77 protein-coding genes, 1 tRNA gene and 2 rRNA genes (2 of these 80 running past the window's edge) are annotated in these 88,681 nt (G+C 64.0%); 52 read left to right on the top strand and 28 right to left on the bottom strand.

Going from position 1 to position 88,681, the window contains the following annotated elements:
- The 4 genes from DU478_RS00650 to DU478_RS00635 all read left to right on the top strand — a co-directional run.
- Positions 1 to 480, top strand: the 3' portion of a protein-coding gene (locus tag DU478_RS00650; RefSeq protein ID WP_158545720.1) for a glycosyltransferase family 2 protein. Its footprint begins 345 nt before the window's first position; 480 of the gene's 825 nt are visible here — the last part of the coding sequence; its start codon lies off the left edge, out of view; it ends in the stop codon at positions 478 to 480.
- A gap of 355 nt (positions 481 to 835) precedes the next feature.
- Positions 836 to 4,261 (top strand): 23S ribosomal RNA (locus DU478_RS00645).
- A 115-nt stretch (positions 4,262 to 4,376) separates the two neighbouring features.
- Positions 4,377 to 4,491, top strand: a 5S ribosomal RNA gene (gene rrf / locus DU478_RS00640).
- Positions 4,492 to 4,567: 76 nt separating this feature from the next.
- A tRNA-Met gene (locus tag DU478_RS00635) sits at positions 4,568 to 4,644 on the top strand.
- Positions 4,645 to 5,498: 854 nt separating this feature from the next.
- Here DU478_RS00635 and DU478_RS00625 read toward each other — a convergent pair.
- The 3 genes from DU478_RS00625 to DU478_RS00615 form a co-directional block, all read right to left on the bottom strand.
- On the bottom strand, positions 5,499 to 9,371 hold the full coding sequence (locus DU478_RS00625) for an AAA family ATPase (RefSeq protein WP_114508998.1): 3,873 nt from the start codon (positions 9,369 to 9,371) through the stop codon (positions 5,499 to 5,501).
- Positions 9,372 to 9,434: 63 nt separating this feature from the next.
- Complete coding sequence (locus DU478_RS00620; protein WP_114508997.1) at positions 9,435 to 12,599, bottom strand: sacsin N-terminal ATP-binding-like domain-containing protein; 3,165 nt, start codon at positions 12,597 to 12,599, stop codon at positions 9,435 to 9,437.
- Positions 12,600 to 12,603: 4 nt separating this feature from the next.
- Positions 12,604 to 16,173 carry a DEAD/DEAH box helicase gene (locus DU478_RS00615; RefSeq protein WP_114508996.1) on the bottom strand — a complete coding sequence of 1,190 codons (3,570 nt, stop codon included), beginning with the start codon at positions 16,171 to 16,173 and terminating at the stop codon, positions 12,604 to 12,606.
- 237 nt (positions 16,174 to 16,410) lie between these two features.
- Between DU478_RS00615 and DU478_RS00610 the strand changes: the two genes are divergently transcribed.
- The 4 genes from DU478_RS00610 to DU478_RS00595 all read left to right on the top strand — a co-directional run bounded on the left by DU478_RS00610 (position 16,411) and on the right by DU478_RS00595 (position 19,126).
- Entirely contained in the window at positions 16,411 to 16,737 is a 327-nt protein-coding gene (locus DU478_RS00610; protein WP_114508995.1) for a helix-turn-helix domain-containing protein, read from the top strand.
- Between the two features lie 10 nt (positions 16,738 to 16,747).
- On the top strand, positions 16,748 to 17,470 hold the full coding sequence (locus DU478_RS00605; protein ID WP_114508994.1) for an ImmA/IrrE family metallo-endopeptidase: 723 nt from the start codon (positions 16,748 to 16,750) through the stop codon (positions 17,468 to 17,470).
- A gap of 107 nt (positions 17,471 to 17,577) precedes the next feature.
- Positions 17,578 to 18,765 carry a hypothetical protein gene (locus DU478_RS00600; RefSeq protein ID WP_114508993.1) on the top strand — a complete coding sequence of 396 codons (1,188 nt, stop codon included), beginning with the start codon at positions 17,578 to 17,580 and terminating at the stop codon, positions 18,763 to 18,765.
- The gene (locus DU478_RS00595; RefSeq protein ID WP_114508992.1) at positions 18,740 to 19,126 is read left to right on the top strand and encodes a hypothetical protein; all 387 of its coding nucleotides are present in this window, start codon (positions 18,740 to 18,742) and stop codon (positions 19,124 to 19,126) included. The genes DU478_RS00600 and DU478_RS00595 overlap by 26 nt, the downstream gene beginning before the upstream one ends.
- Positions 19,127 to 19,171: 45 nt before the next feature.
- Here DU478_RS00595 and DU478_RS00590 read toward each other — a convergent pair whose 3' ends face one another.
- Positions 19,172 to 20,161, bottom strand: a complete 990-nt coding sequence (locus DU478_RS00590) for a LacI family DNA-binding transcriptional regulator (RefSeq protein WP_114508991.1) — start codon at positions 20,159 to 20,161, stop codon at positions 19,172 to 19,174.
- A gap of 130 nt (positions 20,162 to 20,291) precedes the next feature.
- Between DU478_RS00590 and DU478_RS00585 the strand changes: the two genes are divergently transcribed.
- Genes DU478_RS00585 through DU478_RS00565 form a run of 5 tightly spaced genes read left to right on the top strand, consistent with a single transcriptional unit; the run spans position 20,292 to position 25,976 of the window.
- Positions 20,292 to 21,347 carry a sugar phosphate isomerase/epimerase family protein gene (locus DU478_RS00585; RefSeq protein ID WP_114508990.1) on the top strand — a complete coding sequence of 352 codons (1,056 nt, stop codon included), beginning with the start codon at positions 20,292 to 20,294 and terminating at the stop codon, positions 21,345 to 21,347.
- Positions 21,347 to 22,489 (top strand): Gfo/Idh/MocA family protein, encoded by a 1,143-nt coding sequence (locus DU478_RS00580; protein WP_114508989.1) that lies wholly within the window; start codon positions 21,347 to 21,349, stop codon positions 22,487 to 22,489. Before DU478_RS00585 ends, DU478_RS00580 begins: the two co-directional genes overlap by 1 nt.
- Entirely contained in the window at positions 22,486 to 23,997 is a 1,512-nt protein-coding gene (locus tag DU478_RS00575) for a sugar ABC transporter ATP-binding protein (RefSeq protein ID WP_114508988.1), read from the top strand. The genes DU478_RS00580 and DU478_RS00575 overlap by 4 nt, the downstream gene beginning before the upstream one ends.
- Positions 23,997 to 24,995, top strand: a complete 999-nt coding sequence (locus tag DU478_RS00570; RefSeq protein ID WP_199488267.1) for an ABC transporter permease — start codon at positions 23,997 to 23,999, stop codon at positions 24,993 to 24,995. The genes DU478_RS00575 and DU478_RS00570 overlap by 1 nt, the downstream gene beginning before the upstream one ends.
- A gap of 39 nt (positions 24,996 to 25,034) precedes the next feature.
- Positions 25,035 to 25,976, top strand: coding sequence for an ABC transporter substrate-binding protein (locus DU478_RS00565; RefSeq protein ID WP_114509305.1), 942 nt, complete (start codon positions 25,035 to 25,037; stop codon positions 25,974 to 25,976).
- A gap of 110 nt (positions 25,977 to 26,086) precedes the next feature.
- Here DU478_RS00565 and DU478_RS00560 read toward each other — a convergent pair whose 3' ends face one another.
- From DU478_RS00560 to DU478_RS00515, 10 genes are all read right to left on the bottom strand, one after another.
- Positions 26,087 to 26,845, bottom strand: a complete 759-nt coding sequence (locus DU478_RS00560) for a COG3904 family protein (protein ID WP_114508987.1) — start codon at positions 26,843 to 26,845, stop codon at positions 26,087 to 26,089.
- Entirely contained in the window at positions 26,842 to 28,110 is a 1,269-nt protein-coding gene (locus tag DU478_RS00555; RefSeq protein ID WP_114508986.1) for a hypothetical protein, read from the bottom strand. Before DU478_RS00555 ends, DU478_RS00560 begins: the two co-directional genes overlap by 4 nt.
- Positions 28,111 to 28,220: 110 nt before the next feature.
- The gene (locus DU478_RS00550) at positions 28,221 to 29,429 is read right to left on the bottom strand and encodes an OpgC family protein (protein WP_114508985.1); all 1,209 of its coding nucleotides are present in this window, start codon (positions 29,427 to 29,429) and stop codon (positions 28,221 to 28,223) included.
- 1 nt (position 29,430) lies between these two features.
- The gene (mdoH, locus tag DU478_RS00545) at positions 29,431 to 31,242 is read right to left on the bottom strand and encodes a glucans biosynthesis glucosyltransferase MdoH (RefSeq protein ID WP_114508984.1); all 1,812 of its coding nucleotides are present in this window, start codon (positions 31,240 to 31,242) and stop codon (positions 29,431 to 29,433) included.
- A 3-nt stretch (positions 31,243 to 31,245) separates the two neighbouring features.
- Positions 31,246 to 31,494: a hypothetical protein gene (locus DU478_RS00540; RefSeq protein WP_114508983.1), complete on the bottom strand. Its 249-nt coding sequence runs from the start codon at positions 31,492 to 31,494 to the stop codon at positions 31,246 to 31,248.
- Positions 31,479 to 33,098, bottom strand: coding sequence for a glucan biosynthesis protein (locus DU478_RS00535; protein ID WP_114508982.1), 1,620 nt, complete (start codon positions 33,096 to 33,098; stop codon positions 31,479 to 31,481). The genes DU478_RS00540 and DU478_RS00535 overlap by 16 nt, the downstream gene beginning before the upstream one ends.
- A 273-nt stretch (positions 33,099 to 33,371) precedes the next feature.
- Positions 33,372 to 34,604: an amidohydrolase family protein gene (locus DU478_RS00530; protein ID WP_114508981.1), complete on the bottom strand. Its 1,233-nt coding sequence runs from the start codon at positions 34,602 to 34,604 to the stop codon at positions 33,372 to 33,374.
- Complete coding sequence (locus DU478_RS00525) at positions 34,601 to 37,111, bottom strand: branched-chain amino acid ABC transporter ATP-binding protein/permease (protein WP_114508980.1); 2,511 nt, start codon at positions 37,109 to 37,111, stop codon at positions 34,601 to 34,603. Before DU478_RS00525 ends, DU478_RS00530 begins: the two co-directional genes overlap by 4 nt.
- 4 nt (positions 37,112 to 37,115) lie before the next feature.
- Entirely contained in the window at positions 37,116 to 37,991 is an 876-nt protein-coding gene (locus tag DU478_RS00520; RefSeq protein WP_114508979.1) for a branched-chain amino acid ABC transporter permease, read from the bottom strand.
- Positions 37,992 to 38,072: 81 nt separating this feature from the next.
- Entirely contained in the window at positions 38,073 to 39,239 is a 1,167-nt protein-coding gene (locus tag DU478_RS00515; RefSeq protein WP_114509304.1) for an ABC transporter substrate-binding protein, read from the bottom strand.
- Positions 39,240 to 39,471: 232 nt separating this feature from the next.
- On the opposite strand from DU478_RS00515, the gene DU478_RS00510 reads away from it, so the two are divergent.
- The gene (locus DU478_RS00510; RefSeq protein ID WP_114508978.1) at positions 39,472 to 39,894 is read left to right on the top strand and encodes a nuclear transport factor 2 family protein; all 423 of its coding nucleotides are present in this window, start codon (positions 39,472 to 39,474) and stop codon (positions 39,892 to 39,894) included.
- A 3-nt stretch (positions 39,895 to 39,897) separates the two neighbouring features.
- Here DU478_RS00510 and DU478_RS00505 read toward each other — a convergent pair whose 3' ends face one another.
- Positions 39,898 to 40,608 (bottom strand): GntR family transcriptional regulator, encoded by a 711-nt coding sequence (locus DU478_RS00505; protein WP_114508977.1) that lies wholly within the window; start codon positions 40,606 to 40,608, stop codon positions 39,898 to 39,900.
- 226 nt (positions 40,609 to 40,834) lie between these two features.
- Here DU478_RS00505 and DU478_RS00500 point away from each other — a divergent pair, with 226 nt between their 5' ends.
- Positions 40,835 to 41,083, top strand: coding sequence for a hypothetical protein (locus DU478_RS00500; protein ID WP_114508976.1), 249 nt, complete (start codon positions 40,835 to 40,837; stop codon positions 41,081 to 41,083).
- 5 nt (positions 41,084 to 41,088) lie between these two features.
- On the opposite strand, the gene DU478_RS23680 is transcribed toward DU478_RS00500, so the two are convergent.
- Entirely contained in the window at positions 41,089 to 41,328 is a 240-nt protein-coding gene (locus tag DU478_RS23680; RefSeq protein WP_407703138.1) for a dienelactone hydrolase family protein, read from the bottom strand.
- Positions 41,271 to 42,035, bottom strand: coding sequence for a dienelactone hydrolase family protein (locus DU478_RS00495; protein WP_407703137.1), 765 nt, complete (start codon positions 42,033 to 42,035; stop codon positions 41,271 to 41,273). Before DU478_RS00495 ends, DU478_RS23680 begins: the two co-directional genes overlap by 58 nt.
- Before the next feature lie 96 nt (positions 42,036 to 42,131).
- Here DU478_RS00495 and DU478_RS00490 point away from each other — a divergent pair, with 96 nt between their 5' ends.
- From DU478_RS00490 to ribD, 3 genes are all read left to right on the top strand, one after another.
- The gene (locus DU478_RS00490; protein ID WP_114508975.1) at positions 42,132 to 42,548 is read left to right on the top strand and encodes a secondary thiamine-phosphate synthase enzyme YjbQ; all 417 of its coding nucleotides are present in this window, start codon (positions 42,132 to 42,134) and stop codon (positions 42,546 to 42,548) included.
- A 158-nt stretch (positions 42,549 to 42,706) separates the two neighbouring features.
- Positions 42,707 to 43,174, top strand: coding sequence for a transcriptional regulator NrdR (gene nrdR / locus DU478_RS00485; protein WP_114508974.1), 468 nt, complete (start codon positions 42,707 to 42,709; stop codon positions 43,172 to 43,174).
- Positions 43,171 to 44,265: a bifunctional diaminohydroxyphosphoribosylaminopyrimidine deaminase/5-amino-6-(5-phosphoribosylamino)uracil reductase RibD gene (gene ribD, locus DU478_RS00480; RefSeq protein WP_325048082.1), complete on the top strand. Its 1,095-nt coding sequence runs from the start codon at positions 43,171 to 43,173 to the stop codon at positions 44,263 to 44,265. The genes nrdR and ribD overlap by 4 nt, the downstream gene beginning before the upstream one ends.
- A gap of 3 nt (positions 44,266 to 44,268) precedes the next feature.
- Here the strand turns inward: ribD and DU478_RS00475 are convergent, their stop codons facing one another.
- Positions 44,269 to 44,907: an exopolysaccharide biosynthesis protein gene (locus DU478_RS00475; protein ID WP_114508973.1), complete on the bottom strand. Its 639-nt coding sequence runs from the start codon at positions 44,905 to 44,907 to the stop codon at positions 44,269 to 44,271.
- A complete protein-coding gene (locus DU478_RS00470) occupies positions 44,894 to 45,754 on the bottom strand; it encodes an SDR family oxidoreductase (protein ID WP_114508972.1) in 861 nt (286 codons plus the stop codon). Before DU478_RS00470 ends, DU478_RS00475 begins: the two co-directional genes overlap by 14 nt.
- Before the next feature lie 194 nt (positions 45,755 to 45,948).
- Here DU478_RS00470 and DU478_RS00465 point away from each other — a divergent pair, with 194 nt between their 5' ends.
- Positions 45,949 to 46,434 carry a transglycosylase SLT domain-containing protein gene (locus DU478_RS00465; protein WP_407703136.1) on the top strand — a complete coding sequence of 162 codons (486 nt, stop codon included), beginning with the start codon at positions 45,949 to 45,951 and terminating at the stop codon, positions 46,432 to 46,434.
- A gap of 93 nt (positions 46,435 to 46,527) precedes the next feature.
- Here DU478_RS00465 and DU478_RS00460 read toward each other — a convergent pair whose 3' ends face one another.
- Together DU478_RS00460 and DU478_RS00455 are read right to left on the bottom strand one after the other, a co-directional pair.
- Complete coding sequence (locus DU478_RS00460) at positions 46,528 to 47,283, bottom strand: class II aldolase and adducin N-terminal domain-containing protein (protein ID WP_114508970.1); 756 nt, start codon at positions 47,281 to 47,283, stop codon at positions 46,528 to 46,530.
- 66 nt (positions 47,284 to 47,349) lie between these two features.
- Entirely contained in the window at positions 47,350 to 48,330 is a 981-nt protein-coding gene (locus tag DU478_RS00455; RefSeq protein ID WP_114508969.1) for a DNA topoisomerase IB, read from the bottom strand.
- A gap of 155 nt (positions 48,331 to 48,485) precedes the next feature.
- On the opposite strand from DU478_RS00455, the gene DU478_RS00450 reads away from it, so the two are divergent.
- A complete protein-coding gene (locus DU478_RS00450; RefSeq protein ID WP_407703141.1) occupies positions 48,486 to 49,913 on the top strand; it encodes an AMP nucleosidase in 1,428 nt (475 codons plus the stop codon).
- Positions 49,914 to 50,042: 129 nt separating this feature from the next.
- Positions 50,043 to 50,330, top strand: coding sequence for an HU family DNA-binding protein (locus DU478_RS00445; RefSeq protein ID WP_114508967.1), 288 nt, complete (start codon positions 50,043 to 50,045; stop codon positions 50,328 to 50,330).
- Positions 50,331 to 50,455: 125 nt separating this feature from the next.
- Here DU478_RS00445 and DU478_RS00440 read toward each other — a convergent pair whose 3' ends face one another.
- Positions 50,456 to 51,139 (bottom strand): GNAT family N-acetyltransferase, encoded by a 684-nt coding sequence (locus DU478_RS00440; protein WP_114508966.1) that lies wholly within the window; start codon positions 51,137 to 51,139, stop codon positions 50,456 to 50,458.
- A 44-nt stretch (positions 51,140 to 51,183) separates the two neighbouring features.
- Complete coding sequence (locus DU478_RS00435; RefSeq protein ID WP_114508965.1) at positions 51,184 to 52,575, bottom strand: aminotransferase family protein; 1,392 nt, start codon at positions 52,573 to 52,575, stop codon at positions 51,184 to 51,186.
- A 399-nt stretch (positions 52,576 to 52,974) separates the two neighbouring features.
- Here DU478_RS00435 and DU478_RS00430 point away from each other — a divergent pair, with 399 nt between their 5' ends.
- From DU478_RS00430 to DU478_RS00420, 3 genes are all read left to right on the top strand, one after another.
- Positions 52,975 to 53,970 (top strand): taurine ABC transporter substrate-binding protein, encoded by a 996-nt coding sequence (locus tag DU478_RS00430; protein WP_407703140.1) that lies wholly within the window; start codon positions 52,975 to 52,977, stop codon positions 53,968 to 53,970.
- Between the two features lie 107 nt (positions 53,971 to 54,077).
- Positions 54,078 to 54,884: an ATP-binding cassette domain-containing protein gene (locus tag DU478_RS00425; RefSeq protein ID WP_114508963.1), complete on the top strand. Its 807-nt coding sequence runs from the start codon at positions 54,078 to 54,080 to the stop codon at positions 54,882 to 54,884.
- Positions 54,881 to 56,146, top strand: coding sequence for an ABC transporter permease (locus DU478_RS00420; protein WP_114508962.1), 1,266 nt, complete (start codon positions 54,881 to 54,883; stop codon positions 56,144 to 56,146). Before DU478_RS00425 ends, DU478_RS00420 begins: the two co-directional genes overlap by 4 nt.
- Before the next feature lie 24 nt (positions 56,147 to 56,170).
- Here DU478_RS00420 and argE read toward each other — a convergent pair whose 3' ends face one another.
- Positions 56,171 to 57,331 carry an acetylornithine deacetylase gene (argE, locus tag DU478_RS00415; protein WP_114508961.1) on the bottom strand — a complete coding sequence of 387 codons (1,161 nt, stop codon included), beginning with the start codon at positions 57,329 to 57,331 and terminating at the stop codon, positions 56,171 to 56,173.
- A 531-nt stretch (positions 57,332 to 57,862) separates the two neighbouring features.
- Here argE and DU478_RS00410 point away from each other — a divergent pair.
- The 17 genes from DU478_RS00410 to DU478_RS00335 all read left to right on the top strand — a co-directional run bounded on the left by DU478_RS00410 (position 57,863) and on the right by DU478_RS00335 (position 73,430).
- Positions 57,863 to 58,960 (top strand): ABC transporter ATP-binding protein, encoded by a 1,098-nt coding sequence (locus tag DU478_RS00410; RefSeq protein ID WP_114508960.1) that lies wholly within the window; start codon positions 57,863 to 57,865, stop codon positions 58,958 to 58,960.
- A 125-nt stretch (positions 58,961 to 59,085) separates the two neighbouring features.
- The gene (locus DU478_RS00405; protein ID WP_114509302.1) at positions 59,086 to 60,210 is read left to right on the top strand and encodes an extracellular solute-binding protein; all 1,125 of its coding nucleotides are present in this window, start codon (positions 59,086 to 59,088) and stop codon (positions 60,208 to 60,210) included.
- Positions 60,211 to 60,327: 117 nt separating this feature from the next.
- Entirely contained in the window at positions 60,328 to 60,615 is a 288-nt protein-coding gene (locus DU478_RS00400) for a DUF1330 domain-containing protein (protein ID WP_114508959.1), read from the top strand.
- Positions 60,616 to 62,292 carry an ABC transporter permease gene (locus DU478_RS00395; protein WP_114508958.1) on the top strand — a complete coding sequence of 559 codons (1,677 nt, stop codon included), beginning with the start codon at positions 60,616 to 60,618 and terminating at the stop codon, positions 62,290 to 62,292.
- A 4-nt stretch (positions 62,293 to 62,296) separates the two neighbouring features.
- Complete coding sequence (locus tag DU478_RS00390; protein WP_114508957.1) at positions 62,297 to 63,484, top strand: ABC transporter permease; 1,188 nt, start codon at positions 62,297 to 62,299, stop codon at positions 63,482 to 63,484.
- A gap of 71 nt (positions 63,485 to 63,555) precedes the next feature.
- On the top strand, positions 63,556 to 64,788 hold the full coding sequence (locus DU478_RS00385) for a PAS domain-containing protein (protein WP_114508956.1): 1,233 nt from the start codon (positions 63,556 to 63,558) through the stop codon (positions 64,786 to 64,788).
- A 217-nt stretch (positions 64,789 to 65,005) separates the two neighbouring features.
- Positions 65,006 to 65,389, top strand: a complete 384-nt coding sequence (sdhC, locus tag DU478_RS00380) for a succinate dehydrogenase, cytochrome b556 subunit (protein WP_114508955.1) — start codon at positions 65,006 to 65,008, stop codon at positions 65,387 to 65,389.
- 11 nt (positions 65,390 to 65,400) lie between these two features.
- Positions 65,401 to 65,772 (top strand): succinate dehydrogenase, hydrophobic membrane anchor protein, encoded by a 372-nt coding sequence (gene sdhD, locus DU478_RS00375; RefSeq protein WP_114508954.1) that lies wholly within the window; start codon positions 65,401 to 65,403, stop codon positions 65,770 to 65,772.
- Positions 65,773 to 65,793: 21 nt separating this feature from the next.
- Complete coding sequence (sdhA, locus tag DU478_RS00370; RefSeq protein ID WP_114508953.1) at positions 65,794 to 67,599, top strand: succinate dehydrogenase flavoprotein subunit; 1,806 nt, start codon at positions 65,794 to 65,796, stop codon at positions 67,597 to 67,599.
- Between the two features lie 14 nt (positions 67,600 to 67,613).
- The gene (locus DU478_RS00365; RefSeq protein WP_114508952.1) at positions 67,614 to 68,057 is read left to right on the top strand and encodes a hypothetical protein; all 444 of its coding nucleotides are present in this window, start codon (positions 67,614 to 67,616) and stop codon (positions 68,055 to 68,057) included.
- 54 nt (positions 68,058 to 68,111) lie between these two features.
- Entirely contained in the window at positions 68,112 to 68,963 is an 852-nt protein-coding gene (locus DU478_RS00360; RefSeq protein WP_158545719.1) for an FkbM family methyltransferase, read from the top strand.
- Between the two features lie 136 nt (positions 68,964 to 69,099).
- A complete protein-coding gene (locus DU478_RS00355) occupies positions 69,100 to 69,435 on the top strand; it encodes a hypothetical protein (protein WP_114508950.1) in 336 nt (111 codons plus the stop codon).
- Positions 69,436 to 69,617: 182 nt separating this feature from the next.
- Positions 69,618 to 70,397: a succinate dehydrogenase iron-sulfur subunit gene (locus tag DU478_RS00350; protein ID WP_114508949.1), complete on the top strand. Its 780-nt coding sequence runs from the start codon at positions 69,618 to 69,620 to the stop codon at positions 70,395 to 70,397.
- A gap of 146 nt (positions 70,398 to 70,543) precedes the next feature.
- Positions 70,544 to 70,699, top strand: coding sequence for a hypothetical protein (locus DU478_RS22815; RefSeq protein WP_158545718.1), 156 nt, complete (start codon positions 70,544 to 70,546; stop codon positions 70,697 to 70,699).
- A gap of 97 nt (positions 70,700 to 70,796) precedes the next feature.
- Positions 70,797 to 71,000, top strand: coding sequence for a hypothetical protein (locus DU478_RS00345; protein ID WP_114508948.1), 204 nt, complete (start codon positions 70,797 to 70,799; stop codon positions 70,998 to 71,000).
- Positions 71,001 to 71,184: 184 nt separating this feature from the next.
- Positions 71,185 to 72,354 (top strand): type III PLP-dependent enzyme, encoded by a 1,170-nt coding sequence (locus DU478_RS00340; protein ID WP_114509301.1) that lies wholly within the window; start codon positions 71,185 to 71,187, stop codon positions 72,352 to 72,354.
- Positions 72,355 to 72,593: 239 nt separating this feature from the next.
- Entirely contained in the window at positions 72,594 to 73,430 is an 837-nt protein-coding gene (locus DU478_RS00335) for an urea carboxylase-associated family protein (RefSeq protein WP_114508947.1), read from the top strand.
- Positions 73,431 to 73,454: 24 nt separating this feature from the next.
- On the opposite strand, the gene deoD is transcribed toward DU478_RS00335, so the two are convergent.
- From deoD to DU478_RS00320, 3 genes are all read right to left on the bottom strand, one after another.
- Complete coding sequence (deoD, locus tag DU478_RS00330; RefSeq protein WP_114508946.1) at positions 73,455 to 74,159, bottom strand: purine-nucleoside phosphorylase; 705 nt, start codon at positions 74,157 to 74,159, stop codon at positions 73,455 to 73,457.
- Between the two features lie 4 nt (positions 74,160 to 74,163).
- On the bottom strand, positions 74,164 to 74,472 hold the full coding sequence (locus DU478_RS00325; RefSeq protein WP_114508945.1) for an H-NS histone family protein: 309 nt from the start codon (positions 74,470 to 74,472) through the stop codon (positions 74,164 to 74,166).
- 235 nt (positions 74,473 to 74,707) lie between these two features.
- The gene (locus DU478_RS00320) at positions 74,708 to 76,675 is read right to left on the bottom strand and encodes a protein meaA (RefSeq protein ID WP_114509300.1); all 1,968 of its coding nucleotides are present in this window, start codon (positions 76,673 to 76,675) and stop codon (positions 74,708 to 74,710) included.
- Between the two features lie 301 nt (positions 76,676 to 76,976).
- On the opposite strand from DU478_RS00320, the gene DU478_RS00315 reads away from it, so the two are divergent.
- The 7 genes from DU478_RS00315 to DU478_RS00285 all read left to right on the top strand — a co-directional run bounded on the left by DU478_RS00315 (position 76,977) and on the right by DU478_RS00285 (position 83,847).
- Positions 76,977 to 78,326, top strand: a complete 1,350-nt coding sequence (locus DU478_RS00315) for a 1-acyl-sn-glycerol-3-phosphate acyltransferase (RefSeq protein ID WP_114508944.1) — start codon at positions 76,977 to 76,979, stop codon at positions 78,324 to 78,326.
- Positions 78,327 to 78,465: 139 nt separating this feature from the next.
- Complete coding sequence (gene ccrA / locus DU478_RS00310; RefSeq protein ID WP_114508943.1) at positions 78,466 to 79,752, top strand: crotonyl-CoA carboxylase/reductase; 1,287 nt, start codon at positions 78,466 to 78,468, stop codon at positions 79,750 to 79,752.
- 205 nt (positions 79,753 to 79,957) lie between these two features.
- Positions 79,958 to 80,173 carry a hypothetical protein gene (locus DU478_RS00305; RefSeq protein WP_114508942.1) on the top strand — a complete coding sequence of 72 codons (216 nt, stop codon included), beginning with the start codon at positions 79,958 to 79,960 and terminating at the stop codon, positions 80,171 to 80,173.
- Positions 80,130 to 80,831: a helix-turn-helix transcriptional regulator gene (locus DU478_RS00300; protein WP_114508941.1), complete on the top strand. Its 702-nt coding sequence runs from the start codon at positions 80,130 to 80,132 to the stop codon at positions 80,829 to 80,831. The genes DU478_RS00305 and DU478_RS00300 overlap by 44 nt, the downstream gene beginning before the upstream one ends.
- Positions 80,832 to 80,909: 78 nt before the next feature.
- Positions 80,910 to 81,551, top strand: coding sequence for an acyl-homoserine-lactone synthase (locus tag DU478_RS00295; RefSeq protein ID WP_114508940.1), 642 nt, complete (start codon positions 80,910 to 80,912; stop codon positions 81,549 to 81,551).
- 38 nt (positions 81,552 to 81,589) lie between these two features.
- Positions 81,590 to 83,122, top strand: coding sequence for an ATP-dependent DNA helicase (locus DU478_RS00290; protein WP_114508939.1), 1,533 nt, complete (start codon positions 81,590 to 81,592; stop codon positions 83,120 to 83,122).
- Complete coding sequence (locus DU478_RS00285) at positions 83,119 to 83,847, top strand: SDR family oxidoreductase (RefSeq protein ID WP_114508938.1); 729 nt, start codon at positions 83,119 to 83,121, stop codon at positions 83,845 to 83,847. Before DU478_RS00290 ends, DU478_RS00285 begins: the two co-directional genes overlap by 4 nt.
- Positions 83,848 to 83,882: 35 nt before the next feature.
- Here the strand turns inward: DU478_RS00285 and DU478_RS00280 are convergent, their stop codons facing one another.
- On the bottom strand, positions 83,883 to 84,902 hold the full coding sequence (locus tag DU478_RS00280) for an NADP-dependent oxidoreductase (RefSeq protein ID WP_114508937.1): 1,020 nt from the start codon (positions 84,900 to 84,902) through the stop codon (positions 83,883 to 83,885).
- A gap of 98 nt (positions 84,903 to 85,000) precedes the next feature.
- Between DU478_RS00280 and DU478_RS00275 the strand changes: the two genes are divergently transcribed.
- The 4 genes in view from DU478_RS00275 to DU478_RS00260 are tightly spaced (at most 3 nt apart) and all read left to right on the top strand, a layout consistent with a single transcriptional unit that may run on beyond the window.
- Positions 85,001 to 86,635 carry a long-chain-fatty-acid--CoA ligase gene (locus DU478_RS00275; protein ID WP_114508936.1) on the top strand — a complete coding sequence of 545 codons (1,635 nt, stop codon included), beginning with the start codon at positions 85,001 to 85,003 and terminating at the stop codon, positions 86,633 to 86,635.
- The gene (locus DU478_RS00270) at positions 86,625 to 87,068 is read left to right on the top strand and encodes a MaoC family dehydratase (protein ID WP_114508935.1); all 444 of its coding nucleotides are present in this window, start codon (positions 86,625 to 86,627) and stop codon (positions 87,066 to 87,068) included. The genes DU478_RS00275 and DU478_RS00270 overlap by 11 nt, the downstream gene beginning before the upstream one ends.
- Positions 87,069 to 87,070: 2 nt before the next feature.
- Complete coding sequence (locus tag DU478_RS00265) at positions 87,071 to 88,306, top strand: acyl-CoA dehydrogenase family protein (RefSeq protein ID WP_114508934.1); 1,236 nt, start codon at positions 87,071 to 87,073, stop codon at positions 88,304 to 88,306.
- A 3-nt stretch (positions 88,307 to 88,309) separates the two neighbouring features.
- Positions 88,310 to 88,681, top strand: partial view of a phosphotransferase family protein gene (locus DU478_RS00260; RefSeq protein WP_114508933.1) — the beginning only. Its footprint extends 645 nt past the window's final position; only the first 372 of its 1,017 coding nucleotides appear in the window; its start codon is at positions 88,310 to 88,312; the stop codon falls past the right edge of the window.

Genomic DNA, 88,681 nt, shown 5'->3' with positions numbered 1-88,681 from the left:
ACGGCACTTGGCGCGGATCTGGTCGGCCTAGACGGAGACGCAGCATTCTCCGGGCATTACAGCAAGGCGGTCGCCTCCAGGCGACCTATCGAGTTTGTATTGCACGGTGTAAAAGTTGCACCACGCCGCTTGAATGCATTCCCATTCACCATGCCCCAAGGCCTATACCTGGCGCACCTTAAGTACGCAAACTTGGGCGTCCTTGACGAGGTGAACGAGACGCGGATCGCGGTAGGATCTTCTGATGAACCGGGGCGGCCGGGTGACGGTTGGCGCAAGGCGGACGAAGATGCGAAACGCTTCCTCGACACCTTCTGGTCCAAATCGGAACTTCCCTGGGAGACGGCGGAAGCCGAGGCTTACAGAACGCTTTCGGTAAAGCCCTCACGGAATGAAAAGCACAGCGTGGTCAAAACACGTGCTTTGAAGTTGTCCTTCAGAACGAAATTGCCCGCATGGTTTGCAGATCTTCGGATTTGATCTGCAAGCGCAGCCTTCTGCGCTTGCACGTCCAATCCGGACGAATTGACATCGTATAGAGAGATACAAAATCAACACTGTTTGATCACCCGAGTATGGGATTGATCTCAGTTTGGTGCCGAGGCCCTCGGGCTGACGCGAGCAGGACTTTAGGTTGTTTCCTCGACCGAACCCCTGTCTGCCGGACTGAAAAGAACAGAGTTGTCCAAGTCAAGTACACTAACCCGTGCGATTAACCATCGCACAAGTTCCTTCCATGACATCGGAAGGAGCGGGAAAGTATGCTTTTGATCAATGCCTGCCAGGACACAAAAGGCCTGGCGGGTGCAGAAAAAGCCTGTCTTTTTCTGGATCAAATCAAGCGCGAGAAGGGCGTTTGGTGGATGCCTTGGCAGTAAGAGGCGATGAAGGACGTGATACTCTGCGATAAGCCGTGAGGAGCCGAGAATAGGCTTTGATCCACGGATTTCCGAATGGGGCAACCCACCTGATACTCAGTTATTGTTAACCGCAAGGTTATCAATAATTGGGTAAAACAGGTACTTAAGACCTGAATACATAGGGTTTTAAGAGCAAACCCGGGGAACTGAAACATCTAAGTACCCGGAGGAAAGGACATCAATAGAGACTCCCCTAGTAGCGGCGAGCGAACGGGGACCAGCCGAGCCTTGAGAGTGACTAGAACATGCTGGAAAGCATGGCCATAGAGGGTGACAGCCCCTTATAGGAAGCTCGATGGGACGTATTAAGTAGGGCGGGACACGTGAAATCCTGTTCGAAGATCGGGGGACCACCCCCGAAGGCTAAGTACTCCTTACTGACCGATAGCGAACCAGTACCGTGAGGGAAAGGTGAAAAGCACCCCGACGAGGGGAGTGAAACAGTACCTGAAACCGAGCGCCTACAATCAGTCGGAGCTTGACTGGACTCTAATGAAAATCTGCGCCATGCAGGTTCCAAATCAAACTTTGGAGCTGAACATGGCTGACGGAACTTTCGCTGTACTCCTCCTGGGCCTCGGCCTTTGGGACATGGGTGCAAACTACTGTGGAACCGAGACGGGATGTCTGGGGCGCACCGATGTGACGCCGCGGCTCGCGCTCTCCGCAGGCGAGGTTCTGGAGCGGAACGCCGAAAGTGCCGGTGAAATCTACCTGCGGTACGATCTGGGTCACAAGCGTGGTCCGTTCGGAAGCGCAGTCGGGTTCTCGCTTGGCGAAAACGGCGAGACATGGGTGGGCTTCGGGTCCACCTATACACTTCAATTCGGTGATAGCCCGCTTTATGCGGAGCTGCACTCGATGCCCGGGTTTTACGCCGATAACGGCGGGTTCGACCTGGGTGGTCCGATCGAATTCAGATCGGGCATCGAATTGGGGTATGAAGGTCGCATGGGCTGGCGCTACGCGCTCAGCTACGACCACCGCTCGAATGCAGGTCTTTACGACGACAATCCCGGCATTGAAACGGTTCAGTTTCGCGTGTCGGTGCCCGTCGGGAAATGATTTTCATTAGTGTCCAGTCTTGTGACGGCGTACCTTTTGTATAATGGGTCATCGACTTGGTCTATCTAGCAAGCTTAAGCCGTTAGGTGTAGGCGCAGCGAAAGCGAGTCTTAATAGGGCGTCGAGTTAGATGGATCAGACCCGAAACCGAGTGATCTAGGCATGACCAGGATGAAGGTAAGGTAACACTTACTGGAGGTCCGAACCCACACCTGTTGAAAAAGGTCGGGATGAGTTGTGCCTAGGGGTGAAAGGCCAATCAAACTCGGAGATAGCTGGTTCTCTGCGAAATCTATTTAGGTAGAGCGTCATCCGAATACCCCGGGGGGTAGAGCACTGGATGGGTAATGGGGCCCCACAGGCTTACTGATCCTAACCAAACTCCGAATACCCGGGAGTACTAGATGGCAGACACACAGCGGATGCTAACGTCCGTTGTGGAGAGGGAAACAACCCTGACCTACAGCTAAGGCCCCCAATTCATGGCTAAGTGGGAAAGCAGGTGGGACGACCAAAACAACCAGGAGGTTGGCTTAGAAGCAGCCATCCTTTAAAGATAGCGTAACAGCTCACTGGTCTAAATAAGTTGTCCTGCGGCGAAGATGTAACGGGGCTCAAGCCATGAGCCGAAGCTTAGGATGCCGTAAGGCATGGTAGCAGAGCGTAGTGTGACATAGTTCCATGTCTCTTTAGCGGTTTCGACCGTTACGGAGACAAGGAGCTTTCTGTGAAGCCGGCGCGTGAGCGATCCGGTGGAGAGATCACTAGTGAGAATGATGACATGAGTAGCGACAAAGAGTGTGAGAGACACTCTCGCCGAAAGTCCAAGGGTTCCTGCTTAAAGCTAATCTGAGCAGGGTAAGCCGACCCCTAAGGCGAGGCCGAAAGGCGTAGTCGATGGGAACCAGGTTAATATTCCTGGGCCAGATGGAAGTGACGGATTGCGAAGATTGTTCGACCTTATCGGATTGGTCGGGCCGTTGAGCAGTTCCTGGAAATAGCTCCATCGTTAGATCGTACCCTAAACCGACACAGGTGGACTGGTAGAGAATACCAAGGCGCTTGAGAGAACTATGTTGAAGGAACTCGGCAAAATACCTCCGTAAGTTCGCGAGAAGGAGGCCCGGTTCCTAGGCAACTAGGGGCTGGGGGCACAAACCAGGGGGTGGCGACTGTTTACTAAAAACACAGGGCTCTGCGAAGTCGCAAGACGACGTATAGGGTCTGACGCCTGCCCGGTGCCTGAAGGTTAAAAGGAGATGTGAGAGCGTTGAATTGAAGCCCAGGTAAACGGCGGCCGTAACTATAACGGTCCTAAGGTAGCGAAATTCCTTGTCGGGTAAGTTCCGACCTGCACGAATGGCGTAACGACTTCCCCGCTGTCTCCAACATAGACTCAGCGAAATTGAATTGCCTGTCAAGATGCAGGCTTCCCGCGGTTAGACGGAAAGACCCCGTGCACCTTTACTACAACTTCACACTGGCATTAGGCCGAACATGTGCAGGATAGGTGGTAGGCTTTGAAGCGTGAACGCTAGTTTGCGTGGAGCCATCCTTGAGATACCACCCTTGTTCTGCTTGATGTCTAACCGCGGTCCGTTATCCGGATCCGGGACCCTGTGTGGTGGGTAGTTTGACTGGGGCGGTCGCCTCCTAAAGCGTAACGGAGGCGCGCGAAGGTTGGCTCAGAGCGGTCGGAAATCGCTCGTTGAGTGCAATGGCAGAAGCCAGCCTGACTGCGAGACTGACAAGTCGAGCAGAGTCGAAAGACGGCCATAGTGATCCGGTGGTCCCAAGTGGGAGGGCCATCGCTCAACGGATAAAAGGTACGCCGGGGATAACAGGCTGATACTGCCCAAGAGTCCATATCGACGGCAGTGTTTGGCACCTCGATGTCGGCTCATCTCATCCTGGGGCTGGAGCAGGTCCCAAGGGTACGGCTGTTCGCCGTTTAAAGAGGTACGTGAGCTGGGTTTAGAACGTCGTGAGACAGTTCGGTCCCTATCTGCCGTGGGTGTAGGATACTTGAGAGGAGTTGCCCCTAGTACGAGAGGACCGGGGTGAACGATCCACTGGTGGACCTGTTGTCGTGCCAACGGCAGTGCAGGGTAGCTACGATCGGACAGGATAACCGCTGAAGGCATCTAAGCGGGAAGCCCCCCTCAAAACAAGGTATCCCTGAGGGCCGTGGTAGACCACCACGTCGATAGGCCGGAGATGTAAGCGCAGCAATGCGTTCAGTTGACCGGTACTAATTGCCCGATAGGCTTGATTTGATCCAGTAACAGCCAGGCTGTGACTGATCGAAAAGCATACACACCGAACGTGTACGCGACTTGGACAGTGTTGAACGTCGAACCTGTCGGTTCGACTGTTTTGGTTTTTTCTCGGTTTGGTGGTCATAGCACGAGCAAAACACCCGGCTCCATTCCGAACCCGGCCGTTAAGTGCCGTAGCGCCGATGGTACTGCGTCTCAAGACGTGGGAGAGTAGGTCACCGCCAAACCTAGTAAAAACCAGAACACAGGTATCTCTCTATCGATGCCGCCTCCGACATAACTGCCGCGAGGCGACAAAATTGGCGCGGGATGGAGCAGTCCGGTAGCTCGTCAGGCTCATAACCTGAAGGTCGTAGGTTCAAATCCTACTCCCGCAACCAGCTTTAGCGAACAGGCCGCACCCGAAAGGGTCGCGGCCTTTTTTCTGTCCACAAAGCTCAAAAGTTCCAGCAGCTTGCCACGGACCTCCAGCGTGTGGAGCTCCGCTTCCTCGTCCCACGAGACGACCACCGTCTCCACCAGCGTATGCAACTCGTCCGCCGCCGGGCCCGCCACGGCTTCGTCCGTGAGCGTTCCCACCAGATCCTCAACATGGGACCGGTAGAGCGCGGGCAGATCCGTTGGAAGCTCGATCGGCGCAGGGACGAGCGTGTCGCGTTCTGCTTGTAGCGCGGAGAGTTCACGTCCTTGTCGATCCTAATGCTGACGCCGATGGAGCATAACTTGGCTCCAACTGACTTTCAGAGTGCGCTGCAGGGCATTTGTCAGTTTCTGACGAGCGTCAGCATCTTGGTTAGATCGGCTGCATGCGCGCCAAATCGTGGATAGCCCGGTGAGCCGTTGAAACGCATCATCAGAACGCGCCAAAGGGCGTTCTGATGATGCGTTTCAAGTGTCTGCGAATGGTTAACAGCCACGGGGTGCAGGGGCGTGGCGAACGGCCCCTGCGAGCAGGCGGGGGTTCGGGGGAGGAGTGCGGAACGACGCTCCCCCGGTCTTGCCGGCTACCGCCACGTGACGGCCACTTCCGTTCGCCAAAGACCAAATCCAGCTCCCGCAACCAAATTCATTTGCGTTTACAGGCGCTTACGCGCCGCCCTCCGGGGCGGCGTTTGCGTTTCCAGCCCCCGTGGAAGCACTGTGGAAGCAAGAGGGGCCGAAGTCCTTCATATCGCTTCGAAAACGGATTGCGTCAGTCTGGATCTGCTTCCAGGCGCCGACCGTCGGGCCAAACTCACAGATCGAAGACATCGCGCACCTGCTGCCGGATCTTTGCGGAGTCGATCGCGCCGTCCATGCGGTTCTGTGACGTCACGAGCCGCTCGCCCTTGGCGTTCTCGCGCCCATTCGGCTCCAGATCCATAGCCTTGTACCACTCGAGCTTCTTGTCCCACCTGTTGGAGTAGGTCGGGTCCGAGAGCATGCCGAGGTGCTCCCAGTATACCGTGATTCCTGTCGCTGGATCTTCGGCCGTGAAGTCGGGGTAGCGCTCGATCCCGTCTGCACCGTGCAGCGCCTTCTCGTAGTGGTAATCGATGCCCTCCGCGTTGAGGGCATCGGCGACGACCACCTCCGAGATCGAACGAACAAGCTCGCCTCTGGCCGTCCGGTGGATCAGACCACGTTCGAGGAACGCGCCGCTCGGTTCGGCAAGCATGTCAGGGTCAGTGAAGAGGTTCGTGTAGCGCCGCGCCACCTCAGAGTACTTCGCTGAAGTGTATGCCCGAAGGTCGGACGGTTGTCCTTGTACGAAAAGCACCACCCGGTCAACTTGACGCGTGAGCGCCGTGTAGATGAGTTCCCGGCCGAGAATGAAGCAGGGCTGCGGGATGACGACGAACACCTGCTCGAATTGACTCCCCTGGCTCTTGTGCACGGTGAGCGCGTAGGCGAGCTCAAGCACCACCGCGCCCTCGTCGCCGAAGTCGCTTGGCCAGTACACGAACGTGTTGCCAGGTTGGGTGCGGAACTCGACGTCGAGCCGTTCAGGAGTCTTGCCGTCCCACGCTTTTCCAAACTTCGCCTGGCCTACGACAATTCCGATCTCGCCGTTTGATACGAGCTCCTTTCGCCGACCCAATACGCTGCGCGACTTGTTGGTGGTCGACATGACCTTGTCGCCATAGATGATCCGTTCTGCGCCACTGGGCCGAGGCGTTCGAGGTCGGCGGCCGTCGGCGAAGCGGAGGGCGTCTCTGCGGAATCGCTCGTGCAGGAATCGGTTCAGCTCTTCAACCCCGTGGCCCTTCCCGCGAACGGGCGTCAGCACCTGCCAGCTTTCGCATCGCTCCGCGGATCCGGGTTTGTTCTTCTCAAGCCACGTGGCGTTGAAGAAGACGCCATTGTCGGTTCCTACGCCTCCGAGCGAGATGCCAAAGCCGCGCTCGTCATGGTCGTGCTCGACCTCTGGAACGTGTTGGACGAGCGCTTGGAGTAGCGCATCCTTCAACTCTTCATCTGTCTGCCATATGCGCACTTCGACATGTCCATCCGTCTCGCCGAGGGTCATGCGAGCCCAGATTTCGTCCGCTCCAGGATCCGGCGCCTCGTCGGTGAACCAGGATGCCAAGAGCAGATCATCCCGACCTGCCTTGCCCTTGCCGGTCTGCCGACGATGCACCGTCAGCTCTGCATAACCAGGCCCTACTCGTGGGAAAGGTGGTTCCCTGTCCTCGTCCCATGGGCGAAGCTCCCTCGTCAGATCCACGAGAGGCCGCCCGGCACCGATCGGCGGGAGTTGTCGGTGGTCGCCTACAAGGATGATCCGCTTCGGGCCTTTGAGCGCGTCGAACACTGCGGCGAGCATGTCCTCCGTGACCATCGAGGCTTCATCGATGATCACTGTTCCAGCCGCCTCGACCTTTGGAGCGTGCGAAAGGCGATACCGCTGCGTCTCGGGGTCGAACCGGTCCGGCAACAGGAACTGCGCAATGGTCAGCGCCTTGAGACCCTCGATGTTCTGTTGCATCTGCACTCGCGCTTTGCCGGTGGGTGCCAGGAGAAGGATTCCTTCGCCGCGCACTTCCGGGAGGTCGCAAAGCATCTGGAGGAGCCGGGTCTTCCCAGTTCCGGCAGGCCCAAGGAGCAGCGAAAAGCGGGTCACGAATAGCTCTTCAAGCGCGGCGGCTTTCTCCGTCCTTGCCAGTTTCTCCAAGGCGGCTTCGTCGGTGTCTTCGGGGATCTTCCCCAAGGACCGGTCGACAAGGTCGCGCCAGTCGTGATCGGCTTCATGCCGACGACCTTTCTGTCGACGGCTGATTTGCCGCCGCAAGAGGTCGCCGATCTCGCGTCGTTCACCAAACTGCCAAGCCCGCGTACCGTCCGACAACGATGCATCTAGGATCTCGGGCGCCATGACTGGGTCAAGCAGAGGCAGCAAGTCCCGCGTTGGCCGGCAAGGCGGATCGAGTTCGAGCGCTCGAATGTTTTCGAGAACCTGGTTGACCGGTAGCAGGGTATGGCCGGTCGCATCCGCCTCAGAGAGGACGTGAACCGCCAGCGCCCTAACTCGCCTCGGGTCCTGGTCGCCCTCCAAGCGGCTGATGTCGGGCAATGGGAAGGTCTGGCGGACCGACTCGTCGGGAAACATGCCGCGGTCAACCGTGCCGATGCTGACCGCATCGAGCCTAAACCTGTCGGCCTCGAAAAGACGGTAGGGATTTTGAAGAACGTCTTCGTCCGTCAGGCTGTTTCGGCTTTCCGCGTTGAAGAAACGAGATGCCTGTTCGATCGTGAGGCTGAATCTAGATAAGAGCTTCAAGAGCTCAGAGCGCTCTTGCGGCAGCGCAGCGAGTCTCTTGCCGTCTAACGGCTGCACTTGTGAGGCGACCGCAGGCGATAGAACCGCGCCCGGATTCTCGAAAGCGCGTAAGACGAGTGTCCACGGGTCCTCCGTCCAATGACCGTCGACGCAGTGTCGCTGAGCAAGGTCCATCGCTAGCAGCGTCCCATACCGGACATCGAACGCGTGAAGCGCGCTCCCGAGCCCCGGGAACGCTCCACGGAGTTCCCAAAGCTCGGCGAGGCGTTCGGAAATCCACTCGAGGTGACGGTCCCATGCGCCGGGGATGTGCTGCGCGATGACGCGCACCTTGTCGGCCAACGACAGAAGGCTCGCAATGGCGAGATCGTGGTCGACGTGCTCTGCCACGTTGCTGAACGCGTCGAAGCCTTCATCCGGTGCAAAGGCGACGAATTGAGAAGGGTCGATCGTCCCGTCTCGCTCGGCCAAGGCAAGAAGCTTCTGGTACGGAAGCACGAAGCCGTCAAAACCGTCGGGCCGGATCGAATGGGAAACCGCCCGTTCCCACATGAGGCCGCGTAGCTTCCCTCCCGTGTCGCCGCTGTATGCATGCTCCTGAGCGGGGCCAACAGACGTGATGCGTCCCACGCCCACCAGAACGCGGCGCGGGTCATCGGCCAACGGCGTCCGCTTGGCGTACAAGAAGATGAGCGACTTTTCGGGCGCCAGCGCGCTGAAAAAGGTGTCCAGCATGATCTGCTGGTTGGCGAAGTCATTGACCCACACCGTCCCGAACGACAGTTGCGGTTCGCGCGATATGTCGAAGGGCAACGCGAGCTCTTCGGCGATGGCTTGTGCGTCTTCCTTGCGAGTCCAGCGAAACGGGATCGTCTGCACGCTATATGGAGGTAGGCGAAACTCGTTCTCGGCAAAATGGCCGTGGGTCTCGGCTGAAGAGTCGGCGAACGGGTGACGGCTGCGAAGCGAATACGGCTTGGTATTTAAAGCTGCTCCGCGCTCTGCCAGACATGCCGGTAGTTCGGCCTCGCTGAGATCGGACCAGGCGCTGCCAGCAACGTCTTCCTCGGCAGCAGCATTCCTTTCCTCACGGATCCGTTTGAGGACCATGCACCAGCTGTTCTTCGATGGCGCATTGCACACAGAGCCACTCCAGCCGGTGTCGTGCCATGGAAGCCGAACGGAAAGGTGTTGAACCGGCAGCTGTTTCGCAGCGCTATGCATCATAAACTTCCCTCGGCTTGACCTCTGCCAACCAGCGTGGTTGCCGGAGCGCTCCCACTTGATCCTGAGACCTTCGAAATGACGGATCGAAGAAAGGTCGTTGAACGGGCCGATGCGGCCCATCTACCCGCCTTCCATGCGTGTGCGGCCTCTCAAGGCGGCTGGGCAATGCGGAGCGGTCGAAACTCACGATGCCAAAACATCCTGATCGGAGTCGTCGTCGCTACTGGCATCGACTTCGATGATCGTCTTTAGGTCAGCGATGTGTGTCTTCGTGAAGTAGATGGTCGCATTTTCTTGTGCGAGAACCACCTCCAACTCATTCCCCGCAAGCTCGAGGAACATCTCCAACATGAAGTCCTTGGTGCTGTTGGCATGTCGAAACATGGCGGCATGGTTTGGACACAGCGCAAGGTAGTTCTGGAGATGTCTCTTTTTCAGACCCGATAGAAACTCAACGCGTTCGAAGTATGCAGAACCATCATCGAGCTTGAATGGCATTGGTTTTTTGCAGACTTGGCAGAAAAGCTCGTCGTCCGTCACATACTGCTGCAACAAGTACTGACCTGCCTCGGCTTTGACGTCTTCGCGGCCAACCGATACGCTCCGTGTCCGTTCTTCTGTGCGCCGTTCCGGAGCGTCAGCGGCCATCTCGCCCACCCGCGACGCCCGACGTTCCGGATTTGCTGGAGAGTGGTCGGGGAGCTCGTGCGCTGCGTTACGCTCCCAATCGGTCAAGAAACGCTCTTGTTCCTCTGGCGGAAGAGACGCAAAGCGCTTCGCTCTCTCCAGGGTCGACAAATCGGAGAAGCCTAATTCGCGCGCAAAGGTTTCCTTCTGGCGTTGCTGCTCTGATCGCTTGACGACGTCCTCACCCCACTTCACCGCCTTCAACCAGCGCTGGCCTGGATCAAACGGGAAGCCTTCAGGGAGTGCATCCCGCGAAGCTTCCGCGGGGCGTACAAAGGATTCCTGTCCCTGCGGCACCCAAGCAGCAGACCGCAAAACATGGACGAGGGAGGACGCAGCTTGTCGAGAGCCAGCACTCGCGTTTCGGCGATAGGTCGCTACCAAGTGGCGTCCATCGTTCGGGAGTGCGGCCATGGTCCGCCAGACCAGCCTTGAGAGCGCGAGCGTGGGGTTCTTCAGGAGATCTGCCAAGCCCTCGATTTCGTAGTCGCGATCAATCGGGGAGGTGTGACGTTCCCCACCAACCTGGCTCAAATAGCTCCATTCGGGGTTCTGGTAACAACGGCAGGTGGAAATTTGAAGCTCGCCAATCGCGCCAATGGCTCTTGCAAACGCCGCGACCTTCTTCGTTGGGACACCAATATTTTGGTAGAACAAGCTGTCTAGTGCGGATTCCTCAGCTTCGTCAGCCTGAGCATCGTAGTAGGCTCGAAGCCCAGTGTCCAAGAAGGGAGTGTCGAGGTAGACACTGTTCGGCGTGTGCCACTGATCGTCTTCGCACTTGAAAACAAAGTGACCTTTGAAAAGGTTCGCTGTCGAAGATTCTTTTTCGACAAGAGCAACAAAGCGCTTAAAGTCTTTTTTATATTTTTTTTCCGATGGGATTTCGGCATCACGAGTGTAACGCTTCTTGAGGATCAGTTCGACCTGCTCTGCCTCGCCGACCACACGGACACCAATTTCTTCAAGAAATTTTCGAGCATTGTGTTGTTGCGCCTTGCCTCTGCCAGAGGTGTAGACCTCCGCAGTCACACGCGGAAGATCGCTATCATCCTGGTCACCTTCATCTGGAAAAAAACACTCTTTTCCAACTCCATACTCACCAGAGAAAAGTCTAACGATCTTTGAATTCGTGAATTGATAAAGTCCACCCTCGCTTGCGAGCTCGCTATATAGGAGGGCATAGAGCTGCTGGTGCCAATCATTCGGCTTTGAGGAAAGCCACTCCATGAATTCGCCATCAGGTCCACTCACGAAATATGGCGAGCGAGGCACATAGCGCTGACCCCGCGAGGTGCGATCAGCGAGCATATCAACGAACTCGTCCAATCCCCATTCCTGAATCTCAAGTGAGTCGAGAAAGCGGTCCGCCTCTGAGTTCTTTTGAGTTGCGCCAACTGACCAGATGGGAGGTGCATCAGCATCTTCGACAAGAAACTCGAGATCTTTCTCGGAGAGAAGGCTTTTCAATGACGCCTTCGCTTGCAAAAGCCTTTTTGCGGGAGCGTGAGACTTTCCGTGCGTAGGCGTAAGTACCTCATTGTTCATTTCATCGATGATTGCCGTCCTTATCGCTTTGTATCGAGCAGGGATTGAATCCTGCTTGTTCGGCAAGACCGACAGAAAATCCAACGTCAGCAAGCCATGGTCGCGGACCTCGTGAAGGGAAGCCGCGGCGAGACCTGCCAACTGCTCGAACAACGGTTCGTTTGCAGGTGTTTCCTTGATGCTTGCGCGGCTTAGTTCCGGTACAAATGGAGCATGAAGATGGAACCGCAGGCCGGACGTTTCTTTCTCGGCCGGGAAGAACACCGCAACCTGACCTGGAATCGGTACAATCTTCATCTGCTTTGCGATCGGGGCGTGCGAATCGAAAGCCTTCACGTCAGGAAGGAATTCGAGTGCAAAGGCCGTCGCGACTTTGTGCTTCGTCTCCTTGGTCAGTCCCTCAACGGGCTGCGTGAACCTCAAGAAGTGAGAGCTGGCGGTAGTTTCGCCATTGGTCTCCTTGAGAACTTCGATGTGGTTCTCGGTGTGTTCGATACGAAGGACCGTGCCCCCTCCGCTGTCGCCAACTTTCCAAGAGATCGCTTGGAGATGGTTGAGGAAGAGCAGAGTGGTTTCGGCGAGATCTCGGAGGCCGCCTTCAACTTCCTTGTAGGCGACCTCCCTTGGCTTTTTGGGGTTGTTGAACGGAAATTCGAAGCGCGTCTTTCCTTGAAGATCGCTGCGATCGCTCAGTAGCGACGGCAAGACAAGTTCATTGATCTCGAAGGAATATGTTGGAGACCAAATTCTAGGTGACTCCGTATATGCAAACACTGCCTTGAAGCCGACACCGAACCGTCCGATGGTGTCTACGTCGTTTGCCTTCGTGCCTTTCCCGATGTTCGTGATGCCGAAGATGTCCTCTTCAGAGAATGGCCGGCCATTGTGCTGGAATAAAAGACCGTCGCGCCTAAGCTCGAAGTGGACCTCAGTGGCGCCAGTGTCCTCGGCGTTCTGCAGAAGTTCAAAAATGAAGTGAGCGCTGTCGGGATAGAGTTCCTCTACAATATGCCTGATGCCGGCGTACTCTTCATCCCTAAGTACATCTGCTAACTTCTTGCGCTTTCCCCGTACCCGTTCAATTGCCTGATGCTTGTCCTCTCTGGTCGTCATCGCCTTACCCGACCCTCACCACAACGGTTCCGAAAAGCACGGGCGCTGCCCGAATGTCGCCGGTATTTCCTGCCTCGCGCAGTTCAGTGACGCGCCGATCAAAATCCGCGTTTGCCCGAGCAAGCTCGCTCTGCTTCATGATCCGGATCTTCTCATTCGTGGCCTTCGAGATCTGATCTTCCAGGGCACGGACCCGAGCGCGGTGGCTGACCGTGAGGCTCTGTACCCTGTGTTCAGCCAGCTCCTGGTTCTGAGCGATGTGTGTTGCCTGGGCCGCCGTCCATTTCGCGTGATGCAAAGCGTCGAGATCATCATGGTCACGCGATGGTACAGCGCTTGGCTCGATTGGCTCGGTTGCCGTGTGAAGGATCTTCATTAGCGCCTCCTCGACAACGGGATCGTCAGCCACTGCAACGAGTTCCTCGTCGGGCTTGATGCCGAACTTCCTCCATCTGTACAGGGCGAATCGGTGCACACCGGCTGGCAGGCGGTCAGAGGCTTGGAGCGTGCATTGCATCGCATCGGTCGTTTCAAGGAACCGCGCGGCCTGCCGTACCAGCGGATGAAGCACTGTCAGATGCATCACCTTCGGATCATCAGCTGCTGTCTCCTGATCGAAGGTGACAGCGATGCTCGGAGTCCCGCCTTTCAGCCACTTTTCCCACGCCTTGGAGATCGGATCCGCGCTGCGCTTGAGCAGCTTATAGTCGGCTAGTAACGCGCTGCGCGCATCCTGACTCAGGCGAAGCGTCTTCAGTGGCTTGTCGCCGAGCAGGTGTTCGTGGTCAGAGCCTGTCCGAGATTTCAGGTAGGTTGAGACGCATTGCTGAATGGCGTCCGTCGAGAGCCACTCGTTTTCCGCATTGTCGATATCCTCACGCCAGGACGCCTTTGGGACATTTAGGCCGAACAGCTCTGACTCTTTCTCCTCGAGTTCCTGCTCTTCTCGAATACGGCGAATGCCGTTGTCAGCCAATTGTTGAAGTCTGCGGGACCGTTCTTCATCGGTCAGAACAAAGCTCTCTGCAATATCGTGGATTTCCTGCGTGACCCGGCCGAGGATCTCCTCGCTCCCGCCTACGGCGTGCTGAAACACGCCAATTCGCATCAGGCAACGCTCGTAGATGTCAGCGTCGACCGTTCCAGGCGTGACAAGGTTTACGATACTGACGGTCTCACTCTTCTGGCCGTATCGGTCGATACGGCCGATGCGTTGTTCGATCCGCATCGGGTTCCAAGGAAGATCATAGTTCACAAGAAAATCGCAGAACTGAAAGTCTAGGCCCTCGCAACCGACCTCTGACGACAAGAGCACGTCGAGCGCATCCGGATGCTCTTTGGGCAGGGAGAACCGCTTCCGCAGCGAGGCACGCTCGTCATCCGGGATGTCTCCATGGATGACGCCGTAACGCAGTCCCGCATCCTCAGTGTGTCGGGCGAGGTAGGCGAGTGTGTGGCGGAACGTACTGAACACGAGCGCTTTGTTGTTCGCCAGCCGTGTTTTATCTGTGAGTGTTCGAACAAAGGCTTCGACCTTTGGGTCGGTTGGATCAAGTGACTCTGCTCTGCTGATGAGATCTTCGATTTCCAGACGGATGCCCTCGACAAAGCTCAGGTCAACCTCGTCGGCGCTATCGGCGGCTTCAATCAGCTCAAGTTGATCAAGCTTACGGTTCAGGATGTCGGAGAGCATTGGTGCAAGCCCATACAGGCAGCTAGCAGCCTGCCTGCGAATGGTGGTCATCATGAACTTGACGTTCTGCTGACCGTGGGATCGGGCGAGAATACGGGCGACGACGCCTAGAAGATCGTCGTGAAGCGCTTTCTGGTCGTCGGTGAAATCGACCGTGAGCGTTTGGGGCTTGCGGCTTGTAAACTCGCCGATATCCCGGCGGCGTGTTCGGTTGATGATCGAACTGAACGTGTACAGTTCCTCCAGTTTCCTGGTCAGAGCGACACGCTCCTCATCTGGAAGTTCGACCTCGTCTCGCAGCTTGTCAAAGACACCCTGAAACGTCGGCCCTTCCCTTAGAAATAGCCGCCCCCATTCGGTATCCGTGGCCTGCCTAAGCTGCTCACTTGCTTCTTGTTGCCAGTTGGGCCCTGTTTCCCGACAAAGCCGGACCGCCTCATTTATAAAGCGGTTTGGCTCGGCCATCTGCTCGAAGCTGTTTCGGTCGATCACAAGATCTGGGCGGAGCACATTGAGGAGTGTGAAGAGGTCCTGGCTGCCGAGCTGCACGGGAGTTGCGGTCATCAACAACACGGCACGTGCGTTATCGCAGAAGTATCGGACTCCCTGATGAAGAAAAGTGTCCGAATTGCGGATATGGTGCGCCTCATCCACAATCACGAGGTCGAATGCTGGGGCTGGGTCGAGGGCCAGGAGCCCGCGATCTCTACGCCGTTTCTTCGTTTCGGATCCGAAGATGAGATCCGAGTCAAACAATGAGAAGGGCAGGATGGCTTTCTCATACTGCTCGGGCCACTCGCCTTCGAGATCGGTCTCATGCAAACAGTGCCGAAGCAGCGCACCATCGAGATGAGTAAAGTTCTCGTCGAAGCGTTTTAGCTCAGTTTGCCATTTTTTTTCAGCGACCAGCGCCTTCGGGCAGATAACGAGCACGGACGAAATATCCATGCGGGCGCGGAGCTCCTTCAGGATCAGGCCGGCTTCGATTGTTTTTCCAACGCCGACTTCGTCCGCGATCAGCAAGCGGGGCCGATCGGAGCGAATGAGCTTGAGAACGGGTCGATACTGATAGGGGACGAAGTTCACTCGACCGGAGCGCAACGAGAACAGATTCGCCGTCGATGGTGACAGCAAATGAAGTGCGGTAAGCCGCGCGCGAAACTCATCTATTGAGATGGACGGTTGCTCGCCAGCATCTCCCGCTACGGCCTGCAACTGGCTTTCATAATAGGTGGCTTTTGCTCCATCCTGGAAGACGCAGTACCGGGGTTCCGGTCCGCCGATGATCACTTCGAGCACGGGAAGCTTGACTGAGTTGTCGGAGCGCAGAGCCACGACGTCGCCGACTTTGAACAGGTGCATTGGCGCTTCGGTTGGGGTAGCTTCGGTGGGGGCCGTGACGGTGTTCGCGTCGCTCACCGCCGCGGAAGCCGTTCCGCCTGCGCTGTCGGTCATTCTGGCAAGCGCGGATTCCTTGACTGCCCGGACCGCGCTCATTGAACCCTCATGGGCTCCAATGAGGTTTAAGAGGCGTCCCAGCGTATCTGCATCCCGGTATATCTCGCTCGCGGGGGTTTCTTCCGCAGACACGTGCGCCCACTTGTTGCGCACGGTTTGGAGCTCCTTCACCCAGTTGCGGGCTTCCCGGGGAAGATTGCAGTTGCCGGATAAGTCGTACCAGTTCTGGTCAAGGACACGCAGAAGTGCTGCGAAATCCAACTCTCGCAATGAAGAGATGTTGTTCTCGCCGATGACACGCTGCTGTTGGAAGCTGAGGCGATCAACAACGTGCTTTGCCCACCAGTCCTCGGACAGCTCCGGGAGCTTCTCTTGTAGGAAGCGCGCGAGATCGGACGTCGCTAGTCTCAGTTCGTTATGCATCTTTCTGCCCGATGGAGCTAAAGCGACCGACTTCCGGTACGCGAGCGAAACCGGCGTCTCTGAGCGTCGAGGGCCCGATCGATGAGACGCGCCGTCGTTGTCGATCCCAGACCAGTGCTGTTCGATGCAGCATGCGAGCACGCCCTCTCTGCCGTTGAAGCCCTACGCAAACTAGCGTATCAACGGAAAAATCCGCGAACAAGCGGATTGACAGGGAGAAGAAGCGATGAACCGGCCATGTCCGCCGACGGTGTGACCTTCGGCTTGGCGATTTCGAAGGCCCGCAAGGCACTCGGTCTCAGCCAGAAGGAGCTCGCAGCGCGCGTGATGAAGGAAGAAGGTGGTGGGTCGATATCCCCGCAGTACCTCAACGACATCGAGCACGACCGACGCAGCCCCAGCTCGGGGCACCTGATCCGCCAGTTCTCCGGCATCCTGAACATACCGGAGGACTACCTGTACGCGCTCGCAGGCCGGCTTCCGGATGATCTGCGGCCGGACGCTTCCACCCCAGACAAGGTCGTCAAGGCCTTCGCCAATTTCAGGAAAGCGTTGAAGGAGTAAGGGGGTTCGCATGGTGAAGATGATCCGTGACAACACGGGCCGCTTTGCCGAGCGACCCTTCTACGCGGCGCGGGATCTCGACAACGAATGCGAGCGGCTGATCCGTGAGCTTTTGGTGAAGCGCCACGGAAAGGTCGACTATCCCGTGGCGACCGACGACCTGACCGTGCTGATCGAGATGCACGACGCGGACCTCGACCCTTACGCCGACCTGTCCGCATACGGGCCCGATGTGGAAGGGGTCACCGAGTTCTTCCCCTACCGGGGGCCCAAGGTGTCCATTTCGGAACGCAACGCGGCCGACGAGCGGCGCGAGAATCGCTTCCGCACCACGCTCACCCATGAGTTCGGGCACGTGAAGTTCCACGGGCCTCTCTGGGCGCAGAAGTTCGCCAACGGCGACCTGCTCGAGCGCGGCGTGAATGCGAACAAGGCGATCTCCAAGCGCGACAACATCCTGGACGCCCCGCAGTCCGATTGGATGGAATGGCAGGCCGGCTATATCAGCGGCGCACTGCTGATGCCGGCCACGCCAGTCCGTCGCCTCGTTTCCGACTACTGCGGCCCGCGCGAGCTGCATGGCGATATCCACGTTTCGACGGAGCATGCTGTGCGGCTGATCCAGATGGTCATGGAGCGGTTCGCGGTTTCCGAAGAGGCTGCCCGCATCAGGCTGTTGAAGCTGAACCTGATCACCTCGGTACGCGGACAGCCCTCGCTCTTCGGCCACTGATCGCGAATCCGCGGAAGTGCGTATTTTTTCGATTGACTCCACTCCGGCCCGATATACGCTGATTAGCAGATCAGCCGATATATGGAATCGCCAGAAAGGAGACCCCGGTGACTGCACTGTCCGCCTTCCTTCGCAAGACGCCCGGCGAGGCGCTGCGCGAATACTTCGACCGGCCGGAGATCGGCCTGCCCACCGAATTCGACTGGCCCGCATCGGACGCCGACCTCTCCGGGCCGCTTCTCGGCGCCATCGAGAAGATGTCCCGCGTCCAGCGCGACCGGATCTCGAACGATGCCGAGCGCGTCCATGCCCTGTCCGACGAGCCGGGGCAGGCCGCGATCTACAGCGTGGCCGAGGATCCTGCCCTCCTCGACGGGCTCGCGAACCCGCACGCGCGGTCGCTCTGGATGTTCCTGAACGCGCAGGACCGGTTCCGTCATGCCGAGGAAGTCCGCTTCACGGAGGACCGCCGGCGCGGCCGGATGTGGGCCGGCTACATGACCGATGCCGGGTGTGTCGTGCAGCGCGACGCGTCGGCCCGCCACGCCTTCGTCTCCGCGATCAAGGAGTTCTCGGGCGCCGCCCATGCCCATGTCGACATCTTCGACCGGGTGAGGACGACCCATGAGGGCGACGAATGCGACCTGGTGCAGGTGACGATCTACCGCGAGGGACGGCCCGACGATCTGCTCCGCTTCGACGACAAGGGGTCGCTTGTCCGGCAGGCCTATCGTCCCGTGTTCGAGGCCGCAGTGACCTACGAGCCCGCGACCGGCGGCATCGAGGTGATCGCCAACGACAAGGTGACGCGAAGCGAGATCGTGAAGGCGACGGTCACGCACCTCCTCGGCATTGAGTTCAAGGAGAACCGCCTGCCGCTGCGGTGCTATGACCTGTCCGTGCTGCTGACACCCTACGATTTCCCGGTTGATCCGGAGGACGGGATCGAGGGCGTCGAGGTGCGCGAGCTGCGCCTGATGCCGATCGACGACAGCGATTTCAGGGTGACGCTGGAGAAGCCCGCCCGCGCCGACGAGACGATCTGGACGAAGGCGGAGGAGCGGTTCGGAGATCGCACGCCCCTGAGCGAGGGGTATGTGGTCACGCGGGCCAAGATCGCCGTGAAGCTTGCTCGGCGCCCGGGAGGAGACCGCCGGCGGACGCTGACCCTGACGATCACCTGGCCGCATGGCTGCGATCTGAAGGATCGCACCGCGACCGAGCAGATGATCGGCGAGAAGTACCTGCGGCGCTGGGGGATCCTGGTCGATGACCTGCAGCTCTTCGAGGATTGATCTCGCCGCCCGCCGGCTGCTCTCGTCCATCGCCGGGACCCGCGACGCGCGGGTTTCGGCCGTGGCGCTCGCGCACATGCGCGGCGCCGGCAAGACGCTGATTGATAAGTACGGCGACCATGCGCAGGAGGCGCGCCGCGCGGAGGGCAAGGACACCGGCACCGTCCGGCTGCAGGACGGCCCGGTCACCGTGGTCGCGGAGCTGCCGAAGCGCGTCGATTGGGATCAGGCCGCACAGCGCATTAGGCTATCGCCCACCCGCGCCAGAAAGCTTCGTTCCATTGGACCAGCGGCCAACGATGCACTAACAATCAAACCGGACCACCCGATGGGGGCAGACCAGCATGCCTGCAGCGGCTGACGTTCGATTCTTGCAAGAGGTTCGTATGAGGGGCATGCCGCGCGTTCAGCGCGGCAGGGCTGCCGTGCTTTCCCGCACCACCAGGTGCGGCGGGATCAGTTCGTAGCCGGTCCCCAGAGGCGCACCGTTCAGCAAGGCCCCGACAAGGCGTTCCGCCGCCTTCCGGCCGAGGCGTGCGCGCGGCTGGTGAATGGTGGTGAGCGGCGGGATGAAATGCCCGGCGAAATCGACATCGTCGAACCCGATCACGCTCACGTCGCGGGGGACACGAAACCCCAGCCTGTAGCATTCCGAGATGAAGCCGAAGGCGCATTCGTCCGAGGCTGTGAACACTGCGGTGGGCCTTTCCGCCATATCGGCCCAGACATGCGCGGCCGCAGCACCGGCAGCGATGGTGAAGCCGCCGTCGTGCACCACGGCCGAAAGCTGTCGCGCCGACATCGCCGCGTCGAACCCGGCTTGCCGCATGTGGCTCAGAACGTTCTCCGGGGGTCCGGCCACGTGCAGGATGTGCCCGTGTCCGAGATCCGCGAGATGATCCACGGCGACGCGCGCTGCGGCACTGTTGTCGATACGCAGTCCTGGCAGCGCGTAACCGTCGTTCCACTCGCAAAGCTGCATGACGGGCAGGGTCCAGTTTCGGACCATGTCCGGCGGCAGCGCCCCGTCGAGCAACAGGATCCCGTCAGCCCGACCGCTTTGGACAATGGCCTCGAGCACCTCGGTTCCGGCGCGGCTGTCCGAGATTTGCACCGCGAGTCCCGCCTGCCGCGCGACGTCCTGAATGGCTGCGATGATCCGGCTGAAAAAGGTATTTGCCAGGTTCGGCGCCAGAACCAGGATCGCGCGTGGCTGCTGCATCCGCAGGTCGCGCGCCGCGCCGTTGATCCGGTACCCCGTCGCAAGAACGGCCGCCATGACCCTTTCCCGGGTTTCCGCACCGACAACGCCAGGCGACGACAGCGCCCGGCTGACGGTGGCCGTCGACACGCCCGCGGCGGCGGCGACGTCTGCGATACGGACGCGGTTGCTCATCGGTTCCCCTTTGCAGCGCTAGGAGCAAGATAAGGGCTTGTCTGCAAGCCCTCAGGCTGATGTAATCGATTACATAGAACTGAGTCGATGCGCTTTTTGGAGGGGCGCGCGACTCGGAAAGGGAGGATAGATGAAGACGATCAAGGGCCCTGGCCTGTTCCTGGCGCAATTCGCCGGCGACGAGGCACCGTTCGATTCCTGGGACAATATCACACGATGGGCTGCCGATTGCGGCTACGAGGGCGTGCAGGTTCCAGCCTGGGACGCGCGACTGGTCGATCTCGACAAGCTCGCCACGTCGGACACGTATCGCGATGAATGGGTTGGCACCGCGCGCGACAACGGCGTCGAGGTGACCGACCTTTCCACCCATATCCTGGGCCAGCTCGTGGCGGTGCATCCCGCCTACGATGCCTGGGTCGACGGCTTTGCGCCGCCCGAGGTTCAGGGGAAGCCCGCGGCCCGGCAGGAGTGGGCCACAGGTCAGGTCAAGAAGGCGCTCACCGCGTCAAACAAGCTCGGCATCGGCCAGCATGTCACCTTTTCCGGCGGGCTGGTCTGGCCCTTCGTCTACCCGTTCCCACAGCGGCCGCAGGGGCTCGTCGACACCGCTTTCGACGAACTGGCCGCGCGCTGGCGTCCGATCCTCGATCACGCCGAGGATTGTGGTGTCGATGTCTGCTACGAGATCCACCCGATGGAGGACCTGCACGACGGCGTCACCTTCGAAATGTTCCTCGACCGGCTCGACGGGCACGCGCGCTGCAACATGCTCTACGACCCCTCGCACTACGTGCTGCAATGCCTCGATTACCTCGACAACATCGACATCTATGCCGAGCGCATCAAGATGTTCCACGTCAAGGATGCGGAGTTCAACCCGACCGGGCGGCAGGGCGTCTATGGCGGCTACCAGCCCTGGGTGAACCGCGCCGGGCGCTTCCGCAGCCCTGGCGACGGGCAAGTCGATTTCGGCGCGATCTTCTCCAAGCTGGCGGCCATCGACTTCGACGGCTGGGCGGTCGTGGAATGGGAATGCGCGCTAAAGCACCCCGAGGACGGCGCCCGCGAAGGCGCGCAGTTCGTGCGCGACCACATCATCCGCGTGACGCCGCATGCCTTTGACGATTTCGCCGGGGGCGACATCGACGACGCGACGAACCGCAAGATGCTGGGGTTGGATTGATGAAACGGATCAGACTGGGCATGGTCGGCGGCGGCGCCGACGCATTCATCGGCGGCGTGCACCGGATCGCCAGCCGCATCGACGGGCATTACGACCTCGTGGCGGGGGCGCTCAGTTCCACGCCCGAGAAGGCCAAGAAAAGCGGCGAGGCGCTGGGGCTCGATCCAGACCGCTCCTACGGGTCGTTCGAAGAGATGGCCGAGGCCGAGGCCGCCCGCGAGGACGGCATCGAGGCGGTCAGCATCGTGACCCCGAACCACGTGCATTTCGCCGCGGCCAAGCCGTTTCTCGACCGCGGCATTCATGTGATCTGCGACAAGCCTCTCACCGCGACTTTCGACGATGCCGAGGCGATGGAGAAGGCGGTGCATGCCAGCAAGGCGCTGTTCATCCTGACGCACAATTACACCGGCTACCCGATGATACGGCAGGCGCAGGCGATGGTCGCGGACGGCGCCATCGGGACGCTGCGCGTGGTGCAGGTGGAATACCCGCAGGACTGGATGACCGACGACGTCGAAAGCCAGGGCGTGAAACAGGCCGAATGGCGCACTGACCCCGAACGGTCCGGCGCGGGCGGCGCCATCGGCGACATCGGCACCCATGCCTACAACCTTGCGGCCTTCGTCACCGGGCAGGTGCCAGAGCGGCTGGCCGCCGATCTGCAAAGCTTCGGGGCCGGGCGCGCATTGGACGACAACGCCCACGTGATGCTGCGCTACGACAGCGGTGCGCGCGGCATGCTCTGGTGCAGCCAGGTGGCGCCCGGCTGCGAGAACGGCCTGCGCCTGCGCATCTTCGGCAGCGCCGGCGGCCTCGAATGGGCGCAGGAAGATCCCAACTATCTCTGGTACACGCCGCATGGCGAACCGTCGCGCCGGATCACCCGCAACGGGGCCGGGGCAACCGAGGCGGGAACCTCGGTCAGCCGCATCCCGCCGGGCCACCCCGAAGGCTACCTCGAAGCCTTTGCCACGCTCTACACCGAGGCGGCAGAGGCGATCCGCGCCGCACAGGCCGGGGAGCCGCGCGAAACGCTCATGGGCAAGCTGCCGGGGCTGACGGCGGGGCTGGAAGGCATGGCCTTCATCCGCGCCTGCGTCACGTCGGCAAAGGACGACGCCGCCTGGGTCAAGATATGACGGCCGAACAGGTCCTTTGCCTGCGCGATGTCCGCAAGAGCTTTGGCCCTGTCGAGGTTCTGCACGGCGTGAACCTCGACCTGCGCGCAGGCGAGGTGCTGGCGCTCATTGGCGAGAACGGGGCGGGCAAGTCCACCACGATGAAGATCCTCGCCGGCTACCAGCCCGCAACATCGGGCAGGATCCTGCTCGAAGGAGAGGAGGTTACCTTTGGCTCCCTGCATGACGGAGAGGAAGCCGGGATCGTGATGATCCACCAGGAATTCAACCTCGCCGAGCAGCTGACGGTCGAGCAGAACATCTTTCTCGGGCGCGAGCTGCGGCGCGGACCGTTCCTCGACAAGCGGAAGATGCGGGAGCTGACGCGCGGCTATCTCGACCGGGTCAACTGCCGCGTCGATCCCGACACCAAGGTGTCGGCCCTGTCGAATTCCGACAAGCAGATGGTCGAGATCGCCAAGGCACTGAGCCGCGACGCCCGCGTGCTCATCATGGACGAACCCACGGCAGTGCTGACCGGGTCCGAGACCGAGGTGCTGTTCGACCAGGTGCGCCGCATGACGGCACAGGGCACCGCGGTCCTCTTCACCTCGCACAAGCTGGGCGAGGTGGCCGAGATTGCCGATCACGTCACGGTTCTGCGGGATGGGTCGGTGGTCCACGACGACCGCGCGTCGGAGATCACCGAAGACGGCATGGCGACGGCGATGGTGGGGCGGGACGTGTCCGACCTCTATCCCGCCAAGGTCGGCCGCCCTGGCGAGGTGATGTTGTCCGTCCGCGGGCTGACGGTGCCGGGGCACGCCCGGAACGTGGGTTTCGAGCTGCGTCAGGGCGAGATCCTGGGCGTCGCGGGCCTGATCGGCGCCGGGCGGACCGAGGCCTTCGAAGGGCTTTGCGGCCTGCGGCCTGCCAGCGCCGAGCGGATCGAGATCGCGGGCCGCGAGGTTACCATCAAGAAACCCCGCGACGCGCTCGACCATGGCCTTTGCTACCTGACAGAGGATCGCAAGCTGCGCGGTCTGCTTCTCGACAAGACAATGCGTGTCAACCTGACCCTGCAGGCGCTGGACCGCTTCGGAGGCTGGATGATCGACCGTGCCGCCGAGGATCGTGCGCTCGACAAGGCGATCGACGAATTCGACATCCGCGCGGGCCGCCGGACCATGGCGGTCGGCAATCTTTCGGGCGGCAACCAGCAGAAGCTGCTGCTGGCCAAGATCATGCAATCCGAACCGGCGATCCTGATCGCGGACGAACCCACCCGCGGTATCGACATTGGCACCAAGCAGCAGATCTATGCCTTCCTGCGCGACCTGGCAGCAAAGGGCCACGCGGTCGTGGTGATCTCCTCCGAGATGCAGGAGGTCATCGGCCTCGCCGACCGAGTGCTGGTCATGCGGACGGGCGAGGTGGCCGGAACACTCACAGGCGACGAGTTGACCGAGGACGCCATTGTGCGGCTTGCGGTGGGTCTTGGCGCGAACGACAAGGAAAAGGTGGCCTGATGACTGCCGAAACGACAAACACACGCGCGCGGCGCAGCCTGCCTTCGATGAGTGTCCTCGGGCCGATCGTGGCGCTCGTGGTCCTGGTCGCCATCGGGGCGATGATGAATTCGAACTTCCTCGGGGCCGCGAACATCACCAACGTGCTGGCCCGGTCCGCCTTCATCGGCATCATCGCCGTCGGCATGACCTTCGTGATCACCGCCGGGGGGCTCGACCTCTCGGTCGGGTCCATGGCAGCTTTCATCGCCGGGCTGATGATCCTGGTGATGAACGCGGCGCTGCCCTCCATGGGGGTCGGCGTGCCGATCATCCTGCTGGGCATGCTTGTCGCCGTCGTGGCGGGCATCCTCGCGGGGCTGCTGAACGGCTTTCTCATCACCACCGTCGGGATCGAAGCCTTCATCGTCACGCTTGGCACCATGGGCATCTACCGCAGCCTGGTGACCTGGCTGGCCGACGGCGGCACGCTGTCGCTGGATTTCGGCCTGCGCACCTTCTACCGGCCGGTCTATTTCGAAGGCATCCTCGGCATTTCCTGGCCGATCATCGTCTTTGCCATCGTCGTCATCGTCGGAGAATTGCTGATGAGCCGGGCACGCTTCGGGCGCCATTGCGCCGCCATCGGGTCGAACGAGGCGGTGGCGCATTATTCGAACGTCGACGTGAACCGGACGCGGCTTCTGACCTACGCGATGCTGGGCCTGCTGGTCGGTGTGGCGACCATCATGTACGTGCCGCGGCTCGGGTCGGCCTCGGCCTCGACCGGTCTGCTGTGGGAACTCGAGGCCATCGCCGCGGTCATCATCGGCGGCACCGTTCTCAAGGGCGGGTTCGGGCGCGTCTGGGGCACTGTCATCGGTGTCCTGATCCTGAGCCTCATCGACAACATTCTGAACCTGACCGACCTGGTGTCGCCCTATCTCAACGGCGCCATCCAGGGGGTCATCATCATTCTCGCGGTCATTCTGCAGCGAGAAGCCAAGGCCAAGGGCTAGAGCCCGGCCGATCAAATGGGAGGACCTCAAATGTCTTACATGAAGACGACACTTCTGGGCTGCACGATGCTGGCCCTGTCCGGCGCGGCCTGGGCCCAGGACGACACGACCGTCATCGGCGTGTCGATCCCCGCGGCGACCCACGGCTGGGCCGGCGGCATGAACTTCCACGCCCAGGAGACCATCGAACGGCTCGAAGAAACCTATCCGCAGCTCGATTTCGTGCTGGCGGCCGCGTCGGATGCCGGCGCGCAGGTCAACGACATCGAGGACATGGTCGCCACCCGCGGCATTGACGCGCTGGTGGTGCTGCCCTTCGAAAGCGATCCGCTGACCCCGCCGATCCAGTCCGTCGCAGAGGCCGGCACATGGGTCACGGTCGTCGACCGCGGGCTCAGCGTCGAGGGTGTCGAAGACCTGTACGTCGCGGGCGACAACCCGGGCTTCGGCCGCGTCTCGGGCGAGTACATGGTCGAGAAGATGCCGGACGGCGGCGACATCGTCGTGCTGCGCGGCATTCCGACGACCATCGACAACGAGCGCGTCGACGGGTTCGAGTCCGCCATCGAAGGGTCGGGCATCAACATCATCGACATGGAGCACGGCAACTGGAACCGCGATGACAGCTTCAACGTGATGCAGGACTTCCTGCAGAAGCACGACCAGATCGACGCGGTCTGGGCATCGGACGACGACATGGCGGTCGGCGTGCTCGCGGCCATCGAGGCGGCAGGTCGCGAGGATATCCAGTTCGTCCTCGGCGGCGCCGGCATGAAGGAAATGGTCAAGCGCGTCATGGACGGCGACGAGATGATCCCGGCCGACGTGACCTATCCGCCGTCGATGATCGCAACCGCCATCGAAATGACCGCGGTCGGCATGGTGTCGAACGCACCTGTTTCCGGCACCTTCACCATCGGCTCGGTGCTGATCACGCCCGAGAACGCAGAGCAGTTCTACTATCCCGACAGCCCGTTCTGATCGTCAGGATACATTGAGACAATGCGCGCCCGCGTCCCTTCGGAGTCGGGCGCGCTTCTTTTGAAAGGCCCCGCGTCCCGGGCGCCGGGTCCGTCAGGCGAGCGGGCGCGTCACTCGGCCTCTTCTGTCACCACGTTCCAGTCGCGCAGTTCATCCTCCGTGAGGATGTAAATCTCGTCGGCGGGCGTCGCCATCGACGGGCCCATGATCCGCAGGTCGATGCCCATGTCGTCGAGGTGATCGAGAACGCCGGCCTGGCCGCGCTGGATGTCCTCGACCGCAAGGAACGCCGGCAGGATCGTCGTCTCACCGAAACTGTGCTGATGCACGCCCAGGCGGGCCGTCTCTGCCACGCGCCGCACGGTGCCGCCGACGAACATGTAGGGGCAGGCGGAAAAGCAGACCGCGCCGTCGTCGAGCCGGGTCTCGGCCTCCACCGCGCGCAGCGCCCGGCCGATGGCGAGCGCATCGGTCACGCTGCCGCCGGGGCTGTCGAGCCAGACGCGCGCCGGCTGCACCCGCTGCACCTCGTTCACGATCCGGTCACCGTCACCCGCGGCCACTGCGCCCCGGATGCGGAGCGCAGGCGCGCCGTCGACCTCGAGGGTTTCCGCGATCAGCCGGCGCGGCATGTCGGGATCGACCCCGGGTCCGGGCGTTGCGGGACGGTTCGGGCGGTAGTGGCGGGTCTGATCGCCGGGCCCGATCGGCTGGTCCAGTTCCGGGGCGCCCGATGGGGACAGAAGCCGAGGGATCGACGGACCGATGTCGATCGCGATCAGCAGGCCCGCCAGCACGATCTGCGCGCCCAGCAGCCATTTCATCACCCGGATCGGGCTGCTTTTCGGCGCCTCGCTCTCTGCCGTCATTCCACCACTCTCGGTGTCGGATGCGGGTCTTTTTCCGCCTCGGCAGGCGCGGTTGCATCGCGTTTCTCAGACAGGTCCACTTGGCGCAGCGCGGCGACGGCGGCGCGCAGTTCCGCCACGGTCATCGAATCCTCGGCCTCTGCCGGGTCGCGTCCGGCACGGATGGCGCTTTGGGCGACCGCCACGATCAGCACCAGGACCGCCGGAAGCAGGTCGATGGCGATGGCCCCGGCCCAGGAGGGCGCAAAATTCCCGGCGTAACGGATCACCGCGTCCGCGGTAGAGATCGGGGTGTAGACCACCTCGGCCGCCGGGGGCAGCGCCAGCACCTCGGCCGCCGCCGCCTGGAGGGTTTCGGCACGCTGCGCCAAAACTTCCAGAAGCGACGTGATGGTCGCCTGCTGCGCCGCCTGTCCGCCGGCATCCCCGGCGTCAAGCCGCGGCAGCACCACCGATTCCGCCAGATCCTGCGCCGCGCGTTCCACCAGCGGGGCCACCGACAATTGCCGCAGCTGCGTAATGACACCGGCCAGCCGCACGGATTCTTCGGAAAATTCGACGCCGCGCTCGGTCACCGGGCCGGGGGCGACGGTGAGCGCGCGCATTCGGCTCAGGATCGCGTTGCCCTCCGCAAAGGCGGCGGCGACGGGTGCTTCCTGCGCCGCGATCAGTTCTTCCAATGCCGCGAGCTCGTTTGATTTCTGGGTCAGCACGCGAAACACCGCGCCGCGCCCGGCGAGACCGGACAGCTCGCCGCCCGCTTCCTGTTGCGACAGATCCTGGAAGCCCTGTCGGGTGCGGCCGACGTCAAGCCCCAGCGCCTGGCCCTGCAGCGCGATTTCGTGCACGCGTTCCAGCGAAGCCTGGTAGTCCTGCACCGTACGCGCAAGGTGCTGTTCCACCGCCGCCGACCCGGCCAGCGCCGCGGCGTTCAGCCAGGACGACATGGCGACGATGGCGGCAGAGCCCAAGACCATCGAAAGGACCAGCCACATGCGCGTTGCCGCGGTGCGCATCGCCGGAAGCAGGCGCATCAGGTAGGACCAGAAGACGAAAATGCCGGTCGACACCGCGGCACTGTAGGCGACCGCGGCAAAAAGCGACAGCGCGCCGCCTTCGTCCAGCAATCCCCGCACGCCAAGGTAGGTGTAGATGCCCGAAGCCACGGCCAGAACGCCGAGCGCCGCGGAGGTGAAGCTGTCGAGCCACGTCAGATGTCCTTCGACTTCCCGCGCATGCCGAATCCCGTTCATGTCAGATGCCATGTGATCTCCTTCGGCCCTAAGGTGGTCCGAAGCGGTGCGGTTGGCAATGTCCGCCGCCGCGCCTCGCCAAGAGGTGAACCGCTGTGGCCGTGCCTTATGGGCGCGGCGGGTTACTCTGCGTGGATACCCGCCGGCACACGCGGGCTGTCGCGGCCCTGAACGGCGGCGCGCTCCGTGTCCGGCGCTTGCGACAGGCGCCACTTGATCCCGGCAAGTGCCATCTGCAGCGCCAGCCCGACCACCACGAAGACCAGGCTGATGAGCCACAGGTCGCCCGTGAGCGTTGCCTGGATCGACTGCCCGAGGATCGACAGGACCGTGCCAAGGGCAAAAACCGGCAACCCGAACCGGCCCATCAGCCGGACCGGGCGGACCCAGGCATGGCCCGACAGGCGGCGTACCCAGCCTTGAGTCGACAGGAAATAGGCCAACGCCAAAAAATGCAGCAGGCGCGGCGCGGCAAGGAAGGTCTTGTCGAAATTGGTGATGTAGAACGGAAAACCGCTGTCCCGCAAAAACGCGAGCCCGGCCCGGCCGGCATCCTGCACGACGCCGATCTTCATCCACGTCACCGTCAGAAGCAGCAGCACCAGCGCCGTGCGCCGTGCCCAGGTCCGGTCGGGCACCAGCCGCGCGCCGGTCTTGAGCCGCATCCCCGCGGCCAGCCCGATGGCAAACAGGAACTGCCAGGCAAAGGGGTTGAAGAACCAGCCGCCGGAATTCGGGAAGGCCGGGATGTTGAGCCGGGTCTCTCCGGTCACGATCCAGAGCAGGAAGGACAGCCCGAGCATGACCCAGACGCCACTGCGCTGTGCGATCAGAATCATCGCCGGGGTCATCATCAGCAGCACCGCGTACATCGACAGGATGTTGACGTAGCCGAACTGGTGGCTCAGCAGTGCGATGCCGATGGTCGCCTGTACCGGCGCCTCGATCCACGGTTCGACGTTGTTGATCTGTGCCAGCTTGCCGGCGTCGAACCAGTAGACCGCGCCCAGCATGATGGCGAGGCAGATCACGCTGACCACGAGGTGCACGGAATAGAGCGTCCAGGCCCGTCCCCAGCATTTCAGCACCGCGCGCCACAGCGGCAGACGCTGGAAGGCGGACGGATAAGCGAGGCCCGCCGCCATGCCGGACATGAAGACAAAGCCCTCGGCGGCGTCCGAGAAGCCGAAGTTGCGGTTGGTCAGAACCTCGAGCGGATTGCCCGGCACGTGGTTGATGAAGATCATCACCAGCGCCAGCCCGCGGAAGAAGTCGAGCCGCGGATCGCGCCCGCCGGTGGGGATAAGCGCCCGCGGCGCCGCGACGCCCATGTCAGGCAGAGAGTTGCGCGGCGGGCGCGGTTTCGTCCCGGTCGACGGCTTCGGACGCCTTGCCCCAGCGCGTCATCACCTGGCGGTGCCGGGCGATGATCGGCGGCAGGCTGTGTTCCTCCGGCGTCAGGAACACCGATGCCTGCGACGGGTGCGACGTGGCCCAGATCACGAAGGGTGCGATCAGCAGTGGTACGCCCACTGGCAGGACCCAGAGCATCAGCTCGGGCGCGAAGGTATACGTCAGCCCAACCATGGCCGCGCCCCAAATCTGGATCCACCATCCGGCGGCGGCAGCCTCGGAGAAGGTCAGCCGCCCGTCGCCGCGGGTTTGGGCAGGCCAGCCGCCGTCGCGGCCTCCGAAGACCTGCAACACCGCACGGGTCTGCCACATCAGCAGGATCGGCGCGTTCACCGACGACATGAAAAGCTCGCGCACCAGCCCGCGCGCGGCCAGGATGGTGCTGCCAAAGCCGCGAACGCGGCCGCGCAGGGTCGCGTCGATCAGGATCAGCACCTTGGGCAGCACCAGAAGGCCGAAGACCCCGACGGCGACACCGACCGCCTTCGAGGTCTGGTCGGACGGAAAGACCGGGAAGAGCTGGAACGGCTCGGGAAAGAAATCCGGTTCCGGCGCGGTCGCCGAGGCATAAAGGTTCGCGGCGAGAAACAGCAGCCAGAACAGCGGCACGATGTAGCTCAGCATGCCTTGGAAGAACACGAAGCGCGACCACGGCTTGAGCCCCGGCGCCGGGAAGACCCGCGCATGCTGCAGGTTGCCCTGGCACCAGCGCCGGTCGCGCTTGGCAAAATCGACCATGTTCTCGGGGCCTTCCTCGTAGGAACCGTCGAGGTCTGGATCGACCCGCACGGTCCATCCCGCTCGTGCCAGCAGCGCCGCTTCGACATAGTCGTGGCTGAGGATATGCCCGCCGAAGGGCGGCGGCCCGGACAATTCGGGCAGCGCGCAACTGGCGGCGAACGCGCGCACGCGCACCAGCGCGTTATGGCCCCAGAACGGTCCTGTGGTGCCTTGCATCGCCGCCTGGCCCTGCGCGAAGACCGGCGAATAGAACCCGGCCGCGAACTGCATCGCGCGGCCGAAGCGCGACCCCGCGCCGGTGACCCGCGGCAGCGTCTGCAAGAGACCAAGCCGCGGCGCGGCCTGCATGCGGCGAACCATCTCGGCGATCGTTGCGGCATCCATCAAGCTGTCGGCATCCAGGATCAGGGCAAAGTCATACTGTGCGCCGGACCGTTCAAAGAAATCCTGAATGTTCCCGGCCTTGCGCCCCACATTCCGCGTGCGCCGCCGGTAGAACAGGCGCGCCGGTTGCCCTTCCGCCTTGCGCCGGTCTTGCCGACGATCCTGCCAGAGCCGGACGAACCAGCGCTCTTCCTCGGCAGCCAGCTGAGGATCCTGCGTGTCCGACAGGATGGCGAAGTCGAATTTATCGGTCAGTTCGAGCTGCGCGATAGCCTCGTCCATCGCCGCCACGCGGGCAAAGACGATGGCGGGATCCTCGTTGTAGACCGGCATGAGGATGACCGTGCGGGCGGTGATCGGGTCGTTGCGCAGAGGCGGTGCGGGCGCGGCGAAAAGCAATCCGACAACCGATTGCATCGCGCCCCAGGCAAGCCAGAAGGTGGTGATGAAAACCAGCGCACCGCGCACGCCGTCGACCTGCTGATAGCCGTCGGCAGCGCCAAATTGCAGAAAGAGTGCAGCCGCTCCGGCACCGAGTCCGATACTGCTCAGCAAGGCAAACGCCCTGATGCCGTAGACACGCGACCCGGTGGCGGTGCGCTCCATGCGTCAGTGCCCGCGCGACAACGGCAGAACGGTTTGAATCACGGAAACTAGAACACGCCGCATCACGGCGGTCGGAGCGGGCACGCGCGGATGCGCGGGCTCGAGAACCTGAAGCGGCATGGCAAGACGCGCGTCGGGCAGGGCGCCGTCTTGCAGGATGTCTTCCATCGATGCCTGCGGAGCCGGGGCCGCGGCGATTTGGCCAGACGGAGGCACAAACGCGGTGCTGTGGTACGTCACGGGCGTATCCATTGGTATATCCATGTTTCGGTTAACTTGCGTCCGAAACCCGCGACGTGGGCGACAAGTTCCACGAGTTTTTCGTTTTCACCGTCAACATCGATCACCAGGCGCCATTTTGTCGTGTTTTCGATCTTCGACAGGGCGATGTGCTCAATTTCTCCGCCGGTGACGGTCACGATGGGGTCCATTTCCGCATCGGCGGGCAGACGCGCCATCAGACCGCCGTCGAAATCGACCACGAATTTGCGCAGCGATGGGGCCGTGCCTTCGACGCCCGAGGTGCCGCCCTGGCCGGCCAGCGTGTTGACGACCCAGGCGCGGTCGCCGTCGCGCGGCGTGTCGAGCGCGCCCCAGGTCAGTCGATAGCTGTATTCGCGGCTGTCCCCGGCGGCGGGCCGGTTCCTGGGCACCCAGTAGCTGACGATGTTGTCGTTGCCTTCGAGGTCCGACGGGATCTCGATCAGCCGGATCATGCCTTCGCCCCAATCGCCCTGCGGTTCGATCATGACCGACGGGCGGTCCTGGTAATGCGCTTCGGCGTCCTGGTAATCGGCAAAGGTCCGGTCGCGCTGGATCAGCCCGAAGGATCGCATCTGCGGTTCGTTGAGGTAGGTGCTGGCCAACCGCGGCGGGTTGTTCAGCGGCCGCCACAACACGTCGCCATCCCGACGCATCACCATCAGCGCATTGCTGTCGTGCACCTGCGGCCGGTAGTCGTCGAAGGCGCTGGCGTTCTTTTCGTCGAACAGGAACATCGAGGTCAGGGCGGCGAGGCCCAGCTGCTCTACCTCGCGGCGGAAATGCAGCCGCGCGGTCACGTCGATTGTCGTGACCGAACCCGGGCGCACCACGAAGCGGTAGGCGCCGGTGCAGGACGGGCTGTCGAGCGCGGCATAAAGCGTGATCTGCTCCTGTCCCGGCGCGGGCCGTTCGAGCCAGAATTCGGTGAACCGCGGAAACTCTTCTTCGCGGCCCAGCCCGGTGTTGATCGCAAGGCCGCGGGCGGACAGGCCGTAACTGTTGCCGCGCGCAAGCGCACGGAAGTACGACGCACCGACGAAGGAGATCAGCTCGTCGTAGAGATCGGCGCGGTTCAGCGGCGTGTTGATGCGAAACCCCGCGACGCCCGGCAAGTCTGCGTTTGCCGGCACGCGCTCGGCGAGGTCGTTGTAGTAAAGGAAATCCTCGGTCGAAAAGGTGATCGGTGTCTGGACGCCATCGACCACCTCGTTGATCGCCACGGTCTGCTTGTAAAGCCAGCCGGGATGGAAGGCGTGCAGGTGGAACAGGGAGTCCGCCTCCCGCCACCGGGCGCGTTTCGGGTCGAACTGGATCTGCCGGTAGTCGTCATAGTCGAGATCCGGGATCAGTTCGGGCGTATCCTCGGGGTCTTCGTAGTCGCTCTGCGCGGCGGCGCGCATGCGTTCGTCGAGCCAGTCGAAAGAGAACGGTTGCCCGGCCTCGTCCTGCGGCGCGGCCTCGGCGGTGTCGGAGCCTGTCTGGGCATGGGCTGCCCCTGCCACGAACAGGGTGGCCACCGATGCAGAGGACGTGCGGAGAAAGGTACGACGGTCAAGCGGCGCGGGAAGCGAGGCCGATAGGGGAAGGGGCATGCCAGCGGAGTCCATTCATGCTCGGACCCGTGACGGTCAGGTCAGTTTCCAACCGTCCCAAGGTCCAAATTCGCGACATGATCTAACGCCGTTCCTGGCCGATGCCACAAAGATCGGCAGAAGCGATTGAGATTGAGCCGTTTTTTGCCAGTCGGGCCGGTCAGGGCCGGCAAAATCGCGTAAAGCCTGAGCAATCTGAGAACAGCCGACCGTCAACCTGAGCGGGTTGTCGGCGACAACGGAGCCGTTTGCCGGGTATGCTGGCGCTTGGCTTCATTCGCGGCCGCCGACGCAGAGAATCGGTTGCGGCGCGTCGAAACTCTGCCGACCGGACTTCACGCCCCAGATCGGCCGCCCGATCTCGGCCACCGTGTCGGCGCGGCTTTGGCAGGGCAGGGCGACCAGCGTCGCTTCGGCCCCGATCCGCAGCGCAGGATCGCGTCCCAGCAGCCGGAACGGCGCCGTGGTCACCATGTCGAAACAGGCGCTTAGATCCTGTGCCGCGCCAAGCTGCGCGACATTGGCAAAGAGGTTCGCCATGCGCGGCAAGGAACAGTCGCCATAGGGTGTGAAGGGATTCAGTACGTTGTTGGTGGCCACGGTGCAGCACAGACCCGCGTCGTGGAACCTGTGCGCGGGGGCTACGCCGCGCGGCACTGCGCGGTCATGGTCGCGGCCGGTCATGAAGAGGTCCGTCGCGGGCAGCACGGTCAGCGCGATGCCCGCGTCCCGCATCAGCGCGATGGTGTCCGACAGGGCGTCGGGCGGCAGCATCGACAGCTTGGTCACATGCCCGATGGCGACGCGGCCCTGCATGCCGTGAGCGATGGCCTCGCGCGCCACCCAGTCGAGGTGCCGCCAGCTGGTGTCGAGGTCGAAGTCCAAGTGGAAATCTAGGTCGACATAGTAGTCCCGCGCCATGGCGAAGAGCCGCCTGATCTGGCCCTCGGGATCGGTGTCGGTATAGGGGCATCCGCCCAGCAGATCGGCCCCGCGGTCCAGCGCCTGCCGCAACAGGTCTTCCGTACCGGGGTAGTTCAACAGCCCTTCCTGCGGGAAGACGCAGATTTGCACATCGACGCCCCAGGCGTAATCGGCCTTGAGCTGCCGCACCGCGTCGAATCCGGCAAGGCCCACACCCGGGTCGATCTCGACCTGGGTGCGAATCAGCGTCGTGCCCTGGCCGATGGCGCGGTCCAGAACGCGCGCGCCGCGACAGTACACGTCTTCGGTGGTGAAATCCTTCTTGGCGGCGGTCACCGCCTCGATGGCGCCCTTCAACGTGCCGGCAGGATTGGCGGCGCGGTCCAGCAGGCAGGCCTTGTCCAGATGCAGGTGACTGTCCGCAAAGCCCGCGATCACCAACCCGCCGCGGGCATCGAGCGCGCGGGCGTCGGTGTCGATCCGTGGCGCGATCTCGACGATCCTGCCGTCGCGAATGCCGATGTCTTGCGCAGGACCGCGATCTTCGAGCCTTGCCGCGCGGATCACGAGGTCCAGCGTCACGCAACATCCTCCCGCGTCTGCGACGTCCCGCCGCCAAGGTAGGCCGCCACCAGCGCGTCGTCGCCCCGCATCTCCTCCGCACTGCCCTGCGCGACGATTCGGCCCTGTTCCAGCACGTAGGCGCGGTCGGCCACGGCCAGCGCCAGCGTCGCCATCTGGTCGACCAGCAGGATGGTGATGCCGTCGTCCCGAAGCTCGGCGAGGACCGCATAAAGTTCTTCCACCATGGCCGGGGCAAGCCCCAGCGACGGCTCGTCGAGCAGTAGCAGCCGGGGCTTGGCCATCAGCCCGCGCGCGATCGCCATCATCTGCTGTTCGCCGCCCGAGAGCAGGCCCGCAGGGCTGTCCAGCCGCTCGCGCAGACGCGGGAACCGGTCGAGGATCGTCTCCAGCTCTGTTGGGTCGGGCCGGTCCTTCCGCTTGTAGGCCCCCAGTTCGATGTTCTGCGCCACCGTGAGGTCGGCAAAGACCTGGCGGCCCTCGGGCACCAGCACCAGCCCGCGCTCCACGGTCCGGTGGGCGGCGAGGCCCTCGACATTCCGGTCCTCGAAAATGATCTCGCCCTTGCCGGGCGCCATCAGTCCCGACAGCGTCTTGAGAAAGGTCGACTTGCCCGCGCCGTTGGCCCCCAGCAGCGCCACCAGTTCGCCCTGACCCACGCGCAGGTCGACGTCCTGCAACACGTCCGCCGCGCCATATCCGGCACAGAGCTTGCGGGTGATCAGCACGTCCATCGCGCCGGGGGTGTATGCCAGTTCCCGCTTGGGCGCATCCGGCGTGCCTTCGCCCAGGTAGGCGGCGATGACCTTTTCGTTGCGGCGGATCGCTTCGGGCGTGTCGAACGCGATGGGCTGGCCCGCGTCCATGGCGAAGATACGGTCGGAGATGCCCATGACCATCTCCATGTCATGCTCCACCAGCACCACGGCGATGCCGCAATCGGCCACCTTGCGCAGCAGAGCCGCCAGAGTCTGCTTGTCACCATGCATCAGACCGGCGGCAGGCTCGTCCAGCAGCAGAACATGCGGGCGCAGCGCCAGGGCGCGGGCGATCTCGACCAGCCGCCGGTCCACGTGCGGCAGGTCGGCTGCGGGGGTGTCGGGCGCGCCAGCATAGCCCACCAGCGCCAGCAGTCCCCGCGCCGTGGCGCGCGCATCCTGCGTGGCCAGCGCCGAAAAGGGAGCGCCGCCGCGTCCGCGGGGCAATCCGGCGATGACGTTTTCCTCGGCGCTGAGCGCGCCGAAAAGCCGCGTCGCCTGGTAGGTGCGCGCGACGCCCAGCCGTGCCGCGGCATGCATCGACAGGCCGGTGATGTCGCGGCCTGCGGTTGCGATGCGGCCGCGGCCGGGCAGGTAGAACCCCGAGATCATGTTCAGGAGCGTCGTCTTGCCAGCGCCGTTGGGGCCGATGACGGCGGTGATCTGTCCCGGCTTTGCTTCGAAGCTGGCGCCGTCCACGGCCTTGAGACCGCCGAAGGTGATGCCGAGGTCCGTGACCTTCAGCCCGGCGGGTGCGTCGGGACGGATGAAGGCGAGCGTCTCTTCGTGTTGGGCGGGGGGCGTGGGGGCGGCCCGGCGCGGCAGGACCGCGGCGATGGTGCCGACCATGCCGCGCGGCGCGACCAGCAGAACCGCGATCAGCAGCGCGCCGAAGAACAGCAGACGGTATTCGGCGAGGCCCGACAGCATCTCGGGCAGGAAGACGACGATGGCCGCGCCGACGAGCGGCCCCAGCACCGTGCCCGCGCCGCCCAGGATCACGGCGAAGAGGAAGAGGATCGACTGCGACAGCATGAAATTCGACGGCGCGATGAACTGCATCAGCGTGGCAAAGAGCCCGCCCGCGAGGCCCGCGGCGCCAGCGGCCACCGCAAAGGCGGCGAGCTTGGTGCGGATCGGGTCGAAGCCCAGCGATCCGGCGGCGACCTCCTGGTCGCGCAGCGCCGCCATCGCCATGCCCCAGCCGCTGTTCGCAAGCCGGCGGTAGGCCAGGAGGGCGACGCCCGCCATGCCAATAGACAGGATCACCAGCCCGCGTTCGCCCAAGGTGGTGCCGAAAACACGCGGCATGTCAAAACCCATGAGCCCGTTCTGCCCGCCGGTCAGGCTGCGCCACTCGATGGCCAGGTGTTCGACGATGAAGGCGAAGGCGATGGTCACCATGGCCAGGAACGGCCCGGCCATGCGCACCGCCGGGATCGCCAGCAGGGCTCCCACAAGCGCGGTGAGCGCCGTCGCCAGCGGCAGCGCCAGCCAGAAGCTCAGCCCCGCCTGCATCAGGATCGCGTGTCCGTAGGCGCCGATGGCAAAGAACCCGACCTGCCCCAGCGACACGAGGCCGGTGAGGCCGTAAAGCACGTTCAGCCCGACGCAAAGGATGGTCCAGATCGCCACGAGGCCGATCACGAACTGCGTATATCCTCCGACAATGCCCAACGACAGCATCGCCGCGGCGGTCAGGGCGAGGATGGTGAGGTCGAGCGCGCGGTTGGCCAGAACGGGTGTCATCCGGTCACACCTTCCGCAGCGCCGCCTGGCCGAAGAGCCCGTGCGGCTTGACCGCCAGTACCGCGATAAGCAGCGCGAAGGTCAGGATGTAGGTGTGCGACGACCCGAGGTAGGTGGTGACGAAGGCTTCGACCAGCCCGTAAAGGAAGCCGGCGATCATCACGCCCCAGGCCGAGGTCATGCCGCCGAGGATCGCCACGGCGAAGGCCTTGATCCCGAACAGCGTGCCCATGTCCGAATGCACGGAAAAGAGCGGCGCGATCAGCAGGCCCGCCGCTCCCGCCAGCATCGCAGACAGCGCGAAGGAGCCCGAGATCATCAGCGTGGTGTTGATCCCCATGAGCCGGGCCGCGTCGGGGTTCTGCACCACCGCCAGCAGCGCGCGGCCCTGCCGGGTGCGGCGAAACAGCAGTTGCAGCGCCACGGCACAGCCGATGGCCGCGACCGGGATCAGCAATTGCTGCGGAAAGACTCCGGTGCCGAGGATCTGCCAGCTGGTTTCGACCAGCGGCGAGGGCAGGCTGCGCGGCTCGTTGCCGAAGGTGAAGAGCACGGTGTTGTCGAGCAGGATGCCGCCGGCGACGGTGGCCATGAGCCACGCCTCGGACCCGCGCACGGCAAAGGGCCGCACGAGGCAAAGCTCGACCAGCATGCCCATCAGCCCGCAGCCCAGCAGCGCCAGCGGATAGGCGACGATCACCGGCAGCCCGGCGCGCTGGGTCAGCACGAAGCCCAGCACCGCCCCCAGCATGACCATCGACCCTTGCGCGAAATTGACTCTGGAACAGACCGAGTAGGTTATCTGGAAGCCCAAGGCGATCAGCCCGTACATGGCGCCCAGGCCGATGCCGGTCACAAGGGCGGTTACGAAAAGGGTCATGGCAGGCTCCGGCAGGTGACGCGCTGGGCATCGGAAAATTCGAAAACGGCGGTCCGAGCAGTGCGGACCGCCGCGGGTGGATCAGTCGGTCAGGGGCACGATCTCGCCTTCGACGAAATTCGCGAAGATGTAGTCTTCGGGCCCGAGCGCATCCTGATTGTCCGTCGTGAAGGGCATGTCGTAGGTCTTGATGACTCCCTCGACGCCCTCGATCTCATACATCGCCTGGCGGATCGCCGGTCCGTCGGTCGACCCGGCCTTTTCGATGGCCGCGGCCAGCAGCAGCGTCGCGTCGTAGGCATTGGCGATGCCGGTGGCGGGGGTCACGTCCGCCAGCGTCTCGATCTCGGGGAATTTCTCCTGCAACGCGACAAAGAGCGGATGCGCGGTGTCGGTGAAGAGGAAGGTCTGGATGAAATGGACCTTTTCGCCCGAGGGGCCGGCCAATTCGGTAAAGCGGCCGCCAGCGGGCCCCCAGTGCGACGCGATCGGCACGTCCCAGCCCATCCGGTCGAGCGATTTCACCACCTGCGCCGAGGGCGCAACGTTGGCGACGAGGAACAGCCCGTCTGCGCCGTTCTCCTTGAGCCGGGTGAGTTGCGGCACGACGTCGACGTCATTGCTTTCGAACTTCTCGATGCCGGCATGTTTCATGCCGCGCTTTTCCAGCGCCTTGGTCAGACCCTTTTCGTTCGATTCGCCCCAGGGGTTGTTGATGAGGATCATCCCCGGTTTCTGGCTGCCGTATTCGCTCACCAGGTATTCGGTGATCGCTTCGTCGACGAATTCATCCACAGCCGAGACGCGGAAGACATAGTTTTCCTCCGCGCCGTTCTGGGTGATCGGCGTGCCCGCGGCCCAGGGACCGATGAAGGGCACCTGCGCGTCATTGGCAAAGGGCACGATGGCCAGCGACACCGGCGTGTCGAGCCCGCCGATCATCGCCGCCACGCCTTCGCGCTGCACCAGTTCGCGGGCGGCGATCAGCCCCTTGCCGGGGTTGCTTTCGTCGTCGCGGCTGACCAGCTCGAGCTGGCGGCCCAGCACGCCGCCGTCGCCGTTGATCTTGTCGAGCGCGAGCGTGATGCCGCGGGTGATCGCCTCGCCGGATTTGGCCGACTGGCCGCTCAGCGCGGCGACGAGGCCGATCTTGATCGCGTCGTCCTGTGCGAGGGCGGGCAGGGCGGTACCAAGGGAGAGGGCCGCCGCACCGGCAAGCATCAGTCGGCGGGTCAGTGAAGGTCTCATGGGCATTCCGTGTCTCCGTGAGCAGGATGGGTGGATGCCTTTCAAAGGCGCGCCTCGCCCGCGACCTGTCAAACCGGCCAGCCCGAACAAGGCGCGATTTCTGTCATCGTCACCGCGTCTGCACAGAGAAGAGGCAGATTGCATGCAATTATTGTATTAATTTGTCGCATACATCTTCCCGCGCCGGGGATTTCCCGGCACATCTCGAATCATGCCAGCGAAGGAGAGCCAGATGCCCGACACCCTGCAGATCGACTATGACGCGCTGCCCGAAGAGGCGCGCATCGTGCACGACTTTCTTGAGGCGTCGATGACACCCGACCCCGACCGCGCCGCCACCTACATGGCCGAGGGCGTGGTCATCACCTTCACCGGCGGGCGCGTCTATCATCACCCGTCCGGGCCCACCGGTTTCAACGCCATGCGCTATAAGTGGGTGAAAAAGGACATGCGGCAGTTCGACGTGGCGCAGGGGGCCGAGGGCACGGTGGTCTATTCCACCGGCTATCTTTACGGCGAATGGCCCGACGGCACGCCATTCGAGGGCAACCGTTACGTCGACCGCTTCGTGGTCGAGAACGGCAAGATCGTGAAGATGGACGTGTGGAACGACAGCGCCGAGCGCATTCTCACCGCCCGCGGGATAGAGGCGTAAGCTTCAGCCATTCTGGCGCACCGGACTTGCGTAGGGTTCCAGCGCCTCGAGATGCGAGAAACTGTTGAATTCGGCGCCGTTGAACTGCGCCCGCGCGGCGACTTGGTCCAGATGTTCCCGCGCGATCTTCTGCGCGCGCAGCACATCGCCGGATTTCAGCGCTGCGACGATGTCGCGATGCTCCTGGATGCCGCAATGGGTCGAATGCGGGCGCGAGAATTGCGACAGGGTGAAGCCGCAGCGATAGCTGATCTCGTTGACGTAGCGGATCAGCACCGGGCTTTCGGTCAGCGCCGCCATCAGGATGTGAAACTCCGTCGCCAGCCGGATCGAGATCGGCGAAGGGCCGGACTGTGCCGCTTCTTCGCGTGCGATATGCGCCACCAGCGCCTCTTCCTGTGCGGCCGTGAGGCCTGAGGCCAGCCGCGCAATCACCAGGTCCTCGATCTGGGCGCGCAGTTCGAAGAGGTCGCGCGCTTCCTCCAGGCTGGGCTGCGCCACCGCCGCGCCGCGATTGGGGCGCAGCTCCACCAGCCCTTCGGCCGCCAGCTTCTCGAGCGCCTGCCGGATGATCGTGCGGCTGGCGCCGAAGCGTTCGCCCAGCGAATCCTCCGGCAACTTCATCCCCGGCAACAGCGCCCGTTCGAGGATGGCGGAGCGCATGGCGATGCAGATCAGCTCGGCACGGCTTTTCTGGGTCTTGGGCACAGGCATGGCGGGGCTCCGATGGTCACCGTCGCCTAGGATGTCACCCTCTGCGAGTGTTCTCAACACGATACGCTCCCGTCGGTTCAGGCGGCGGGGCCAGATGGAGTTTTTGGCCAGTCGAACCGCCGTCGAAGACGCCGTGCCGGCCCTGCACCGCGACAGCCGTACAGGGCTGCCGGGAACCTTTTCCGCTTCCCGTTGGTTAACATGCTGAAATCAAAGGAGTGCCCCAATGACCAAGACATATGCCATTGCCGCGGCTTTGATCTGTGCCGCAGCCGCATCCTGGGCCGCCACCGAAGTTCTGGTCGAAAACGAGCCGACCGTCATCGAAATTTCCGTCACGCAGGACAAGCTGGCCGAATGCCGGGAAACACTGCGCAACGTAGCGCAGGCTCCGACGGTCCATGACAACGGCACGCCGATGCTCTTCGATTACAGTGAAGACCTGCCGCAGGTGCGCTGCGTCGTCGAAGCCTGAGGAGGTTACGACGCCAGGTGCGCGTTGAAAAAGTCGATGGTGCGAGACCACGCCAATTCTGCGGCGGCCTCGTCGTAGCGGGGTGTGCTGTCGTTGTGGAAGCCGTGATTGACGCCTTCGTAGATATGCGCCGTATAGGTCTTGTTGTTGGCCTGTAATGTCTCCTCGTAGGCGGGCCAGCCTTCGTTTATCCGCTCGTCCAGCCCGGCGTAGTGCAGCAGCAGCGGCGCCTCGATCCGGGGCACATCCTCGGCGTCGGCCTGTCGCCCGTAAATCGGCCTGTCGCCCGTAAATCGGCCTGTCGCCCGTAAAATGGCACCGACGCTCCGAGTTCCGGATAAGCGACGGCAAGTGCATTGCAGACCCCACCGCCATAACAGAACCCGACACATCCGACACGACCGGTGCTGTCCTCGTGCGCGGCCATGAATTCGTAGGCGGCAAAAAAATCGTTCATCAGCTTTTCCGCATCGACGCTGCGCTGCAATTCGCGACCTTCCGCATCATTGCCCGGATAGCCGCCGACGGAGGTCAGCCCGTCCGGCGCCAGCGCCACGAAACCCGCCTTGGCAACGCGCCGAGCGACATCCTCGATATAGGGGTTGAGGCCGCGGTTCTCGTGGATCACCACAACAGCGGGGCGCCGTACGGTCATCTCGGCCGGCTTGACGAGGTATCCGCGCACCTCTCCATGGCCGTTGGGCGACGGATAGGTGATGTATTCCGGCAGGATGTCGGGATCGTTGAAGGATACCTGTTCGGCCAGCGCGTAATCCGGCGACATCATTCCGAGGATCGTTGCCGCGGTCAGGCCGCCCACTGCGAATTTTCCCGCACGGTCGAGGAATTCCCGCTTGGTGATCATGCCGTGCGCGTAATAGTCGTAAAGCTCGAGAAGCTCCGGCGCGAAGTCCTTCGCGGTCAGGCGGGTTTTTTGGGGTGTGCCGTCCATAAGTCTCTCCCTTCTGTGTGTGGCCCCGAGGGTGCCGGGCGCGGGATGGGCGAAGACTAGGATGCCCTTGCGGCACGACAAAGCAACAGGTGCGTGATGCAGACCGAATTCACGATCTCCACCCGCGGCGCGGGACTTTACGAATTCACCGGCCAAGTGGCCGATTGGGTCGCGCGGTCAGGGGCCGGAGCCGCACTGCTCACGCTTTTCGTGCGGCACACCTCGGCCAGCTTGCTGATCCAGGAAAACGCCGATCCGGAGGTACAGACGGACTTGCACGCCTATTTCGAACGGCTGGTGCCGCCCACGACGGACCCGTCGATGTCCTACCTGACCCACACCTACGAAGGCCCCGACGACATGCCCGCCCATATCAAGGCGGCGATGATGCCGGTGTCGCTCTCCATTCCGGTGACCGACGGCCGCATGGCGCTGGGCACGTGGCAGGGACTCTACCTTTTCGAACACCGCCGCGCGCCGCACGACAGGCGTATCGCGGCCCATCTGGGCTGAAATCCGTCGCGAACCGCCCGGATTTGCCCCCTCATCTTGCGGCGCAAAATCTGGACTACCCAAATTCTGGGCGAGGTCCTATAGTGGCTGTGGATAATTGGGGAGCAACCCCATTCCACGAGGCAGAGACATATTACAGTAGGATAGGGGGACGGCCCATGCGCTGCCCGTTTTGCGGAAACATAGATACCCAGGTCAAGGATTCGCGCCCCGCAGAAGACCATGTGAGCATCCGGCGCCGGCGCTTCTGCCCGGCCTGCGGGGGCCGCTTCACCACGTATGAACGCGTGCAGCTGCGCGACCTCGTGGTCATCAAGAGCAATGGCCGCCGCGAGGATTTCGACCGCGACAAGCTGGAACGCTCGATCCGCATTGCGCTGCAGAAACGTCCCATCGAACCCGAGCGCATGGACCAGATGATTTCCGGCATCGTGCGGCGGCTGGAGTCGATGGGCGAGACCGACATCCCCTCCAAGCAGATCGGCGAGATCGTGATGGAGGCCTTGGCGCGGATCGACACCGTGGCCTTCGTCCGCTTCGCCAGCGTTTACAAGAACTTCCAGGAGGCTGACGACTTCGACAAGTTCGTCAGCGAATTGCGCCCCGACGCCGTTCCGGAAAAGTGACCCGCGACGACGTCCGCCACATGGCCCATGCGCTGAGCCTGGGCCGCCGCGGCATGGGTCGGACCTGGCCCAACCCGTCCGTGGGCTGCGTCATCGTGAAGGACGGCCGCGTCGTCGGACGCGGCCATACGGCGCCCGGCGGGCGGCCGCACGCGGAACCGCAGGCGCTGGCCCAGGCCGGTGACGCGGCGCGTGGGGCGACCGCTTACGTCACGCTTGAACCCTGTTCGCACCACGGCCAGACCCCGCCCTGCACCGATGCGCTGATCGCCGCCGGAGTGGCGCGCGTCGTGGCGGCGGTCGAGGACAGCGACCCGCGCGTGTCGGGCGCGGGGTTCAAGGCCCTGCGGGATGCCGGGATTGCCGTCGACCTCGGGGTCTGCGCCGCCGAGGCGGCGCAAGATCACGCGGGTTTCTTCCTGCGCCAGGCCGAGGACCGGCCCTGGGTCACGCTCAAGCTCGCCTCCTCCTTCGACGGGCGCATCGCGACGGCCACCGGGGAAAGCCGCTGGATCACCGGCCCCGAGGCGCGGCGTCTGGTGCATGGCCAGCGCGCGCGCCATGACGCGGTGATGGTGGGGGCGGGCACCGCGCGGATCGACGACCCGTCGCTCACCGTGCGCGACTTCGGCGCGGTGGCGCAGCCGGTGCGGGTGGTGGTGTCACGCCTCATCGACCTGCCGCTGATGAGCCAGCTGGCCCGCACCGCGCGCGAGGTGCCGGTCTGGATCTGCCACGGCCCCGACGCCGCGCAGGAAACCCGTCAGGCCTGGGACGGTCTGGGTGCGCGGCTCTTTCCCTGCGCGCTGAGCGGTCGACAGGTGTCCGCGCGGGCCGTGTTGCAGGCGCTGGGTGCGGCGGGACTCACCCGCGTCTTCTGCGAGGGCGGCGGCACGCTGGCCGCGACGCTGCTGTCGGCGGGGCTGGTGGACGAGCTTGTGGGCTTTACCGCCGGCGTGGCGCTCGGCGCCGAAGGCCAGCCGTCGCTGGGGGCGATGGGGTTGGACCGGCTGCGGGATGCGCCGCGGTTCCGGTTGGCCGAAACACGCGCCGCCGGGGCTGACGTGATGCACCGCTGGTTGCGGGTCTGAGCGTCAGACCAGCCCCTGCCAGAGCGCCCCGAAGAAGGCCACGATGCCGCCCATCACGGCATAGCCCGCCGCCATGAACAGCCCGTCGCGGGTCAGCAGGCCGATGGCCAGAAGCGCCACGGCGAAGGCGCTGACCGAGGTGAACATCGGGATCAGCTCGAGGAAGGGCCAGGTGAGCGCCGTAAGGAAGATCGCCAGCGTCGCCGTGACCCGCATCGGCTTGATCGTCAGGAGCCCCAGCCGCCCGCGCGAATGGCGGTCGATCCAGGCGGCAGGCTTGCGCAGGAACGCATGCGCCTGCCGCATCCGCTCTGCGCCGACGCGGCGGCGCATCAGGATATCCGGCAGCCACAGATGCTCGCGGCGCAGGAGTTTCTGCGCGGTGATCAGCAGGATGATGAGCGCGCCGATGGTCGGCATCCCGGGAATCGCCGAGATCGGCGACACCAGCACCAGCGCCGGAATCAGGATCGCCGGGGCAAAGGAGGTGGTCCCGATCCGGGCCATCACGTCGCGCACAGACACCCATTCGTCGCCGTCGCGCGGCAGCAGCGCGTCGATCAGGCGGCTCAGGTCGATGGGGCCGGTCTCCGGGGTCACCGCCACCGCACGCCCCTCGTCGGGGATGTCACCCTGCAACATCGTCGTCCAGCAGCGCCCGCAGCCCGGCGCGGTAATCAGGATAAAGCAGCTCGACCCCGAGTTCGGTCTTGATCCGGTCGTTCGAGACGCGCTTGCTTTCCGAATAGAAACTGCGCGCCATCGGCGACATGTCGGCTTCGCGGAACGGCACCTCGGGCGGGATCGGCAGGTCCAGAAGCTCGGCCGCGTGGGCGATCACGTCCTGCGGCGGGGCCGGGTCGTCGTCGCAGACGTTGTAGACCGCGCCCGGATTCGGATGCGTGATCGAGGCCGCGAGCACCTGTGCGATGTCGTCGACGTGGATGCGGCTGAAGACCTGTCCCGGCTTGACGATCCGCCGCGCCGCGCCCGCGCGGACCTTGGCGAAAGGACCGCGGCCAGGACCGTAGATGCCCGCGAGGCGGAAGAAATGCACCGGCAGGTCGGGGATGGCGCCCCAGGCGGCCTCGGCCTCGACCCGGGCCTGGCCGCGGTCGGTGCCGGGATGCAGCGGCGTCGCCTCGTCAACCCAGTCGCCGTGGTGATCGCCGTAGACGCCGGTGGTCGACAAGTAGCCGACCCAGAAGAACTGCCGTGAGCGTTCGGCGATCTCATCGCCCAGCAGCGCCAGCGTCGGGTCGCCGGCGTCGTCGGGCCCGGCCGAGACCAGCAGGTCGGTGGCCTGCGCCAGCGCGTCCTCCAATGCGGATTTTTCCCACAGCACCGGAGTGACGCCGGTGGCTGCCAGCGCCTCGGCCTTGTCGGCGCTGCGGGTGGTGCCCAGCACACGCCAGCCCTGCGGCAGCAGCCGCCGCGCCAGCGCACGGGCCGAATAGCCATGTCCAAAAGAGAGCAATATGCGTTCCATGCCGTCTTAAGTGGCGCGCCAGAGGGGCGAATGCAAGGGCGGCGGGCAGCGTCGGACGTCGGGCAGCAATGCGCGGAAAGACACCGATGGCGACCGGAAGTGGCAAGGTTCTGCGCATGGCATTTTCGCGCGCTTGCCTGACGCCTTGTCCGTCGGGCATTGCGGAATCAGTGGACACATCTCATGGACAACCGATGCCCCATATGACCCGCCGCGCCGTTCTGACCGGTCTTGCCTTCAGCCTTGCCGCCTGTGCGCGGGGCGTTCCTCAGGAAAGCTTGAACTTCGCCGCGGTGCCAAAGGGTCCGCCGCTTTATCCCAACGAGACACCGGAGCTGAGGCAGCTGATCAACAAGTGGGCCGATCACTACGCCGTGCCGCGCCCGCTGGTGCATCGCCTGGCGATCCGCGAAAGCACACACCGCCCCTGGGCGCGCAACGGGCCCTACTACGGCCTGATGCAGATCCTGCCGGCCACGGCGCGCGGCATGGGCTTTCGCGGCAAGGACAGCGACCTGCTCGACCCGGACGTCAACCTGAAATACGCGGTGAAGTACCTGCGCGGCGCCTGGATGCTGGCCGACGGCAGTTTCGACACCGCGGTGAAGTGGTATTCGCGCGGCTACTACTACGAGGCCAAGCGGCGCGGGATGCTGTACGAAACCGGCCTGCGCACCTGATCCCGGCACCCCGGCGCCTGCCGCAATGGCAAGATGCGAGGGGCGCTGCCCCTCGCGCTCCCCGAGGTATTTGGAAACCGGAGAAGAGCGGGGTCAGGTCGCGTAGTCCGACCCTTCCGCATCGAGGATCGCCCTGAGTTCGGCCAGGTGGCGGACGTCCTGTTCGGGATAGGCTTCGAGCTCGGACGCGGTCTTTTCCGCGATCTCGTCGCTCAGGACCTTGAGCGGGCGGCCGGTCTGCAGCGCGCGGATATAGGTCTCGGCCGCGCGCTCGAAATAATAAAGCCGGTTGAAGGTGTCCGCGACGCTGTCGCCGATCACCATGACGCCGTGATTTCCCATCACCAGCACCTTCTGTTTCGGATCGGTGAAAAGCTGTGCGCAGCGCGCGCCTTCGTCCTCGAAGGCCAGCCCGCCGTAGTCGCGGTCATAGGCGATGCGGTTGAAGAAGGTGGCGCAGTTCTGGTCGATCGGCGGCAGGGTCGGGTCTTGGAGGCAGGCCAGCACGGTGGCGTGGATCGAATGCACATGCATGGCGCAGCGCGCATGGGCGCAGTGCCGGTGCAGTCCGCCGTGCAGGCCCCAGGCGGTCGGGTCGGGCGCGTCCGGGCCGGACAGCGCGTCGGGGTCGTTGGCATCCACCACGATCAGGTCGGACGCGCGGATGCGCGAGAAATGCATCTGGTTGGGGTTCATCAGGAATTTCGTGCCGTCGTCGTTCACCGACAGGGAGAAGTGGTTGGCCACCGCCTCGTGCATGTTCAGCCGCGCGGTCCAGCGGAAGGCGGCGGCGAGATCGACGCGTTCGGGCCAGAAGTCGATGTTGGGGCGGAACTGAACCTGAGACATGGGGGCTCCTGTCGCTGTCGCGGTGGCGCCAGCATAGGACGTCGGCAGCGCGGGGCCCAGAGGGCGTCAGCGGTCGAGCAGGGCGCAGAGGCGCGCCTCGGCGCGGCGCAGGCCGCGGATGTCCTCTGCCTGGGCCAGTGTCGCGCGCGCATCGGGATCGTCGGTGAGGTCGATCACCGCGGGATGAATATACGAGTTCCGGGCGATGGTCGGCGTGTTGTGCAGCCGCTCGGCGGCGGCTTCGGACAGGGCCTTGATCGTCGGTTTCTCGAGGCCGAGCGCCGCGTCGAGGGCGGCGACCGTGCCGTTCCAGGTACGGAAGGTCTTGGCGGTGATGCCGGCGGTCCCGGTCTGGTCGGCGAGAAAGGCATTCACGTCTCCTGCGGTGACCGCATGCGCCTCGCCGCGCGCGCAGGTCCACGAGATCAGCGTCGGCCCCGACAGGTCGTCGAGTTGCCCGAGCACGCGGTTCAGCGTGCGGTCGCGCAGCGCGCGGTCGATGCGTGCACCGCCCTTGCCGCGATAGCGCAGGCGGATCGTGTCGCCGTCGAGCCGCATGTGCCGCGGGCGCAGGGTCGAGGCGCCGAAGGTGTTGTTCTGCCGGGCATAGTCGGGACTGCCGATGCGCAGGGCCGCGCGGTCGAGAAGCGCCAGCAGTGCCGCGATGGCGAAATCCTTGTCGCCGGGATCGTGCTGCCGCAGGTCGCGCAGAATGCGCCGGCGCAGGCCGGGCAGGGCGGCACCGAAGGCGGGCAGGTCGGCGTATTTCGCCTGTGCCCTGAAGGCGGTCCAGTCCGGGTGGTAGCGGTACTGCTTGCGCTGGCGCGCGTCGCGGCCGGTGGCCTGCAGATAGCCCAAGGGTTCCGGCGAAATCCAGACGTCGCAATAGGCCGGCGGCACCGCCAGCGCGTTCAGCCGCTTGCGCTCGGCCTCGTCGTCGATGCGGGTGCCGTCCGGGGCCGTATAGCTCCAGCCGCGGCCCTGCCGCCGCCGGGTGATGCCGGGGCGGTCATCGGGGTAGTAGACGAAGTCGGGCACGGTTTGCATGGCGGGTGAACGCGGGCGCCGCAGGCGGGTTCCGGCGCGCATGCCTTGCGCCCATCACGGGTTGGTGTCACGGTGCCGCGACCATGCGCAAAGGGGGTGTCATGCAGGATCAGCTCAGCTTGGATATCGTGTCGCCGGACCTGCCCGGGCCGCGGATGTTCGACACGGCCCAGGCGGCGGTCGACCGGCTGATCGCGCTTTACGACGGCGCGGTGGCCTTCCTGTGCGAAAATTTCAACCGGGCCATGGCCGAGGGCCATCCCGGCGTGCGCTACCGGGCCTATTACCCGGAGATCCGGATCAACACGACGAGCTTTGCCAAGGTCGACAGCCGATTGAGTTTTGGCCATATCTCGGAACCCGGCACCCATGCCACGACCGTGACCCGGCCCGACCTTTTCGCAGACTACCTGCGCCAGCAGATCGGCCTTTTGATCGCCAACCATGGCGTGCCGGTGCAGATCGGCCTGTCGCAGACGCCGATGCCGGTGCATTTCGCCGTCGCCAACCGCGAGGGGGTGACCGTGCCGCAGGAGGGGGCCGCGGATTTCATCCTGCGCGATGTCTTCGATGTGCCGGACCTGAGCACCACCAACGACGACATCGTCAACGGTCTGGCCCAGCCCGCCGCCGACGGCGCGCTGCCGCTGGCGCCCTTCACCGCGCAGCGGGTGGATTATTCGCTGGCGCGGCTGGCGCATTACACGGCGACAGACCCCGAGCATTTCCAGAACCACGTGCTGTTCACCAACTACCAGTTCTACGTCAGCGAGTTCGAAGCCTATGCGCGGGTCATGCTGGCCGATCCCGACAGCGGCTACACGAGCTTTGTCAGCACGGACAACGTGGAGATCACCGGCCCGGACGAGGAGATCGCGCCGACGCTCAAGATGCCGCAGATGCCGACCTATCACCTCAAGCGCCGGAACGGTGCGGGGATCACGCTGGTCAACATCGGTGTGGGCCCTTCGAACGCCAAGACGGCGACGGACCACATCGCGGTGCTGCGCCCGCATGCCTGGCTGATGGTCGGCCATTGCGCAGGTCTGCGCAATTCGCAGAGCCTGGGGGATTTCGTGCTGGCCCATGCCTACCTGCGCGAGGACCGGGTGCTGGACGACGACCTGCCGGTCTGGGTGCCGATCCCGGCGCTGGCCGAGATGCAGATCGCGCTGGAGCAGGCCGTGGCGGACGAGACCCAGCTCGAGGGTTACGACCTCAAGCGGATCATGCGCACCGGCACCGTGGCCAGCGTCGACAACCGCAACTGGGAACTGCGTGACCAGCGCGGGCCGGTGCAGCGGCTGTCGCAGTCGCGCGCCGTGGCGCTCGACATGGAAAGCGCCACCATCGCGGCCAACGGTTTTCGCTTCCGGGTGCCTTATGGCACGCTGCTCTGTGTCTCCGACAAGCCCCTGCACGGCGAGCTGAAGCTGCCCGGCATGGCCTCGGACTTCTACAAGACGCAGGTGGCGCGGCACCTGATGATCGGCATCCGGGCCATGGAACGGCTGCGGGAAATGCCGCTGGAGCGCATTCACAGCAGGAAATTGCGTAGTTTTGAGGAAACAGCCTTCCTCTGACGCGCGGAAAAGCGGGAAAACCTGCCGATTTCCCTTGCAAAGACACACTAACGGTTGTGTTACATATCTACATCCGGTTTAGTGGACGGAATGAGGCCCAAGAGAGTGGGCAGAGAAGGAGACCATGAAATGGCGAAGCCGATGACCAAAACCCAGCTTGTGGCCGCTCTGGCCGACGAAATGGGCAGCGACAAGAAAACAGCAAGCGCGGCCCTGGATGCCGTGTGCGGTCTGATCACCAAGGAAGTGGCTGCCGGCGGCGCCGTGACCCTGCCCGGCGTGGGCAAGATCTACTGCCGCGAGCGCCCCGAGCGCATGGTGCGCAACCCCGCCACCGGCGAGCAGTTCAAGAAAGAGGCCGACAAGGTGGTCAAGATGACCATCGCCAAGGCGCTCAAGGACAGCGTGAACGGCTGATCCGCCGCTCTGCGAACGATTTGAAAGGTCGCTTTCGGGCGGCCTTTTTTCATGTCCGGCCGGCGTGAAAGCGGACGTCTCGAGAATTCCGGACCGGAGACCTCGAGCTTTCCGTTCGCCCGGCCTCATACCTCGGGCGACAGCGGTTGCCGCTGGCGCCCGGCGGCGTCGAAGTTGGAGGGGGCGAGCCACCGGTCGAACCGCGCCTTCTGCGCGGGCCATTCACGGTCGAGGATCGAGAACCAAGCGGTGTCGCGGTTGCGGCCCTTGACCACCGCCGCCTGGCGGAACGTACCTTCGTAGGTGAAGCCCAGACGCTGCGCGGCGCGGCGCGAGGGCGCGTTCAGCGCGTCGCATTTCCATTCGTAGCGGCGATAGCCCAGCTCGTCGAAGGCCCGCGCCATCATCAGCGCCATCGCCTCGGTGGCGAGCGCGGTGCGCTGCAACGCCGGGGACAGGTGGATGTGCCCGACCTCGATCACCGCCATGGCCGGGTCGATCCGCAGGTAGCTGGCCAGGCCGAGCGGCGTGCCCTCTGGATCGCAGATCGTGTGAAACAGCGGATCGTCGCCGAGGCAGACGCGCGTCAGCCAGTCCGCGAAGGCGCCCGCGTCGGGGAACGGGCCGTAGGGCAGGTAGGTCCAGCCGTGGCCCGCCCCGTCGCGGGCAAAGGCGGCGTGCAGGGCGTCGGCATGGTCTGGCGCGGTCGGCACGAGGGTGCCGTACCGCCCCTGCAACTCGGTGCGGGGCGGGCGCGGCCGCGGCAGGATCAGCGTGACCGGCGGGCCTGTGGGGCGGTCGGGCGTCATGACAGCAGGGTGTGACCCGCCCGAGTCCGGGCGGGCGGTGGCACTCAGCCGAAGACGCGGGTCAGCGCGCCGTCGACCGCCGACAGGATGTGGTCGATGTCGTCCTTCCGGGCGATCAGGGCGGGCGAGAAGCACAGGGTGTTGTTGTAGCCCGGCACCGACCGGTTGGTCGCCCCGATGATGACGCCCTGCGCCATGCAGTCGGCCACCACCGCCTGCACCTGCTTTTCGGCCATCGGCGCGCGGCTGTCGCGGTCGGTCACCAGTTCGGCACCGAGGAATAGACCCTTGCCGCGCACCTGGCCGATGACCTTGTGCTTCTCCATCAGGCCGCCGAGGCCGTCCAGCATGTAGTCGCCCATCGCCAGCGTGTTGCCCAGCAGGTCCTCGTCCTCGATGATCCGCATGTTCTCGAGCGCCGCGGCGGGTCCCGCCGTGCAGCCGCCGAAGGTGGAAATGTCGCGGAAGTAGTCCAGCGGATCGCTGGCGTCGGACTTGAACAGGTCGAACACCGCTTCGGTCGTCACCAGGCAGGCGATGGCCGCGTAGCCCGAGGCGACGCCCTTGGCCATGGTCACCATGTCGGGCTCGACGCCGTAATGCTGGTAGCCGAACCAGGTGCCGGTCCGGCCGACGCCGCAGACGACCTCGTCGATATGCAGCAGGATGTCGTACTTGCGGCAGATCTCCTGCACCCGTTGCCAGTAGCCCTCGGGCGGGACGATGACGCCGCCACCCGCGGTCACCGGTTCGAGGCAGAGTGCGCCCACCGTGTCGGGGCCTTCGCGCAGGATCACCGCCTCGATCTGGTCGGCGGCCCATTCGCCGTAATGGTCGGTCGGCGCGCCTTCCTGCTCGAAGCCGCGGTATTCGAGGCAATGCGGCACCCGCACGAAACCGGGCGCGAAGGGGCCGTATTGCGCATTGCGCTGGTCCTGCCCGCCCGCCGACAGGCAGCCGATGGTGGTGCCGTGGTAGTCGCGGTCGCGGTAAAGGATCTTGTGCTTCTTGCCGCCATACCGCTTGTGGGCGATCTGGCGGACCATCTTGAAGGCCTTCTCGTTCGCTTCGGACCCCGAGTTGGTGTAGTAGAGCCGGGTCATGCCCGGCATCTTCTCGATCAGCCGCTCTGCAAAGATCGCGCCCGGGATCGACCCGGCGGACCCGGCAAAGTAGTTGAGCTTCAGCAACTGGTCGCGCACGGCGTTGGCGATGCTTTCGCGCCCGTAGCCCACGTTCACCGTCCAGACCGCGCCCGACACCGCATCGAGGTGTTCCTTGCCGTTCTGATCCCAGACCTTCATGCCCTTGCCCTCGACGATGATGCGCGGGTCCGTGGTCTCGTAGGGTTTGTGCTGGCTCAGGTGATGCCAGATGTGGGCCTTGTCCGCGGCGACGACGCGGCTCAGATCGTTTTCGGAAAAGGTGCCGTCCATGACGGGAACTCCTCTATCGTAGGGAAACACGAAAGGGCGCGTGCAGCGCGCGCCTCATGACTTGGTTTCACTCAGACCCAAAGATTGAGCAGACGTTAGGGCCAGTTGCGTAATCTGTATGACTCCAGAGCGACCCCCGGTCAATTGTCGCCCAGAGGGTGCAGTCTCTAGGGTTATGAAAAGATTTAACAAATTTTCAAACGCGTGCTGTTTCGGCGCGTCTTTTTACGGCAATTGCGGTTGGCGATGCTAGAAAAATCGTTGATCGGCTGCCGGTTTTCCGCTCGGATCGGGCCAGAGCACCAGCAAGGTGCCGCAGCGTCGGACAAAGCGTTCCGAACGCCGGTATATGCGCAGGGCCGCAGCCTCTGCGCCCAACACGGGAGACGAAAGATGTCGATGAAACACATGATGGCGGGAACCGCCATGGCACTGGCCCTGACCGCCGCACCGGCCTTTGCCGCCGGCCACGGGTCGATCACGGTGGCCTATTTTCTCGAATGGCCGATGCCGTTCGAATACGCCAAGCAGATGGGCACCTACGAGGAAGAAATGGGTGTCGATATCAACTGGGTCAGCTTCGACACCGGCACGGCGATGTCCGCGGCAATGGCGAGCGGCGACGTGCAGCTGGCGGTGAGCCAGGGCGTGCCGCCCTTCGTGGTCGCGACCAGCGCGGGCCAGGACCTGCAGGCGCTGGACGTGGCGGTGAGCTATTCCGACAACGACAACTGCGTCGTGGCCGAAGCGCTCGAGATCGACAAGGACTCTGCCGACGAACTGGCCGGCAAGAAGGTCGCCGTGCCGCTGGGCACTGCGGCGCATTACGGCTTTCTCAAGCAGATGAACCATTTCGGCGTCGACGTGGCCAGCCTCGACGTGGTCGACATGGCGCCGCCCGACGGCGCCGCGGCGATCGCCCAGGGGTCGGTCGACATGTTCTGCGGCTGGGGCGGATCGCTGCGCCGCGCCAAGGAATTCGGCAACGTGCTGCTCACCGGCGCCGAGAAGGAAGAACTGGGGATCCTCGTCTTCGACGTGACCAGCGGCCCCGCCAGCTGGGTGGCCGAGAACAGCGACCTGGTGGCGAAATTCCTCAAGGTCACGGCGGATGCCAACGCCATGTGGGCGGACGAGGCCAACCATGCCGAGATGCTGCCGGTGATCGCCAAGGATGCCGGCATGTCCGAAGAAGACACGATGGCGACGATCTCGACCTTCGTCTTCCCGACGGTCGAAGAGCAGCTGACGGAGAAATGGCTGGGCGGCGGCGCCACCGAGTTCATGGGCGGCGTGGCGCAGGTCTTCGTTGAGGCCGGCTCCATCGACGCGGCGCTCGACAGCTATGCCGACAACGTCAACACCGGCCCGCTGCAAAGCGCGAGCGGGATGTAAACCGGGTCCGCTCCTCCGCCCTGACGGGCGTCTCCGCCTTTCGCGAGGACGCCCGCACGGGCGGAAGAGCGGCGCCGTGGGACCAGACGAAACACCTTGGGGGCGTCATGTCCGGATTGACGATTGAAAACCTGTCCATGCGGTTCGATCTGCCCAACGGCACGTCGGTTCAGGCGCTCAAGGACGTGTCGCTTGACCTCAAGTCGGGCGAGCTGATGAGCGTGCTGGGGCCGTCGGGCTGCGGCAAGACCACGCTTCTGAACATCGTCGCCGGGTTTCTCGCCCCCACCTCCGGCAAGATCGAGCTGAACGGCCACCGCGTCACCGGCCCCGACAGGGAACGCGGCATGGTGTTCCAGCAGGGCGCGCTGTTCGAGTGGATGAACGTCCGCGAGAATGTCAGCTTCGGCCCGCGCATGGCCGGCCGGCGCGAAAGGGACTGGGGGTCCAATGTCGACCACCTGCTCGACGTGGTGGGCCTGCGCGATTTTAAGGAAAAGGCGGTCTATGAGCTTTCCGGCGGCATGCAGCAGCGCGTGGCGCTGGCGCGGTGCCTCGCCAACGACCCGGACGTCATCCTGATGGACGAGCCCCTGGGCGCGCTCGATGCGCTCACGCGGGAAAAGATGCAGAGCCTCGTGCTCAAGCTCTGGAAGGAAACCGGCAAGACCATCGTCCTCATCACCCATTCGGTCGAAGAGGCGCTGCTACTGGGCGAACGCCTGCTGGTCATGGCGCCGCGCCCGGGACGCATCCACAAGGAATACCGGCTGCCCTTTGCCGATCTCGGCGTCGATTCCGACCTGCGCGAGGTCAAGAAACATCCCGAGTTCGGCCAGCGGCGCGAGGAAATCCTGAGCATGATCTGGGACATGGAAGAAGAGATCATGGGCCGGTCGGAGGATGCGGCATGATCGTTTTCCTCATCTACGCCGCGATCTTCATCGCCTCGTTCTTCGTGGTCAAGTTGATCGTCAAGACAGCGACCAACGATTACGCCTCGCTCAAGACCGTGACCTTCGGCGACGAAAGCGCGGTGCGACCGAACCGGATCGCCAGCATCCTGTCGGTCCTGACGATCTTCCTGCTCTGGGCGGCCTTCACCGGGTCGACCCTGGTGCCGTCCTTCCTGCACGCGCCGGGTCCGTTCATCGGCACGGCCAAGTTCGACTACACCGCCGAGCTGAGCACCGGGGAGCGGGACGATGCCACGGTCAGCATCGTCGTCACCCGCGCGGGTGACGACCCGGTCCTGCCCGAGGTCGACCCCGGCGACGGATTTGCCAAGAACGACGTGGACGAAATCGGCGCCTGGCGCTCGGGCCTTGTCCGTGTCGACCGCAACGACGAGGTGCCCGAGGGCGTCGAGCACCGGGTTGTGGCCGTCGACGGCCAGCCGCTGGAGCCGGGCGGGTCTGTCCACACCGAGTATGGCCGCATCGGGATGAGCCCGAAGGGCACGCTCAACTTCGAACCGGCGAAAGGCTGGCAGATGGAGCCCATATGGCTGCCCGCGCCAGAGGCCGTGGTGGCGCGGATGGCAGAGATCGCCCGCGATGGCTACCGCGACAGCACCCTGTGGGAACACCTGGGCTATTCGCTCTTTCGCGTGATCGTCGGATTTCTCTGCGGCGCGGCTCTGGGCATTCCGCTGGGCTATGCCATGGGGCTATCGGACTGGTTCCGTGGCTGGTTCGATCCGATCGTGGAATTCATGCGCCCGGTGCCGCCCTTGGCGCTGATCCCGCTGGTCATCATCTGGGCGGGCATCGGCGAGACCGGCAAGATCATCCTTCTGTTCCTTGCAGCGCTCTGGATCATGGCCATCGCGGCGCGGGCGGGCGTGTCGGGCGTCAACATCTCCAAGGTCCACGCCGCCTATTCGCTGGGGGCCAGCAAGTGGCAGATCATGCGACACGTCATCGTGCCAAACTCCCTGCCCGAGATATTCACCGGCGCGCGGGTGGCCATGGGCGTCTGCTGGGGCACCGTCGTCGCGGCCGAGCTGGTGGCGGCGGAAAAGGGCGCCGGCATGATGATCATGGTGGCCAGCAAATTCCAGCTGACCGACATCGTCATCATGGGGATCATCCTGATCGGCGTGATCGGCTTTGGCATCGACGTGCTGATGCGCTGGGCCGAGCGCATTCTCGTGCCGTGGAAGGGCCGGTCCTGATCCGGCCTCCGAGGGGACGCCCGGTCAGGCCGAAAGGTTCGTTCGCAACCCCTCCAGCATGGTCAGGCACTCCGACAACTGACTGCGGCTGAGGTATTCGTCGGGCTTGTGTGCCTGGGCGATGGAGCCCGGCCCGCAGACCACCACCGACATGCCCATCTGCTGAAAGAGGCCCGCCTCGGTGCCGAAGGGCACCACGTCGGCGGTCTCGCACCCCGTCAGCGAGGCGATCAGCGTGCGCGCCATGTTCACGTCCATCGGCTCCAGCCCCACGACCTCGCCGATCACCTGGGTCGAGATGTCCGCCTGTGGGCTGACCGCGCGCATGGCGGGCAGCAGTTCTTCCTCGATATACTGCTGCAGCGCCTCCTTGACGAATTCGGCGTCGCCGTACTGGACCGGCCGCATCTCCCACTCGACCTCGGCCTTTCCGGGGATCACGTTATGCGCCACCCCACCGGCGATGCGGCCGATGTTGATCGTGGTCCAAGGCGGGTCGAAGCGGCTTTCGCGCGGCACCCGCCGCTTGAGATCCTCGGCCAGTTCCAGCAGACGGGACACGTATTTGACCGCGTAGGCGGCGGCATTGACGCCGCGGTCGGGATTCGACCCGTGGCCTTCGAGCCCGGTAAAGCGCGCGGTGTATTCGCAGCAGCCCTTGTGGCCCTCGATCACCTTCATGTCCGTGGGTTCGCCGACGATGGCGATGGCGGGGCGGTAGCCGCGTTTCTGCAACTCGGGCACCAGCGCCTGCGCGCCGAGGCAACCCACCTCCTCGTCGTGGGTAAAGCAGAAATGCACCGGGCGGTGCAGCTTTGCCTCGGCAAAGATCGGTGCCATGGCGATGGAGGCGGCGATGAAGCCCTTCATGTCGCAGGTGCCGCGGCCATAGAGCAGATCGCCGCGCTCGGTCATCTCGAACGGATCGGTGTGCCAGTCCTGATCGGTCACCGGCACCACGTCGGAATGGCCCGACAGCACCACGCCATCGGGCGCATCCGGCCCCAGCGTGGCAAAGAGGTTTGCCTTCCCGCCCGAGGCGTCCTCGAAGACTTCGACCCGCGCGCCCAGGTCTTCGAGTCGCTGCGCCATGTCGCCGATCATCGCCCGGTTCGGATCCGAAGACACCGTCGGAAAGGCGATCAGGTCGGCGAGAACCTTTTCGGTCGCGGCAAGGTCGGTCATGCGGTCGCTCCGGTCCTGTCACCCCAGCGCGGCACCCGGTCGCAGCACGCGCTGCAAGCGGCGTCCTCCGCGACGGGGGGGTGGTTGATGGGAAGATGTCCCTTTGTGCTTGACGGTGACACCTACAAAAAAAGGGTTCAAGCGGGGTGGAAAGAAAACGACATTGCATGGCGGTTTCGGAATGGCCGCGGGCGAATTGCCGTATTTTCGATCAGCGGACCCACGCCGATGACACCCGGAAGAGTTGAGTTTGACCATTTTTCCGCTTTGCCAAGTGATTCTCGGACATCCGTCCTGTCATTTTTGTTTGAACGGGAAGGGAGTTCTCCGCGGTCTGACGGGAACTCTGCAAAAATGGTCGCTTTCTTGCGGTGAAATCGCCCGATAAGTGCAAGTTATATGTCCGGATGTCCTGTAGATTACCGCCAAGGGGTCGAAAACCAGCAATCCAGTTGCATGCCGGGGCATCACGCGGTTTAGTTACCACATGACAGCGGAGCAAATCCGCGGAACACACAGGGAGCCAGGTTTTTGGCGGATGGATCAAACGAAGCGTTCGTAGCATTCGAACGCGTCCAAAAGAGCTATGACGGTGAGAATCTCGTCGTCAAGGACCTCAATCTGAGCCTGCCGAAGGGTGAGTTTCTGACCATGCTCGGGCCGTCCGGTTCGGGCAAGACCACCTGCCTGATGATGCTGGCCGGGTTCGAGACGGCCACCCACGGCGAGATCAAGATCGGCGGCGTCAGCATCAACCACATTCCGCCGCACAAGCGCGGCATCGGCATGGTGTTCCAGAATTACGCGCTGTTTCCGCACATGACCGTGGCCGAGAACCTCAGCTTCCCGCTCGAAGTCCGCAAGATGGGCAAATCGGAGCGCGAGAAGAAGGTCAAGCGCGCGCTCGACATGGTGCAGATGGGGGCCTTTGGCGGCCGCCGTCCGGCGCAGCTTTCGGGCGGTCAGCAGCAGCGGATCGCGCTGGCGCGGGCGCTGGTGTTCGAAGCCGAGCTGGTGCTGATGGACGAACCGCTGGGCGCGCTCGACAAGCAGTTGCGCGAACACATGCAGTTCGAGATCAAGCGCATCGCCGATGACCTCGGAATCACCGTGGTCTACGTGACCCACGACCAGACCGAGGCCCTGACCATGTCGGACCGCGTGGCGGTCTTCGATGACGGCCGCATCCAGCAGCTGGCGCCGCCGGACGAGCTGTACGAGGCGCCGCAGAACAGCTTTGTGGCGCAATTCATCGGCGAGAACAACACGCTGGAAGGCACGGTCGAGACCATCGGATCGGGCCGCTGCACGGTCAAGCTGGACCAGGGCGCGGTGATCGACGCGGTCCCCGTCAACGTGAGCCAGAAGGGCGAGCGCACCCGCGTGTCGATCCGGCCCGAGCGGGTCGAGTTCAATCCGCAGATGGGCCCCGATGCCCACACGCTCGAAGCCGAGGTTCAGGAATTCGTCTACATGGGCGACGTGTTCCGCACACGGCTCAAGGTGGCTGGCAAGGAAGACTTCGTCGTCAAGACCCGGAACCGCGCCGACCAGGTGCGTCTGAGTCCCGGCGAGAAGATCACCATCGGCTGGCTGCCGGAGGATTGTCGCGCTCTCGACGCGACGTAACATTCACCGATGATCGAACGGGCGGGGCCGAGAGGGTCCTGCCCGGACGGTGAACACGAGGGTCCGGCCAATGAGTGCCCGTCACCCGGACCCCTTTCGTAAACGGGCAGCTTAGGGAGACTATGATGAAATTCAGCAAGACACTGATGGCAACGACGGCGCTGACCGTGGCCGCAGGCGGCATGGTGTTCGCCGAGGCGCATGGGAACATGGCCAACAGCATGACCCTGGTCAGCTGGGGCGGCGCCTACCAGAACAGCCAGCAGAAGGCTTATGTCGAGCCCTATCTCGAGATGAACCCCGATGTCTCGGCGACCTGGGACGAATCCTCGAACGAGGCGGTGGCCAAGCTGCGCGCCATGAACGAGGCCGGCAACGTGACCTGGGACCTGGTCGACGTGGTCGCGTCGGACGCGATCCGGCTCTGCGACGAGGGCCTGGCGATGGAAATCGACCACGACGAGATCCTCGAGGCGGCGCCCGACGGCACCGACGCCTCGGACGATTTCGGCGATCTGATCGTGTCGGACTGCTTCATCCCGCAGATCGTCTATTCGACCACCGCGGCCTACCGCCCCGACCTGCTGCCCGAGGGCGCCGAAGCGCCGAGCAGCATCTGCGCGATGTTCGACCTCGAGACCTATCCGGGCAAGCGCACGCTCGAGCGCCGTCCGATCAACAACATGGAATGGGCGCTGCTCTGCGACGGCGTGGCCAAGGACGAGATCTATGACGTGCTGGCCACCGAAGAGGGTCAACAGCAGGCGCTCGACAAGCTCGACACCATCAAGGACCAGACCGTCTGGTGGTCCGCCGCCGCCGAGCCGCCGCAGCTTCTCGCCGATGGCGAGGTGGTGATGGGGTCGTCCTACAACGGCCGCTGGTTCTCGGCCATCGAAGAGCAGGACCAGGATTTCGCGATGCTGTGGGACGCGCAGGTGTTCGACCTGGACGGCTGGATCATCCCCGCCGACCTGCCGGAAGACCGCCTGAACCGCGTGCTCGATTTCGTGCGCTTCGCCACCGACACTCAGCGTCTTGCCGACCAGGCCGCCTATATCTCGTACGGTCCGGCGCGCAAGAGCTCCGCGCCGCTCGTGGGCGAACATGCCGAGCTGGGCATCGCGATGGGGCCGCACATGCCGACGGCGCCCGAGAACTCGGAGAACATCTTCGTCTACAACTACGAGTTCTGGGCCGACTACCGCGACGACATCGACGCGAAGTTCCAGTCCTGGCTCGCGCAATAAGCGGACCTGTGGCGGTGGGTTGAAAACCCACCCTCTGCCAGGCTTTCCGGTGGCCTCCGCGCGGGGCCACCGGACACCAAGAAGAAAAGCGAAAGACCGACAGACAGGGGACGGGCGATGCCCAAAGGCTATATCATCGGCCACATCACGGTGAACGATCCCGACGCGTACAAGGAATATGTCGAGCGCGACACGCCGATCCTTGAAGGCTTCGGCGGCCGGTTCATCGTTCGTGGCGGCGCCTCCGAAACCCCCGAAGGCGTGACGGAAAACCGTCATGTCGTGATCGAATTCCCGGATTTCGAAACCGCGAAGCGGGCCTACAACGACCCGGCCTACCAGGAGGTCGCCGAGATCCGCCGCCGGACCGCAACCAGCACAATCATTCTTGTCGAGGGGGTGTAGATGACCGACGCAACAGCCGGGGCCGGACCCAATCCGCAAGATGCCGCCGCCAAGGCCGCCGAAAAACCGGGGCCGATGCTGGCCGCCGACGGCACGCCGCTGAAAAAATCTCTGAGCCGCGCGCTGCGCCGCCAGAAACTGCGGGCGCTGATGCTGATCGCGCCGCTTTTGATTTTCGTCCTGGTGACCTTCGTGGCGCCGATCGCCGACATGCTGTTCCGCTCGGTCGAGAACCAGATCGTCTCGGACACGCTGCCGCGCACAACCGCGGCGCTCGATGACTGGAACGCCGACAGCGGCGAGTTGCCGGGCGAGGCGGTCTACGAGGGCCTGTATTACGACATGGTGATCGCCGAGGAGCGCAAGCTGCACACCCGGCTCGGGTCGCGCCTCAACTACGAGCAGACCGGCCTGTCGTCGCTCTTCCGCCAAACCGGGCGCGGCGTCGACGACATCGGCGAAGTCTATTTCGACCAGTTCGACGACCTGAACCCGGCCTGGGACGAGGCCGTCACCTGGGCCGAACTGATGGGGGAACCGAATTGGGTGGCCGAGGCGAAGGCCCGCGCTGGCAATGATGAAAGCATCCCCGGCTTCGAAATGAAGGACGGCATCGAGGACCTGCTGCCGCGCACGGCCGAGATGTACGGCATCTTTGCAGAGTTCACCGAGACCGAGGACGAGGACAGCCCGATCGAAGAAGAGCCCTGGGAAATGGTGCACGTGGCACTCTACCAAGACCTCGTGAGCCAGGACGTCTCGGGCTATGACGGTGCCCAGGCTGACCTGCTCAATGAAGCCAAGGCCGCGGTCGGCGACTTCGAGACCATCGGTTTCAAGGACGGCTTTCTCGAGATCGAGGACGACTGGGGCAACCACGACATCTGGGCGACGATCAAGACCTACAGCCCCAACTATACCAACGGCTATTTCCTCGCGGCCGTGGACATGGAAAAGACGCCCGACGGTCCGGCCCTGCGGGACGAGAACGAACGCATTTACGGCATCCTCTTCCAGCGCACGATGTTCATGAGCCTGATGATCACCTTCAGCTGCATCCTGCTGGGCTATCCGGTGGCGTGGCTGCTTGCCAACCTGCCCAGCCGCAGCGCGAACCTGCTGCTGATCCTGGTGCTGCTGCCGTTCTGGACGTCGCTTCTGGTGCGGACTTCGGCCTGGAAGGTGATGCTGCAGCAACAGGGGGTGATCAACGACGTGCTGGTCTGGCTGGGACTCGTTGCAGACGATGCGCGGCTGGTGATGATCAACAACCAGTTCGGCACCATCGTGGCGATGACGCACATCCTGCTGCCCTTCATGATCCTGCCGCTCTATTCGGTGATGCAGACGATCCCGCCCAGCTACCTGCGCGCCGCCAAGAGCCTTGGCGCGACCAACTGGACGGCCTTCTGGCGGGTCTACTTCCCGCAATCGGTGCCGGGCATCGGCGCCGGGTCGATCCTCGTCTTCATCCTCGCCATCGGCTACTACATCACGCCCGAGATCGTCGGCGGCACCACCGGCACGTTCATTTCGAACCGGATCGCCTACCACATCTCGTCGAGCCTCAACTGGGGTCTCGCGGCGGCGCTCGGGACGATCCTTCTGGCGGTCGTTATGGCCCTCTACTGGTGCTACGACAAGATCGTCGGCATCGACAACGTGAAGCTGGGGTGACGACATGAGTGCCATTCTGACCAAAGTCGAGCAACGCCCGATGTCCTTCACCCTGCCCGTGGTGGGTGCTGCGGGCGCCTTCGCCGGCATCTTCGTCGGCGCGGCCAACGGGTCGACCATCGCCGGCATCGTCGGCGGCGCGGTGCTGATCGCGGCGCTGGCCTTCATCGCCATGACCAGCGTGCCGTCCGACAAGGAAAAGCTGTTCCGCTGGGCGATGATCGCGATCTTCGCCGTGACCGGCCTGTTGTTCGGCGCGTTGCCGGGGCTGATCGTCGGCGGACTGTTCGGCTGGTTCTTCGGCTGGTTCATCTACTGGATCGGCCAAGGCCGCTACCGGTCGCACCTGGTGCCCTACCTCACGCCGGGCCAGGTGCTTTGGCATTATGCCTTCCGGGTGATCTGCGGCGCGATCTTCGTCTTCCTGATCACGCCGATCCTGGTGGTGATGCCGCTGTCGTTCAACGCCGAGAACTTTTTCACCTTCACCCCGGAAATGCTGCGGTTCGACCCCGACGGCTACAGCCTCAAGCATTACCGCGACTTCCTGACCAACAGCGAATGGACCAACGCGGTCTGGAACAGCCTGCGGATCGCGCCGGTCGCGACGCTGCTGTCGGTCAGCCTCGGCACGCTGGCGGCGATCGGCCTGAGCCAGAGCCACGTGCCGGGCAAACGCGCGATCATGGCGGTGCTGATCTCTCCGATGATCGTGCCGCTGATCATCTCGGCGACGGGGATGTATTTCTTCTACTCCAAGATCGGCATCGTCGGCACCTACTGGGGCGTCGTGCTGGCCCATGCGGTGCTGGGCATTCCCTTTGTCATCATCACCGTTACGGCGACGCTGGTGGGCTTCGACCGGTCGCTGGTCCGGGCCGCCGCCAACATGGGCGCCAATCCGGTCACCACCTTCTTTCGGGTGCAGATGCCGCTGATCCTGCCCGGTGTGATCTCGGGCGGGCTGTTTGCCTTCATCACCTCCTTCGACGAGGTCGTGGTGGTCATCTTCATCGGCTCGGCGGAACTGCAGACGCTGCCGTGGCAGATGTTCACCGGTCTGCGTGAACAGATCAGCCCGACGATCCTCGCCGCGGCGACGATCCTGGTGGGCATCTCGATCTGCCTGCTGACCACGGTCGAATTGCTGCGCCGCCGGTCCGAGAGGATTCGCGGCATGAGCCCGGGCTGATCCGGCACCGCTTTACGAAATGGAAAGACCTTCTGGCCTAGGGATGATCCCGACCGTCAGGAGGTTTTTTCATGTCCCAGCTGGACCCCGAACTTGTCGCGCAGGCACGCCGCGTGCAGCCCGGCGAGGTGCCGTTCGATTTCTCCGAAATGTTCTTCAGCCGCACCGATGCGCGCGGGGTGATCGAGGCCGGCAACAGCGTCTTCTGCCGGGTTTCGGGCTATGAATGGGACCAGATGAAGGGCGCGCCGCACAAGATCGTGCGCCACCCGGACACGCCGCGCGGTCTGTTCCACCTGATGTGGGCGCGGCTCAAGGCCGGCGAAACCATCGGCGCCTATGTCAAGAACCGCGCGCAGGACGGGCGGCACTACTGGGTCTTTGCCGTGGCCACGCCGGTCGACGGCGGCTACGCCTCGGCCCGAATCAAGCCGTCCAGCCCGATTTTCGAAGAGGTGCAGGCGCTCTACGCGGACCTGGTCGAAAAAGAGGCCGCCGGCCTGACCCCGGAACAAAGCGCCGATCTCCTGCAGGCGTTGCTGGCCGAAAAGGGCTATGCCTCCTACGACATATTCCAAGGCGTCGCCCTTGCCGCAGAGGCGCAGTACAGGGCCAGGAAATTGGACCGAACGCTCGACCTGGCGCACAAACGGTTCGCGGCCATGTCCACGGCGATCTTCGACGTCGCCCGCGAAACAGCCGAGATGACCGAGGCGTTCAAGGCGATCCGCACCGTCCCGATGAACATGCGCATCCTCGCGTCGCGGCTCGAAAACGCCGGCGGGCCGATCAGCGCGATTTCGGTCAATTACGGCTCCATGCTGGATGAAATGGCCACTTGGGTGCGCACCTTCATGGACGGTTCCGACTGCGCCTTCGCCCGGATCCGCGACGCGATCGTCCGCGGCCACTTCCTGACATGCGTCGCCGATGTCCAGGTCGAGATGGTGGCGCAGCTGGGCCGGGAGTCCGGCGACCGGGTCGAACAGGACATCGCGGCATTCGAGGCGCAGTCGACCCTGTTCAAGGCCCGCGCCACCGAGGCGCTGTCGGTCGTCGAGGTCGAAGCGGCACGCCTGTCGCGCAGCGTGCTGGACATGAAGCGCTATGTCACGGGGCTCAGCTCCACGCGGATGATGTGCAAGATCGAAAGCGCCACGCTGGGCGGCTCGGGAGATTCCCTCGCCGGTATCGTCGACCAGCTCGACGCCTGTCAGGACGAGATCGAAAGCCGCCTGTCGCGGATCGTGGAACTGAACGCCGTAATCCAGGCCAACACCGGCATGCTGCGCGCATCCGCTTGAATCGCGGCGGCACCCGCGCAGAATCGTCACGCCGGGTTGCCGCCGGTCGCGAACCACGTTAGCGCCAAACATGTGATCACAGCATTTCTTGCGTGATCACAAAGTTCTCGCAATTGCAGCATTTGCGCCAAAAAACCGCGCCTTCGCTTCCTCCCATACCGTGACACGCGGCGAAAAAGGGTTACAAACAACCCAAGGGAAGCAAAAGGACATCATCATGGCCGACGTGAACCGAGGCAACCGCCCGCTCTCGCCCCACCTCACCATCTACCGCCCGCAGCTGACGTCGATGACGTCGATCCTGACGCGGATCACCGGAAACGCCCTGATCGTGGGGATGCTGATGATCGTCTGGTGGCTGCTTGCCGCCGCGACCAACGCCGATTACTTCGCCACCGCCGACGCGGTCCTGACCAGCTGGTTCGGCGATCTGGTGCTGTTCCTGTCGCTCTGGGCGCTCTGGTATCACACGCTGGCGGGCATCCGGCATCTGATCTGGGATCAGGCGATCGGGCTCGACCTCGATACCGCCTACAAGCTGGGTTATGCCTGCATCGGTGGATCGGTCGTGCTGACCATCCTCACCGTCATCATCATCTGAAGGAGCGCACCATGGCTTACATGACAGATCGCAAGCGCGCCAACGGCTGGGGCTCGGCCAAGTCCGGCACCATGCACCATTGGTCGATGACCGTGTCCTCCGTGGCGCTCGTCATCCTCGTGCCGCTCTTCATCTTCACTTTCGGATCAATCCTCGGCAGCAGCTATGAAGAGGTCACCGCCTATTATTCCCGCCCCTTCCCGGCGATCGTGGCGGCGCTGACCATCCTCGTCGGCTTCAAGCACTTCAACAGCGGCTTCCAGACCCTGATCGAGGATTACGTCCACGGACCGATGGAAAAGGTCCTCATCATCGGCATGACCTGCCTCAGTTACGGCGCCGCGGCGACCGGCATCTTCGCCATCGCCCGCCTGGCCCTCTAATCTATCCGGAGCAACCAATCCATGGCAGCCTACGAATACGAGACCCACGACTATGACGTGGTGGTGGTCGGCGCCGGCGGCGCGGGCCTGCGCGCTACGCTCGGCATGGCCGAACAGGGCCTGCGCACCGCCTGCGTGACCAAGGTTTTTCCCACCCGCTCGCACACCGTCGCCGCACAGGGCGGCATTGCCGCATCCCTCAGCAACATGGGCCCGGACCATTGGCAGTGGCACATGTACGACACGGTGAAGGGCTCGGACTGGCTGGGCGACACCGACGCGATGGAATACCTCGCCCGTGAAGCGCCAAAAGCGGTCTACGAGCTGGAACACTACGGCGTGCCGTTCTCGCGCACCGAAGAGGGCAAGATCTACCAGCGGCCCTTTGGCGGCCACACCACCGAATTCGGCGAAGGCCCCCCGGTGCAGCGCACCTGTGCCGCCGCCGACCGCACCGGCCACGCGATCCTGCACACGCTCTACGGCCAGTCGGTCAAGAACAACGCCGAATTCTACATCGAGTATTTCGCGATCGATCTGATCATGTCCGAAGACGGCGCCTGTACCGGCGTGGTCTGCTGGAAACTCGATGATGGCACCATGCACGTCTTCAACGCCAAGATGGTCGTACTGGCCACCGGCGGCTATGGCCGGGCCTATTTCAGCGCGACGAGCGCCCACACCTGCACCGGCGACGGCGGCGGCATGGTGGCGCGCGCGGGTCTGCCGCTGCAGGACATGGAATTCGTGCAGTTCCACCCCACCGGCATCTACGGCGCCGGCTGTCTCATCACCGAAGGGGCGCGCGGCGAAGGCGGCTATCTCACCAATTCCGAAGGCGAGCGGTTCATGGAGCGCTATGCGCCCAACTACAAGGACCTCGCGCCGCGCGACTACGTCAGCCGCTGCATGACGATGGAGATCCGCGAGGGCCGCGGCGTCGGCGCCGACAGCGACCATATCCACCTGAACCTGAGCCACCTGCCGAAAGAGGCGCTGCACCTGCGCCTGCCCGGCATCTCGGAATCCGCGCGGATCTTTGCCGGGGTGGACGTGACCAAGGAACCGATCCCGGTCATCCCGACCGTTCATTACAATATGGGCGGCATTCCAACGAACTACTGGGGCGAGGTGCTGAACCCGACCAAGGACGATCCCAACGCGATCGTGCCGGGCCTCATGGCCGTGGGCGAGGCGGGCTGCGCGAGCGTCCATGGCGCCAACCGCCTTGGGTCGAATTCGCTGATCGACCTCGTGGTCTTCGGTCGCGCGGCCGCGATCCGTGCGGGCAAGGTCGTGGACCGCGACGCGGCGGTGCCCGGTACCAACACGGGCCAGGTCGACAAGGCCTTCGCCCGTTTCGACGCCCTGCGCCATGCCGACGGCGGCACGCCCACGGCCGAGTTGCGGCTCGAGATGCAGAAGACCATGCAGCGCGACGCCGCCGTCTTCCGTGAAAGCAAAACGCTCGAGAACGGCGTGAAGGAGATGACCGCCATCGCCGGCAAGCTCGACGACATCAAGGTCACGGACCGGTCGCTGGTCTGGAATTCCGACCTGATGGAGACGCTGGAGCTGACGAACCTCATGCCAAACGCGCTGGCCACGATCTTTGGCGCAGAGGCGCGCAAGGAAAGCCGCGGCGCCCATGCGCACGAGGATTACGGCACCCGCGACGACGAGAACTGGCGCGTGCACACGATCAGCCGGGTCGACGGGGCCAAGGTCGACCTGTCCTACCGCCCGATCATCACCGACCCGCTGACCGACGAAAAGGCGGGCGGTATCGCGCTCAAGAAGATCGCGCCGAAAGAGCGGACCTTCTGATGCGGCGGCGTTGCATGGCCGCTGCGACAGGGGTTGCGGCGCTGTTGGCACTGACGGGCTGCGGCGTGTCGTCGACGGACGCCGGAGCGCAATGCCTGCAGGAAGCGGGCCAGCCTTTGGGTGTCTACAACTACGCGGTGGTTGGCAACGAACTGGTGCTCGTGCCGGGCAACGGCGGAACCCGGACGGGCGCGGACGCCTTGAATGCCTGTATCCGCGACAAGAAAAACGCACGCACGCGCCGCGTAACGGTCGAAACGCAGTATCCGGATGGCTCGATGGTGGTGCAAAGCGGCCGCATTCCCGCAGGTGCGATGAGCACGGCAACGCCCGTGCATGCCACCGACTACCGCGCCCGTTTCGAGGCGCAGACAACCCCGCAGCGGACCTATGGCACGGCCCACTGCCCGCCCGGCGCGCCGGTGCTCTATGGAGGGACGCAATATTGCGGGCGCTGAAGCTTTTGGCCGCGCTGCGGCATGGGACGATCCTGCTTCGGGGGGCCACGGAACATGACGGGTGACGTGAATACCCAGGCGGCGTTCGGCACCTTCCGGCCGGGCTTTTTCTGGCGTCTCCTGTTCCGCGGCACGGAGAAGGGGCGCAAGGTCGAACGGTCGAAAGGCGTTGCCAAACGGCTGCGCCATTTCCTGCGGGGCCATCCGCGCGCCTTCGACGTGGAGCAGCCCAAAGAGGGGATTCGTCTGCGGCTTTACCCGGCGGAGAACCACTGCGACCTGACGATCCTCTTGTCCGGGCGGCATGTCATGTCCGACGAACTAGATGCCCTGGGGGCGCGCCTGGCCGATGCCAAGGTGTTCCTGGATGTCGGCGCGAATGTCGGCATCGCCAGCTTGCTGGCCCGCCGCAGGATGTCCGAGGACGCGCGGGTGATCGCGATCGAACCGCATCCGCGGACCCGGGCCAAGCTGGAAACCAACCTTGCCCTCAACGACGCCGGCAATGTCACGGTTCTGCCCTTCGCCGTGGGCCCGAGAGCCGAGACGATGGAAATCTTTCCGGTGCGCGCCCATAACGCCGGCGCGAATACGTTGGTGCCGCAGCGAGAGCCGACAGGCGAGGGGATCGCGATTTCCGTGCGCCCGCTTACGGACTTGCTGGCCGAAACGGGTGTCGACCGGATTGACGTGATGAAGATCGACGTCGAGGGATTTGAGGTGAACGCCTTGATGCCCTTCTTCGAGACCGCGCCGCAGAGCCTGTGGCCGCGCTATCTGATGATGGAGGTGCTGTTCCGCGACAATTGGGACGTCGATCTTGTCGAACACCTCAAGGGGCTGGGTTACACGGAGGCGCATGTGACGCGCAACGATGTGCACCTTGTCCACGCGGAAGCGACATGATCGCGCGCGGCACAATCGAAACCTTCGGGGGATCGGCGGTCGCTGGCCGACACTCGCGGCGCAACGGCGCAGATATTTCCTTCGTGCCCGCGAGCGCGTACCCCTCGGGTGTGTCAGGAACAGGAGTGACCAGACCATGCGCCGAATGATGCCCCGCCTGATGACTCTCGGCCTGGTGCTGTCCCTCGCGGCCTGCTCGCCGCAGGGTCAGGACGAGCTTGCCCGCGCGGCCGCGCGGTCGGCCACGTCCAAGGTGCTGGTCGAACGGTTGCCCGGTGTTCCGGTGCAACCGGCCGTGAACTGCGTCATCAACAACGCCACGGCGGCGCAGATCTACGCGCTTGCGGCGGATTCCGTCACCGGCCCGACCGAAAGCACGGTCGAGATCGTGACCGGCATCCTGCGCCAGCCGCAAACCCTGCGCTGCCTTGCCGAACAGGGGCTGCCGGCGCTGTTGGCCGGAGCGGCGTGAACCGTGGGACTGCACGTGACGGTATCCAAGGCGCACCAAAGCCACGGGGTCGGACGACGCAGGCTTGCGCCCCTGCGGCCGGGGCCTAGGTGGCTGAACGAACCGATGTCTGGTAGAACCCGAGGTATCCGCCTCATCCGGCCGCACCGCGGCATACCGAGCTGAGCTGCAAGGAACACAAGATGGTAGAACTGACCCTTCCCAAGAACTCCCGGATCACCACCGGCAAGACCTGGCCCAAGCCAGAAGGCGCCAAGAACCTGCGCAAGTTCAAGATTTACCGCTGGACGCCGGACGACGGCAGCAACCCGCGTGTGGACACCTATTTCGTCGACATGGACACCTGCGGCCCGATGGTTCTGGACGCGCTGATCAAGATCAAGAACGAGATCGACCCGACACTGACCTTCCGCCGGTCCTGCCGCGAAGGCATCTGCGGGTCCTGTGCCATGAACATCGACGGGATCAACACGCTGGCCTGCATCTACGGAATGGACGAGATCAAGGGTGATGTGGCGATCTACCCGCTGCCGCACATGCCGGTGGTGCGCGACCTGATCCCCGATCTTACCCATTTCTACGCCCAGCACGCCAGCATCATGCCCTGGCTCGAGACCAAGACCAACCGCCCGGCGAAGGAATGGAAACAGAGCATCGAAAGCCGCGAAAAGCTCGACGGGCTTTACGAATGCGTCATGTGCGCCTGCTGCTCGACCTCCTGCCCGTCCTACTGGTGGAACGGCGACCGCTACCTCGGGCCGGCGGCGCTTCTGCACGCCTACCGCTGGATCATCGACAGCCGCGACGAGGCGACGGGCGAGCGGCTGGACGATCTCGAGGATCCCTTCAAGCTGTATCGCTGCCATACGATCATGAATTGCGCCAAGACCTGCCCGAAGGGTCTGAACCCCGCGAAGGCGATCGCAGAGATCAAGAAGATGATGGTCGAACGCGCGGTCTGAACCGCTGCGCCCCCGGCGGTTTGGTTCCGCCGGGGCGCCAGGCGTTGTCTGCATGTGCCGAATGTGCAACACGGACTTGTCTGTGACCGCCAAGGTGCGCATCTTGTGGCGCAGGGAGGAGGCCAACGCGAAAGCGAGAGGCTTCCATGCAGAACCAAACCCCGAACTCCCAGACCCATACCCCTCAGGAACAGCTGCGTCTGCTCGAAGATGCGCTGTCTTATTATTCCCGGCCGAACTGGACGCCGGAGACCCCTGTCCGCCCCGCCCTTGGCGGCTACGACAGCGGACCGGTCCTCTGATCAGGGCCGGGGCGCCCCGTTTCGGCGAGGGTCCGCCCCGGCTTGCCCCGCGGAGGCCGGGCCTTAGGTGTCGAGCACAAGGACTCCGGATGATTCCATGCTTGTCATCATCGGCCTGATCGTCGCCTTCATGCTGATCGCGGTCTTTTCCAACCGCGCCACGCGCCAATGCCGCTGGCGCGAATACCGTCGTGGCGAAACCGCCACATGGACCTGCGTGCATTGTGGGGCAGAGACGGTCGGGACGCCCGGAAAACCGCCCCGGACGTGTCTGCGGGACAACAGTCCGAGAGGCCGCTAAACTTTTTAGGATTCAGCGAAAATTCCACTTGATGTGAATCACGCGCGGGCTCATATGCACGCCATCAGACGCCAACGCACGCACCACTGGCGAAAGGGGATCCGACCCCTAAGGTTACGTAGCGACGGTAACGTCTCCCTTGGAACTGAGCGGTCATATATGGCCGGGTCTATAGGAGATGGACATGAACGCATTCGCCACCGAGTTTTCCGCTCGCACCGCAACGCCCGCATCCCGCGTGGAAACCTTCATCCGCAACAACAGCTTCGAGCATCCGACCCTGGTCGTGGACCGCGACGCCGTGGCCCGCCAGTATGGCGCGCTCAAGGCCGGCCTGGGCCGCGCCTCGATCCACTACGCCGTGAAAGCCAACCCGGCGAAAGAGATCATCGAGACCCTCGTCGGCCTCGGCGCGCACTTCGACGCGGCTTCGCGCGGCGAGATCGAGCTGTGCCTCAGCCAGGGCGCGCATCCGGAGCACATCTCCTTCGGCAACACCATCAAGAAGGCGCGCGACATCGCCTGGGCGCACAGCGTCGGCATCACGCTTTTTTCGGTCGACGCCGAAGAGGAAATCGCGAAGGTGGCCGAGCATGCGCCCGGCGCGCAGGTCTACATCCGCCTGATCGTCGATGCCTCCGAGGCCGACTGGCCGCTGTCGCGCAAGTTCGGCTGCGCCCGCGACAAGGCGCTGGCGCTGATCGACCTGGCGAAAGAGCTGGGCCTGACCCCCGTGGGCTTTTCCTTCCACGTCGGATCGCAAACCCGCCGCGCTGACATGTGGGCGATCACGCTGGACCAGGTGGCGGCCGTGTGGAACGACGCGAAAAAGGCCGGTCACGAGCTCAGCCTGCTGAACATCGGCGGCGGTTTCCCGGCGTTCTACGGCGAAGCCATCGAGGCTCCGACCTCCTACGCGGCCAACGTGATGCGCCAGATCGACGCCCGCTTCGGCGACGTGCCGCAGATCATGGCAGAGCCGGGCCGCGGCATGGTCGCCGAAGCCGGTGCCATCGCCTGCGAGGTCATGCTGGTGTCGCGCAAGTCGGACATGGACATGCACCGCTGGGTCTACCTGGACATCGGCCGCTTCTCCGGCCTCGCGGAAACCGAGGGCGAGGCGATCCGCTACCAGTTCCTGACCGAGCGGGATCACGAAGGCTTCGGCCCCTGCATCCTTGCCGGTCCGTCCTGCGACAGCGCCGACGTGCTTTACGAAAAGCGCCCGATCGAACTTCCGGTCGGTCTGACCTCGGGCGACAAGGTGATCATCCGCAACTGCGGCGCCTACACTTCGACCTACTCCTCGGTCGGATTCAACGGCTTCCCGCCGCTGGACGTTATCGTGATCTGATCCAATTTGTTGAGTGTTTAAAAGGCCGGGCACTGTCCCGGCCTTTCGCGTTTTCGGAGCCTCGGACCGGGGGCCAGCCCCCGGACCCCCGGAGATTTATGGGCAAGATGAAGTTTGAGGCGCGGGGCGCGGCTTCATCTTGTCGATAAACTCCCGCCGGAGGCTTTGGTCCGGTGACGGCGGCGCGGCGCTTGCCTTGTCGGGCGAGCGGATTGCAAATAGGGAAAAGGAGTTCCGACATGATCCAGCCCCCCGATGCAGAAGCGCGCCGCGCCGTAGCGCCGGTGATCTGCTACCCCAACGACACTCTGCCCCGGCCCGATCTTGCGGGCTATTCGGCAGCCTTGGCGCGCGCGACGGTGATCGACACGGTCACCGTGCCCCCGCGCGAGGCCGCGACCTTTCGCGTACCGGCAGGCGGCTTCTTCCGGATCGCCAGCGTCGACGGGCCGCAGGTCGGCGATCTGAACCTGTGGCACGCCGAAGACCTCGGTGAGCGGTTCTATTCCGGCAAGACGCGGGCTTTGCATGGCACGCATGTCAATGTGGGCGACCGGCTCTGGTCGAGCTTCCCGCATCTCCGGCCGATGGCGACTGTGGTGCAGGATTCGCTCGACTGGTACGGGATCGATACCTTCGGCGGCGCGGTGCATGACGTGATCGGCACGCGTTGCGATCCCTATACCGGGCATCTGCTTTCGGGCGTGCAGTATCACCAGTGCTGCCATTCGAACCTGGTGCGGGCGCTGGCCGCGGAACTGGGCATGTCTCCGAAAGAGGCGGAGCCGCATGTGCACGACGTGCTCAACGTTTTCATGTGCACCGGCTTTACCCGCGACACCGGGCAGTATTTCATGAAGGCCAGCCCGGTCAGGCCCGGCGACAGCTGGACCTGCCTGGCCGAGGTACCGCTCCTGGGCGCGCTCAGCGCCTGTCCGGGCGGGGATTGTTCGGCGGAGCATACGAGCGACGCCGCCGCCTGTTACCCGCTGCGGGTCGAGGTCCTGGACGCGGGCGATATGCCCGGCTGGGCGCCGCCCGCGCGCAACGGCTATGACGGCAGCCACGGGCTGTAGGGTGGGTCTGCGACCCACCCCGGTTCAGTCGAAGGCCGCTTCGAGCGCGATTTCCACCATATCGCCGAAACTCTGTTCGCGGTCTTCCGCGGACAGGGCTTCGTGGGTGAGGAGATGGTCCGACACGGTCAGCACCGCCAGGGCGCGGACACCGTGGCGGGCGGCGAGGATGTAGAGCTCTGCCGCTTCCATCTCGACCCCGAGGATGCCGTGGCGGGTCATCTGTTCGTTGAGGTCGGGGCGTTCGTCGTAGAACACGTCGGACGAGTAGATGCCGCCCACGTGCAGCGGCGCGCCGCGCGCCTCGGTCGCGGCGACGGCGGCGCGCAAAAGCGACCAGTCGGCGCAGGGCGCGAAGTTCACTTCGCGGAAGATGCCGCGTGACGGGGTCGACAGGGTTGTCGCCGTCATGGCGAGGATGATGTCCCTGATCTGCACCTTTTCCTGCATCGCGCCGCAGGACCCGATGCGGATCAGGGTCTTCGCGCCATAGTCGCGGATCAGCTCGTTGGCGTAGATCGACAGGCTCGGCATCCCCATGCCCGAACCCTGGATCGTCACCCTGTTGCCGCGCCAGGTCCCGGTGAAACCCAACATGCCCCGCACGTCGTTGACCCGCCGGACATCGTCCAGAAAGGTCTCTGCCGCCCATTTCGCACGATAAGGATCGCCCGGCATCAGAACCGTTTCGGCGATCTCTCCGGGCTTGGCGCCGATATGGATCGTCATGCGATCAGATTTTCATATCGTCCAGCGACTTTCCGGCATTGAGCGCATCGAGAACCCAATTCGGCTTGCGTCCGCGGCCGGTCCAGGTCTGCGAGCGGTCTGCCGGATTGGCGTATTTCGGCGCGCTTTTCGACCCTTTGCCGGAGCCGCCCAATAGCTCGTCCAGCGAAAAGCCGTATTCCTTGGCGGCATGCTCCGCGGCTTTCTTGGCCTCTGCTTTGCGGCGCGCGTCGATGGTTTTCAGCGCCTTGTCGACATCGGTTTTCAGTTGCTTCAGGTCGTCTTTGGAAAGGGATTCTAGGTCTATTTGCATTTTCGTCTCCAGAGTGGTGAGTTTAAATTCTCCTTTTTTCCATTGGGATCAAGTCCCTCTCTTGTGACAATCCTGCTTTTTTGCGGAAACGGCGAAAGCCCGCGCACCCAAAGGGAGAGCGCGGCTTTTGGCTGACACGTTTTGGTAAAGATTTGTCGCCGGACATATCGGAATTGACGCTGATCCGACACAATTCGTTCTGAAATCCGTGTCCCTGGGTTTCGAACGACCGCGCTTATTCCGCGGCCACCGATTGTGGATCGGCCAGCGTGACGATATCCCGCATGATGGCGTTCAGTTCAAAGTCTTTCGGCGTATAGACCTTGGCGACGCCCATGGCGCGCAGCCGCTGGGCATCCTCTTCGGGAATGATGCCGCCGACGATGACCGGCACATGGCCCAGGCCCTCGGATTTCAGCCGCTCCATCAGGTCCTCGACCAGCGGAATATGCGAGCCCGACAGGATCGACAGGCCCACCACATGCGCACCGTTGCGGGCGGCGGTGACGATTTCCTCGGGGGTGAGGCGGATACCCTCGTAGTCGATTTCCATGCCGCAGTCGCGGGCGCGGAAGGCGATCTGTTCGGCGCCGTTGGAGTGGCCGTCGAGCCCCGGCTTGCCCACGAGGAAACGCAGGCGCTTACCCAGGCGGTCGCTGACCGCGTTCACCGCGTCGCGGATGTCGTCCAGGCCTTCGGTCTTGTTGCTGACCGATTTCGACACGCCCGTGGGGCCGCGGTATTCGCCGTAGACGGCGCGCATCTGCGCGGCCCACTCGCCGGTGGTGACGCCGGCGCGGGCGCAGGCGATCGACGGTTCCATCACATTGCGGCCCTCCTCGGCGGCGGCGCGCAATACGGCCAGCGCGGTCTTGACGGCATCGTCGTCGCGCGCGGCCTTCCATTCGTTCAGCCGGGCGATCTGATCGGCTTCGACGCCGGGATCGACGGTCATGATGCCGCCGTCCTCCCCCATCAGCGGCGAGGGTTCGGAGGCCTGCCACTTGTTGACGCCGACGACGACGGTCTCGTTGCGTTCGATCCGGCCCACGCGTTCGGCATTGCTGTCGACCAGCCGACCTTTCATGTACTCGATGGCGCCGATGGCGCCGCCCATGCTTTCGAGGTTGGCCAATTCGGCACGCGCGCCGTCTTTCAATACCTCGACCTTGGCATCGACTGCGGGATTGCAGTCGAAAAGATCGTCGAATTCCAAAAGGTCGGTTTCATAGGCCATGATCTGCTGCATCCGCATCGACCATTGCTGGTCCCAGGGACGGGGCAGGCCGAGCGCTTCGTTCCAGGCGGGCAATTGCACGGCACGGGCGCGGGCCTTTTTCGACAGGGTCACCGCCAGCATTTCGATGAGGATGCGGTAGACGTTGTTTTCCGGCTGCTGTTCGGTCAGGCCCAGGGAATTGACCTGTACGCCGTATCGGAAGCGGCGGAATTTCGGATCCTCGACGCCGTAACGTTCGGCCAGGATCTCGTCCCAGAGATCGACGAAGGCGCGCATCTTGCACATCTCGGTGACGAAGCGAATGCCGGCATTCACGAAAAACGAAATCCGTCCGGCGAGCATCGGGAAATCCTCGGCCGGAACGCGCGGTTTCAATTCGTCCAGCACCGCGATGGCGGTGGCGAGCGCAAAGGACAATTCCTGCTCCGGCGTCGCACCCGCTTCTTGCAGGTGATAGGAACAGACGTTCATCGGATTCCATTTCGGCACGTTCTTGTAACAGTATTCAGCCACGTCCCCGATCATTTTCAGCGAGGGTTTGGGCGGGCAGATATAGGTGCCGCGGCTCAGGTATTCCTTGATCAGGTCGTTCTGCACCGTGCCCTGGAGCGCGCCGACATCCGCGCCCTGTTCCTCGGCCACCGCGATGTAAAGCGCCAGCAGCCAGGGCGCCGTGGCGTTGATCGTCATAGAGGTGTTCATCTGGTCGAGCGGAATCTCGTCGAAGAGCGTGCGCATGTCGCCCAGATGACAGACCGGCACGCCGACCTTGCCGACCTCGCCGCGGGCCAGGATGTGGTCGCTGTCATAGCCGGTCTGCGTGGGCAGGTCGAAGGCCACGGACAGTCCGGTCTGCCCCTTGGCGAGGTTGCCGCGATAGAGCGCGTTCGACGCCTTGGCGGTGGAATGGCCGGCATAGGTGCGGATGAGCCAGGGCTTGTCGCGGGTCGGTGTCTCGGTCATGGGGTCCTCGTGAATCATCCGGGCAATCTTGTTGCGTTTAGGCGTGGATACGCGAAAGAATGTGTCGCTGTCAATTCGCCGCATCGCAGCAAGGCGGCGATGCCCGAACACAGGATGATGCGCGGGCCGGTTACGCGCAAGAGACATGCGGCGGCTCGCCAAGCCGCGATACGTCCAGGCTGATTTTTTGCATTCGACGGGGTCGTCTCCGACCAAAGGAGGGCCAGGGCACGGGTTCAAATGGCCGCACTCCGCCTGCCTGGCTCTTGCCGGACCGGCGGATGGCTGGTTTGGTCTGTACATGACCCGTACCGTGTCCCTGCCGCTATGGCTGTTCGTCCTGATCCTGCTGTTCGCGGCGGTGACCTTCGCGTCACATTTCCTGTTTCCGTCGGTGCGCTGGTACCTGCGTCGGCGGGCCGAGCGCGTGGTGGCGCAGCTCAACGCGCGGCTGGAACGTCCGATCCAGCCGTTCAAGCTGGCCCGCCGGACGGACATGATCCAGCGGTTGCTGTACGACCCCGAGGTAACGCAGGCGATCGTCGAACATGCGCGTGAGAACAATGTGCGCGAGGACGTGGCCTTTGAGCAGGCGCGGCGCTACGCGCGGGAAATCGTGCCCTCCTTCTCTGCCACCGCCTATTTCGGGATCGCCATCCGGCTGGCCCGGATGCTCAGCACGGCTCTTTACCGCGTGCGGCTGGGCTATTCTGACGAGGCGGCGCTGAACGGGATCGACCGCGACGCGACCGTGGTCTACGTGATGAACCACCGCAGCAACATGGACTACGTTCTGGTGACCTACCTGGCCGCGCGCCGGTCAGCGTTGTCCTACGCCGTGGGCGAATGGGCGCGGGTCTGGCCGCTATCGGTCCTGATCCGGGCGATGGGGGCGTATTTCATCCGGCGCAAGTCGCGCGGGGCGCTTTATCGCCGGGTCTTGGCGCGCTACGTGCAGATGGCGACACGCGGCGGCGTGGCGCAGGCAATGTTTCCCGAAGGCGGTCTGAGCCTCGACGGTGCGATTGCGCCGCCAAAGCTGGGGTTGCTGAAGTATCTCACCGACGGGGTGGACCTCGCGGCGCGCGATGTCGTTTTCGTGCCGGTGGCGCTGAACTACGACCGCGTGCTCGAGGATCGCGTCCTGCTCGAGGCTGGCGCGTCGGGCACTCGGCGGTTCCGCGCGCGGATCAGCGTTGTCGCCCTGCATGCCCTGCGGTTGTTGTGGCGCAAGATCGCCGGGCGGTTCCGGCGCTTCGGCCATGCAGCGGTGAGTTTCGGCATGCCGCTTTCGCTGCGGGCACGACCGGAACTGGCCGAGGACACGGACGCTCTGGCGGCAGAAGTCATGGCCCGCATCGCCGCCGCGGTGCCGGTTCTGCCGGTGCCGCTGGTGGCGCAGGCGTTGCTGAGCCATGGCGCCCGCAGCCGCGCAGAGCTTGAGCGCGACCTGGCCGAGATGCTGACGCATGTGCCGCCCGCCAACGTGGCGCTTCCCAACGACAACCGCGGCCTTGCCGTCGAAGAGGCGCTGCTGGGCCTCTGCAAGCGGCGTCTCGTGGCGTTTGACGGCACCCGCTATACGCCGGTCGAGGCCGAAAAGGAAACGCTGGACTTCTACGCCCGGTCGATTCGCCACCTGATCGGGTGAGTTTCTGCATCCGCTCGGTCATAAAATTACAAAACACGTCTTAATGTTGTTGCAATGTTGCGTATGGGGCTATATTTCCCAGAAAACCGCCGCGATTCTGCATTGCGGCAAAACCTTGAACCTGGACGAGGAGGCCCCGATGGCTCTGGACACGCAAACCGGTATCGCGAGCTACGACGCACCCGAGAAAGACCTCTACGAGATCGGGGAAATGCCGCCGATGGGCTACGTTCCCAAGAAGATGTACGCCTGGGCGATCCGGCGCGAGCGGCACGGCGATCCCGACAAGAGCTTTGAGGTCGAGGTGGTCGACACCTGGGATGTCGACAGCCACGAAGTACTGGTTTTGGTGATGGCCGCGGGCGTCAACTACAACGGAGTCTGGGCCGGGAAGGGCGTACCGATCAGCCCCTTCGACGTGCACAACCAGGATTTCCATATCGCCGGGTCCGACGCGTCGGGCATCGTCTGGAAGGTCGGGGAAAAGGTCACCCGCTGGAAGGTCGGCGACGAGGTCGTGATCCACTGCAACCAGGACGACGGCGACGACGAGCACTGCAATGGCGGCGACCCGATGTTCTCGCCCAGCCAGCGGATCTGGGGCTATGAGACCGGCGACGGCTCTTTCGCGCAGTTCACCAAGGTGCAGGCGCAGCAGCTTATGCCGCGGCCCAAGCACCTGACCTGGGAGGAAAGCGCCTGCTACACGCTGACGCTGGCCACCGCCTACCGGATGCTCTTTGGGCACGAGCCTCATGATCTCAAGCCGGGCCAGAACGTGCTGGTCTGGGGGGCATCGGGCGGTCTTGGCTCCTACGCGATCCAGCTGGCCAACACCGCCGGCGCCAATGCGATCGGCGTGATCTCGGACGAAAGCAAGCGACAGTTCGTCATGGACCAGGGCGCCAAGGGCGTCATCAACCGCAAGGAATTCGACTGCTGGGGCCAGCTGCCCACGGTCAACAGCCCGGAATACAACGCCTGGCTGAAAGAGGCGCGCAAGTTCGGCAAGGCGATCTGGGACATCACCGGCAAGGGCAACAACGTCGACATGGTGTTCGAACATCCGGGCGAGTCGACCTTTCCGGTGTCGGCTCTTATCTGCAAGAAAGGCGGGATGGTGGTCATCTGCGCCGGCACCACCGGCTTCAACTGCACCTTCGACGTGCGGTACATGTGGATGCACCAGAAGCGTCTGCAGGGGTCTCACTTCGCGCATCTCAAGCAGGCGTCGTCGGCGAACCAGCTGATGATCGAACGGCGGCTCGACCCCTGCATGTCCGAGGTGTTCGAATGGGCCGACATCCCGGCGGCGCATATGAAGATGATGCATAATCAGCACAAGCCGGGGAACATGGCGGTGTTGGTGCAGGCGCCCAAGACCGGCCTGCGGACGCTCGAGGACGCGCTCGACGCGCGCCGCTAACGCCACGCGATCCCTCGCAAAGCCCGCGAATCGCCATGGCGTTCGCGGGCTTTGTGCATTCCGGAATGGGCGACTTTTGGAAACAATGGCTTCCGATTTCGCAACCCGCTATTTCTGGGGATGTGAAATACGCGAATGTTAACCGAAACGACCACATGCTAAGATTGTTTTAACTTTTCATTAACCACTGCAGCATGAGGTTCATATGGCGCATGACTGGATAATCGATGTTCTGACCGATCTCAGGGCCTTCGCGCGGGCCAACGGGCTACCTCATCTGGCCGAGCAGCTGGATGAAACCCATCTGGCAGCCCGGAAGGAGATCGCGTCGCAGGCGAAAGGGTCGTCAATTGGGCTGCGCGCAGTTGTCGCCACAGATGGATTTTATTCTGGCGCAGCTGGAATGCGTCGAAACCCGTGAGGAGTTGCAGCGCACGTCCGAGGCGTTGCGCGATTTCTGCGGAGTCGATCACCTCATCTATCACTGGGTCAACAGCAACGGCGAACAATGGGGCTGCGGCACCTATCCGCCGGACTGGGTGCAACGGTATATCGAAAAGGGTTATTTGAAGATCGACCCTGTGATCCAGGGATGTTACCGGCACTTTCACCCGGTCGACTGGAAAAGCCTCGACTGGTCCGGCAAGGCGGTCCGCGCCTTCCTGCAGGATGCGATCGACCACGGCATCGGCAACCAGGGCTATTCGATCCCCATCCGCGGACCCAACGGCCAGTTCGCGCTTTTCACCGTCAGTCACCACGCATCGGACGACGATTGGGCTTCCTTCACCGAGGCCAACCGCCGCGACCTGATCCTGCTGGCGCATTACTTCAACCACAAGGCGCTGGAGCTGGAACCGGGCCGCACGCCGGAACCGGCGCAGGCGCTCAGCCCGCGCGAGGTCGAGGCGATTACGCTGCTGGCGGTCGGCTACAGCCGGGCGCAGGTGGCCGACGCGCTGTCGATTTCCGAACATACGGTGCGGGTCTATATCGAAAGCGCCCGGTTCAAGCTGGGCGCGCTCAACACCACCCATGCCGTGGCGCGGGCAATGGCGCGCGGGCTGATCGTGGTCTGACCGCGCACCGTACGCCGCATTTGCCGGTCGTTAACCGTCTTTCCGCCACCCTCCCTCCAGACATCGAGGGAGACGGACATGATCCAATATCTATATGCAGACCAGCTTTCATCCTTCCCGGCCCTTGCCCGCGCCATGTTCCGCGACCGCGCCGACCAGTTCGCCACGCGCCTCAAGTGGGCGGTCGAGGTCGATGCGCAGGGCGAGGAACGGGACGAATACGACGCGCTGAACCCGCTCTATGTCATCTGGGAGACGTCCGCAGGCGGCCATGGCGGGTCGATGCGGCTGATGCCGACCGTGGGCCGCACCATGGTCAACGATCATTTCAGCCATCTGACCGACGGCGTGCGCATCGAAAGCCCCTTCATCTGGGAATGCACCCGATTCTGCCTCGCCCGCGACGCCGGGCCGGGCGTCGCCGCGGCGCTGATGCTGGCGGGGGGCGAGGTGATGCGCGGCTTTGGCGTCGAACATTACGTCGGCGTCTTCGACGCCCGCATGGTGCGGATCTACCGGATGATCGGCGCCTCGCCCGAGATCGTGGGCAGCCAGGGCACCGGCGCCGACCGGATCAGCGTCGGCCTGTGGGACTTCACCCCCGAGGCGCAGGCGCGGGTCGCACAGCGCGCGGGCGTGTCGCCCGAGCTGTCGCGGCACTGGTTCGAACGCGCTTTCGGCGGCGCCGGCCCGGCGCGGGGCGACATGCGCGCGGCTTGATACTGGTGCTGGGCGGGGCAGGGTTGTAGGGTCCGCCCATGACCCTGCCCGCACTGACATTCTCCGACGATCAGGCCGAAGCCTACGACCGAGTCACGACGCTCTTGCGCGAGGCCGGGGTCGATCTGACCGATGGGCTCGTGCTGCCCGCCAAGGAAGGATCGTCCCGCCTGATGGCGCTGGTCGGAAAGGCCGGGTCGGGCAAGACGCTGCTGCTGGCCGAGCTCTACAAGGCGCTGGAACAGGCCGGCGTCGACGTGGTGTCAGGCGACTACGAATCGCGCAAGCGCCGCGACAAGCGGACCCTGGCGATCCTCGCCCCCACCAACAAGGCGGCGAGCGTGTTGCGGATGCGCGGCGTGCCCGCGACGACGATTCACCGCATCCTCTATTCGCCGGTTTACGATCCCGAGTACGAGAAGATCGCCGAATGGCTCCTGGGCAACGGCGAACGGCCAGAAACCGAGGCGCTGAGCGAAGAGGCGCTGGACCGCGCCTTTGCCTCCTACCAGGGCCACAAATCCGTGCCCGCCGCCCTGGCCGCCGCCGGTCTTCGCGGGTCGGATTTCATCACCGGCTGGAAACGCCGCGAGGAACCTCTGGACATCGGCTTCGTCGACGAGGCTTCGATGCTGGACGAACGCCAGTTCGAGGACCTGCAGGAAATTTTTCCCAACCTGCTGCTCTTCGGCGATCCCGCGCAGCTGGCACCGGTCAACAGCCCCGGCGGCATGGTCTTCGACAGCCTGAAACCGGCGCAGAAGATGGAATTGCACCGCATCCACCGACAGGATGCTGACAACCCGATCCTCGACCTCGCCCATGCGCTGGCCGACCCTCAGCTCGAATTCTCCGATTTCGAACGCATGGTCGAAGAAAAGTCCAGGCAGGATGACCGCGTCGTCTGGGGCCAGCGGGTCGAGGTGGACCTGATGGCGCGCTCGCCGGTTCTGGTCTGGCGCAACGCCACGCGCATCCGCCTGATCCACGCCTTCCGCAAGGTCCACGACGCGCCCGAGACAGAGCTTCTGCCCGGCGAGCCGCTGATCTGCGACGGGCTCGAACTGCCGCTCAAGCATCGCAAGAAACGCCTCGACCTCGAGGCGCGCGGCCTGATCAAGGGCGCGCAGGTCGTCTACCTCGGACCCGGGCGCAACCCCGGGTTTTCCAAGCTGCACGTCATGGGCGCCGAGGATCCGCAGGTGTCCGCCGCCTCCATCGTCAAGATCGAGAAGCCCGACGAGGAAGAGCCCTTTATCCCTTATGCTGCCCGGATGGGAGCCACCTTTCTGCACGGAGCCGCGGTCACAATTCACAAGGCCCAAGGCTCGCAGTGGGACACGGTGCAGGTCTTCGCGCCCGACCTCTTCGTCGCCGCGCGCATGGGCCGTGTGGAGGCGGGGCAGCCGCTGTGGAAACGGCTGGCCTACGTCGCGATCACCCGGGCGCAGGAACGGTTGATCTGGGTGGTCCGCAATCGTTTGTCGAAACCCACCGGCCCTCTGGTGGTGGACGATCTGAAACGCGTGGCCCCGGCGCCGTTGCAATTGCAGGCGGAGGAATTCGAATGAGCACGATCCTGATCACCGGCGCCAGCTCCGGCATCGGCCGCGCCTGCGCCGAGGCGTTTCTCGACGGGGGTTGGCATGTGGGCCTGCTGGCCCGGCGCGAAGACGCGTTGCAGGAGGTGGCGGCGGGAAGGGACACGGCGCATGTGCTGCCCGCCGATGTTACCGACGCGGTGCAGGTGGACGCGGCCTTCGAGAGCTTCATCGGCCGTGTCGGGCGGCTCGACGTGCTCTTCAACAACGCCGGGATGTTCGGCCCCGCGGCGCCCATCGACGAGGTGTCGCTGGATGATTGGGAGCAGGTGCTGCGCGTCAACCTGCACGGCATGTTCCTGTGCGCCCGCGCCGCCTTTGGCGCGATGCGGCAGCAGGAACCGCTGGGCGGGCGGATCATCAACAACGGCTCGATCTCGGCCCATGTGCCGCGCGACGGGTCGGTCTGCTACACCGTGACCAAACATGCGATCACGGGCCTCACCCGGACACTGAGCCTCGACGGGCGGCCCTTCGACATCGCCTGCGGGCAGATCGACATCGGCAACGCACGCACCGACCTGCTGGGCGGATTGGTCGACCGCGCCCGCGCCGCCGGAGAGCCGGAGCCGCCGACCATGGACGTGGCCGAGGCGGTAAAGTCGGTGCGGCTGATGGCGGACATGCCGCTCAATGCCAACGTGCAGTTCATGACGGTGATGGCGACCAAGATGCCGTATATCGGCCGGGGCTAAAAAGGCGGGCCGGGGTGCCGACCCGCCGCTGGCTTTTACAGCTTTACGATCTGCTTGCCCATGTTGCCGCCCTTCAGCATCGAGATGAAGGCAGGCACCATGTTCTCCAGCCCTTCGGCCACGTCTTCGAGATAGGCGATCTCGCCCTTCGCGACCTTCGGCCCGACCTCTTTCAGGAAGGCCGGGTAGTCGTCCCAGTGGTCGAAGATGATGAAGCCCGAGACCCGCAGCCGCTTGACCAGCACCGCGCGCCACATCTGCGGCAGGCGGTCGGTGCCGTCACCGTCGACGCCGCCGTACCAGGAAATCATCCCGCAGACCGGGATGCGACCGTGCGTGTTCATCAGCGGCAGCACCGCTTCGAGCACCTTGCCGCCGACGTTCTCCCAGTAGATGTCGACGCCGTCCGGCGCTTCTGCGGCGATGGCCTTGCGCAGGTCCGACGCGCTGTCATGCGCGCGGTGGTCGATGGCCGCATCGAATCCGAAGGTGTCCCTCGCCAGCGCGCATTTCTCCGGCCCGCCGGCGACGGCCACGGTGCGCAGCCCCGCGGCCTTGGCCAGTTGCCCCACCATTGACCCCACCGGCCCGGTGGCCGCCGCCACGACCAGCGTCTCTCCGGCCTTGGGCATTCCGAAACGGTTCAAGCCGACCCACCCGGTCAGCCCCGGCATAYCCAGCACGCCAAGCGCCGTCGAAGGCGGCAGGTCGTCCGAGAGTTTGCGCAACTCGGACCCCGGCAGGCAGGCATGGCTGGCCCAGCCGGTCATGCCTGTCACGAGGTCGCCCGTCGCAAACCCGTCGGCCCTGGACGCCAGAACCCGGCCAACGCCCTGTCCGGTCATCGTGCCGCCGATCTCGACCGACGGCGCGTAGCTTTTCACTTCGTCCATGCGTCCGCGCATGTAGGGATCGAGCGACAGGTGGGTCACCTCGACCAGAACCTCGCCGTCACCCGGCTCGGGCATCGGCTCGGTGCGCAGGTCGAAATCCTCGGGGACGGGATGTCCCTGGGGGCGGCGGGCGAGGGCGATGCGTTGGAACGTTGCGGACATGGAGGACTTTCTGCCGGTTCGGGGAAATGTGGTTGCACGCGACGGAGCGGCTGCGCAGTGTACCTAGACCAGTTCAGCAGAAGGCAAGGGAGGGCCGGATGCAAGGCATGATGATGAACCAGCCGCTGTCGATCATCGAGATCCTGCGCTACGCGGCAGAGGCGCATCCGGGCGGCGAGGTCGTGTCGGTGCGGACCGAAGGCGACCTGCATCGCGAATCCTATGCCGAGGCCTACGCGCGCGCCGCGCAGCTGGCGCATGGGCTGACGGGCCTCGAGATCGCTCAGGGCGACCGGGTGGCGACGCTGGCGTGGAACGGCCACCGGCATTTCGAGCTTTACTACGGCGTTTCGGGCATGGGGGCTGTCTGCCACACGATCAATCCGCGCCTCTCGGCCGAGCAGATGCTCTATATCATCCACCACGCGGGCGACCGGGTTCTGTGCTTCGACACAACCTTCCTGCCGATCGTCGAGGGCATCGCCGACCAGCTTCCCAAGGGCCTGCACCTGGTGGCGATGACCGACCGGGCGCACATGCCGGAAAGCCCGCTCAACCTGCTCTGCTACGAAGAGCTGCTGGACGGGCAGGACACCACCTTCGACTGGCCCCAGCTGCCCGAGGATACCGCCGCCGCGCTCTGCTACACGTCCGGCACCACCGGCAACCCCAAGGGCGCGCTCTATACCCACCGCTCCACTGTGTTGCACGCGATGGGGGAATCCATCGCGCTCAAGGACAGTCTCACCGAAGGCGCTCGCATTTTGCCCGTGGTGCCGCTCTTCCATGTCAACGCCTGGGGCCTGCCCTATGCCGCGCCCCTGACCGGCGCGAGCCTGATCATGCCGGGGCCGAAACTCGACGGTGCATCGCTTTTCGACCTGATGGAGGCCGAGGGCGTCACCTCGGCCTGGGGCGTGCCCACGGTCTGGCTGGGCCTGCGCGCCGAGATCGACAAGCGCGGGCGCAACCCGGGCAAGTTCGCCCAGGTCGTCGTCGGCGGTTCGGCGGCGCCGCGTAGCATGATCGAGGGCTTCGAGAACTCCGGCGTCGATGTCTGCCACGCCTGGGGCATGACCGAAATGTCGCCCATCGGCACGCACGGGTTTCTCTCCGCGCCGCACCGGGAATTGCCGCAAGAGGAACAGCTCCGGCTCAAGTGCAAGCAGGGCCGCCGCATGTTCGGTGTCGAGCTCAAGATCGTCGACGAAGAGGGCAACCGCCTGCCGCATGACGGCAAGGCCGTGGGCGAGCTTTACGTGCGCGGCAACGCCATCGTCTCGGGCTATTTCAACAACGAAGAGGCGAGCGCCCAGGCCATCGACGCCGAAGGCTGGTTCGGCACCGGCGACGTCGCGCATATCGACGAACGCGGCTTCCTGTCGATCCAGGACCGCAGCAAGGACCTGATCAAGTCGGGCGGCGAATGGATCAGCTCCATCGACCTCGAGAATATTGCCATGGCGCATCCGAAGGTCGCCAATTGCGCGGTGATCGCCATCGCGCATCCCAAGTGGGACGAACGCCCGCTGCTGGTGGTGGTGCCGAAGTATGCAAACGACCCGCCGACGCTGGCGGAGATTCACGAGATGATGCTGGGCAGCATGGCGAAATGGCAGCTGCCCGACGACATCGCCTTTGTCGAGGATCTGCCGATGACCGCCACCGGAAAGGTGTCGAAACTGACCCTGCGCGAGCGCTTCGCGGATTACACGCTGCCCGATGCTGGCTGACGACCTGCGGCTTTTGCCGCCGCAGACCTCGGACTGGATGACGCTGGACGCGGCCCGCGTGCGCGCCTTCGCCGACGCCACCGAGGACTGGCAGTTCATCCACCTCGACGCAGAGCGCGCGGCGGCGGAGACGCCCTTCGGCGGCTGCGTGGCGCATGGGTTCCTGACGCTGTCGATGCTCTCGGCCATGTCCTACCAGGTGACGCCAAACCTGCCGGGCATGACCGCCAGCATCAACTACGGCTTCGACCGCATCCGCTTTGTCTCGCCGGTGCCGGTGGGATCGCGGGTGCGCGGGCATTTTACCGTCTCGGCCGTGGACGAGGCGCCTGGGCAGTTGACGGTGCACTGGGACGTGAGCATGGAACGCGAGGGATCGGACAGGCCGGCGCTGGTCGCCGCCTGGATCACCCGCATCGCATTGGAGGACTAGGCATGGATCTGGGCATCACGGACAAAGTCCGCCCGCTGATCGACAAGGTGCGGCGCATGGTCGAGGACGAGATCGCGCCGCTGGACGCGGAATTTCACGCCGAGGTGGGCAAGCATCCCTCGGGCGACCGGTTCCGCCACACCGACCGGCAGCTGGAGATCCTCGATGGGCTGAAGGCCAAGGCGAAAGAGCGGGGATTGTGGAATTTCTGGCTGACGGAGTCGGAGCGCGGCTATGGCCTCAGCACGGTGGAATACGCCTATCTTGCCGAGGAAATGGGAAAGGTCGGCATCGCCGCCGAGGTCTTCAACTGCAACGCGCCCGACACCGGCAACATGGAGGTGCTGGAACGCTACGGAACGCAGGCCCACAAGGACCGCTGGCTGGGCCGGCTGCTCGAGGGCGAGATCCGCTCGGCCTACGTGATGACCGAGCCCGATATCGCCTCCTCCGATGCGGCGCAGCTGAAATTCCGCGCGGTGCGGGACGGGGATGCTTACGTTCTCAACGGCGAGAAGTGGTGGATTTCCGGCGCGGGCGACCCGCGCTGCGGTCTGTATATCGTCATGGCGATGACCGACCCCGATGCTGCCAAACACGCGCGGCACACGATGTTCGTCATGGACCCGGACACGCCCGGCGTGGAAAAGCTCCGCCCGATGCAGGTCTTCGGCCAGGACGACGCGCCGCACGGCCACCTGCACCTGCGCTTCACCGATGTGCGGGTGCTGGCGGAAAACGTCGTGCTGGGCGAAGGCCGCGGTTTCGAAGTGGCGCAGGGCCGGCTGGGGCCGGGGCGCATCCACCATTGCATGCGCGCCATCGGGCAGGCCGAGAAGGCCCTGCAGATGATGTGCGAACGTGGCCTTTCGCGCGAAGCCTTCGGCAAGAAGCTGGTCGAGCTCGGCGCCAATTACGACATCATCGCCAACGCCCGGATGGAGATCGAGATGGCGCGGCTGCTGTGCCTCAAGGCCGCCTGGATGATGGACACCCAAGGTGTGCGCGCGGCGCAGCCGTGGATCTCCAAGATCAAGGTCGTGGCCCCCCTGATGGCCGGCAAGGTGATCGACGAGGCGATGCAGCTGCACGGCGCGGGCGGCATCAGCCAGGATTTCGACCTGGCGCATATGTGGACCCATGTCCGCACCCTGCGCTTTGCCGACGGCCCGGATGCGGTGCACCGCCGGCAGGTCGCCCGCGCCGAGCTGCGCAAATACACCGGCAACAAGGGCTGAGCCATGGACGAGGCGCAGCTTGACGCGGTGGCCGACTGGATGGCGGAGCACGTGCCGGGCTTTGGCGGGCCGCTGACGGCGCGGAAATTCGACGTCGGCCAGTCCAACCCGACCTACCGGCTGGACAGTTCCTCGGGCGCTTACGTGCTGCGGCGCAAGCCGCCCGGCGTGCTGCTGAAATCCGCCCATGCGGTCGACCGCGAATTCCGCGTGCAGCGGGCCTTGAGGGATACAGCGGTGCCGGTGCCGGAGATGCTGGCGCTTTGCGAGGACGACACGGTGATCGGGTCGGCCTTCTACGTCATGGACCATGTGCCGGGGCGCAACATCGACGATCCCTCCATGCCCGAGGCCACGCCAGAAGAGCGCGCCGCC

This window comes from Thalassococcus profundi (genome assembly GCF_003344785.1).
In the GTDB taxonomy this organism is placed as follows: Bacteria; Pseudomonadota; Alphaproteobacteria; order Rhodobacterales; family Rhodobacteraceae; genus Puniceibacterium; species Puniceibacterium profundi.
The sequence above is the reverse complement of the archived record's forward strand: the minus strand, read 5'-3'. Positions and strand labels throughout refer to the sequence as shown.

Coding starts and splice junctions, on each gene's coding strand:
- DU478_RS00625 (WP_114508998.1), bottom strand. CDS start 9,371: ATGGGCCGCATCGGCCCGTTCAACGACCTTTCTTCGATCCGTCATTTC.
- DU478_RS00620 (WP_114508997.1), bottom strand. CDS start 12,599: ATGACGACCAGAGAGGACAAGCATCAGGCAATTGAACGGGTACGGGGA.
- DU478_RS00615 (WP_114508996.1), bottom strand. CDS start 16,173: ATGCATAACGAACTGAGACTAGCGACGTCCGATCTCGCGCGCTTCCTA.
- DU478_RS00610 (WP_114508995.1), top strand. CDS start 16,411: ATGTCCGCCGACGGTGTGACCTTCGGCTTGGCGATTTCGAAGGCCCGC.
- DU478_RS00605 (WP_114508994.1), top strand. CDS start 16,748: ATGGTGAAGATGATCCGTGACAACACGGGCCGCTTTGCCGAGCGACCC.
- DU478_RS00595 (WP_114508992.1), top strand. CDS start 18,740: ATGACCTGCAGCTCTTCGAGGATTGATCTCGCCGCCCGCCGGCTGCTC.
- DU478_RS00590 (WP_114508991.1), bottom strand. CDS start 20,161: ATGAGCAACCGCGTCCGTATCGCAGACGTCGCCGCCGCCGCGGGCGTG.
- DU478_RS00585 (WP_114508990.1), top strand. CDS start 20,292: ATGAAGACGATCAAGGGCCCTGGCCTGTTCCTGGCGCAATTCGCCGGC.
- DU478_RS00580 (WP_114508989.1), top strand. CDS start 21,347: ATGAAACGGATCAGACTGGGCATGGTCGGCGGCGGCGCCGACGCATTC.
- DU478_RS00575 (WP_114508988.1), top strand. CDS start 22,486: ATGACGGCCGAACAGGTCCTTTGCCTGCGCGATGTCCGCAAGAGCTTT.
- DU478_RS00570 (WP_199488267.1), top strand. CDS start 23,997: ATGACTGCCGAAACGACAAACACACGCGCGCGGCGCAGCCTGCCTTCG.
- DU478_RS00565 (WP_114509305.1), top strand. CDS start 25,035: ATGAAGACGACACTTCTGGGCTGCACGATGCTGGCCCTGTCCGGCGCG.
- DU478_RS00560 (WP_114508987.1), bottom strand. CDS start 26,845: ATGACGGCAGAGAGCGAGGCGCCGAAAAGCAGCCCGATCCGGGTGATG.
- DU478_RS00555 (WP_114508986.1), bottom strand. CDS start 28,110: ATGGCATCTGACATGAACGGGATTCGGCATGCGCGGGAAGTCGAAGGA.
- DU478_RS00550 (WP_114508985.1), bottom strand. CDS start 29,429: ATGGGCGTCGCGGCGCCGCGGGCGCTTATCCCCACCGGCGGGCGCGAT.
- mdoH (WP_114508984.1), bottom strand. CDS start 31,242: ATGGAGCGCACCGCCACCGGGTCGCGTGTCTACGGCATCAGGGCGTTT.
- DU478_RS00540 (WP_114508983.1), bottom strand. CDS start 31,494: ATGGATACGCCCGTGACGTACCACAGCACCGCGTTTGTGCCTCCGTCT.
- DU478_RS00535 (WP_114508982.1), bottom strand. CDS start 33,098: ATGCCCCTTCCCCTATCGGCCTCGCTTCCCGCGCCGCTTGACCGTCGT.
- DU478_RS00525 (WP_114508980.1), bottom strand. CDS start 37,111: ATGACACCCGTTCTGGCCAACCGCGCGCTCGACCTCACCATCCTCGCC.
- DU478_RS00520 (WP_114508979.1), bottom strand. CDS start 37,991: ATGACCCTTTTCGTAACCGCCCTTGTGACCGGCATCGGCCTGGGCGCC.
- DU478_RS00515 (WP_114509304.1), bottom strand. CDS start 39,239: ATGAGACCTTCACTGACCCGCCGACTGATGCTTGCCGGTGCGGCGGCC.
- DU478_RS00510 (WP_114508978.1), top strand. CDS start 39,472: ATGCCCGACACCCTGCAGATCGACTATGACGCGCTGCCCGAAGAGGCG.
- DU478_RS00505 (WP_114508977.1), bottom strand. CDS start 40,608: ATGCCTGTGCCCAAGACCCAGAAAAGCCGTGCCGAGCTGATCTGCATC.
- DU478_RS00500 (WP_114508976.1), top strand. CDS start 40,835: ATGACCAAGACATATGCCATTGCCGCGGCTTTGATCTGTGCCGCAGCC.
- DU478_RS00495 (WP_407703137.1), bottom strand. CDS start 42,035: ATGGACGGCACACCCCAAAAAACCCGCCTGACCGCGAAGGACTTCGCG.
- DU478_RS00490 (WP_114508975.1), top strand. CDS start 42,132: ATGCAGACCGAATTCACGATCTCCACCCGCGGCGCGGGACTTTACGAA.
- nrdR (WP_114508974.1), top strand. CDS start 42,707: ATGCGCTGCCCGTTTTGCGGAAACATAGATACCCAGGTCAAGGATTCG.
- DU478_RS00475 (WP_114508973.1), bottom strand. CDS start 44,907: ATGTTGCAGGGTGACATCCCCGACGAGGGGCGTGCGGTGGCGGTGACC.
- DU478_RS00470 (WP_114508972.1), bottom strand. CDS start 45,754: ATGGAACGCATATTGCTCTCTTTTGGACATGGCTATTCGGCCCGTGCG.
- DU478_RS00465 (WP_407703136.1), top strand. CDS start 45,949: ATGCCCCATATGACCCGCCGCGCCGTTCTGACCGGTCTTGCCTTCAGC.
- DU478_RS00460 (WP_114508970.1), bottom strand. CDS start 47,283: ATGTCTCAGGTTCAGTTCCGCCCCAACATCGACTTCTGGCCCGAACGC.
- DU478_RS00455 (WP_114508969.1), bottom strand. CDS start 48,330: ATGCAAACCGTGCCCGACTTCGTCTACTACCCCGATGACCGCCCCGGC.
- DU478_RS00450 (WP_407703141.1), top strand. CDS start 48,486: ATGTTCGACACGGCCCAGGCGGCGGTCGACCGGCTGATCGCGCTTTAC.
- DU478_RS00445 (WP_114508967.1), top strand. CDS start 50,043: ATGGCGAAGCCGATGACCAAAACCCAGCTTGTGGCCGCTCTGGCCGAC.
- DU478_RS00440 (WP_114508966.1), bottom strand. CDS start 51,139: ATGACGCCCGACCGCCCCACAGGCCCGCCGGTCACGCTGATCCTGCCG.
- DU478_RS00435 (WP_114508965.1), bottom strand. CDS start 52,575: ATGGACGGCACCTTTTCCGAAAACGATCTGAGCCGCGTCGTCGCCGCG.
- DU478_RS00430 (WP_407703140.1), top strand. CDS start 52,975: ATGAAACACATGATGGCGGGAACCGCCATGGCACTGGCCCTGACCGCC.
- DU478_RS00425 (WP_114508963.1), top strand. CDS start 54,078: ATGTCCGGATTGACGATTGAAAACCTGTCCATGCGGTTCGATCTGCCC.
- DU478_RS00420 (WP_114508962.1), top strand. CDS start 54,881: ATGATCGTTTTCCTCATCTACGCCGCGATCTTCATCGCCTCGTTCTTC.
- argE (WP_114508961.1), bottom strand. CDS start 57,331: ATGACCGACCTTGCCGCGACCGAAAAGGTTCTCGCCGACCTGATCGCC.
- DU478_RS00405 (WP_114509302.1), top strand. CDS start 59,086: ATGAAATTCAGCAAGACACTGATGGCAACGACGGCGCTGACCGTGGCC.
- DU478_RS00400 (WP_114508959.1), top strand. CDS start 60,328: ATGCCCAAAGGCTATATCATCGGCCACATCACGGTGAACGATCCCGAC.
- DU478_RS00395 (WP_114508958.1), top strand. CDS start 60,616: ATGACCGACGCAACAGCCGGGGCCGGACCCAATCCGCAAGATGCCGCC.
- DU478_RS00390 (WP_114508957.1), top strand. CDS start 62,297: ATGAGTGCCATTCTGACCAAAGTCGAGCAACGCCCGATGTCCTTCACC.
- DU478_RS00385 (WP_114508956.1), top strand. CDS start 63,556: ATGTCCCAGCTGGACCCCGAACTTGTCGCGCAGGCACGCCGCGTGCAG.
- sdhC (WP_114508955.1), top strand. CDS start 65,006: ATGGCCGACGTGAACCGAGGCAACCGCCCGCTCTCGCCCCACCTCACC.
- sdhD (WP_114508954.1), top strand. CDS start 65,401: ATGGCTTACATGACAGATCGCAAGCGCGCCAACGGCTGGGGCTCGGCC.
- sdhA (WP_114508953.1), top strand. CDS start 65,794: ATGGCAGCCTACGAATACGAGACCCACGACTATGACGTGGTGGTGGTC.
- DU478_RS00365 (WP_114508952.1), top strand. CDS start 67,614: ATGGCCGCTGCGACAGGGGTTGCGGCGCTGTTGGCACTGACGGGCTGC.
- DU478_RS00360 (WP_158545719.1), top strand. CDS start 68,112: ATGACGGGTGACGTGAATACCCAGGCGGCGTTCGGCACCTTCCGGCCG.
- DU478_RS00355 (WP_114508950.1), top strand. CDS start 69,100: ATGCGCCGAATGATGCCCCGCCTGATGACTCTCGGCCTGGTGCTGTCC.
- DU478_RS00350 (WP_114508949.1), top strand. CDS start 69,618: ATGGTAGAACTGACCCTTCCCAAGAACTCCCGGATCACCACCGGCAAG.
- DU478_RS22815 (WP_158545718.1), top strand. CDS start 70,544: ATGCAGAACCAAACCCCGAACTCCCAGACCCATACCCCTCAGGAACAG.
- DU478_RS00345 (WP_114508948.1), top strand. CDS start 70,797: ATGCTTGTCATCATCGGCCTGATCGTCGCCTTCATGCTGATCGCGGTC.
- DU478_RS00340 (WP_114509301.1), top strand. CDS start 71,185: ATGAACGCATTCGCCACCGAGTTTTCCGCTCGCACCGCAACGCCCGCA.
- DU478_RS00335 (WP_114508947.1), top strand. CDS start 72,594: ATGATCCAGCCCCCCGATGCAGAAGCGCGCCGCGCCGTAGCGCCGGTG.
- deoD (WP_114508946.1), bottom strand. CDS start 74,159: ATGACGATCCATATCGGCGCCAAGCCCGGAGAGATCGCCGAAACGGTT.
- DU478_RS00325 (WP_114508945.1), bottom strand. CDS start 74,472: ATGCAAATAGACCTAGAATCCCTTTCCAAAGACGACCTGAAGCAACTG.
- DU478_RS00320 (WP_114509300.1), bottom strand. CDS start 76,675: ATGACCGAGACACCGACCCGCGACAAGCCCTGGCTCATCCGCACCTAT.
- DU478_RS00315 (WP_114508944.1), top strand. CDS start 76,977: ATGACCCGTACCGTGTCCCTGCCGCTATGGCTGTTCGTCCTGATCCTG.
- ccrA (WP_114508943.1), top strand. CDS start 78,466: ATGGCTCTGGACACGCAAACCGGTATCGCGAGCTACGACGCACCCGAG.
- DU478_RS00305 (WP_114508942.1), top strand. CDS start 79,958: ATGGCGCATGACTGGATAATCGATGTTCTGACCGATCTCAGGGCCTTC.
- DU478_RS00300 (WP_114508941.1), top strand. CDS start 80,130: ATGGATTTTATTCTGGCGCAGCTGGAATGCGTCGAAACCCGTGAGGAG.
- DU478_RS00295 (WP_114508940.1), top strand. CDS start 80,910: ATGATCCAATATCTATATGCAGACCAGCTTTCATCCTTCCCGGCCCTT.
- DU478_RS00290 (WP_114508939.1), top strand. CDS start 81,590: ATGACCCTGCCCGCACTGACATTCTCCGACGATCAGGCCGAAGCCTAC.
- DU478_RS00285 (WP_114508938.1), top strand. CDS start 83,119: ATGAGCACGATCCTGATCACCGGCGCCAGCTCCGGCATCGGCCGCGCC.
- DU478_RS00275 (WP_114508936.1), top strand. CDS start 85,001: ATGCAAGGCATGATGATGAACCAGCCGCTGTCGATCATCGAGATCCTG.
- DU478_RS00270 (WP_114508935.1), top strand. CDS start 86,625: ATGCTGGCTGACGACCTGCGGCTTTTGCCGCCGCAGACCTCGGACTGG.
- DU478_RS00265 (WP_114508934.1), top strand. CDS start 87,071: ATGGATCTGGGCATCACGGACAAAGTCCGCCCGCTGATCGACAAGGTG.